121 protein-coding genes, 2 pseudogenes and 2 riboswitches (1 of these 125 running past the window's edge) are annotated in these 115,343 nt (G+C 40.3%); of the genes and pseudogenes, 48 read left to right on the top strand and 75 right to left on the bottom strand.

The window, feature by feature from the left end; genetic code table 11:
- Together ccpA and A4245_RS09585 are read right to left on the bottom strand one after the other, a co-directional pair.
- A protein-coding gene (ccpA, locus tag A4245_RS09590; protein ID WP_067727506.1) for a catabolite control protein A crosses the window boundary here: on the bottom strand, positions 1 to 418 show its beginning. Its footprint begins 584 nt before the window's first position; 418 of the gene's 1,002 nt are visible here — the first part of the coding sequence; the start codon lies at positions 416 to 418; its stop codon lies off the left edge, out of view.
- A gap of 212 nt (positions 419 to 630) precedes the next feature.
- Complete coding sequence (locus A4245_RS09585; RefSeq protein WP_067727505.1) at positions 631 to 1,704, bottom strand: bifunctional 3-deoxy-7-phosphoheptulonate synthase/chorismate mutase; 1,074 nt, start codon at positions 1,702 to 1,704, stop codon at positions 631 to 633.
- A 152-nt stretch (positions 1,705 to 1,856) separates the two neighbouring features.
- Between A4245_RS09585 and A4245_RS09580 the strand changes: the two genes are divergently transcribed.
- Positions 1,857 to 3,998, top strand: a complete 2,142-nt coding sequence (locus A4245_RS09580) for a cell division protein FtsA (protein ID WP_067727504.1) — start codon at positions 1,857 to 1,859, stop codon at positions 3,996 to 3,998.
- Positions 3,999 to 4,067: 69 nt separating this feature from the next.
- On the opposite strand, the gene A4245_RS09575 is transcribed toward A4245_RS09580, so the two are convergent.
- From A4245_RS09575 to A4245_RS09535, 9 genes are all read right to left on the bottom strand, one after another.
- On the bottom strand, positions 4,068 to 4,613 hold the full coding sequence (locus tag A4245_RS09575) for a YtxH domain-containing protein (RefSeq protein WP_067727503.1): 546 nt from the start codon (positions 4,611 to 4,613) through the stop codon (positions 4,068 to 4,070).
- 17 nt (positions 4,614 to 4,630) lie between these two features.
- Positions 4,631 to 5,038 (bottom strand): DUF948 domain-containing protein, encoded by a 408-nt coding sequence (locus A4245_RS09570; RefSeq protein ID WP_067727502.1) that lies wholly within the window; start codon positions 5,036 to 5,038, stop codon positions 4,631 to 4,633.
- A gap of 313 nt (positions 5,039 to 5,351) precedes the next feature.
- Positions 5,352 to 6,662: a UDP-N-acetylmuramate--L-alanine ligase gene (murC, locus tag A4245_RS09565; protein WP_067727501.1), complete on the bottom strand. Its 1,311-nt coding sequence runs from the start codon at positions 6,660 to 6,662 to the stop codon at positions 5,352 to 5,354.
- 168 nt (positions 6,663 to 6,830) lie between these two features.
- A complete protein-coding gene (locus A4245_RS09560) occupies positions 6,831 to 7,946 on the bottom strand; it encodes a nicotinate phosphoribosyltransferase (RefSeq protein WP_067727500.1) in 1,116 nt (371 codons plus the stop codon).
- A 71-nt stretch (positions 7,947 to 8,017) separates the two neighbouring features.
- A complete protein-coding gene (locus A4245_RS09555; RefSeq protein ID WP_067727499.1) occupies positions 8,018 to 10,546 on the bottom strand; it encodes a DNA translocase FtsK in 2,529 nt (842 codons plus the stop codon).
- A 190-nt stretch (positions 10,547 to 10,736) separates the two neighbouring features.
- Positions 10,737 to 11,339: a YtpR family tRNA-binding protein gene (ytpR, locus tag A4245_RS09550; protein WP_067727498.1), complete on the bottom strand. Its 603-nt coding sequence runs from the start codon at positions 11,337 to 11,339 to the stop codon at positions 10,737 to 10,739.
- 14 nt (positions 11,340 to 11,353) lie between these two features.
- On the bottom strand, positions 11,354 to 12,163 hold the full coding sequence (locus tag A4245_RS09545) for a DUF1444 domain-containing protein (RefSeq protein WP_067727497.1): 810 nt from the start codon (positions 12,161 to 12,163) through the stop codon (positions 11,354 to 11,356).
- Positions 12,164 to 12,240: 77 nt separating this feature from the next.
- A complete protein-coding gene (locus A4245_RS09540; protein WP_267886910.1) occupies positions 12,241 to 12,615 on the bottom strand; it encodes a thioredoxin family protein in 375 nt (124 codons plus the stop codon).
- A gap of 142 nt (positions 12,616 to 12,757) precedes the next feature.
- Positions 12,758 to 13,270: a hypothetical protein gene (locus A4245_RS09535; protein WP_067727495.1), complete on the bottom strand. Its 513-nt coding sequence runs from the start codon at positions 13,268 to 13,270 to the stop codon at positions 12,758 to 12,760.
- 164 nt (positions 13,271 to 13,434) lie between these two features.
- Between A4245_RS09535 and A4245_RS09530 the strand changes: the two genes are divergently transcribed.
- The gene (locus A4245_RS09530; RefSeq protein ID WP_067727494.1) at positions 13,435 to 13,875 is read left to right on the top strand and encodes a YtoQ family protein; all 441 of its coding nucleotides are present in this window, start codon (positions 13,435 to 13,437) and stop codon (positions 13,873 to 13,875) included.
- 102 nt (positions 13,876 to 13,977) lie between these two features.
- Here A4245_RS09530 and A4245_RS09525 read toward each other — a convergent pair whose 3' ends face one another.
- A complete protein-coding gene (locus tag A4245_RS09525; protein WP_067727493.1) occupies positions 13,978 to 14,478 on the bottom strand; it encodes a DUF84 family protein in 501 nt (166 codons plus the stop codon).
- A 51-nt stretch (positions 14,479 to 14,529) separates the two neighbouring features.
- The gene (locus A4245_RS09520) at positions 14,530 to 15,594 is read right to left on the bottom strand and encodes a M42 family metallopeptidase (protein ID WP_067727492.1); all 1,065 of its coding nucleotides are present in this window, start codon (positions 15,592 to 15,594) and stop codon (positions 14,530 to 14,532) included.
- A 257-nt stretch (positions 15,595 to 15,851) separates the two neighbouring features.
- Here A4245_RS09520 and A4245_RS09515 point away from each other — a divergent pair, with 257 nt between their 5' ends.
- Positions 15,852 to 16,172: a PepSY domain-containing protein gene (locus A4245_RS09515; protein WP_067727491.1), complete on the top strand. Its 321-nt coding sequence runs from the start codon at positions 15,852 to 15,854 to the stop codon at positions 16,170 to 16,172.
- Between the two features lie 93 nt (positions 16,173 to 16,265).
- On the opposite strand, the gene A4245_RS09510 is transcribed toward A4245_RS09515, so the two are convergent.
- Complete coding sequence (locus A4245_RS09510) at positions 16,266 to 17,123, bottom strand: YtnP family quorum-quenching lactonase (protein WP_067727490.1); 858 nt, start codon at positions 17,121 to 17,123, stop codon at positions 16,266 to 16,268.
- 222 nt (positions 17,124 to 17,345) lie between these two features.
- Between A4245_RS09510 and A4245_RS20095 the strand changes: the two genes are divergently transcribed.
- The 4 genes from A4245_RS20095 to A4245_RS09495 all read left to right on the top strand — a co-directional run bounded on the left by A4245_RS20095 (position 17,346) and on the right by A4245_RS09495 (position 20,395).
- Positions 17,346 to 17,480: a BA3454 family stress response protein gene (locus A4245_RS20095; RefSeq protein ID WP_157087693.1), complete on the top strand. Its 135-nt coding sequence runs from the start codon at positions 17,346 to 17,348 to the stop codon at positions 17,478 to 17,480.
- 679 nt (positions 17,481 to 18,159) lie between these two features.
- Complete coding sequence (locus tag A4245_RS09505) at positions 18,160 to 18,342, top strand: hypothetical protein (RefSeq protein WP_067727489.1); 183 nt, start codon at positions 18,160 to 18,162, stop codon at positions 18,340 to 18,342.
- A gap of 2 nt (positions 18,343 to 18,344) precedes the next feature.
- A complete protein-coding gene (locus A4245_RS09500; RefSeq protein WP_067727488.1) occupies positions 18,345 to 19,814 on the top strand; it encodes a sodium:solute symporter family protein in 1,470 nt (489 codons plus the stop codon).
- 131 nt (positions 19,815 to 19,945) lie between these two features.
- Positions 19,946 to 20,395, top strand: a complete 450-nt coding sequence (locus A4245_RS09495; RefSeq protein ID WP_199860667.1) for a YndM family protein — start codon at positions 19,946 to 19,948, stop codon at positions 20,393 to 20,395.
- Positions 20,396 to 20,519: 124 nt separating this feature from the next.
- Here A4245_RS09495 and A4245_RS09490 read toward each other — a convergent pair whose 3' ends face one another.
- A complete protein-coding gene (locus A4245_RS09490) occupies positions 20,520 to 21,872 on the bottom strand; it encodes a hydroxysqualene dehydroxylase (protein ID WP_234402388.1) in 1,353 nt (450 codons plus the stop codon).
- Between the two features lie 192 nt (positions 21,873 to 22,064).
- Here A4245_RS09490 and A4245_RS09485 point away from each other — a divergent pair, with 192 nt between their 5' ends.
- Together A4245_RS09485 and A4245_RS09480 are read left to right on the top strand one after the other, a co-directional pair.
- Positions 22,065 to 22,265, top strand: a complete 201-nt coding sequence (locus tag A4245_RS09485) for a hypothetical protein (protein WP_067727485.1) — start codon at positions 22,065 to 22,067, stop codon at positions 22,263 to 22,265.
- A gap of 261 nt (positions 22,266 to 22,526) precedes the next feature.
- The gene (locus A4245_RS09480; protein WP_067727484.1) at positions 22,527 to 23,660 is read left to right on the top strand and encodes a zinc-dependent alcohol dehydrogenase; all 1,134 of its coding nucleotides are present in this window, start codon (positions 22,527 to 22,529) and stop codon (positions 23,658 to 23,660) included.
- A 185-nt stretch (positions 23,661 to 23,845) separates the two neighbouring features.
- On the opposite strand, the gene A4245_RS09475 is transcribed toward A4245_RS09480, so the two are convergent.
- A complete protein-coding gene (locus A4245_RS09475; RefSeq protein ID WP_067727483.1) occupies positions 23,846 to 24,346 on the bottom strand; it encodes a spore coat protein in 501 nt (166 codons plus the stop codon).
- Between the two features lie 561 nt (positions 24,347 to 24,907).
- On the bottom strand, positions 24,908 to 25,096 hold the full coding sequence (locus tag A4245_RS09470) for a hypothetical protein (RefSeq protein WP_067727482.1): 189 nt from the start codon (positions 25,094 to 25,096) through the stop codon (positions 24,908 to 24,910).
- 156 nt (positions 25,097 to 25,252) lie between these two features.
- On the opposite strand from A4245_RS09470, the gene A4245_RS09465 reads away from it, so the two are divergent.
- Positions 25,253 to 26,764: a potassium/proton antiporter gene (locus A4245_RS09465; protein ID WP_324609855.1), complete on the top strand. Its 1,512-nt coding sequence runs from the start codon at positions 25,253 to 25,255 to the stop codon at positions 26,762 to 26,764.
- Between the two features lie 70 nt (positions 26,765 to 26,834).
- On the opposite strand, the gene A4245_RS09460 is transcribed toward A4245_RS09465, so the two are convergent.
- From A4245_RS09460 to A4245_RS09440, 5 genes and pseudogenes are all read right to left on the bottom strand, one after another.
- Entirely contained in the window at positions 26,835 to 27,884 is a 1,050-nt protein-coding gene (locus tag A4245_RS09460) for an FUSC family protein (RefSeq protein WP_067727480.1), read from the bottom strand.
- 170 nt (positions 27,885 to 28,054) lie between these two features.
- Positions 28,055 to 29,027: pseudogene (locus A4245_RS09455) on the bottom strand (bile acid:sodium symporter family protein).
- 208 nt (positions 29,028 to 29,235) lie between these two features.
- Entirely contained in the window at positions 29,236 to 30,627 is a 1,392-nt protein-coding gene (locus tag A4245_RS09450; protein ID WP_067727479.1) for an NAD-dependent succinate-semialdehyde dehydrogenase, read from the bottom strand.
- 130 nt (positions 30,628 to 30,757) lie between these two features.
- Positions 30,758 to 31,483, bottom strand: coding sequence for an HAD-IIB family hydrolase (locus tag A4245_RS09445; protein ID WP_067727478.1), 726 nt, complete (start codon positions 31,481 to 31,483; stop codon positions 30,758 to 30,760).
- Positions 31,452 to 32,666 (bottom strand): glycosyltransferase, encoded by a 1,215-nt coding sequence (locus tag A4245_RS09440; protein WP_067727477.1) that lies wholly within the window; start codon positions 32,664 to 32,666, stop codon positions 31,452 to 31,454. The genes A4245_RS09445 and A4245_RS09440 overlap by 32 nt, the downstream gene beginning before the upstream one ends.
- A gap of 182 nt (positions 32,667 to 32,848) precedes the next feature.
- Here A4245_RS09440 and A4245_RS09435 point away from each other — a divergent pair, with 182 nt between their 5' ends.
- On the top strand, positions 32,849 to 34,234 hold the full coding sequence (locus A4245_RS09435; protein WP_067727476.1) for a class II fumarate hydratase: 1,386 nt from the start codon (positions 32,849 to 32,851) through the stop codon (positions 34,232 to 34,234).
- A 37-nt stretch (positions 34,235 to 34,271) separates the two neighbouring features.
- The gene (locus tag A4245_RS09430) at positions 34,272 to 34,652 is read left to right on the top strand and encodes a hypothetical protein (protein WP_067727475.1); all 381 of its coding nucleotides are present in this window, start codon (positions 34,272 to 34,274) and stop codon (positions 34,650 to 34,652) included.
- 97 nt (positions 34,653 to 34,749) lie between these two features.
- Here the strand turns inward: A4245_RS09430 and A4245_RS09425 are convergent, their stop codons facing one another.
- From A4245_RS09425 to A4245_RS09405, 5 genes are all read right to left on the bottom strand, one after another.
- The gene (locus A4245_RS09425; protein WP_067727474.1) at positions 34,750 to 35,922 is read right to left on the bottom strand and encodes a hydroxymethylglutaryl-CoA synthase; all 1,173 of its coding nucleotides are present in this window, start codon (positions 35,920 to 35,922) and stop codon (positions 34,750 to 34,752) included.
- A gap of 302 nt (positions 35,923 to 36,224) precedes the next feature.
- Positions 36,225 to 36,887: a ribonuclease H family protein gene (locus tag A4245_RS09420; RefSeq protein ID WP_067727558.1), complete on the bottom strand. Its 663-nt coding sequence runs from the start codon at positions 36,885 to 36,887 to the stop codon at positions 36,225 to 36,227.
- Positions 36,888 to 36,986: 99 nt separating this feature from the next.
- Entirely contained in the window at positions 36,987 to 40,079 is a 3,093-nt protein-coding gene (locus tag A4245_RS09415) for an AAA family ATPase (RefSeq protein WP_067727473.1), read from the bottom strand.
- Between the two features lie 30 nt (positions 40,080 to 40,109).
- On the bottom strand, positions 40,110 to 41,303 hold the full coding sequence (locus A4245_RS09410; protein WP_067727472.1) for an exonuclease SbcCD subunit D: 1,194 nt from the start codon (positions 41,301 to 41,303) through the stop codon (positions 40,110 to 40,112).
- Between the two features lie 172 nt (positions 41,304 to 41,475).
- Positions 41,476 to 42,693 (bottom strand): EAL domain-containing protein, encoded by a 1,218-nt coding sequence (locus A4245_RS09405; RefSeq protein ID WP_067727471.1) that lies wholly within the window; start codon positions 42,691 to 42,693, stop codon positions 41,476 to 41,478.
- Positions 42,694 to 42,962: 269 nt separating this feature from the next.
- Between A4245_RS09405 and A4245_RS09400 the strand changes: the two genes are divergently transcribed.
- The 5 genes from A4245_RS09400 (at position 42,963) to qoxD (ending at position 47,462) form a co-directional block, all read left to right on the top strand.
- Complete coding sequence (locus A4245_RS09400; RefSeq protein ID WP_067727470.1) at positions 42,963 to 43,376, top strand: CHRD domain-containing protein; 414 nt, start codon at positions 42,963 to 42,965, stop codon at positions 43,374 to 43,376.
- Positions 43,377 to 43,643: 267 nt separating this feature from the next.
- Positions 43,644 to 44,570: a cytochrome aa3 quinol oxidase subunit II gene (gene qoxA, locus A4245_RS09395; protein ID WP_067727469.1), complete on the top strand. Its 927-nt coding sequence runs from the start codon at positions 43,644 to 43,646 to the stop codon at positions 44,568 to 44,570.
- A gap of 63 nt (positions 44,571 to 44,633) precedes the next feature.
- Positions 44,634 to 46,583, top strand: a complete 1,950-nt coding sequence (gene qoxB, locus A4245_RS09390; RefSeq protein ID WP_067727468.1) for a cytochrome aa3 quinol oxidase subunit I — start codon at positions 44,634 to 44,636, stop codon at positions 46,581 to 46,583.
- Positions 46,580 to 47,176, top strand: coding sequence for a cytochrome aa3 quinol oxidase subunit III (gene qoxC, locus A4245_RS09385; RefSeq protein ID WP_067727467.1), 597 nt, complete (start codon positions 46,580 to 46,582; stop codon positions 47,174 to 47,176). The genes qoxB and qoxC overlap by 4 nt, the downstream gene beginning before the upstream one ends.
- Position 47,177: 1 nt before the next feature.
- Positions 47,178 to 47,462, top strand: coding sequence for a cytochrome aa3 quinol oxidase subunit IV (qoxD, locus tag A4245_RS09380; protein WP_067727466.1), 285 nt, complete (start codon positions 47,178 to 47,180; stop codon positions 47,460 to 47,462).
- A 109-nt stretch (positions 47,463 to 47,571) separates the two neighbouring features.
- On the opposite strand, the gene A4245_RS09375 is transcribed toward qoxD, so the two are convergent.
- Entirely contained in the window at positions 47,572 to 47,808 is a 237-nt protein-coding gene (locus A4245_RS09375; protein WP_067727465.1) for a hypothetical protein, read from the bottom strand.
- A gap of 237 nt (positions 47,809 to 48,045) precedes the next feature.
- On the opposite strand from A4245_RS09375, the gene A4245_RS09370 reads away from it, so the two are divergent.
- The 5 genes from A4245_RS09370 (at position 48,046) to A4245_RS09350 (ending at position 52,856) form a co-directional block, all read left to right on the top strand.
- Positions 48,046 to 48,696 carry a DUF1232 domain-containing protein gene (locus tag A4245_RS09370; RefSeq protein WP_067727464.1) on the top strand — a complete coding sequence of 217 codons (651 nt, stop codon included), beginning with the start codon at positions 48,046 to 48,048 and terminating at the stop codon, positions 48,694 to 48,696.
- A gap of 28 nt (positions 48,697 to 48,724) precedes the next feature.
- The gene (gene rodA / locus A4245_RS09365) at positions 48,725 to 49,882 is read left to right on the top strand and encodes a rod shape-determining protein RodA (protein WP_067727463.1); all 1,158 of its coding nucleotides are present in this window, start codon (positions 48,725 to 48,727) and stop codon (positions 49,880 to 49,882) included.
- A gap of 33 nt (positions 49,883 to 49,915) precedes the next feature.
- Entirely contained in the window at positions 49,916 to 51,037 is a 1,122-nt protein-coding gene (gene ftsW / locus A4245_RS09360; protein WP_067727462.1) for a putative lipid II flippase FtsW, read from the top strand.
- A gap of 16 nt (positions 51,038 to 51,053) precedes the next feature.
- The gene (mgtE, locus tag A4245_RS09355; protein ID WP_067727461.1) at positions 51,054 to 52,412 is read left to right on the top strand and encodes a magnesium transporter; all 1,359 of its coding nucleotides are present in this window, start codon (positions 51,054 to 51,056) and stop codon (positions 52,410 to 52,412) included.
- 225 nt (positions 52,413 to 52,637) lie between these two features.
- A complete protein-coding gene (locus tag A4245_RS09350) occupies positions 52,638 to 52,856 on the top strand; it encodes an aspartyl-phosphate phosphatase Spo0E family protein (protein ID WP_067727460.1) in 219 nt (72 codons plus the stop codon).
- Positions 52,857 to 53,149: 293 nt separating this feature from the next.
- Here the strand turns inward: A4245_RS09350 and A4245_RS20365 are convergent, their stop codons facing one another.
- Positions 53,150 to 53,323 carry a hypothetical protein gene (locus A4245_RS20365; protein ID WP_199860666.1) on the bottom strand — a complete coding sequence of 58 codons (174 nt, stop codon included), beginning with the start codon at positions 53,321 to 53,323 and terminating at the stop codon, positions 53,150 to 53,152.
- A 114-nt stretch (positions 53,324 to 53,437) separates the two neighbouring features.
- Positions 53,438 to 54,292 (bottom strand): DegV family protein, encoded by an 855-nt coding sequence (locus A4245_RS09345; RefSeq protein WP_067727459.1) that lies wholly within the window; start codon positions 54,290 to 54,292, stop codon positions 53,438 to 53,440.
- Between the two features lie 226 nt (positions 54,293 to 54,518).
- Between A4245_RS09345 and A4245_RS09340 the strand changes: the two genes are divergently transcribed.
- A complete protein-coding gene (locus tag A4245_RS09340; protein ID WP_067727458.1) occupies positions 54,519 to 54,956 on the top strand; it encodes a S1 domain-containing RNA-binding protein in 438 nt (145 codons plus the stop codon).
- Between the two features lie 125 nt (positions 54,957 to 55,081).
- Here A4245_RS09340 and A4245_RS09335 read toward each other — a convergent pair whose 3' ends face one another.
- A complete protein-coding gene (locus A4245_RS09335) occupies positions 55,082 to 55,819 on the bottom strand; it encodes a YkgJ family cysteine cluster protein (RefSeq protein WP_067727457.1) in 738 nt (245 codons plus the stop codon).
- A gap of 193 nt (positions 55,820 to 56,012) precedes the next feature.
- Here A4245_RS09335 and A4245_RS09330 point away from each other — a divergent pair, with 193 nt between their 5' ends.
- Positions 56,013 to 57,491, top strand: a complete 1,479-nt coding sequence (locus A4245_RS09330) for a glycine betaine uptake BCCT transporter (protein ID WP_067727456.1) — start codon at positions 56,013 to 56,015, stop codon at positions 57,489 to 57,491.
- Positions 57,492 to 57,812: 321 nt separating this feature from the next.
- Here the strand turns inward: A4245_RS09330 and A4245_RS09325 are convergent, their stop codons facing one another.
- On the bottom strand, positions 57,813 to 58,628 hold the full coding sequence (locus A4245_RS09325) for an STAS domain-containing protein (protein ID WP_067727455.1): 816 nt from the start codon (positions 58,626 to 58,628) through the stop codon (positions 57,813 to 57,815).
- 304 nt (positions 58,629 to 58,932) lie between these two features.
- On the opposite strand from A4245_RS09325, the gene A4245_RS09320 reads away from it, so the two are divergent.
- The gene (locus tag A4245_RS09320; protein WP_067727454.1) at positions 58,933 to 59,193 is read left to right on the top strand and encodes an LSm family protein; all 261 of its coding nucleotides are present in this window, start codon (positions 58,933 to 58,935) and stop codon (positions 59,191 to 59,193) included.
- Between the two features lie 119 nt (positions 59,194 to 59,312).
- On the opposite strand, the gene A4245_RS09315 is transcribed toward A4245_RS09320, so the two are convergent.
- On the bottom strand, positions 59,313 to 60,086 hold the full coding sequence (locus A4245_RS09315; protein ID WP_067727453.1) for a DUF2268 domain-containing putative Zn-dependent protease: 774 nt from the start codon (positions 60,084 to 60,086) through the stop codon (positions 59,313 to 59,315).
- Positions 60,087 to 60,233: 147 nt separating this feature from the next.
- Here A4245_RS09315 and A4245_RS09310 point away from each other — a divergent pair, with 147 nt between their 5' ends.
- Positions 60,234 to 60,419, top strand: coding sequence for a hypothetical protein (locus tag A4245_RS09310; RefSeq protein ID WP_067727452.1), 186 nt, complete (start codon positions 60,234 to 60,236; stop codon positions 60,417 to 60,419).
- Positions 60,420 to 60,600: 181 nt separating this feature from the next.
- On the opposite strand, the gene opp4C is transcribed toward A4245_RS09310, so the two are convergent.
- The 10 genes from opp4C to metK all read right to left on the bottom strand — a co-directional run bounded on the left by opp4C (position 60,601) and on the right by metK (position 71,927).
- Positions 60,601 to 61,524: an oligopeptide ABC transporter permease gene (gene opp4C, locus A4245_RS09305; RefSeq protein WP_067727451.1), complete on the bottom strand. Its 924-nt coding sequence runs from the start codon at positions 61,522 to 61,524 to the stop codon at positions 60,601 to 60,603.
- A gap of 11 nt (positions 61,525 to 61,535) precedes the next feature.
- Positions 61,536 to 62,504, bottom strand: coding sequence for an ABC transporter permease (locus A4245_RS09300; protein ID WP_067727450.1), 969 nt, complete (start codon positions 62,502 to 62,504; stop codon positions 61,536 to 61,538).
- A 91-nt stretch (positions 62,505 to 62,595) separates the two neighbouring features.
- Positions 62,596 to 64,407, bottom strand: a complete 1,812-nt coding sequence (locus tag A4245_RS09295; protein ID WP_407668381.1) for a peptide-binding protein — start codon at positions 64,405 to 64,407, stop codon at positions 62,596 to 62,598.
- Positions 64,408 to 64,512: 105 nt separating this feature from the next.
- Positions 64,513 to 65,517: an ABC transporter ATP-binding protein gene (locus A4245_RS09290; RefSeq protein WP_324609854.1), complete on the bottom strand. Its 1,005-nt coding sequence runs from the start codon at positions 65,515 to 65,517 to the stop codon at positions 64,513 to 64,515.
- Positions 65,498 to 66,499, bottom strand: a complete 1,002-nt coding sequence (locus tag A4245_RS09285) for an ABC transporter ATP-binding protein (protein WP_067727448.1) — start codon at positions 66,497 to 66,499, stop codon at positions 65,498 to 65,500. Before A4245_RS09285 ends, A4245_RS09290 begins: the two co-directional genes overlap by 20 nt.
- Positions 66,500 to 67,104: 605 nt before the next feature.
- Positions 67,105 to 67,962 carry an agmatinase gene (speB, locus tag A4245_RS09280; RefSeq protein ID WP_067727447.1) on the bottom strand — a complete coding sequence of 286 codons (858 nt, stop codon included), beginning with the start codon at positions 67,960 to 67,962 and terminating at the stop codon, positions 67,105 to 67,107.
- Positions 67,952 to 68,806, bottom strand: a complete 855-nt coding sequence (gene speE, locus A4245_RS09275; protein ID WP_067727446.1) for a polyamine aminopropyltransferase — start codon at positions 68,804 to 68,806, stop codon at positions 67,952 to 67,954. The genes speB and speE overlap by 11 nt, the downstream gene beginning before the upstream one ends.
- Positions 68,806 to 69,228 carry an adenosylmethionine decarboxylase gene (gene speD, locus A4245_RS09270; protein WP_199860669.1) on the bottom strand — a complete coding sequence of 141 codons (423 nt, stop codon included), beginning with the start codon at positions 69,226 to 69,228 and terminating at the stop codon, positions 68,806 to 68,808. The genes speE and speD overlap by 1 nt, the downstream gene beginning before the upstream one ends.
- 12 nt (positions 69,229 to 69,240) lie before the next feature.
- Entirely contained in the window at positions 69,241 to 70,740 is a 1,500-nt protein-coding gene (locus tag A4245_RS09265) for an aminotransferase class I/II-fold pyridoxal phosphate-dependent enzyme (RefSeq protein ID WP_067727445.1), read from the bottom strand.
- Entirely contained in the window at positions 70,737 to 71,927 is a 1,191-nt protein-coding gene (gene metK / locus A4245_RS09260) for a methionine adenosyltransferase (RefSeq protein WP_157087692.1), read from the bottom strand. The genes A4245_RS09265 and metK overlap by 4 nt, the downstream gene beginning before the upstream one ends.
- Positions 71,928 to 72,422: 495 nt before the next feature.
- Between metK and A4245_RS19680 the strand changes: the two are divergent.
- Positions 72,423 to 72,750 (top strand): annotated as a pseudogene (locus A4245_RS19680) (multicopper oxidase domain-containing protein); the annotation flags it as partial.
- 103 nt (positions 72,751 to 72,853) lie between these two features.
- On the opposite strand, the gene trhA reads toward A4245_RS19680, so the two are convergent.
- Entirely contained in the window at positions 72,854 to 73,495 is a 642-nt protein-coding gene (trhA, locus tag A4245_RS09255; protein ID WP_067727555.1) for a PAQR family membrane homeostasis protein TrhA, read from the bottom strand.
- Between the two features lie 262 nt (positions 73,496 to 73,757).
- Between trhA and A4245_RS09250 the strand changes: the two genes are divergently transcribed.
- The 4 genes from A4245_RS09250 to phnE (A4245_RS09235) all read left to right on the top strand — a co-directional run bounded on the left by A4245_RS09250 (position 73,758) and on the right by phnE (A4245_RS09235) (position 77,403).
- Positions 73,758 to 74,858 carry a phosphate/phosphite/phosphonate ABC transporter substrate-binding protein gene (locus A4245_RS09250; RefSeq protein ID WP_234402387.1) on the top strand — a complete coding sequence of 367 codons (1,101 nt, stop codon included), beginning with the start codon at positions 73,758 to 73,760 and terminating at the stop codon, positions 74,856 to 74,858.
- Positions 74,859 to 74,999: 141 nt separating this feature from the next.
- On the top strand, positions 75,000 to 75,776 hold the full coding sequence (gene phnC / locus A4245_RS09245) for a phosphonate ABC transporter ATP-binding protein (protein WP_067727443.1): 777 nt from the start codon (positions 75,000 to 75,002) through the stop codon (positions 75,774 to 75,776).
- Positions 75,766 to 76,581 carry a phosphonate ABC transporter, permease protein PhnE gene (phnE, locus tag A4245_RS09240; protein WP_067727442.1) on the top strand — a complete coding sequence of 272 codons (816 nt, stop codon included), beginning with the start codon at positions 75,766 to 75,768 and terminating at the stop codon, positions 76,579 to 76,581. The genes phnC and phnE (A4245_RS09240) overlap by 11 nt, the downstream gene beginning before the upstream one ends.
- A gap of 15 nt (positions 76,582 to 76,596) precedes the next feature.
- Positions 76,597 to 77,403, top strand: coding sequence for a phosphonate ABC transporter, permease protein PhnE (phnE, locus tag A4245_RS09235; protein ID WP_067727441.1), 807 nt, complete (start codon positions 76,597 to 76,599; stop codon positions 77,401 to 77,403).
- A 106-nt stretch (positions 77,404 to 77,509) separates the two neighbouring features.
- On the opposite strand, the gene A4245_RS09230 is transcribed toward phnE (A4245_RS09235), so the two are convergent.
- Positions 77,510 to 78,412 (bottom strand): AEC family transporter, encoded by a 903-nt coding sequence (locus tag A4245_RS09230; protein ID WP_067727440.1) that lies wholly within the window; start codon positions 78,410 to 78,412, stop codon positions 77,510 to 77,512.
- Between the two features lie 413 nt (positions 78,413 to 78,825).
- On the opposite strand from A4245_RS09230, the gene A4245_RS09225 reads away from it, so the two are divergent.
- From A4245_RS09225 to A4245_RS09215, 3 genes are read left to right on the top strand one after another with little or no spacing between them, the layout of a single operon-like run.
- Positions 78,826 to 79,458 carry a TetR/AcrR family transcriptional regulator gene (locus A4245_RS09225; protein WP_067727439.1) on the top strand — a complete coding sequence of 211 codons (633 nt, stop codon included), beginning with the start codon at positions 78,826 to 78,828 and terminating at the stop codon, positions 79,456 to 79,458.
- Entirely contained in the window at positions 79,455 to 80,147 is a 693-nt protein-coding gene (locus A4245_RS09220; RefSeq protein WP_067727438.1) for an MBL fold metallo-hydrolase, read from the top strand. Before A4245_RS09225 ends, A4245_RS09220 begins: the two co-directional genes overlap by 4 nt.
- A 55-nt stretch (positions 80,148 to 80,202) precedes the next feature.
- Complete coding sequence (locus A4245_RS09215; protein ID WP_067727437.1) at positions 80,203 to 80,475, top strand: YrdB family protein; 273 nt, start codon at positions 80,203 to 80,205, stop codon at positions 80,473 to 80,475.
- 17 nt (positions 80,476 to 80,492) lie between these two features.
- Here the strand turns inward: A4245_RS09215 and A4245_RS09210 are convergent, their stop codons facing one another.
- On the bottom strand, positions 80,493 to 80,684 hold the full coding sequence (locus A4245_RS09210) for a hypothetical protein (protein ID WP_067727436.1): 192 nt from the start codon (positions 80,682 to 80,684) through the stop codon (positions 80,493 to 80,495).
- Between the two features lie 218 nt (positions 80,685 to 80,902).
- On the opposite strand from A4245_RS09210, the gene A4245_RS09205 reads away from it, so the two are divergent.
- Positions 80,903 to 81,406, top strand: a complete 504-nt coding sequence (locus A4245_RS09205; RefSeq protein WP_067727435.1) for an Lrp/AsnC family transcriptional regulator — start codon at positions 80,903 to 80,905, stop codon at positions 81,404 to 81,406.
- A complete protein-coding gene (locus tag A4245_RS09200; protein ID WP_067727434.1) occupies positions 81,403 to 82,608 on the top strand; it encodes an aminotransferase in 1,206 nt (401 codons plus the stop codon). Before A4245_RS09205 ends, A4245_RS09200 begins: the two co-directional genes overlap by 4 nt.
- Before the next feature lie 69 nt (positions 82,609 to 82,677).
- Here the strand turns inward: A4245_RS09200 and A4245_RS09195 are convergent, their stop codons facing one another.
- The 4 genes from A4245_RS09195 to A4245_RS09180 all read right to left on the bottom strand — a co-directional run bounded on the left by A4245_RS09195 (position 82,678) and on the right by A4245_RS09180 (position 86,753).
- Positions 82,678 to 83,691, bottom strand: a complete 1,014-nt coding sequence (locus A4245_RS09195; protein ID WP_067727433.1) for a multicopper oxidase domain-containing protein — start codon at positions 83,689 to 83,691, stop codon at positions 82,678 to 82,680.
- Between the two features lie 180 nt (positions 83,692 to 83,871).
- Entirely contained in the window at positions 83,872 to 84,141 is a 270-nt protein-coding gene (locus tag A4245_RS09190) for a MerR family transcriptional regulator (protein ID WP_067727432.1), read from the bottom strand.
- Between the two features lie 756 nt (positions 84,142 to 84,897).
- On the bottom strand, positions 84,898 to 85,758 hold the full coding sequence (locus A4245_RS09185; protein WP_067727431.1) for a 3D domain-containing protein: 861 nt from the start codon (positions 85,756 to 85,758) through the stop codon (positions 84,898 to 84,900).
- Between the two features lie 350 nt (positions 85,759 to 86,108).
- Entirely contained in the window at positions 86,109 to 86,753 is a 645-nt protein-coding gene (locus A4245_RS09180; RefSeq protein ID WP_067727430.1) for a TVP38/TMEM64 family protein, read from the bottom strand.
- Between the two features lie 365 nt (positions 86,754 to 87,118).
- Here A4245_RS09180 and A4245_RS09175 point away from each other — a divergent pair, with 365 nt between their 5' ends.
- On the top strand, positions 87,119 to 87,688 hold the full coding sequence (locus A4245_RS09175; RefSeq protein WP_067727429.1) for a biotin transporter BioY: 570 nt from the start codon (positions 87,119 to 87,121) through the stop codon (positions 87,686 to 87,688).
- Between the two features lie 211 nt (positions 87,689 to 87,899).
- Here the strand turns inward: A4245_RS09175 and A4245_RS19675 are convergent, their stop codons facing one another.
- Together A4245_RS19675 and A4245_RS09170 are read right to left on the bottom strand one after the other, a co-directional pair.
- Positions 87,900 to 88,055, bottom strand: coding sequence for a DUF1540 domain-containing protein (locus A4245_RS19675; protein WP_084268744.1), 156 nt, complete (start codon positions 88,053 to 88,055; stop codon positions 87,900 to 87,902).
- A gap of 99 nt (positions 88,056 to 88,154) precedes the next feature.
- Entirely contained in the window at positions 88,155 to 88,406 is a 252-nt protein-coding gene (locus A4245_RS09170; RefSeq protein WP_234402386.1) for a hypothetical protein, read from the bottom strand.
- A 440-nt stretch (positions 88,407 to 88,846) separates the two neighbouring features.
- Here A4245_RS09170 and A4245_RS09165 point away from each other — a divergent pair, with 440 nt between their 5' ends.
- Positions 88,847 to 89,335 (top strand): GNAT family N-acetyltransferase, encoded by a 489-nt coding sequence (locus tag A4245_RS09165; protein WP_067727427.1) that lies wholly within the window; start codon positions 88,847 to 88,849, stop codon positions 89,333 to 89,335.
- 365 nt (positions 89,336 to 89,700) lie between these two features.
- On the opposite strand, the gene A4245_RS09160 is transcribed toward A4245_RS09165, so the two are convergent.
- The 6 genes from A4245_RS09160 to A4245_RS09140 form a co-directional block, all read right to left on the bottom strand.
- The gene (locus A4245_RS09160; RefSeq protein ID WP_067727426.1) at positions 89,701 to 90,252 is read right to left on the bottom strand and encodes a sigma-70 family RNA polymerase sigma factor; all 552 of its coding nucleotides are present in this window, start codon (positions 90,250 to 90,252) and stop codon (positions 89,701 to 89,703) included.
- A 515-nt stretch (positions 90,253 to 90,767) separates the two neighbouring features.
- The gene (locus A4245_RS09155; protein WP_067727425.1) at positions 90,768 to 91,322 is read right to left on the bottom strand and encodes a uridine kinase family protein; all 555 of its coding nucleotides are present in this window, start codon (positions 91,320 to 91,322) and stop codon (positions 90,768 to 90,770) included.
- Positions 91,323 to 91,591: 269 nt separating this feature from the next.
- On the bottom strand, positions 91,592 to 93,598 hold the full coding sequence (locus tag A4245_RS09150) for an FUSC family protein (protein WP_234402385.1): 2,007 nt from the start codon (positions 93,596 to 93,598) through the stop codon (positions 91,592 to 91,594).
- 36 nt (positions 93,599 to 93,634) lie between these two features.
- Positions 93,635 to 93,802, bottom strand: coding sequence for a hypothetical protein (locus A4245_RS20085; RefSeq protein ID WP_157087690.1), 168 nt, complete (start codon positions 93,800 to 93,802; stop codon positions 93,635 to 93,637).
- Positions 93,803 to 93,985: 183 nt separating this feature from the next.
- Positions 93,986 to 95,461, bottom strand: a complete 1,476-nt coding sequence (locus A4245_RS09145) for a protein adenylyltransferase SelO (protein WP_067727424.1) — start codon at positions 95,459 to 95,461, stop codon at positions 93,986 to 93,988.
- Positions 95,462 to 95,621: 160 nt separating this feature from the next.
- Positions 95,622 to 96,587 (bottom strand): carbohydrate kinase family protein, encoded by a 966-nt coding sequence (locus A4245_RS09140; RefSeq protein ID WP_067727423.1) that lies wholly within the window; start codon positions 96,585 to 96,587, stop codon positions 95,622 to 95,624.
- Positions 96,588 to 96,949: 362 nt separating this feature from the next.
- Between A4245_RS09140 and A4245_RS09135 the strand changes: the two genes are divergently transcribed.
- A complete protein-coding gene (locus tag A4245_RS09135) occupies positions 96,950 to 97,132 on the top strand; it encodes a hypothetical protein (protein WP_067727422.1) in 183 nt (60 codons plus the stop codon).
- Between the two features lie 170 nt (positions 97,133 to 97,302).
- Positions 97,303 to 97,692 carry an RDD family protein gene (locus A4245_RS09130; protein WP_067727421.1) on the top strand — a complete coding sequence of 130 codons (390 nt, stop codon included), beginning with the start codon at positions 97,303 to 97,305 and terminating at the stop codon, positions 97,690 to 97,692.
- A 243-nt stretch (positions 97,693 to 97,935) separates the two neighbouring features.
- On the opposite strand, the gene A4245_RS09125 is transcribed toward A4245_RS09130, so the two are convergent.
- The 3 genes from A4245_RS09125 to A4245_RS09115 form a co-directional block, all read right to left on the bottom strand.
- Positions 97,936 to 98,157, bottom strand: coding sequence for a DUF6199 family natural product biosynthesis protein (locus A4245_RS09125; RefSeq protein ID WP_084268742.1), 222 nt, complete (start codon positions 98,155 to 98,157; stop codon positions 97,936 to 97,938).
- Positions 98,158 to 98,298: 141 nt separating this feature from the next.
- Positions 98,299 to 99,219 carry a cupin domain-containing protein gene (locus tag A4245_RS09120; RefSeq protein WP_234402384.1) on the bottom strand — a complete coding sequence of 307 codons (921 nt, stop codon included), beginning with the start codon at positions 99,217 to 99,219 and terminating at the stop codon, positions 98,299 to 98,301.
- Positions 99,220 to 99,223: 4 nt separating this feature from the next.
- Positions 99,224 to 99,490: a hypothetical protein gene (locus A4245_RS09115; RefSeq protein WP_067727419.1), complete on the bottom strand. Its 267-nt coding sequence runs from the start codon at positions 99,488 to 99,490 to the stop codon at positions 99,224 to 99,226.
- Between the two features lie 214 nt (positions 99,491 to 99,704).
- On the opposite strand from A4245_RS09115, the gene A4245_RS09110 reads away from it, so the two are divergent.
- The 3 genes from A4245_RS09110 (at position 99,705) to A4245_RS09105 (ending at position 100,998) form a co-directional block, all read left to right on the top strand.
- Entirely contained in the window at positions 99,705 to 100,550 is an 846-nt protein-coding gene (locus A4245_RS09110) for a protein-glutamine gamma-glutamyltransferase (protein WP_067727418.1), read from the top strand.
- 88 nt (positions 100,551 to 100,638) lie between these two features.
- Positions 100,639 to 100,761 carry a YjcZ family sporulation protein gene (locus A4245_RS19670; RefSeq protein ID WP_084268741.1) on the top strand — a complete coding sequence of 41 codons (123 nt, stop codon included), beginning with the start codon at positions 100,639 to 100,641 and terminating at the stop codon, positions 100,759 to 100,761.
- A gap of 42 nt (positions 100,762 to 100,803) precedes the next feature.
- On the top strand, positions 100,804 to 100,998 hold the full coding sequence (locus A4245_RS09105) for a YjcZ family sporulation protein (RefSeq protein WP_067727417.1): 195 nt from the start codon (positions 100,804 to 100,806) through the stop codon (positions 100,996 to 100,998).
- Between the two features lie 196 nt (positions 100,999 to 101,194).
- Here A4245_RS09105 and A4245_RS09100 read toward each other — a convergent pair whose 3' ends face one another.
- The 8 genes from A4245_RS09100 to codY form a co-directional block, all read right to left on the bottom strand.
- Positions 101,195 to 101,587, bottom strand: a complete 393-nt coding sequence (locus A4245_RS09100; RefSeq protein WP_234402383.1) for a hypothetical protein — start codon at positions 101,585 to 101,587, stop codon at positions 101,195 to 101,197.
- Between the two features lie 17 nt (positions 101,588 to 101,604).
- Positions 101,605 to 101,727 (bottom strand): hypothetical protein, encoded by a 123-nt coding sequence (locus tag A4245_RS20080; RefSeq protein ID WP_407668380.1) that lies wholly within the window; start codon positions 101,725 to 101,727, stop codon positions 101,605 to 101,607.
- Positions 101,728 to 101,740: 13 nt separating this feature from the next.
- The gene (gene fosM / locus A4245_RS09095) at positions 101,741 to 102,163 is read right to left on the bottom strand and encodes a FosM family fosfomycin resistance protein (protein WP_067727416.1); all 423 of its coding nucleotides are present in this window, start codon (positions 102,161 to 102,163) and stop codon (positions 101,741 to 101,743) included.
- Positions 102,164 to 102,332: 169 nt separating this feature from the next.
- A complete protein-coding gene (locus tag A4245_RS09090) occupies positions 102,333 to 102,767 on the bottom strand; it encodes a GNAT family N-acetyltransferase (RefSeq protein WP_067727415.1) in 435 nt (144 codons plus the stop codon).
- Between the two features lie 122 nt (positions 102,768 to 102,889).
- Entirely contained in the window at positions 102,890 to 103,759 is an 870-nt protein-coding gene (locus A4245_RS09085; RefSeq protein WP_067727414.1) for a transporter substrate-binding domain-containing protein, read from the bottom strand.
- A 462-nt stretch (positions 103,760 to 104,221) separates the two neighbouring features.
- Positions 104,222 to 104,719: a GNAT family N-acetyltransferase gene (locus A4245_RS09080; protein ID WP_067727413.1), complete on the bottom strand. Its 498-nt coding sequence runs from the start codon at positions 104,717 to 104,719 to the stop codon at positions 104,222 to 104,224.
- Between the two features lie 152 nt (positions 104,720 to 104,871).
- The gene (locus A4245_RS09075) at positions 104,872 to 105,327 is read right to left on the bottom strand and encodes a VOC family protein (RefSeq protein ID WP_067727412.1); all 456 of its coding nucleotides are present in this window, start codon (positions 105,325 to 105,327) and stop codon (positions 104,872 to 104,874) included.
- Positions 105,328 to 105,788: 461 nt separating this feature from the next.
- On the bottom strand, positions 105,789 to 106,565 hold the full coding sequence (gene codY / locus A4245_RS09070) for a GTP-sensing pleiotropic transcriptional regulator CodY (RefSeq protein WP_067727411.1): 777 nt from the start codon (positions 106,563 to 106,565) through the stop codon (positions 105,789 to 105,791).
- A gap of 334 nt (positions 106,566 to 106,899) precedes the next feature.
- A riboswitch (guanidine-I (ykkC/yxkD leader) is annotated at positions 106,900 to 106,997 on the top strand.
- A 61-nt stretch (positions 106,998 to 107,058) separates the two neighbouring features.
- Between codY and A4245_RS09065 the strand changes: the two genes are divergently transcribed.
- Both A4245_RS09065 and A4245_RS09060 read left to right on the top strand, forming a co-directional pair.
- Complete coding sequence (locus tag A4245_RS09065) at positions 107,059 to 107,400, top strand: DMT family transporter (RefSeq protein ID WP_067727550.1); 342 nt, start codon at positions 107,059 to 107,061, stop codon at positions 107,398 to 107,400.
- Positions 107,400 to 107,714, top strand: a complete 315-nt coding sequence (locus A4245_RS09060) for a DMT family transporter (RefSeq protein ID WP_067727410.1) — start codon at positions 107,400 to 107,402, stop codon at positions 107,712 to 107,714. Before A4245_RS09065 ends, A4245_RS09060 begins: the two co-directional genes overlap by 1 nt.
- A gap of 208 nt (positions 107,715 to 107,922) precedes the next feature.
- Here the strand turns inward: A4245_RS09060 and A4245_RS09055 are convergent, their stop codons facing one another.
- The 6 genes from A4245_RS09055 to A4245_RS09030 all read right to left on the bottom strand — a co-directional run bounded on the left by A4245_RS09055 (position 107,923) and on the right by A4245_RS09030 (position 112,531).
- A complete protein-coding gene (locus A4245_RS09055) occupies positions 107,923 to 108,144 on the bottom strand; it encodes a helix-turn-helix domain-containing protein (RefSeq protein ID WP_067727409.1) in 222 nt (73 codons plus the stop codon).
- A gap of 10 nt (positions 108,145 to 108,154) precedes the next feature.
- Entirely contained in the window at positions 108,155 to 108,631 is a 477-nt protein-coding gene (locus A4245_RS09050; RefSeq protein WP_067727408.1) for a DUF2975 domain-containing protein, read from the bottom strand.
- A gap of 342 nt (positions 108,632 to 108,973) precedes the next feature.
- Positions 108,974 to 110,167, bottom strand: a complete 1,194-nt coding sequence (locus A4245_RS09045) for a NupC/NupG family nucleoside CNT transporter (protein ID WP_067727407.1) — start codon at positions 110,165 to 110,167, stop codon at positions 108,974 to 108,976.
- 133 nt (positions 110,168 to 110,300) lie between these two features.
- A riboswitch (purine riboswitch) is annotated at positions 110,301 to 110,402 on the bottom strand.
- Positions 110,403 to 110,533: 131 nt separating this feature from the next.
- On the bottom strand, positions 110,534 to 110,911 hold the full coding sequence (locus tag A4245_RS09040; protein ID WP_067727406.1) for a hotdog domain-containing protein: 378 nt from the start codon (positions 110,909 to 110,911) through the stop codon (positions 110,534 to 110,536).
- A gap of 96 nt (positions 110,912 to 111,007) precedes the next feature.
- A complete protein-coding gene (locus A4245_RS09035; RefSeq protein WP_067727405.1) occupies positions 111,008 to 111,430 on the bottom strand; it encodes an NUDIX hydrolase in 423 nt (140 codons plus the stop codon).
- Positions 111,431 to 112,090: 660 nt separating this feature from the next.
- On the bottom strand, positions 112,091 to 112,531 hold the full coding sequence (locus A4245_RS09030; RefSeq protein WP_067727404.1) for a cell wall hydrolase: 441 nt from the start codon (positions 112,529 to 112,531) through the stop codon (positions 112,091 to 112,093).
- 210 nt (positions 112,532 to 112,741) lie between these two features.
- Between A4245_RS09030 and A4245_RS09025 the strand changes: the two genes are divergently transcribed.
- The 3 genes from A4245_RS09025 (at position 112,742) to A4245_RS09015 (ending at position 115,211) form a co-directional block, all read left to right on the top strand.
- Positions 112,742 to 113,149 carry an Rrf2 family transcriptional regulator gene (locus A4245_RS09025; RefSeq protein WP_067727403.1) on the top strand — a complete coding sequence of 136 codons (408 nt, stop codon included), beginning with the start codon at positions 112,742 to 112,744 and terminating at the stop codon, positions 113,147 to 113,149.
- A 64-nt stretch (positions 113,150 to 113,213) separates the two neighbouring features.
- Positions 113,214 to 113,852 carry an NAD(P)-dependent oxidoreductase gene (locus A4245_RS09020; RefSeq protein WP_067727402.1) on the top strand — a complete coding sequence of 213 codons (639 nt, stop codon included), beginning with the start codon at positions 113,214 to 113,216 and terminating at the stop codon, positions 113,850 to 113,852.
- A gap of 354 nt (positions 113,853 to 114,206) precedes the next feature.
- Positions 114,207 to 115,211, top strand: coding sequence for a tetratricopeptide repeat protein (locus tag A4245_RS09015; protein WP_067727401.1), 1,005 nt, complete (start codon positions 114,207 to 114,209; stop codon positions 115,209 to 115,211).
- Positions 115,212 to 115,343 lie beyond the last annotated feature (132 nt).

Below are 115,343 nucleotides of genomic sequence, written 5' to 3'. Positions count from 1 at the left end.
CAGAAGAAGTTTTGAACTGATGGATATGATCTTCGGAAATATTTCCACCCATAAACAATATCCCGTCAACCTGCTTTTCCAGCATGGTGTTTATCAACTGGAGCTCCTTGTCTTTATTCTGATCGGAACTGCTTAGAATGATATTGTATTTATACATCGTTGCAATATCCTCAATTCCACGTGCAAGTTCAGAGAAAAAGATATTGGAAATATCAGGGATAATCGCTCCGACAGTAGTTGTTTTTTTACTGGCCAATCCTCTTGCCACTGCATTTGGACGATAGCCTAATCTCTCGATTGTTGCCAATACTTTTTTTCGTGTTGTCGGTTTAACGTTCGGATTACCATTGACAACACGCGATACGGTAGCCATGGAGACATTTGCCTCTCTCGCTACATCATAGATCGTAATGTTCATCTAAATTTACCTCCCAATAAAATACAAATCGATTCTTTTCTATATGATACTCTACCATGAAAAAAATTACAAAATTTTATACGACAAAATAATGCTGCAACATCTTCAATAAATGAAGAAACAGCAATATCGTTAAAATAATGTTCATAACTAGTATCGCATTAATTATGTAAAAAGGAAAGGCTGGTCAATAGTTGACCAGCCTCTCACTGCTATTTCAAACGATTTTCAAGTGCTTTAATCTCTTCAAAAAACTTATCGAATGTAGGAATATCCATTTGCTGTGCAGAATCGGACAATGCTACTGCAGGATCCGGATGAACCTCTGCCATCACACCGTCTGCCCCGATTGCCAATGCTGCTTTAGCTGTAGGAAGAAGCAAATCACGGCGTCCTGTGGAGTGTGTCACATCGACCATTACCGGAAGATGTGTTTCCTGTTTCAGGATTGGTACCGCGGAAATATCCAACGTATTACGGGTTGCTTTTTCATATGTTCTGATTCCACGCTCACACAAAATGATGTTTCCATTGCCGCGTGACATAATATATTCAGCTGCATTAATGAATTCAGCAATCGTTGCAGACAAGCCACGTTTTAACAATACTGGTTTATTCGTGTCGCCGGCAGCCTTTAATAATTCAAAGTTTTGCATGTTTCTTGCACCAATTTGAATCACATCAATGTATTCGATTGCTTCTTCGATATGTGCAGGATTTACAATTTCACTGATTACAGCCAATTCATACTCATCAGCGACACGCTTTAATATCTGTAGACCTTCCACACCAAGTCCCTGGAAATCATATGGTGATGTTCTCGGTTTGAATGCTCCGCCGCGAAGCAGTTTCAGGCCTTTGCTTTTAACAGATTCAGCTACCGCAGCTACCTGCTCATAGCTTTCAACTGCACAAGGACCAAATACATAACTCGTATTTCCGTTTCCTACTTTTGCGCCTTTCAGGTCAATAACTGTATTCTCTGGTTGCTTTTTACGGGAAACAAGTAATGCTTTACTGTGATCATCTTCCTGTAATTCGAGACTTGCTTTAAAAATTTCCTTGAAGATGTGTTCAAGTGTCGCATTTTGAAATGGTCCGTCATTGTGTTCCTTGATATTATCCAGCATTTCTCTTTCACGTACCGGGTCAAACCGTTTAATACTCTGCTTCGTTTTCAACTGACCGATTTGCTGATTCAGCTCTGCACGACGATTAATCAACTCTAGGATTTCCAAATTCACATCGTCAATTTGCTTTCTTAGCTGTTCCATTTCATTACTCATTTACTATGCCCCCTGCTACGAATTTTAACTATTTTTAATAATTAGGGACAATTATAGCTAAAATTCTTCCATTTGTCACTAATAAGTTTATAATATAGTAGAAATAATTTTATATTTTTTAAATACTAGCTCAGAGGAAGGAGTGCTGATGAATGAGAAACCATGTATTTGCACTCGATATTGGCACAAGATCTGTAACCGGACTTTTACTTGAAAAACAGAGCGATAAATTTTCTGTAGTAGATTACTATATTAAAGAACATACGGAACGTTCCATGAGGGATGGTCAAATACATAACGTAGTTGCCGTTGCAGACGTTATTCGGGCAGTTAAAGAACAACTGGAAGAAAAGTCAGGAACTCCCCTGACCAAGGCATGTGTGGCTGCAGCGGGAAGAGCGTTGAAAACGGTGGAAGCAACTGCTTCTATTCCTTTATACCAGCGACCTATCACAAACAAGGAGAACGTAAAGCATCTGGAGCTTTCGGCGGTTCAGGCAGCACAAAACACACTTGCCGAACAGGAAAACAACGAAGATTATACCAACTATTACTGTGTCGGATATTCTGTGCTGCATTATAAGCTCGATAAAGAGCAAATAGGATCACTTATTGAGCAAAGAGGTGAAGAAGCTTCCGTTGATATTATCGCTACATTTCTTCCTAAGGTTGTGGTGGAATCTTTGCTTGCTGCACTATCCAGAGCAGGTCTTGAAATGGAGGCACTGACATTGGAGCCGATTGCAGCAATACATGTTTTAATACCTGAATCCATGAGGCGCCTGAATGTGGCTCTCGTTGATGTTGGGGCAGGTACGAGTGATATTGCAATTACAGATAGAGGAACAGTTGTAGCATATGGTATGGTGCCTGTGGCAGGTGATGAGATTACGGAAGCAATCAGCGACCATTATCTGCTTGATTTTCCAAAAGCGGAAGAAACGAAGCGAAAAATCGTAAATGAAGGGCAGGACACGGTATCGGATATACTCGGTTTCGATACGGTAATTACATATGATGACCTCGTACAGGATATGACAGATCATGTCGATAAACTTGCATCAACTATTGCGGATGAAGTCATGCAACTAAATGCAAGGTCACCACGGGCAGTCATGCTTGTTGGTGGCGGAAGTCTGACACCAGGCTTAACGAAGGTGCTTGCCAATAAGCTTGAACTCCCCCATAATCGTGTTGCGGTCAGAGGAAGTAATGCCATACAAAATCTTGTAAAAAATGAACATGTTCCAGATGGGCCGGATTTTGTGACACCAATTGGAATTGCGATTGCAGCGAGTCAGAATCCCGTACATTATATTACTGTCAAGATAAACGGAAATGTGATTCGAATGTTTGAAATGAAACAGTTAACTGTTCTCGATGGCCTTATTCAAGCTGGCATCGATTTGAATAAGCTGTATGGAAAACCGGGGATGGCCATGTTGATTACTGTGAATGGGAAGCAGATAACACTGCCGGGAACCTTTGGTAGTGCACCAGTTATTTATTTAAACAATGAACTGACACAAGTGGAAGAACCAATCAAAAATGGAGACGATATAGAGGTCATCCGTGGCAAAGATGGAGAACCGGCAGAGGTCACCTTGGAAGAGATGGTTGGGGATGCCCCTTCCATGACTGTTTTCCATCAAAATAAGCCTTATCAGCTGCAATCTTCCTTTTATGTGAACGGGCAACTGAAGTCAAAGGATTATGTTATCCAGGACAATGATACGATTGAATGGAAGCAGAGCCAGACAGTTAAGGAGTTCCTTTCTGCAAGAAACACAGTCAACTTAAGTAAAGCGAAGGCTTTCACAGTTGTTGTAAACAAGCGAGAGCACGCTATCGACAAGGGAGAAACACAAGTTTTTCTAAATAGTGAAAAAGTGTCAATGGACACAGTCCTAAAGCACAATGACAGGGTCGATGTCATTTCCGCGATGGAGCCTTCCGTATCGGATTTACTGGACCAGCTCGATATAAAAGCAGACATTTCCATTACGGTTACCTTTAATGGGAAGCCAGTGGAATTAAAGCAACAGCTCGTTTTTGTCAAGAGAGATAATGAAGAATTAGAGCTGGATACCAAATTGAAATTGAATGACTTGCTGCTTGTTACGGAGAAGAAACCCGTCCCTTTTATTTTCCAGGATATATTCCGCTATATTGAAATTGATCTGTCTGCAGTGAATGGCAAGTTTAAATTATTAAAGAATGAGGTCTTAACTTCGTTTGATGCGGATATTCAAGCTGGAGACCGGTTGGAAATCAGATGGAATACGAGGGAATAACTTTCATTCAAATGAAGTCCATACATAGTATAAGGCCACTGCCTTTTATGTGCAGTGGCCTCATATCAATTATTTTTTCGTATTGCTTGTATTTGTGTTTGCTTTTAAGTCATCAGAATTGGTTAGTTTTACCTTATTGTCTGCCGTTTCTTTTATTTCCTGTGTTTGACTTTCCACATCCCGTTTTACTTCCTGGGAGGCTTGTTCCGCTTCCTGTTTTATTTCTTCAGCCTTCTGTGCTGCGTCATCTTTTAATTCTCCAGATTTTTGTGTAGCATTATTTCTGAAATCCTGTGCTTTATCAATAACGTTACCTTTTAAATCCTGAGATTTTTGAGTGACTGTTTTGGAAATCTGTGAAGTGGTATCCATTGCTTTCTTTCTTAACTCAGTACCAGTTGTATAGGCTTTATCCCTCCAACCAGTTCCCTTTTCCTGTGCAACGTCTTTCCATTCTCCAGCACGATATTTCATTTGTGATGCACCCTGATTAAGATTGTCTCTTAATTCCCGACCCGATTTTGGGGCCAGCAATAATGCGGCAGATGCACCAATGATGGACCCAAGCAATGTTCCGATAATAAAGTCTTTTGTATTAATGTTATTTTCAGACATGAGAATTCCTCCTATTTTTATTTGCTTTTTCTTTTATTCCAGTATTCAAAAATGGATGCTCCCCATTTAACAGCCTGGGCAGCTTTTTCCTGATCTTCTTTGGAATTCCTGGAAATGATACCTGATAGCTGCCTTAGTGTTTGATTAAACTCATTGATCGTAGCACCAATTCCTCTGGCGCCTTCAAAAAGTCCGTCCAGCTTTGTCGATTTATGGTTAATATCATCGGCCAATCGATTCGTTTTATTCAATAGTTGTGTCGTTTCCGATGTTACTCCCTGCATCTGTTTTTCAAGACCTTGCAGTGTACCTGACACGTCATTTAATGTTTGTTTTGTTGCTTTCAATGTGATAATCACATATACTACCAGCACGACGAATGCAATAACGGCGATGAGTGCTGCAATATACAACATGACTTCCATTACTAAATCAGCTCCTTTTGTGTATAGCACTATGTTAGGTTAAGTTGGTCTGGCACAAATAATTCATACCTTCTTTCACTATACCCCAAAAATTTCCCAATAAACGTATGTACCGTGGGAAATATCTAATCAGGGTAATCGGTACTTATAGTATATCCCTTTCCCTTAACAATTTCGACACATATGCAATGAAAACCTTCCTTTTTATAAAATTCCTTAGAGAAATATAGTTATCAGGAAGATTTAATATTCGCAAAAAAAGTCATATAAAAAGAATCATCATATATTGATGATCCTTTTACTTTTTACTTATTTACTTATTTGTTGGACTTTTGAGTGTGTCTTCATATGCTTTCTGGAATTTCTGAATATCTCCGGCACCCATGAAAATCAATACACTATTTTTATAGACCTGCAATACTTCGGCATGCTCCAGTTCAAGCAAGAAACTATCCGGGATGAGATCCTGAAGGTCATTTATGGATAACTGTCCTGATTCTTCCCTCGCAGAACCAAAAATATCACATAAATAAACCGCATCGGCCTCACTCAGACTTTCAGCGAACTCTTGTAAAAACATTTTGGTTCGAGTAAAAGTATGTGGCTGAAAGATAGCTACAACCTGTTTACCCGGATATTTTTTTCTTGCAGAATCAATGGTAGCGGTAATCTCTCTTGGATGATGTGCATAATCATCAATGATTACCTGTTCTCCAACTTTCTTTTCACTGAAACGGCGTTTAACCCCTTTGAATGAATAGAGTTTTTTAATATCCTCGGCCTGTATTCCTTCATAGTGACAAATAGCGATTACTGCCAGAGCATTTAAAATATTGTGGTTTCCAAACATTGGAATTGTGAATGTATCGTAGTAAGTGTTTCTTACAAACACATCAAATTCTGTTCCCCGCTCCGTTTCCTTCACATTCTGAGCCTGAAAATCATTTGTTGCAGAAAAACCGTAATAAATTACAGGAACCTTCGTATGAATCTTCTGCAGCTCCTCATCATCACCACAAGCAACAATGCATTTTTTCACCTTGTCGGCCATTGATTGGAATGCATCAACGACATCTTCAAGGCTAGTGAAATAATCAGGATGATCGAAGTCGATATTTGTGATAATCGCATAATCCGGCTCATAGCTCAAAAAGTGACGTCTGTATTCACATGCTTCAAACACAAAATATTTGCTGTCAACATGCCCATTCCCAGTTCCGTCTCCTATAAGATATGAAATCGGAAACGACTCATCCAGTACATGTGCAAGCAGGCCTGTCGTCGAAGTCTTACCATGTGCACCAGTGACAGCGATGCTCGTAAATTGTTTTAACCATTCACCCAAAAATTCATGATACCGATAAAACGTACAGCCTTGTTTTTTTGCTTCCTGAATTTCTATATGATCTTCTGAAAAAGCATTACCTGCGATAACGGTATATTCCTGTTTAATATTACTCTCAGAAAAAGGGAATATCGGTATATTCTTTTCTTCAAGCGCTTCCTGTGTAAAGAACTTCTTGTCTACATCAGAGCCTTGTACTTTTTCACCAGAGTCGTGAAGAATTTGTGCTAAAGCACTCATTCCTGTTCCTTTAATACCAATAAAATGGTAAGTTGTCATAAACGAACCTCCAACATGTTCATACAAACATAATCCCTAAAATTGTATGAAAGGATTTTCACACCGCTTCATTATAGCAAAGTTTAACTCAGTTTAAAACACTTTTATCCTCCTGCTGTAATGTCAGCAAATTGTGAATTGGCTTGTAAAATTTTTATTTTACCCAACTTATTTATTTGGATTGTGATACTCCACCTTTTCGAGCCGGGGGTTTGGTCTGTAGCGGCGTCCTTCTTTCGCCTCTGGACTGCCATTCAGGAGTACCAGATCCCCGGTAAAGCCTACATTAAGCCGCAATAAGCTTCTTCCGACTCCATACATGTCCACAGGTACACCTGCTTTTTCGAACTCAGTAATCCGGTCCTCGGTAAACCCGCCTGTAACCATGATTTTCACATGCTTAAACCCTTCCTCATCAAGCGCTCTCCTTAATGCAAAAAGCAACTCAGGATTTACTCCACGCGGGTCAAAGGACCCCATCAAATGGTGGTTTCTAAGAAAATACTTATCCACAAGTGTCCGCGAAGTATCGAGACGTACGGATTTCAGTTTATCACCAAACTCTCTTGCTACTTTTAATGAATCGGTAATAACATCATTATTATAATCGACCAATGCTGCTAATTCGTCTTCGGGATACATTTCATGATATGCTTTTGCAGCTGCAACTGTATCTCCACGAAACATTTGAATTAACGCGTGTGGCATCGTACCCATTCCTTCTTTCCCCCACCACTCATTCATCGCGTGTGTTGCCTGTGCGGTGGAGCCGCCAATAAACGCAGCGTAGCCGTCTCCAGACTGGGTAGTATAATGGTCATCACGATCTCCCATAAAAATAACCGGCTTCTGCTCCCCGGAGGTTCGTGCAGCTTTTACCACATTGTATACATTTGTAGCTACAGATGTTCTTCTCGCAAGAATTCCATCGATAATTCCTTCCAGGTAGCCAAATTGCTGGTAGGAGCCGGAGATGGTCATTACCGTTTCATAAGGACTGATTTTATCTCCATCTTTCAAGGAATTAATTTCCAGTGTTTCCGGATGATCTGCAAATGTGTGGAGTAACGCGATAACTTCATCTGTACCACATAATACTGCATTTTCTTTTTGGAAAAACTGCATGGTGACATAATTATGCGGCAGTTTTTTTTCAGCAATCTCTTTCGTTTTTAAAAAGTAAACAGCTGAAAACCATCCATCTTTGATTCGCTCATCAAATTTGAAAGTTTTATTTGTAAGACGTTTTATTTCCCCATTGAGTTTCCGACTGATTTCTTTCATTTCATATTTTCTCCTTATCGATTATCCATAGTCTCTTTATCATAAAGAATTTTTCAAATTCGGACAAATATTTACATTTCATCAGGTTTGGGCGAAGTAATCAGCACATCTCTTGGCTTACTTCCGTTTTGACCGGATATAATTCCCCTGCTTTCGAGAGAATCGATCAGACGGGCTGCCCTGTTATAGCCAATTTTGAAGTGACGCTGCAGCAAAGATGTGCTTGCACTGTTTTGGCTTAAAATGAATTGGATTGCATCTTCCATTAATTCGTCCTCATCTTCATCGACGCTGAGTTGTTCCAGTAACTGCTCCTGTTCAAACAAATAATCAGGTTCAGCAATACTGCGGGCATAATTGGTGACCCGTTCGATTTCATCATCAGAAACAAATGGACCTTGTAGTCGGACGCTCTTCCCTGCACCATTCTCAACAAACAGCATGTCCCCTCTTCCAAGCAGCTTTTCCGCACCACTTGCATCAACAATCGTTCTGGAATCAATTTGAGACGATACACTAAATGCAATTCTTGTTGGAATATTTGCTTTAATGAGCCCTGTAATAACATCAACTGATGGACGCTGTGTAGCCAGGAGCAGATGGATACCGCAGGCTCTTGCTTTTTGGGCGATCCTGCTGATGGAATCCTCTACATCTTGAGGTGACATCATCATTAAATCAGCAAGCTCATCGATGACAATCACGATGAACGGCATTTTTTGGTTGCCCCTACCCTGTTTGATTACCTTCTGATTAAAGCGCTCAATATCGCGAACGCCTTCCTGGACAAATTTTTCATAGCGATCTTCCATTTCATTTACTGCCCATTTCAGACTTTGTGTTGCAGCTTTAACATCAGTGATAACCGGTGCAACCAAATGGGGTATCCCATTATATGGCGCAAGCTCAACCATTTTCGGGTCAATAAGCAGAAATTTAACATCTTCATGATGCGCCTTGTAAATAAGACTGATCAGGATCGTATTGATACAAACACTTTTCCCTGAACCTGTCGCACCCGCAATCAAACCATGCGGCATTTTCTGGATGTTGGTAATCTTCGGATAACCCTCGATCGTAAGCCCTAACGCTATACTTAAAGGAGATTTGCTGTCTTTAAAATCATCCGTTTCAAAAATTCCTTGCAGGCCGACCATTTCAGCTTTTTGATTCGGTATTTCGATTCCAACTGTATTTTTCCCGGGAATGGGCGCTTCAATCCGTATGTCTTTCGCAGACATATTTAATTTAAGGTCATCTGAAAGGTTTTTAATCTTGCTGACCTTTACCCCCATTTCTGGTTGAACTTCAAATCTTGTAACGGACGGCCCCTGTGTTGCTTTTACTACTTTAGCTCGGACATTGAAATACTTCAATGTTTGCTCCAGCAGTTCCTGTTGCTCATTTACCCACAGCTCATCCTCATTATTTTTCACAATAGGGTCATTCAGTAGATGAAAAGGAACGTGAATCTTCTGTTCTGCCACTGGTTGAACTGCTTCAACTTGCAAAGACTGCTCAGGCTGGCTTGATTTTTCACCTTCTGATTGCTTGTGCTCGTTTCTGATTCGCTCTGCCTGCGACCGGTGCTGCTCTCGCATACATTTTTCATGCCTCGCCTGTTGCTCGAACGCCGGATTTTCTGTCTGTTTACGTTCATCCGAGACAGCTTGATCCTGCGTTGTAGCTGTTGCTTCGTGATGAAAATGCTTTCCATTTCCCATCCGCTCAGCAGCTTCCTTGCGCTTCCGCTCCTGCTGTCTGTCATAGAGCATCTTTTTATCTCTCGGAGTCATAATGACATTAAATGGTTCTGACTTGGTTCCGTCTTCCTTTTTTTCAAAAGCTCTGCTGTTTTCCTGGGAATTAATCGGATTAATTTTTCGACTGCTTTGCTTCCTCTCTCCCGGTTGCTTTTCGTGGGTTTCAGATATTACTTTACTTTTCGCAGTTTCTGCCGCAGCTGCCGTTTCTTTATTGGAAAGCAGTTCAAGATCATTAGCAGCTTCTGTTTTTTCTTCTCGGTTTGCAGCTTGATTATCTCCTGCATTTTCTTCCATACGATTTATCCCGGCTTCATTCTCTTTATGTATCTCATTATCAGCGATAGATTTAATCGGTTGGATTGCACCAAACTCACTTTGTTTCAGTTCCTTGCGCTTGTACGCAGGAATATTCTCTATTTCACGGTTCTGCTCCTTTTTTTGATATCCATAAACAGGTGAAGGGACTTCTGTAGGCTGAAATGGCACATCAGGATTTTTTTTGTATATTTTCCTGCTTTCCATACCTGTTTCCCTACTGTCGTTTCTTTCCACTTGGTCGATCGCTTTCTTTCTCGGTTTTCCCTCTGTACGGTTCGTTTGTTTTTTCTGATATGCTGGAATGTCTCCAGTTTTTCTCTTTCTCTCGGGCTCATCCGGTATAACCGGAAATTTAAATGAATTACGATCAGGATATTGATACATCATCTTAGCCCTCAAGTTTTGGTTCCCGGTAGTTTGGTGGTTCTGTGGCTCTATTTCTACCACTTCCTCCACTTCTACTTCCACTTCTTCAGTAAATATATTTTTTATTTTTTTCTTCCATTGTTCCCACAAATTTATTCACTCATTTCTTTTACCTAAAAATCGTTCAATCTCTATTTTAGCAGTTTTTAAGCACATTTGGAATGAATCCTGAAAAAGGAAATGAAAAGTGCCTCTTTCTAAAAAAATAGTATATGTTTTGGCAGCAATTAATTTTTGAACATAAAAACAACCCCTGCATGACTTACAAGGGTTGTTACGGTTAAAATACAAATTCTTCGCCCACCGTATGGGAGTTATCAAGTACGTAGATTCCTTTTTCCTTTGGTGCGTCCGGCAGACCGAGTTCTTTTTGGGAGCAAATCATACCATTGGATGGAACACCTCTTAACTCCGATGGTTTAATCTTCAATCCGCTTGGCATCGTTGCACCGACTTTGGCAACAACTACTTTTTGGTCTGTATCGACATTAGGTGCCCCGCAAACAATCTGCAATGTTTCACTGCCGACGTCTACCTGACAAACACTTAACTTATCCGCATTTTCATGTGGACCTTTACTTGTAACATACCCTACTACAAATTTCGGGCTTAAATCAAATTCAAGGGGGTCGCTCAGTTGATTGGCTTCAAAAACCTGTTTCATTTCATCTAAGAGTGCTTCCGTCAGTTTGATATTACCTTTGTCCTGCAAATCAAAATACTTGGAGGCCTGGAAAATATTATAACCAAGAACATCTCCATCTTTTGTGGTTATTTTGGTAATGTCACCAAATTTTTCATGTGTAATTTCGTATCTGTTCCCATCCTTGATCGGGATAAGCAATACATCACCAATACCATCCGGATTGTAAAATACATCCATTTTCATTCATCCTCCTAGCTGTTTTCAGGCCTGTTTTTTGCAAGTATAAAAATCGGCTCCAACTTTTTATCCTCATAAATAAACGGCAGGGAAGTTATCGGAATACGTCCTTCCGCAAAAAACTTCATTACCATCTGCGCTAAAATATCATAACCCATTTTATTCTGAATGTCAGCAAAAATCAGCACATCCTGATGCGGCACGGAAACGGTAAGATCGCCCTTCGCATTTGCCTTCATTTCTTCCAAAAACGCTTCATTCAATATACGGCTGGCGTCAAATCCGTCTTGTGTTGCCACAAAGTAAAAATCATTGTCTGCCACACTGTCATGTTTATAATCTACCGAAAGCGAGCGTACATTGAATGCTGCTATCTCATCAATACGTCCTTTCGACCATCCCTCTTTCGCTAGCAGTTCTTCATCGATAAGACGATAGGATCTGCCTAAATCAAGCGCATAAAAAATCCTTGTTTCTGCTGTATGGTCCTTGTAGACCAGTTTTGCCCCCGCTTTTGTTTCCGTGGGAAAGGATGGGGAGCGCATAACTGGATAGATGTTTTTCTCCATTCCAGTCAGCTGATGATCCTCATTCATGATTCTTAACGCTTCTTTAACATGCTCTTCAAGCTCATCAATTGCCACTTCGCCACGCTGGTTGTACTTTACAACCATGTTCGGCAATGTAATATTGATGCCTTGTTTCGTATCCTTCCATTCGATGCGAAACGTATCATTATCGCGGTTGAAAGAAGTGTTGTAATTCTCGTTTGAGAGTCGTTCTTCCAGAATTTTTTTCAATTTGAAACTGGTCATTTTCGTCATGTTGTTACCTCCTGAAACCATTTGGAAATGTGCAGATAAAGTGATGCATCAATAAATGGGAGTCTTCCCCCCCCCGGTTACACGTGGGATAAACCCTCGATGAACTGCACAATTTCCTCTTTCGTTTTACGATCCTTGCTGACAAAGCGCCCTGTTTCCTTTCCATCAGCAAACGCTAAAAAGCTAGGAATGCCGAAAATATCATGTTCCTGGCAAAGTTCGATAAATTCATCCCGATTCACTTCGACAAATTGATATGCGGGATATGCTTCCTCAATTTCCGGTAATATAGGCTCTATGACACGGCAATCTGGACACCATCCTGCAGAGAAAATAAATATCACTTGTTCATTATTTTTTAACTCATTAAATTGCTCAACTGTTTCTAAATGTTTCATATTTTCAACGTCCTTTCTAACACTATCATATCTTTGTTTCGGTCTGGATTCAATTATCTTGGATTTCCGCAGTTGTTTTCTTTTACCGCGAATTATTTTATTTCTCAAACTCACTTGTTTTTCTTGGCGAATTTAAAAAGCGGCACATCTGCACCGCTCCCCACTGAATTGCTCTGAACCGCATCGCTCAAGCTGCTCAATCCTGATTAACAATCGATTTGGCCAATTTCATTAGTTCCTCTGCATCCTCGGCCATTTTCCCTTTAGAAGTGAATGTTGTGATCTTCGCACCGCCAGCACCAATCTGCATTTCATAGCCTTCTCCTTCATCTGGAAGGATACGGATATATCCAAATTTATCTGCATCCGCAAAAGATTCAAGTACCAATGCATCTTCCGTAGTTGCTGCGTTGTAATTCAACTCACTTACCGGGGCTTCAATCGGATTATTGAAAACAATATACGTCTGACTTCCATTAACCAAAATAATATTGCTGTCATCACTGCTTTCCACTTCCAGATGTGCTGGTATATAGATAGAATTGTTGTCGATTTTATAGTTTGTATCTGTTTCGGTTTCATTGTGAAAGACATGTTCAGCAGCTGCATTTGCCTCGGAAATTGCTTTTTCTTCTGATTTCATACTGCAACCAGCAAGTAAAAAAGCGATAAGCAATGCTCCTGCAAGCATATATAAAGGATATTTCACCGTGTTTCCCCCTGACTGGTTCTTTTTTACCAATCCTTATCATACAACGAAAATTTATTTTTTTAAACCTCGAACTCATAAAACATGTACTTTCTCTTTGCAATATTTATAAAATTGTTTACTATGATGGTGGGAACTATTATTTTATTTTTGGAGGGATTTAGATGGAATTGACTGTTTATCTGGCTGGACAAATCCATGATAACTGGCGGGATGTGATTTATCAGAGTGCAAAGGAGAGAAATCTTCCGCTTAAATTTGTCGCACCTCAAACCAATCACGATCGTTCTGATCAGGTTGGAGAGGACATTTTAGGGGAACAGCCCGGCGATGTTTTTAAAGATGATGCAGCATCAAGTGTGAATAATTTCCGGACGCAGGTTTTAATGAATAAATCGGATGTCGTCATTGCATTGTTTGGAGAAAAGTACAAGCAATGGAACACGGCAATGGATGCAAGTGCCGCAATGACGATGAATAAACCAACAATCATTGTAAGACCAGAATCACTTATTCACCCTCTGAAGGAATTGACGAATAAAGCAAACGTCACAGTGGAAACAATCGATCAGGCGTTGGATGTACTTGCATATATATTTGAATAAAGGGAAACAAAATAAGCTTGGATCACCTTTCGTCCAAGCTTATTTTTAGAAAGTCACGCATTCTCGCAAATGGTCAGGCGTACGTCATGTTTTCCGATAGAATCAGTTCCAATATTCCCACTGTCCGCGCAGCAATTTGACGACATGGGAAAACATTTCCTGCCGGGACAGAAGATCATTCGTAAAAATGCCGATCGCACCTTCTTTTTTACGAACCTCCTGTTTTTTCGCATAGCCATCCATCAGGTCACCGAGTTCTTTCCCATCGTTTAGCCCTTCTTCAATTTCTGCTGGCAATACGATCCTTGCTCCACTCCCGGTGAAAATGCTGCCATCTGGAGTGACAAGTGCTCCCCAATTACATAAATATAATTGATGATCGACATACATGACTCCCCCTTCAAGCCCTATGCCAATTGCATTTTCCAAAGACCCCATACTATTCCTCGCTCTGTTGAGTGCACCCTGCTTTGTCTCTTCATCTGAAAAAGGCTGTGCTGAAACACCGGACTCGACATCCATTGATGTAATATCAGCCTCCGGAAAAATATCGTTGACTGCCTGTATTTTGGTCGGGTTTTTAGATCCAATGACAATTTGCATACCGTTCACCTCATAAAACAGCTGCCCCATTAGACAGCTGATGTATATTACCTAATATTTTTTAATTTGTTCAACTGTATTTTTATCTGTTGTTTTAACTAGTTTTACAAGCAATTCCTTCGCTGCAGCATAGTCATCAACATGAATGATTGATGCAGAAGTATGGATATAACGTGAACAGATTCCGATTACTGCTGATGGAACACCTTCGTTTGATAGATGCACACTTCCGGCGTCAGTACCACCCTGTGATATAAAGTACTGGTAAGGAATATCATTGGATTCTGCAGTATCCAGAACGAACTCCCGAATTCCGCGGTGGGTAATCATTGTGCGGTCAAAAATTCGCAGCAAGGCGCCTTTACCCAATTGACCAAATGCTTTTTTATCTCCTGAAGCATCATTTGCAGGGGATGCATCAAGTGCATAAAAAATATCCGGTTTAATCATATTTGCAGCAACTTTGGAGCCGCGCAATCCTACTTCTTCCTGTACAGTGGCCCCAGCGTACAGTTGATTCGGCAATGATTCTTTTTGCAGTTCCTTTAATAATTCAATGGACAGTCCACAACCATAACGATTATCCCAGGCTTTCGCCAGGATTTTTTTGCTGTTTGCCATAAGTTCGAATGGTGTTACCGGGACAATACTGTCGCCTGGTTTCACTCCAATCTTTTCGGCATCTGCACGATCATCCGCTCCGATATCAATCAGCATATTTTTGATCTCCATCGGCTTGCTGCGCTGAGCATCTGTCAGAAGGTGCGGTGGGACGGAACCGATGACACCGATAACAGGCCCATTCGCTGTCATAACCTGAACACGCTGTGCCAACATGACCTGATTCCACCAGCCACCAAGGGTTTGGAAGCGCAGCATACCATTTTCGGTGATTTGGGTTACCATAAATCCAACCTCGTCCATATGTCCCGCTACCATGACTCTTGGGCCGTCTCCACGTTTCACCCCAAATACACTGCCAAGATTATCCTGAATTACTTCATCAGCGTATTTTTCCAATTCATTTCTCATAAAAGAACGTACAAGATGTTCGTTTCCCGGTGCACCTTGAAGCTCTGTCAAATTCTTAAAAAGATCAAGTGTCTCCTGGTTCATTAGATCCCCTCCAATTTTTATGTCTCTGATCCAATAGCACAAGTAAGCATTCAAAAAGAAGATTAGGTAAAAAATGAAAAGCAAGCCAAAATTCGATGTATCATTTTCACCAGTTTTTTGACTACTAGGTTAAGTATAACTGAAGATATCTAAAACTTTCCACTTAGCACACATGTATGATTTTCAATTTAAAATACAATCCTGTATACTGACAATGGATATACATTCTATTATTCTTTTTTCAAGGGGTGGACATATTGAGCAAAAGAAACGTACTCCTTGCCGCTGCATTAGGGGTTGCTATAGGATATCTGGCAAGAGAGCAAGTCAATCATTATCAAAAAATAACACCGGAAAAAGCACTGAATCATGCAAAGGAAATGTTTAAACGAAAAGGACCGATCAGTGGTTCCTGGATTTATATGAAACCGGAAGAAATCGAAAAAAACGGTCTCCTCTATAATGCATATCGCGGTGGCATTACCCGCAATATCGATGGAGAGAATAAGCAATATGAATTTTATGTAGATGTTGAAACAGGTGGTATTATCGAAACAAAAGAAACCGCACTAAACTAATGGGTTAACAATCCTGTTAAGCAGGGAGCAATAGCAGTATTTTGACTTCCTGCAAGATTTGAGACTGGCCATATAAGAATGGCCAGTCTCTTTTCAATTATATTCATATCTTTCTCTTTCAATGTGATCCGTCGTTTCTCCAGCCTCGTTCAATTTAACAGCCCGGTAATAGGCATCATGGTAGAATGTGTACCAAGCCTCTTTTTTGCATCCGAATTCCATCCATTTTTCCTTTTCATGAACCGAGCTGATTGGATAGTCATCATATGCAAGCACCCATAATTTATTCTGGTGTGCATGTGTCGGCATGATATCAGCCATATGGATGAAGGTTTCATCCTTATCTTCAAAAACAAGAATAGAGTGTCCATCACTATGCCCACTTGTATGGATCATTCTCAAACCCTTTACAATCTCTATCTCCTTGGTAAAGGTCTTAACCTGATCGACAACAGGTTTCCAATTCATTTCCCAGTACGAATTCACGGAACGAATATTCGGGTTGCGCATTTCATGCCATTCCACTTCAGATGTATATATGACCGCGTTTTTAAAAATTGTTTCATAAGTATCCTCTTCGACCTTTTTTGTCAATCCGCAGGCATGGTCATAATGCAGATGTGTCATCAGAACCCCATCAATATCATCAACGGTCAAGTCCATTTTCCCCAAGGACTCAGCCACCATTGACTGCTCCAGGACACCAAAGTTTCGCAATTGCTTATCCGTTAATTTATCATTGCCGATTCCAGAATCAATTAAAAAGTTTTTCCCGTCAACCTGAATTAAAATCGGGTCTGTCCGCAATTCAATCTGATTTCTTTCATTTGGTGCGTACTTCTTTTCCCACAATGCCTTAGGTACCACCCCGAACATTGCTCCACCATCAAGATGGGTCACCCCACCATTGAGCCATGTCAGGCTTGCTCTGCCCACTTTCAAACTTTCCATGCTCCCATCCCCTTTCCTATTTATTCCAAGTGTAGCCAAACACCGATAAATCCGCAAACTTAATATTAATTTTGTACTAAGCTTTCATTAATTTACATACAATCATCTATACAAATTTTTAGGAGTGGAATATAATCAGGCTGAATTGATATATAATTTATACAATTCAAATATGTTTTCTCTTTAACCCGTTGAGGTAAACAGAAGCAGGAGGTGAAACAATTGATTCAGGTTAATTTAACAGTTGATTATGAAGGTAAGTTTTACACAACCAATGTTATTACAAGCAGAGACACATCCGATGAAGAAGTGATGCAACTGGCAATTTCCCAAGTTGAACAGCAATGGAAGGAATAAGAAAAAGTGGGCATCAGAAATGATACCTGCTTTTTTATTTTTACTCGCTATCTTTTTGGGTAAGGATTTCATCAAAACAGACTAAATACATTTATGATAAACCCTGTTATTCAGCAGCACATTTGAAATATTTGTTAAACCAAGTCGGCTTTTAACCGTAAAGTTGCTTTCTTAGCTACCTTCCTTTTTTTGCACACTTCTTCTGCGCCTCGTTTAAAGTGTATTACTTATCGTTCCCGGAAACATCGGAACAAATCTCCTATCATCATAAAAGAATGGGGGGGCTCCATCCTCCCCATTCTTTTTACACAACAGCAGCATGACCTATGTGCCCCACAACCGAATCGGACATTTTCGGTCGGTTGACCCCCTCCTTAAATACTCAAAATTTATAAGATAAATCCCAACACCCTAGTTAAATGAAAAATATATTTTAAATTTTCTTTACAAAAGGATAGCAAAAGTTAATGCAATTTGCTATGATAACTCTTGTATTGTTTTTCAGTTTCTATTGGAATGCAGACCTTTGATTACGATTGTAAATTACTATCTCATTTGTGAAATTATTCACAAAATGTAATCCTCTATAAAGGTTTGTTTTTCCTGATTATTTCGGACTCATTTCCGAAAAGCAAATTGTCTAAGAAAATAAAATGAATACTGCGCGGGGGTACGTTTTATGAAAACGAATGAATGGAAATACGCACTACTGATACTTGCCGTCATCATGCTGGCATACATCCTTCCCTACACCATTTTTACGGATACGGCCAAATGGTATGGCAGTTTTTTGCTATGGTCGATACTTGCACTGCTGACGATCGTCATTAACTATTTTTTAACTAGAGATTGGGGTAAATAATCATGACTTCTACATTGGTTTGGTGGGCAATTGCCGTATATGTTGTTATTGCGCTTTTTATTGCATATCTGTCAAGAAAAGGCAAACAGAATAATATGGAGAGCTATTTTCTGGGAGACAGAAAATTGGGGGGATTTGTTTCAGCCCTCAGTTACAGTGCAACTACATACAGTGCCTTCATGCTCGTTGGTCTTGCAGGCTTAACCTATAATGGTGGTGTCGGCGCTCTCGGGTTTGAATTGATTTATCTGATGGGGGTCTCACTTGTGGCCTTTTTTGGTCCTCGTTTTTGGGTAGCAGGCAAAAAATATGGATATGTGACGCCTTCCGAAATGCTTGGTGACAGATACGATGATAAAAAAGTCGCAGTCACAGTCGCAATTTCGAACTGCCTGTTCCTGATCCCTTACAGTGCCGTACAACTCTCAGGAGTCGGCTACTTGCTTCAGGGTGTTACAGACAATGCCATTCCCTACACTACAGGGGTGCTCATAGCTGCGATTCTTGCACTTGTTTTTTCTTATATAGCAGGTATACGGTCTGTTGCATGGACAGACTCTTTGCAGTCTTTATTCATGATTGTCAGTTCCACAGCCGTTGTAATTGTGCTGATTAATGGACTTGGAGGATTCAGCGGGTTTTTTGAAAGAATTGAAACGAGTCAGCCGGAATTATTGACGGTACCTGGTAACGGATTTTTTAGCTTCCTGACGTTTCTCGGATTGACTGTTCCATGGTTCTTTTTCAGTATTTCCAATCCACAAGTAAGCCAGCGTCTATATATGCCTGCATCATTGAAAAGCTTAAAGACGATGCTGATGGGGTTCCTTGTTTTTGGTTTTATTTATACGATTGTCGCAGTTATCTGGGGGTTCTCAGCTTCCATTATGTTCCCTGGTCTGGAAAAAGCGGATCTTGCCACCCCATTGGTATTGTCTTCCGATCTTGTACCTCCATTGCTCGGCGTTATTGTAATGGTTGGAATTATGGCGGCTGCAGTTTCGACAATTGATTCCATTCTGCTGACACTATCATCGCTTTTCGCAAAAGATGTGTATGGTAATATCAAAAACAATGCAACAGACAGGATGCAGCTACGAATTGGTAAAATCGTTATTCCAATCATAGCTGTTCTGGCATATCTGTTTGCTGAAATGGAATTAAATCTAATTGCCGTACTTTCTGTCGCTTCCTCAGCTGGCCTTATCGTAGTGGTACCGGCGATTGTGGGAACCTTTTATTGGAAAAGAGGAACTTCGGCTGGTGTACTTTCCAGTGTTATTGCTGCGGGGCTTGTCGTCATACTGCTGGAATTTTTCCAGCTGAAGCCGTTAGGTCTTGCATCCGGGCTTTGGGGCCTGTTCATTTCCACATTTCTCTTTATCGGTATTAGTTTAGTGACACATGCGCCTGAAGATAAAGCAAATGAATTTTTGACCGATATAAAAGAAGCACTGAAGACAGCTAAATAAAACTATTATCATCATTCTCTTCAGATCCCTTTCTGTTTTACAGAAGGGATCTTTTTTTCATGAATGGTCAGAAGAAAAAATGGTTACGATATAGAAACAATATCCATTTTTGGAAAGGAAGGAAAATCAGAATGAAATATGCAGGTCCATTATTCATTAAATTTCTGATGACAACAGCCGTATTATGGATTGTCCTTGGATTATTTTTCGGCGTCACATTCGGCAATATAGTTGCAACAAGCGTCATCGTTACTGCCCTCGGTTTTTTCGGGGATCTATTTATTATGCCAAGAGTCGGAAATATGCTGGCATCAATTGCTGACTTCGCTTTTATTTGGGCAGCAGTATGGCTCATAGGCATAAATCTTTTCGAAGGGCCAATTGCATTGGGTACAGCTGCCTTCATCTCTGCCGTATTGATAACCATTGGGGAAGTTATTTTCCATAGATACTTAAAAAATCAGATGGAAAGGTACGAAGAATTCCAAAGAAGCAAAATTGCGTACTTTCCAAGGAAATATCAAACTGAATTCAGCTCTGAAATGGAAGAAACGAATGGTGAGCCACCTAAAGACGAATAGAAAACTCTTCATGACGCGCCTTAAAGAGGTTCTCCTCACTGGGAAAATGCAAATTCGGTAATTGTATGGTTTATTCGTCTAATATTAATAAAGCGGCAGCTCTTGATGGCTGCCGCTTTATTGTTCAGGGTACTTGGACTTTATTTTTTAGAATTGCTTCAGCTGCTTTCTTTCCGGAAACAACAGCTCCTTCCATCGTTGCAAAATAAGGCTGCATTGTATAATCTCCTGCAAGGACAAGGCCAGTTACAGGGGTATCTTGTTCCGGCCGCAGCCAGTTATTACCAGGTTCTAAAGAATGAAAGTCAAAGTGATGATTAATCTGGCGGTAGTCAAAAACATGATCATCCAGATCCATTCCCAATCTCTTTGTATCTTCAAGTACAATCTTCAAGGTCTGCTCTGGAGTCATATCAAGAAATTGTTCCGGTTCAGATAAAATAATGGATAGTCTCCCATAGGCATGTCGGAATGTTGTTCTTGACTGTTCTGAAAAACTCGACAGTACTGTACCCGGCCCAAACGTAGTCCTGTCCTTTGGAAGTGCCCGTTTCGTGAGCTCCATCTGAAACGTCACTGCAGGCATAACTGGCAGCTTAAACATGGGTTCGAACCAAGAATGATCTCCGAACTCCGGTAGAAGGATTTGCTTTGCCGAAAACAATGTGGTCGCCAAGACGACATGATTTCCATTTATCTGCTCTCCTTCTTCTGTCTTCACGCCTGTCACCGAACCCGTTTCGTCAATACATAATTCTTTTACCTTAACACCTGTCCTGACTTCTCCTCCCTTGCGCTCAATTGCCCGTGCAACAGGATTGCACATTATATCTGTCATGCCGCCAAGAAAAGCTCCGATGCGCATTTTATAGCTCTTCGGAATTCCAGGTGCAATTAATCCAAAAAATACATAGGCAGAGTATCGTTCAGGAGAAAGGAAATAAAGCCCCGAGCTGAAGGACTCGATAATGAAATGGAATGCATTCTCTGTAACCCCATGTTTTTTTGCATATTCTCCAATCGTCATTTCATCAAGTATCTTCGGGTGTTTCCCATAATCCTTTAAGCCATTTGTGAAAAAAGGCAAAAGAGAAATTTTATCCCTCGGAGATAATTGCCGATTATTCCCTGTGACACCTTTAAGCGTCTTTAAAGGATTGAATACAGGTGCAACGCCAAACACAGCTGAAGTTTTTTTCTTTACAGATCGGATTTCAATGTCTTCTTCCCAGGTAAAAATTTCGTCGGGATTGACTCCTGCCTTCCCCAGCATTTTCAGTATTTCGGTATGATAGCCAATTAACCGATGAAAACCAGACTCCACTTCCATGCCGTTATCATTAAATGATGAGGTTCTTCCACCTAGATAAGGATTTGCCTCCAATAAAAGCACCTTTTTTCGTTTATCAGCAAGTTCAAGTGCAGTTGAAAGCCCGGCGAGTCCACCTCCCACAATTACAACGTCATATTTATCCAATGACAACATCCCTTTCCAATGCGGTTTGATTGCTTAATGTTTGCCCTTTCCATAATGCTTTTAAACTTTTTATAAAGAAAAATGAACTTTCATGATTATTTTTCATATTTCAGTACAAAATAGACTGTGTAAAAGCCACTCCTTCACTTGAAGAAACGGTTTTGCAAAATAAAAATACCTGGAGGTCAAATCATGGACAACAATAACAACAACAACCGCAACAGAAATCGCAATAACAACAACAACAACAACCGTAACAACAATAATGTTGATAATGTTGAATTTGCGAATGAGTTTATCGACAATAACCTCGATAACGACAACAATAACAACAACCGCAACAGAAATCGCAACAACAATAACAACAATAACGACAACCGCAACAATAACTAGTAAATTGAAAAAGCCTGTATTACGTAGTTAGCGTGATACAGGCTTTTTTAGCAAATAGGAAACCAACGTAATACGTGCGTATCTGCATACATGCAAAGAAAGCTGACCAAGAAAATCCTTGGGTCTTTTTTCCGTGCTTTTTGAACATCCTCGTATGGCATTTCTTCCACGGAGAATACATAGAAAACTTGGCATGCGCCAAGCCTTTTCGGCAAATGCCTTAGTTGCTAATAAAAACTTTATCCATTTGGAGGAATAAAATTGAAAGCTGTAACGTATCAGGGAAAATATAAGGTTGAAGTTAAAAATGTTAAACCACCAACCATTCAGGATTCACAGGACGTAATCATAAAAGTGACATCGACAGCCATCTGCGGATCAGACCTCCATTTATACCAGGGTAATTTTCCTCTTCCGATTAACTATGTAATTGGGCATGAGCCCATGGGAATCGTCGAGGAAGCTGGACCAGAAGTGACGAAAGTAAAAAAAGGTGACAGGGTTGTAATTCCTTTTACTGTCGCCTGTGGAACTTGTCCCTATTGCACTAATCACTTGGAAAGTCAGTGCGATAATGCCAACCCGCATTATGATTCGGGTGGTTTCTTCGGGTATTCGGAAAAATTCGGTGACTATCCTGGTGGTCAGGCGGAATATCTCCGTGTCCCATTTGGAAATTACACTCCTTTTCTTATTCCTGAGGATTGCGAACTGGAGGACGAAAAGCTCCTTTTTCTATCAGACGTCCTTCCTACAGCATACTGGAGTGTAGAAAACGCAGGTGTCAAGGAAGGAGACACTGTGATTGTACTTGGCTGTGGCCCGGTTGGCTTAATGACTCAAAAATTTGCCTGGCAAAAAGGTGCAGAAAGAGTTATTGCTGTTGATTATTTTGATTATCGTTTAAATCACGCAAAAAATATTAACCGCACAGAAGTTTATGATTTCACTAAATATGATGACATGGGCGAAACACTGAAGGAACTGACAAAAGGTGGAGCTGATGTCGTCATTGATTGTGTTGGAATGGACGGGAAAAAATCACCACTTGAATTTGTTGAACAAAAGCTGAAGCTTCAGGGTGGAACATTAGGCCCAATCCAGATTTCCACAAAAGCAGTGAAAAAAGGCGGGGTCGTACAAATAACCGGTGTATATGGCGGGCTTTATAATATGTTTCCATTAGGAGCATTTTTTACACGCAATATCACTTTGAAAACCGGCCAAGCCCCAGCACGGAGCTATATGAAAGAAATTTACGAACAAATTAAAAATGAAAAGATTGATCCTACTGACATCATAACCCACACGCTTTCCTTGGACCAGGCTGAACATGCTTATGACATTTTTAATGCTCGTAAGGATGATTGTGTAAAAGTAATTTTGAAACCATGATGGAGTAATATTGCGTACAGTTGGAAGGATGACTAAACGTCTCTTATGGTCAAACAGATCAAAACTAAAGAGGACAATGGAAGCTTCGCAAAGTGCTACATCCTTGTTAGAAAATGCGGATGCAATTTCAAGGAGGCTCCTCAAATACGGAGCCTCCTCATAATTATCCATTCAACGTTTTCCAATCAGTACCGAAGTTTGATCGCTTTGCTTGCAAGTCGTATATCATTTTGAAGTAACTTCTCCAGATCATAAGATGGATACAAACTTTTTCTATACATATAGTTAAAAATCATTTCATGGGTGCGAATTGCAGCCTGAAGCTGTTTGTTTAATGTTTCTCTCAATGCAGGTGTGGCTGTCTCCGTAATTGCAATCGCATAATTACGTACGGCTGTTTTCGCAAAAGCGAGTAAGTCCCCTGCGAAAAAGCCGGTATCCATATCTCTTTCAGCTTCCTCTTCTGAACGGGGGGCCAGTGAATAAAAACGAAGCAGTTCCTCTAAATTATTCTCCAATCCTTTAATCGTATGTTCATAAATTTTTCTCAATTCAGCGTCCTTTACTTCTCCAATGAACATTTTCAATTTCATTAAACCTATCGACTGAAAGGCTACAAGCTCATGTACTTCAAGTGTTTCATGCCATGCTAAATGATTAGGCTGGCGTTCATCTGAATTATTCATTGTTCTCCTCCTTTATAGTCTAGACAATTTCACTATATTCAAGGGAAGAATAATTGGATACTTAATGAGTTAACTTTTGCAAAATGAATTGACAAATAAGACTTGGCAAGAACTGAAGGCTTACGCAAGGCAGTATGGGATGCAAGGTTTTTTTTGTTCGTTTTGCGGCATTTTTATCATCGGATTTGATATAAAATGCGACGTCACTACTATTTGTGTTAGAACGTTGGCACGGATAATGGAAGCGAGATACTTCGGCGACCGCTCGAAAATATAAACCAATTTTCTTCGTGCGATGCAGATGCTGACGGAGCGTTCCTTGTCCTGCGGGAACAGCACGTGTCCGAAGACCCCGCAGAGTTGTTTTCTCGAGGAAGCTGAGGCCGTGCCCGCGGAAAGCATCCGCCCAGAGCGATCCCGGACGGTAACTGATGCACATATCACCGGAATTATGTTTAATTACTTTATAGTTTACACAAACTGCGAAGTAAAGCGATTATTAATGCCATTCTATTTTAACCAAGTTAAGTGTTTAACTTATATTATTGTTGTCAAAGTGAGTTAATTATAAAAAGTTAAAAGCTGCTGTTGGGCAAGTTTTGCTCTTTCGGCGTCTGAAAGCAGTTTTTCACGAACATCCGGTTTGACGGATGTGTACGCAAGGCTTTCCAATTGATTGGCAATTCGTTCATGCTGGCCAATAATGTAACGTAAATTTTCAATCTCTGAATGGGATAAATAAAAATTCAAGGCTATTGTCCCCCTTCCTGGTTGTTATCTATATTTTTGTCATTCTTTAAAAGATCTATACGAAATACGGTTTTTTGAACACTGCAGACGTTTTGAATCTTCATCAACCCATGAGATGCTCTTCCTAAGTGTCATCGTTGTCTTTTGAGGGTATAGATGACAAACAAACTTGCTACAAACCGCTTAGAACGGGGGTCTTATATGATACCGGAACTTATTGATTCAAATTTAATAATACTTATATTTTCAGTAATACTTATTTTAAGCATACTTGGAACAAAGTTCACATCGAAAGTGAACACTCCTTCCCTACTCTTTTTCATCGCACTGGGAATGGTTATTGGCAACGATGGTCTGAATATATTTGCATTTTATGATGCTGAAATGGCACAGCTGATCGGAATGATGGCATTAGTCATCATTTTATTCGATGGTGGTATAAAAACAAATTGGAAATCCATTAAACCAGTGGCGATTCCTTCTATATCACTTGCAACACTTGGTGTAACCATCACTTCTTTCATTCTTGGAATTGCCGCCAAGCTGTTATTTACACTAAACTGGCCTGAAGCATTGTTAATGGGGGCACTTGCCGGCTCAACAGATGCTGCGGCAGTTTTTGCCATGATGCAAGGCAAGAATATTAATGATCGTTTGGAGGCAACACTTGAAGCCGAGTCTGGTGCGAATGATCCAATGGCAGTTTTCCTTACCGTTACATTAATTTCCTTTGTTGAGATGAAAAATAGTGGGGTTTTAGGATTGATTGGAAGCTTCCTATGGAATATGGGTGGAGGTCTTTTGATTGGCTTGCTCATTGGCTGGTTTGGAAGCAAGGCATTACACCGTATAACATTGAATTCCAGCGGGCTTTATCCGCTGCATGCACTTGCGTTTGCGTTTCTCGCTTACAGTGGCGCTACTTTAGTCAATGCGAGTGGATTATTAGCTGTTTACGCTGCAGCGATTTACATAGGAAATACTGGTCTGAAACAACGAAACGCCATCTTACAATTTAATGAAGGATTCAGCTGGATTGCTCAAATTGTGCTATTTATCACTTTAGGGCTGTTTGTCATACCTAGCGATTTGTTCCAGTGGGAAATAATGTGGAAAGCCCTACTGCTGTCATTTATTTTAATGTTTGTCGCTCGTCCAATCGCATCCTTTATCTCTGTAGTTGGCATGGATTTCAATATCAGGGAAAAATTGTTGATTTCATGGGCAGGACTGCGTGGAGCTGTTCCCATTGTATTGGCTCTTTTCCCTATGTTATCCGGTCTTGAACACAGTCAGTTGTTTTTCAATGTCATTTTCTTTGTCGTCTTGACCTCAACCTTGCTTCAAGGAACCACAATATCATTACTTGCAGATAAGCTGGGCCTTGTAAAACCCGGAAGGACTACACAGATTAATCACATGGAACTGTTATCTATCGGGAAGAACAATTTGGAAATCGTTGAAATAATTATTGACGAAAATTCTTTTGTAGTCGGAGAGAAAATTAAAGATCTTGGATTGCCCCCGAATGCAAATATCACTTTTATCCTTAGAGACGGGGAAACACTGTCACCAAATGGTGATATTAAAATAATGGAGGGTGACTTGCTCTATATTCTTGCCCCTGAAAAAGATGTGGACCGACTTGAAGAAATTCTGAATGAATAATGAAGCCCTGTGAATTTTATTTCACAGGGTCAATAATATTTTTCGACAAAATTCGGGGAGTGACAGGCACCTAATTTTTCTTATCTCGTAATTCTTTCATTCGGACGAATCTTTCGAGTTTATCCAGCTCGTAAAATAATTCGATAATACTGTTTGCAATCGGGAAAACGAATGTCCACTTTTCAAAATCAGATCCTTGAAGCGCCTCAATCAGATTATTGATTGTAATTCGCATGGCATTCTTTGTTTCTTTCTGAAGGTCACTGTCCAAAACGATTTTATCTTCATACATTAACAGTACATTTTCGCTGTACGTATTCATCTCACTTACAAGCTTTTTGATCAAATGTGATTTTCCGCTTGAAATTATCTCGATATTTTGAAGGTTTTTTTCCAATTGCTGAATCAATGTGTGCTTTTTCCGCAGTACTCGAATCATATGTTTGTAAATAACGATATTCCTTAAAAATTCGTTTCTGTTTCGGATAAATAAACTTGTTCTTTCATCTGAAATTATTTCAAAATAATCTCTTGCTTTATTGATCAATTTTTCAATTTCCCTGTCTTCACCTTTCATCAAAGGAACACTCATTGTTTTGTTCGGTATAACCCGAAGAAGGAAATTGGTTTTCTCACTTGCTTTCTTGATCATGCCAAAGAGGATTTTCTGATGGTCAGGTGGATAGACGAGAACATTGACGATAAAAGCTGATAAGACCCCAATAGCAACAAGTGATAGTCTTTCAATAATATAGATTGTATTGATCCCACCGTCACTTGCAAGCATCATTGTAACAATCGTAAGAACGGTTAAACTGACGGTTTTATTTAAACCGAGACTGATGTTGATGGCAATGGAGATAATCACTACTGCACCTACAGAGATCGGATTATTTCCGACCAAAACGATACCGAGTAATGCAAAAATCAACCCTACTCCATTGGAAATCACAACTTCTTTAATATAGTTGAACGATCGCATTATCGAAGGCTGCATGGCAAGTACCGCAGCAATTGCTGCTACGAGCTCCAGCTCAAGCCCTACCATACCAGTGATTATTAAAGTTAAAGCAACCGCAAGACCGGTCTTCACCATCCGCGGCCCAATATTAAATTCCATTTTTTTCTGCACCTCACTAGCAGTAGTATACCCCTTAATACTCCAACTGTCACTCCCAAAACGGTGCCTGTCACTTCCCGAATTTTGTCGAATAGAAAAACCCTGTTATGCATTCAGCTTGGCGTTGCATTACAGGGTTTTCCACGTTTTTGTTTGTTAAAACATTTTCATTAACCGATTTTTGCATTCAAATCGGGATTATTTACTTTCCCAGCGTCTACACTTCTTTTTCCCCACCAAGTTGCCAGCAATGGCCCGGAAATATTATGCCACACGCTGAAGATAGCACTCGGCACGGCTGCAATAGGAGCGAAATGAGCCATGGCCAATGCTGCACCAAGACCGGAATTTTGCATTCCAACTTCAATGGAAACTGCTTTCTGCTCATCGAATTCCAGTTTGAAAACCTTCGATAACAGGTAGCCAACGATAAGCCCCAGGCAATTGTGCAATACAACAACAGCAAAAATAAGCAAACCTGTTGTGATAATCGCTTCTTTGTTTGTTGCAACGACAGCAGATGCAACGGCAACAATCCCGATAACAGAAACAAGCGGTAATGCAGTTATACTCTTCTCCACTTGTTTTCTGAACAGCAGTTGTACGATAACCCCAAGCCCAATTGGAAGCAACACGACCTGGACAATTGACATGAACATTGCAGCAAAGGACACTGGCAGCCATTGACTAGCCAAAAGCAATGTCAGTGCTGGCGTTAAAATCGGTGCCAGCAATGTTGAAACGGAAGTAATCGTAACAGATAAAGCCGTATTTCCTTTGGCCATAAAGGTCATCACGTTGGAAGCGGTACCCCCCCGGGCAACAGCCAACCAAGATCACACCAACAGCAATCTCAGGCGGGAGCTGGAAGATGTAAGCCAGTCCAAATGCCAGCAGCGGCATAATTGTGTATTGTGCTGCCACTCCGATAAATACACTTTTTGGCGCTTTGACAATACCTTTGAAATCATCCAATGATAGCGTAAGCCCCATCCCGAACATAATAATACCCAATAGGAGTGAAATGTGCGGAGCAATCCACGCAAATCCTTCTGGTACCAAAAAACTAAAAACTGCAAAAACAATTACCCATAGCGCGAATGTGCTCGTTGCAAAATTACTAATCTTTCCCAATGTCTTCATTACTGTTCCCTCCTATGTTGAAAAGTCCCGGATGCAAGTTATTTGAATTGACAATTAATATCCGTTTAAATGAAAATTCTACCACAAAATAATTTGAAAAGAAACACTTTTAGTTTTGAGTTATTTTGTTATCCGCTTACAAGTGAATAGAAAAAGAAAAAAGACCTGTCGGAGCAGAGTAACCCTCCAACAAGTCTTTTTTAATTATTTATAAGCCAATCGAGAAGTACTTCACTTCAAGGAATTCATCCATACCATGATGTCCGCCTTCCCGACCGATCCCACTCTCTTTGAATCCGCCAAATGGAGCCTGGGCAGTGGACGGCAAGCCATCGTTGATACCCACAATTCCATATTCAAGCTGTTCACCGACACGCACTGCCTCCGAAATATTTTCCGTAAATAGATATGCCGCCAAACCGTATGGGGTATTGTTTGCACGTTGAATCACTTCATCTTCGTCTGTAAATGTGGAAACCGGTGCTACAGGGCCAAATGTTTCCTCATTCATGCACAGCATCTGTTCAGAAACGTTTGAAAGGACAGTAGGTTCTACAAAATATCCTTCTCCTTCATCATAGGATTTGCCTCCATAGATAAGTTCAGCTCCTTGATCCAATGCGTCCTGAATATGCTTATTTACTTTTTCATACGCATCTTTATCAATGAGTGGACCAACGTCTACACCTACATCAAGTCCATTGCCTACTTTCAATGTTTGAACCTTTTCTTTAAATTTTTCATTAAACCTATCGACAACATTTTCATGAACATAGATACGGTTACTGCAAACACAGGTTTGTCCTGCATTACGGAATTTGGAACGAACTGCACCTTCTGCTGCCTTATCGAGATTTGCGTTCTCCATGACAATCAGCGGGGCATGTCCGCCGAGCTCAAGCGAGATTTTTTTCACAGTTGCAGCAGATTTTTCCATCAGCAGTTTTCCGACCTCTGTTGAACCGGTAAATGATATTTTCCTGACCCTGGAATCTTCCATCCAGGCATCACTTATTTCACTTGCGGAACCAGGCAAAATGGTAAGAACACCTTTGGGGATTCCCGCCTGTTGTGCCAGCTCCCCCAATTTAATGGCTGTCAGCGGGGTCGCACTGGCCGGTTTCACAACTGCCGTACAGCCAGAAGCAAGTGCTGGAGCAACTTTTCTTGTAATCATTGCTGCCGGGAAGTTCCATGGGGTAATGGCTGCAATCACACCAACGGGCTGCTTATGCACCCATATTCTTTTACCGTTAGAAGAAGAGGGTATCGTTTCCCCATATATACGCTTCCCTTCTTCTGCATACCAGGAAATAAAGCTGTTCGCATAGCTAATTTCGCCCTTTGCCTCCTTTAGCGGTTTCCCTTGTTCCTTTGTCATCGTCGTAGCCAGTTCATCCAATTCTTCATTGATCAGACTATGCCATTTCATCAGTAATTCACTGCGTTCATATGCAGTCAGTCCAGACCACTGCGGGAAGGCTTCATATGCAGCATCCACGGCTGCGACCGCATCTCTTTTTCGGCCCTTGTGGACAGAATCTATCTTTGCCCCGTTCACAGGGTTGATTACATCGATCATTGATTGAGATTGAGACATATTTATGACCTCCTGTAAATTACAATCGGTATCGAAATATGATGCTTTTATTTTCTGTACTTATATAATCATCACTACAATTTTAAATCGCATAAATCCCATTTAAGTAATGTCAACTTACAGGCTTAACCTATGCTCCATAAAAATGCTCCCATGCTTGATATATCCCTCCTGCACATGTTTCTGTGGCCCGGAATAACATTGGATGTTCCTCTATATCCAAGAGTTCCTCCTTTGCATTTCCGACAATCACCGACGGATACCCAAGAGTCAGCATCTCCAGATCGTTCCCGGAGTCTCCCGCAACAAGGATAGAGGTATGTTCATCCGTATATTTGGCGGCAATATACTTCAATGCTTCCCCTTTGCCGCTGTTAATCGGAAGGACATCAATATCACGTCCTGAGCTGAATATAAACTTATGCATGATTCCAGCATCCACCAGCGCCTGCTTAAACCCTTTGATGATACCGGGGTCCTTCTCTTCTATTTCAAAAGATACACGCCTATTGTCAGGCAGCTGCTGTGGTACTAATTGTGGGAAACCATCAGCTATGTTACGTATAGATTCCGGATTCCAACCAGCACTCATTTTCTTTTCCCATTCCTTGTCAGGGTGCAGATTATTTCCTTCGTAAATGCCTGTACCGATATCGGTAACAAGAAGTTTTGGTATCGGAAGATTTTCTGAATTGATAAGTGACAATGCTGATGCAAGATGTCTCCCTGTTATATAGACAAGTGTCACTTCGTAGGGCAGGCTGTCATAGTAATGGATTAATTTCTTCAGGCCGTTTGCATTACCGACAAGTGTCCCATCAAGGTCAGTCGCCAACATGTGCGTGACTGCCGACATCGCCTAACACCTCATATGTCTTTTTAATTTGCAGAGCAATTTCATCCCAGTTGAAATATTCTCTTGCACGTTTTGCGGCCTGCATTCCAAGCCTTTTCACCAGCAGGCTATCCTGCGACAGCTCTTTCACTGCTTGTGAAAGGTGTTTAGGACACTTCGGTTCTGTCAAGAGGCCTGATTCTCTATGGGAAACAACATCCTTAAGCCCTCCTACATCAGAGGCAATAACTGGGGTTCCACATGACTGTGCTTCAGCAGCTACCATTCCGAATGATTCATAGTAAGAGGGTACGATAACCGCCGTAACTCCATTAAACAATTCAGAGAGTTCTTCTTGAGTCTGTGGACCAATGAAATCGACCTGGGTCTCCATACCTTTGATCATCTCTCGAAAATCAGGATTAAGCGGCATCTTGGTAGAAAGGTCAACGTCATTTTCACCTCCGCCAGCGATGACAAGGCGTGGTTTACGTTTTGAATGCTTCGCTACTCTGCCGAAAGCATCCAGCAATGTATAGATTCCTTTCGTTTTTTCCAATCTCCCGGCAAAAGCGAATGTTGGTGGGACTGCACGTTTCTGGCTTGCATACGGTCGAAATACAGGATCGACTCCAATAGAGGAAACTTCTACTTTCACATCGTCTCCTGCAAACTTCCTGATTAATTTGCTTTCATTAGGTGTTGTTGCAATTACGCGATCTGCTCCTTGCAGTATCATCATTTCCGCATTTAAGCGTCTTTTTTCCGCTTTTAATTTTGCTTCTACCTTGGCAATCCCAAGTGAATGGGATGTATGGACAAGTGGCAAGTGAAATTCTTTCTTCACATACAAACCTAATAGTCCAGATAACCAGTAATGCGAATGGACGATATCATAGGTTTGAAGCCGTACCTCTTTTTTTATTTCTTCGTAAAAAGCAGGCAATAACTTATACATCTTCGTTTTTGGCATATATCCTCTATGTCCTGCAGCTATCCGAATGACCCTGCATTTTTCTCCAAATCTTTCTATTTTTGGTGCTTCAGGGTTACTCCAATGGGTAATAACATCCACTTTTATTCCTTTATCATCCAGTGCAAGTGCAAGCTGTTTAACATAGTTGTTTTGCCCACCTGATTGCTCTCCTCCGAGCTTCGCAAGTGGATCTCCGTGATCTGAAATGAAAAGAACTCTTTTCCCCAAAACACAACCTCTCCTTTGTAAAAATTGTTACCTAAACTTTTTTCCCTAATTTTCAATTAATAAACATCCGTTTGGTGCCTGTCACTCCCCGAATTTTGTCGAACGACTTATGTTTTTAATCCTTCTGGTAACAATAACAATAATCGTTACATAATTCCTGTTCATTCATAAGGAGAAGCGCAATGGAATATTCTAACCAATTTCGTACAGAAACAGACTCACTCGGAGAAATAAACGTTCCTAAATCAGCTTATTATGGAGCGCAAACACAACGTGCCATCAATAATTTCCAAATCAGCGGCAAACGCCTTCCAAAATCATTCATCAAGGCACAGGGAATAATTAAAGTTTCTGCAGCGGTTACCAATATGGAATTGGGCATGTTGTCCAAAACATCAGGCGAAGCCATCATACAAGCTGCCCAAGAAGTCATCGATGGCAAGTGGGATGATCAATTTGTCGTTGACATTTATCAGGCAGGTGCCGGTACGTCTCAAAATATGAACATGAATGAGGTTATCGCACATCGTGCATCTGAAATATTGGATGGCTACAGGCACTCCCATCACGTTCATCCCAATGATCATGTGAACATGAATCAGTCAACGAATGATACATTTCATGCTGCAATCCATCTGGCCGCTATTGAAATGATCAATCAAAAGCTGCTGCCTTCCATACAGAACCTTAAGGATGAGCTTGAGAAAAAATCAATTGAGCTTATGCCTATCCGAAAATCCGGGAGAACCCATTTACATGATGCTATTCCGATTCGTCTCGGTCAGGAATTTTCCGGATATGCCGCGACAATCAATACCGCTTACGAGCAAATTTTGAAGAATGCGGACGCGTTGTACGAAATAGGCTTAGGTGGCACTGCCATCGGTACAAGAATGAACTTACCTCCAGAATATATCCCAAAAATAATGAAGGAAGTTTGTGAAAGAACAGGTTTACCCTTTCGAGAACCACCAAATATGTTTCAGTTCATGCAGAATACAAATGCTCCAATTCGTACAATGCTTGCATTAAAAGAACTATGCATTCATTTAATAAAAATAACCAGCGATCTTCGTTTATTGGCTTCGGGTCCAAGGACAGGCTTGGCGGAAATCACACTTCCATCCGTCCAGCCCGGCTCCACTATTATGCCCGGAAAAGTCAATCCTGCCATCCTGGAAATGACTCATATGGTATGCTGCCAAATCATCGGTTATGAGGCAGCAATGACTACTGCCGGAATTGCTGGCCAATTGGAAATTAATGTCATGATGCCCATCATCGCCCATACATTGCTTGAATCTATCGAACTTTTGTCAAACGCCATCCCGACGCTGGTGAGTAAATGTATAATCGGGATTCAGGGTAATGAGATGATATGCAATAAATACATGCATGAGAGCCTCGCATTAGTTACTGCTTTAAGCCCAATCATGGGGTATGATCGCGCGGCAAAAATCGGAAAACAAGCGGACGAAGAAAACGTAACGATAAAGCAGGTTCTACAGCAAAAAAATTTACTGACTCCGGAAATCGAAAAAGCATTAGATCCTAATAGAATGGTTTAACAGTTTAATCTACCTAAACGAAAAGGCAGGTGGCAACATGGATAAAGATAAAGTTGTTGAAGTTATGGATCCAGTGTTTAAAAAACGTATCGATGGGGAAATAGACGGAATGACTTTCACAAAGAATTTCCGTTCCTCGACTGCTGAGGAATGGTATATTTTTTTACCCGGATTTAAGGACAGGAAAACCGGTGGCGCCGCAGGTAAGGCTATCATCCACTACAATCTATGGGGCAATCAGCATATCTTCATCAACACAACCATTATTTTTGATGACCCAGCACTGTACGACCCCCAATTGCATCCATTGGTATATGCCATTTCGGATGAAATTATAAATCGCCTTGTCGGTTATGCAAATACACTACTTTCAGTTCACGCAGGAGAAAACTCCTATAATGCAGAGTACAAATCATAAGTTTACTATCCAGAAAACACTAAAATAATTTAAATTTCCCCATAGAAAAAGACCGGTTTACATTTGACTGTAAACTGGTCTTCATTATCCTAATCCATCATTTTAGCTTATTAACATATAATCGCATGTTATCCTGCACCCCTGATAAACAGATCACAGCCGGATCATTATCGATATCCAGTTCAATAGTAGAACCATCGACCGGTAATGTTTTCTCAAAAATTTCCTCATATTCCGGCACAGTGACTTCTGTTCTTGAATTGAATAATTCTTCGTGCTGGCTCATATTCAAGTAAGAGCTGTAGTTCGGCTGGAGAACACCTGTAAAGAACTCCCCTACTGCTCCAGAGCCATAACTGAACAGCCCAATACGAGAGCCTTCTTCCATTTCTTCCATTTTTTCAAGAAGCGAGAGCAAGCTCAAGTACAGCGAACCGGTATATATATTTCCGACATTTTTATTATAGATCGTACTTATCTTGTAATTCGCAAGTAAACGTTCCTGATCTTCCTCTGAACCTTGATCTAAAATGGTACGCAATGCTTTAAGCCCCATTTTCGTATATGGCAGGTGGAAGCAAATTGCTTCAAAGTCAGCAAGTCCCAATCCGCTTTTCGACTTGTACTCCTCCCACACTTTCTGGAAGAATAAGATATATTGCTCGTTTGAAAACTTACCGTCTACAAAAGCTTTGTCCGAATATATTGGACGCCAAAAATCCATAATATCATCTGTCATGTATGCGCTATTATCTTCCAGAGCCAGGATTTTCGGATCAGCACTGATAAGCAATGCAACAGCTCCAGCTCCCTGTGTCGATTCTCCGGAAGTATTCAGGCCGTATCTTGCAATATCTGAAGCAAGTACCAACACTTTACTTTTCGGATTCAATGCAACATGTCCCTTTGCCATTTGAATCGCAGCAGTTGCTCCATAGCATGCCTGTTTCAATTCGATTGTCCGTGCATATGGGTTCAGTCCTAATAACCGATGAACATACACGCCAGCCGATTTTGAGTGATCAATGCCGGACTCGGTTCCAAAGATGACAAAATCAATAGACTCCTTATCCTGTTCATCTATCATTCCGAGTGCCGCGTTTGCCGCTAACGTAACTGGATCCTGAGTAATCGGAGCTATCGCCATCTTTTCCTGACCGATCCCGATGGTAAACTTTTCCGGTTCTACATTTCTTGCTACAGCTAAATTATTCATGTCAACATACAAATGTGGTGCATAAAAACCGATTTTATCAATTCCAATTTTCAACGCTATTCTCCTTATCTACTTATGTATATTTTAGTTTCGACGAGAAATTTCCGTGCTGCTGCATAAACTATGAGCCTAGTGACAGGACTGACAAATACACTGACTGCCCAAAAAGATAATATCTAAATGATAATATCCCTCCCCCCAAAAAGCAACTAGGAGTGCCTGTCACTCCCCGAATTTTGGCGAAAAATGTCGAGGTTCAGTCACACGAATACCTTGATTGTTTATAGCCTTTGCACAGGAGTTGCCTATATGGTTCTTGGATGTATCTCAATAGGTTGTGACAGCTTATCATCCACCTAGTTATCAGGAAGCTCAATGGTGCTCGTTATTTCAGTTCCATTTAGTGCCTGTGATGCCAGCTGGTCAGCCTCGCGATTCAGCTTACGGGAAACAACTTCATATTCAGGAGAAATTCCCATGGCCGAAAGTTTCTCCTCAATCCTATCTATCCATACTGTCAGCTCTTTCTCATAACAGGGCCATTCACCATTTAACTGATTGATGACAACCTTGGAATCCCCGACAAAGGTAACAGGCATATGATGGACACCGAGCAGCTCCAATTCCTGTACACCAAGATGCAATGCAGCATATTCAGCCTCATTGTTTGTGTTAAGCTCCTGAACAAGTGCGTTCCTTCGAAGGCGATACGCTTTGTTGTTTTGTTCATAATAAACAGCACATCCAAGACCCGAATTTTTTGTACTCAAATCAAAACCACCGTCAAAATAGACCTTTACATGGTGTGGTTCGGTCTGGATTCCCTCCATAAGCTTTTTTATTTCCTTCATTGTCCATGTGTTTTCATGACGATCAATAAAAGTCAATAATTTGACGCGTCCGGTCTTCACAAAGTCCTCTGCAATTAATATCGCTTCTGCAGCACGCATCTCTTCTGAACGAATCAATGCCGCAGACCCTTTCGGTGTTTTGTATGTCAACTCAATACGAACCTTCACAGCCACATCATCCTTCCTTAGAGTGCCTGTCACTTCCCGAATTTTGTCGAAAGAACCACGGATCTCGCTCATGCTGGGTCCGTGGTTCTATCTTGTTCATCACTTAACGACAAACTTGGTCTGACTGTACCCTTCCTTCGTCTTCAAAACCTGAAGGGTCGCAGGAAACATCGACTTCAGCTCTTGAACATGGGATATGACACCTATCATACGACCCGTTTGCTGTAAATCAATTAATGTATCAATTGCTTTTGTCAACGATTCTTCATCCAACGATCCGAAGCCCTCGTCGATAAACATCGTATCAATCGATATATTCCCTTGGAAGCTTTGGATAACATCCGACATGCCAAGTGCAAGTGACAGGGAGGCATTGAATTTCTCGCCACCGGATAAGGTTTTCACATCGCGTGTTTGTCCTGTATAGGAATCATACACATCAAGCGCCAGTCCACTTTGTCTCCCGTGTGCTTCCTGCCTGTCACTTCTCGTCAAATAGTACTGACCGTTTGATAAATCTTTCAGCCGGCTGTTTGCAGCCTCGATAATTTGCTCTAAATACTCAATTTGCAAATACCGTTCGAAGGAAATCTTACGGCTGTTCTGCCCTCGGATAACATCGTAAAGATCTGTAAGCACTCCAAGATTTTTCTCGGTTTCTTTTACCTGCTCATTCGCTTCCGAAATGTTGACTTTTAGATCAACCGCTTCCTTATAGTGTTCTTTAGATCGGTTTAGCTGATTAAGGGCCATCTCATAATCCTGTTTCAATTGAACAAGCTTTTGTTCTAGCACAACCAAGTTAACACGTTTTTTCTTTTTCAACGTATCCTTTAGCTCCGCGACCTGCTGCTTGACAGTGGAGATCTGCTGATTAAACTGACCGATTTCGTCCTTCCATGCTTGCCGGACCTCTGTTGTTATCTTCGCTTGCTGATAAGCTTCCTCGGATGCAAACGATGCTTCCTCAAGCGCAGCCATAAACTGCTTCTCCGCATTTTCCAGCTTGTTTTGCGTTTCCTCTAATTGCTTTTTGGCATTTGCTGTGTCGGATGCTGCTTTTGTTTGTTTCTCTTTTGCTTTCTGAAACAACGTTTGGACTTCTTCCCAAGCTTTTTCCAGTTTCATTTTATATGATTTCGCTTCATTAATCTGCTTCTCCAGCTCGGCCAGCACCCGCATTTCTTCTGGAATCTTGCGCATTCTTTCCTCATAGACTGCCAAATCAGCTTTATAAGCTGTCCGTTGATCATGGTATATTTTTTCAAGCTTGTCCCGCTCTGGCTCCAATTGGTTGATTGCTGCCAGTATCTTCTCCTGCTTCCCCTTCAGATTTTTTAACTGCTCCCGGGAAGCTGTTAGCTCTTCTACCTCTTTTGCTGCATGCTTTCCTGCTTCCACCAGCTGCCGGAAGACCGATGGGATTTCTTCTGGCTGTACATGATACGGAGCAATCTCTTTTTCCTTCTCTTCAAGCTGGACGAGATTTGCTTTAACTGCCGCAGCAGCATTTCTGTACTGTTCATCTTTTTCATCGGACTCTTTCTTCATTGCTTCCAGCTGCTCTTTCGTCACCATGGCTTCTTCCGTTGTCGCCTTCTGCGGATGTTCCACACTCCCACAAACAGGACAGGCTTCTCCATCATGCAAATGATTCGCTAAAACAATCGCCTGATTATTAAGCCACGTTTTCTCCAGTTTGTTATATGCTTCTTTCGCACTTCTATATTCCTTCTCTTTTACCACTGCGTCCTTAGCAAGGATCTCCTGCTTATCCCTAAGATCGCTGTAGCCCTTTAAAATTTTGGCCTGCTCACGCATGTCCGTTAATTTCTGCTGCATATCAGGCAACTGGCTGACAGCTTGGTCAAGCCGGTTTATTTGCTCTTTGTATTTTTCAGACTGCAGCTTGTTCTCATTGATTTTATTCTTAACTGTTTCCAGATCCGCATACGTTTTCTTTCCCTTTTCAGCTAATCCGGCTAAGTTCTTTTTCTGTTCGTCAATATCTTGTACAACCGGCAGATATTCTTGCAGCCGATCGAGGTTTCTTGCCGCTTCTTCCCGCAGCTCTTTTTTACTTTCTTCTTGTTTGTAATTGAATTCCGTTTTTTCCAAGTCAGCTTTTGCGGTTTTTTCAAAAGAAGAAGCATTCTCCAAAACTTTTTCTTTCAGCTTTTCTTCCTTTCGCCAATCGATTACCTGCTTTTCATATACCTCAATGGTGCCTGCACGTTCTCCGGCTTCCAGTTTAATTTCTTTTTCCTTAACCTCTGGTATCCGACCTTCCAGCTCTTTTAATAGCTTTTCTTTATGATCCAGTTCCTGGAAACGTTCGTTTAAAGCCTGTGCCTGATGATAGGCTTTTTGCTCACTATCATGGGCCTTGTAGGCTTCTTTGTATTTATGCTCATCTAATGTTATTTGCTGCAGGTAAAATTCGCCTTCTTCTTCCAGACCTGCGACAACCTGATGGACATTGTAATGGTCTGCCGACAACACACTGGATAAAAGCGATTGTTCACGCAGTGGCAATACGGACTGAATATTTCCTATATAATGGTCACGCGTTTGTTTCAGTTGTTTAAAATCGTGTTCAATGATATCCTTCTTTTTCCGTAAAAGTTCATTCAATTGCTTATAATTTTCCGTTTTGAAAAGTCGGCGCAAAATAGCTTCTTTGTTTTCTGTTTCAGAGGTTAACAGTTTTCGGAATTCCCCCTGTGGCAGCATGACAATCTGCTTAAACTGATCCTGTGTCAGACCGATAATCGCTTCAACCTTTTTATCTATCTCTGAAACAATCTGTCTGTCTACACACGGAACCTCTTTGCCATCCACTTTTTCAAAAAACTCATAGCTTTCACCTGTTTTGGATTTGTTTCCCTTTTTCACATGCCCCAATTGACGAAAAACACGGTAAACCCGGTTATTCAATGAAAATTCCAATTCTACGGAAGTATGTACACGATCATCTGCAAAATCACTGCGGAGCATCTTATTATCTTCCCTGTCCGTACCACTGGCACTGCCGTATAAAGCAAAGGCAATTCCGTCAAAAATCGTAGTTTTTCCTGCACCGGTATTTCCTGATATGGCAAATAGATTTGTCTCATTTAATTCAGTAAAATCAATTACCTCGGTATTTTTATACGGACCAAAAGCTGTCATCGTTAATTTGAGCGGTTTCATTGATTCCTCTCCTTTCTGCCTTTATGCTTTTTAATTTGAAATACTTTCTTTCTCTTTCGTATCTATATTTGTTTCATTCGCTTCTTTTAGTAAATCATCAAGTACCTCTTTGAAAATAGACTCGGTTTCTTCTGTTGGCTCATTACCTTTTACTTCTTTGTAAAAAGACTTGAACAAATCCAGGTCGCTCATTTTGCTGCGACTGACAGCCTGATCACGAGTTTTGGATTCAGGGAATAAGGAGTAATTCTTCCGTTCCACGTGCATCGCATTTGGATAAACCGATTTGACCTTTTCCATCGGGGATAATACGGGAGATTCATCAAGCAACCTGACAAAAACATAATCTTCATTTATAGGATGGTTTAATAGATCTTCAAGGGGCGCTTCTACCGTTCGGATATCCCTTTCAGGAGTCAAGAGACGTTTTTCCACTGTAACATTTCCTTCTCCATCCATTTCGACAATATGGAAACCCTTTTTGTGATGCTCTTCCGATATGGAATATTTAAGGATGGAACCGGAATAACGAATTTTTTCATCCAATACATGGTGTGCCTGATGCAGATGACCTAATGCAGTATAGTCAAAAGGCATATAATGATGGGCATCCACGTATTCGGCGCCACCAATGGAAAGTGGGCGTTCCGAATCACTTGTATTCTCTTCCTCGTCACCATACGGAGTGACAAAAGCATGGCCAACTGCAATATGTCTGTTTTCCGGGTCCATTGTCGAACGAATCTGCTGTACAATTTTTTGGGTGGCGTCATTATGGGTACGTATCTCCTCATCAGCTAAAATATTGCGTACCATGCTTGGATCACAGTATGGAATAAGATGAAAATGTACCTCTCCATGTTCATCTTGCAAGATCACTGGCTTCAAATCCTTCGTCAAATTACCGACAATGTGAAAACCGTTATTTCTCATAATGCTGCTTCCAAAATGAAGTCTGCTTGGACTATCATGATTACCTGCCACTGCAATAACCGGTGTTTTCAGCTTCAATACAATTTTTTCGAGCACCTCATCCAACAGGTGAACTGCTTCAATTGGAGGCACTGCCCGGTCATAAAGATCGCCTGCAATAATGACAGCATCCGGTTTTTCCTCTTCAACCGCCTGAATAAATTGCTTTAAAACATGACGCTGCTCCTCTGTCATATATACTCCTTGTACAAGCTTCCCTAAGTGCCAATCCGCTGTATGGAAAAACTTCATAAACTTCTCCCCCTATAAATTTTATTTTCATAACAGTAATGATTTCAGTTTGTATCGTATTCGTTGATCATGATGTGGATCATGGCAGGGTTTTTAAAATGAGGATGGTGGGAGATTGCTTTGGAGAGGAACCCCAAAGCAATCGAGAAACGAAGGATCAGTGATCATTTACTCATAACAAGCCTTCTTGTTCGTACAGATATGCATATGGAATATCAAGAAAAACATATAACTCATCTGATAAAGGATAGGAATAGGTTCTGATCAGTTCATCTTTTTCGATATCTGTATATAAATCAGACAGCAACCCTTTCTTCTCCACGTTCATTCGTATAATGTTTTCAAAGAAGTATGGACGCCAGCTCCAGTTTTTATTTCTTCCTTCCTGGAAAAGCTCCCATCCTCCTTCTTTGTTTTTTTGCGCGTTAGAGGATAATTGTATCCCCTCCACATTGCAAATATATACCCTGAAAGCAAAATCGCTGCATGCATCGCCAATTGTCAGTATCGTATCATCATAAGAATCTTTCGGATTGATTGCTGATAAGGTAGATTTAAATTGCTGACTCAGCTGTTCCATTAAGCCAAGTTGCGCTTTTACTTTCCTGCGCTCAAAACTCACGAATTGACGAAAGTTCGTTTCAATAATTTCCTGACAGCAGTCAGGTGCAACAAAGTCCTCATGAGGCTCTTTCAGATAACGTCCCTGGTAATATTGACCACCATTACGCCATGCATAATTGAGCTGATTATATGACGAAATGCCTTTGAACAATAGTGTTGCTCCAATTTTACGGGACAACATGGAAAGGGAATGATGTACATCCCTATACAAATGCGGCAATAGATCATCCTTGAGGAATCCGACATCGACCTTGACGATATTCGGCTTGATGGTAGCCAGCCTGTCAAGACTCCCATTAGGTTGTTCGACATGAAGGGAAATTTGGACATCAATGGTTTTCATGTATTTAATCAGATTGCTTAGTGTGTCAAGTTGCTCAGTATCGTATGTATCCTTTATTTCAACCACAATCCGGTTCAAATCCAGCCCGTTTTCCTGGCTGGTATGCAAAATGGACAGCAATGCTTCACCATTATCTCTAGTAAGTAAATCGGCATCATAATAGAAAGTAAGATTTATTGGCTCATCATGTTCCATCAGCTTATCGATCGCTTTTTGCTGGATATAATTATTCATCTCAAGCCGAAAATCATCAGGTATCGAGGAATCATCAAAAAACCAGTCAAGATCCTGCAGAATGCCATCCGGATCACGAAAATATGCAACTACCTCATAGCCGATAACCTGTCGACTATCTGCACTTATTACAGGCTTATAAAAAGGAATTACTTGATCCAGGTTCATCAAAATATCTAAAGGGTCCATACAATCACCTCTGCCTAAAATTATAACATAATTGATGCTGTCACTCCCGCAAACTTGACGAATCAATCAATCGTATTGCAAACGTACGAGCCGGAAACTGGGGTATGAATGCCAAGATTGACCAAGCGACGAGTATCACGTATCTTTAATTGTTTGCTGATTTGGCTTTTGTGGTTAAAAGCCAATTTTTTACGAATTGAAACTTGTAGTGATAGCAATACAGGCAGTCTGACCTTCCAAAAGTAAGCTATAATAAAAGGAGGGTCATCATGTATAATGATTACTTTTATATAGCTGATTTAACCGGATCACAGGAAGTCCCGCCTGTTTCCACCGATGCTGATGGGATTACATTGTTTCATGTCAGCAGTGATAAAGAGAACATAAGGTTCCGATTGGAAGTTGACGTACTTAATAATATGACGCAAGCACATATTCATGCAGGCAGCAGAAACATCAACGGTCCGATTGTCGCATTTCTGTTTGGACCTCTCAATCAGGTCAGCCATTACACGGATAAAGTTATCGAAGGATATATTACAGCCAAAGATCTTGTCGGTCCACTCAAAGGAAAATCCATCCGGGAGCTAATTGACCTCATGAGTTCCAGAAAAGCCTATGTGAATGTCCATACGGCGCTATATCCTGATGGCGAAATCCCCGGAAAAATCACACATCAATAATGGGGATGATTAATGTCATTCCTTATTAAATTATTGGACAAGACCTCGCTCCTCCGCTTTAATGAAATTGAGCAAAACTTGTGTTTAAGACAATATTTGGCATGCCATCCATAAAATATACAAATCTTCTTGAACATTTTGTGAAGTATTTCTCAAGCAGTTGAATAATCGACTACAAGAGAATATCATTTAGTATGTTATATTCTGAGCATACTTGTAATCTGCCAATATATAATTAAAAAGTTTAAGAGAGAAAGGGGTTTATCAATGAAACGCAAATGGACCTTATTAGCTTTCATTTTCACTATTGTCACAGTGTTAACAGGCTGCGAGCCTCTATTGGTTTTAGACCCTAAAGGACCTCAGGCAGCAACAACAGCAAATGTTATTTGGATCTCCATCATCACGATGGCAGTAATTGTAATTGTCGTAATTGTTATGTTGACGAACATGCTTCTAAAATATCGTGCATCAAAACAGCCGGACGATTATGAACCACCACACATTAAAGGCAATCCGATTGTAGAAGGAATTATCGTTGGAGTTCCTATTCTGATTGTAGCTTTCCTCTCTGTTGTTTCGGTCATATCAACATACCAAGTTGAAGCGACACCAGAAGGCTATGAAGATCAGGAACCTCTTGTTATATATGCCTCTTCATCCAATTGGAAATGGCATTTCAGTTATCCGGAACAAGATATCGAAACGGTTAACTACTTATTCCTACCGACAAATCAGGCAATTGAATTCAGACTATATTCACACGGCACCATCTCAAGCTTCTGGATTCCACAGCTCGCTGGACAGAAATACGCGATGGCAGATATGGTAAACACCTTGCATGTAGTTGCTGACGTTCCAGGTGAATATATAGGAAGGAATGCAAATTTTAACGGTGAAGGCTTTGCGGAAAACAAATTTAATGTCACTGCCATGCCACAAGAGGAATTTGATCAGTGGGTCGATGATATTCAAGCAACAGCAGAACCGATAACAGAAGAAATATTTGATGAACTTATCGAGCCTGGTCACCTTGGACAGATGACATTTACCGGAACACACTTGGACTTCGCTCCTGCTCCGGAAGGCGAAAATGGCGGCCATAATCACGGCTCACCGGCTGATTCAGATGAGGATAACTCTGAACAGGAACAAGAAACAGGATATAATGAATCAGATCATCATAATCACTAATCGATTCAATTTCAGCATATGAGTTTATAAAACATCCAAACTCTTGGAAGGAGTTAACTAGACATGGAATTTTTTGAAAGATTCGCCATTCCCCATCCAAGTCCAATGATTTATGCTTCCATGGTTGCCATTGGTCTCGTGACAATCGCAATTATTGTTGGTATATCTTATTTCAAAAAATGGGGTTACCTTTGGAACGAATGGCTTACAACTACAGACCATAAACGAATCGGTATCATGTATATTATCTCTGCTCTGCTCATGCTCTTCCGCGGCGGTGCAGATGCAGTCATGATGCGGTTGCAGACAGCCGTACCGGAAAATACATTTTTGGACGCACAGCACTATAATGAAGTTTTCACTACGCATGGAGTGGTGATGATTTTCTTCATGGCGATGGCGTTTATCATCGGTTTGATGAACTATATCATCCCACTTCAAATCGGAGCACGTGATGTTGCATTCCCAAGACTGAATGCTCTAAGCTTCTGGCTCTACTTTGCGGGTGCAATGCTGTTTAACATTTCTTTTGTTATCGGTGGATCGCCTGATGCAGGGTGGACCAATTATTATCCGCTGGCAAGCACGGATTTCAGTACGTCTGTCGGTGTCAACTACTATAATTGGGCACTGCAGATTTCCGGAATCGGTACGTTGATGTCCGGTATCAACTTTATCACAACGATTATCAAAATGAGAGCACCAGGAATGACATTGATGAAAATGCCAATGTTTGTATGGTCAGCCCTTATCACAAATATCATTATCGTGTTCGCTTTCCCTGTATTGACAATCGCCCTCTTGATGGGTACCTTTGATCGTCAGTTCGGTACGTTCTTCTTCGCGTCGGAAAATGGCGGTATGGATATGATGTGGGCCAACCTGTTCTGGATTTGGGGACATCCTGAAGTTTACATTCTGATTTTACCAGCTTTCGGTATTTACAGTCAGATTATCGCCACATTTTCTGAACGTAATCTATATGGATATACATCAATGGTTGTTTCCATGGTAGCCATTTCGCTATTATCATTCCTTGTATGGGTACACCATTTCTTCACAATGGGGCATGACGCAATGACAAACAGTATTTTCTCCATTACGACGATGGCCATAGCGGTTCCGACAGGGATCAAGATATTCAACTGGCTGCTGACGATGTGGAAAGGTAAAATACGGTTTACGACGCCAATGCTTTATTCCATAGCTTTTATTCCTCTATTCACCATCGGAGGGGTTACCGGTGTCATGCTGGCCATTGCAAGTGCAGATTACCAATATCACAACACGATGTTCCTGGTAGCACACTTCCATAATGTAATCATCCCTGGTGTCGTATTCGCCATGATTGCAGGCCTTATCTACTGGTGGCCAAAAATGTTCGGCTTTATGCTGAATGAAAAAATCGGTAAATGGGCGTTCTGGTTTATTGTTGTCGGTTTCTGCTTCTCCTTCTTCCCTATGTATATTACAGGGTTGGACGGACAGGCAAGACGTATGTATACCTACTCCGAGGCAACTGGCTTTGGTCCATTGAGTATGCTGTCATTTTTTGGGGCGTCATTACTCGCAGCAGGATTTGCGATTATCGTATACAACATCTATTACAGTTTCCGAAATGCACCAAGAAACATCGGAGACGACCCTTGGAATGCACGTTCATTGGAATGGGCTACACATAACCCGGTTCCGGAATATAATTTTGCCGTAACACCGGAAGTAGTTTCTTCCGAAGCTTTATGGGATGCCAAAAAGCGTGGCCACAACCTTTTCAAAGACAAAATTGAAAAAATCCACATGCCAAACAATACCGGATGGCCGATCATTATGGCTGGACTGTTTTTCGTATTTGGATTCTCATTCGTCTTCTTCATCTGGGCTGGAGTGATCCTTTCCGGGTTGGCCATCCTTGGTTGTATGGCATATCGTTCCTTTGAAAAAGATGATGGGCGCTATATTTCCGTTGAAGAAATTAAGGAAACAGAAGATAAATTTGGAGGTGCTAACGAATGAAAATAGATTCTACTCAGCCTCTTGAATACAGTACAGAGCAAAACAGACTAAACATTTTAGGATTCTGGATTTTCCTTGGCGCCGAGATCATGCTTTTCGCAACATTGTTCACCTCCTATTTTGTTTATGAAAACAGAACTGGAAGCGGTCCTGGTGGTGCAGACATATTTGAAATAACTCCAGTGCTGATTGAAACAATCCTGCTATTGACAAGCAGTTTCACTATCGGTCTCGCCATCCATGCGATGCGCATCCAGCGTACAAAGGCAATGCTTGGATTCTTTGCCATTACCCTTGTACTTGGAGCCGCCTTCCTTGGCGTGGAGATCTATGAGTTTATTCATTACTATCACGTTGGAGCAACACTGCAGACAAGTGCCTTTACAGGTATCCTGTTGACAACACTCGGCACACATGGTGCTCACGTCATGTTTGGTTTATTCTGGGGAATATTTATCTTTATTCAAATAAAAAAACAGGGACTTACACCTCAAACAGCCAACAAATCATTCATTTTCTCGCTTTACTGGCACTTCCTTGATGTCATGTGGATCTTCATTTTCAGCTTTATTTACCTGAAAGGAATGATGTAACATGAGAGAACTATTTCCGATGAAACAAGTCAATGGCTTTATTTTCTCCCTGCTGCTGACGGTTGTAGCACTTAGCGTCTACTTCCTCGAAATGTCGTTTCAAGCAGGATTGACAATTCTTACCGTGACGGCATTTGTACAGGCAGGCGTCCAGCTCATCATTTTCATGCATGCTGGTGAAGGTGAAGATAAAAAAACAATCTATGCGAGTTTATATTACGGTATATTCCTTGCGTTGGTTACCGTATTCGGTTCCCTTCTCGCAATGGTATGGGGTTATCTCTAAACTGAATAAGAGTATTTATGAAACAAAAAAACGTCTGGATATATTTCCCAGGCGTTTTTTAAGTAGCAGAACCCTTCAGGCTTACCAATTGCATTCAGATAATTTTAATCTAAGATAAAAATTGCTTTTGTCGTTTCTTTCCCTCTTCTATCGTTTCTTCCGTTGCAACAAGGAAAATCCCCATGATAAAAATGAAAACAGCACCCATCACTGTACCGATTCCTATCCCAGTAACCACATGGTAAACGCTTACGAAATACCCGTAAAAGAAAAGTGCAGTTCCAATCGTCAATAATGTACCACATATATAGGACATTGATTTCAGTAATTTAATATTTCTCTCCATCACAAACATCCCCTTTCTTTATATTATTCCTTCTGTTCATAATTTTGTCAAATAAATATGTCTATATTATGAAATAATCATTTTTAAATTGACAAGCTAAACCATTTTCAACCTACACTCTTTTTACGTTAATATTTGACAATATGACAACGTTTGTTGACATATTGTCAACATTACTATATATTTCTAGCTAACTGAAATTATTTTCTAATAGAACCTATAAGGAGAATCATAGTTATGAATGAAAATAGTAAACAAAATGTTTTCGGAATTCTTTTGAGGAAATTACTGGAAGAGAAGTCATTATCCATGCGTAAATTGAGTGAGCTCACAGAAATAGATACTGCTACAATTTCAAGAATCATTAACGGAAAAAGGAAGGCAAACCTTCATCATATGCAACAGTTTGCCGACAGTTTGGATGTACCTGTTACAAGGCTTATGGAAGCAGCAGGATACCAAGCAAATAAGAATAAAGCTGAACCCACGTTAGCCAATGAAGGAAATTCAACCTTTCAGACATTGAAAACGATGCTGGAAACTTCCAATATTTATGAGTATGACTTCTCCATGAAAAAAATCAATCAACAAATTGTGGAATATCAGGAATATAGCCAAACTGAACAAGGTAAAAAAACTATTTTGACACAGTTCAATGAAAAATTGAAAAAAGTCGGCAGTATCGGACCGTACATAAACCACCTTGAAGAGATGTTCAGTAAATTCAAGAGTCATAAGGGATCTCCGCATGAACTAGCGCTGATGGGAAGTGCATTAATATATTTTATATTTATGATTGATCTCGTACCTGATTATATATTCCCAATTGGTTATCTGGATGACGCTATTGTCGTACAGACAGTCATTCAGTCATTACGAATCAAATAATTAATAACGATGTAAAGAGGAATTAACTATGCTGCAACGAACACTACGAATTGATTACACATTATTATCCATCCTAGTTTGTTTGATTTTTATAAGCTTAATCGCCGTCAGCAGTGGCTCAGGTCAATACAATCCGGATCACCCCCATTATTTTGTGTACCGGCAATTAATCTGGTATATCATTGGGTTTTCCCTGATGATAGGGGCAGCGATTTTTGACTATGAATTACTTGAAAAATGGGCACTTCCACTTTATTCGGCAGGTGTTTTCTTTTTACTGCTCGTACACTTTTTTGGGACAACGAAAAACGGATCACAAAGATGGATCAGTTTCGGGTTCATTGAACTTCAACCCTCTGAATTCATGAAAATTTTTCTGATTCTCACTTTAGCATCCATATTGGGCAAAATTGGAAAAGAAAGAATAACGTTTAAAAAGAGTATCCCAGTCACCATAAAAACGATTTTCTTAACGATGATCCCCTTTGGTCTGATTTTAATTCAACCTGACTTAGGTTCTGCTCTGATGATAGTCGCTATTTTTATAACTTTGATTTTCACCTCCAGCATCTCTTCAAAAATGATATCCTTATTATTTTTTGGAATGACAAGTATCATTGGTATTTTAGTGTATATGTATCAAATGTATTTCGAGATTTTCACAAAAATCTTTAAACCCCATCAGTTGGGAAGAATTTACGGCTGGCTCAGTCCCGATGAATATGGCTCTGGCTTTGGCTATCAACTGAAGCAATCGATGCTCGGAATCGGATCCGGCCAATTTACCGGTGCCGGTTTTAATCAGGGAGTACAAGTTCAGAGCGGGAAAATACCGGAAGCACATACCGATTTTATTTTTGCTGTAGTCGGAGAAGAGTTTGGTTTTGTTGGATCGAGCATCCTTTTGTTTCTATATTTTCTGTTAATCTATCGAATTATTACAATTGCGCTGAAAGCGAACAATCTATTTGGTGTGTATATTTGTGTAGGGGTTATTGGATTATTTGTCTCACAAATATTTCAAAATATAGGTATGACAATTGGATTAATGCCGATTACCGGTCTTGCCCTTCCATTTGTGAGTTATGGCGGGAGTGCCCTTATTACTAATATGATTGCTTTAGGGTTAGTCATGAGTGTTCAGTTAGGGTCAAAGGAATACATGTTCAGCAATGAAACACTGTAAAATATCTACAATTATTTAAAGGAGATATCCCCTATGCTAATAAATAAAATAAAACGGATAGATTACTTGTTGGTCTTTGTAATCCTCTTCCTCTCCTGCTTCGGTATCATGATGGTATTCAGTGCCAGTTACCCAATAGCTGAAATCCTTTACGAAGATTCAAATTATTTCTTCACAAAACAGCTTCAGTGGTTTTTAATAGGCCTCTTTCTATTGACGTTGGCAGCTGTTGTTCCATATAATTTTTTTGGCAAAATTAGTCCGCTATTGGTCATCCTATCTATTTTTCTATTGATCCTAGTGTTAATGCCGGGGATTGGTGTGGAAAGAAATAACTCCCAAAGATGGATTCAAATTGGCTCTTTTGTCTACCAGCCAACAGAAGTTGTAAAGCTTTTTATGATTATTTATTTTGCCTACTTTTATTCCAAAAAACAGCAGTTAATTGTTGATTTCAAAAAAGGTGTTTTGCCTCCGCTTATTCTATTGATAATCGTCTTTCTGTTAATATTGAAACAACCGGACTTAGGATCTGCAGCACTCCTATTGGTTACATGCGGAATTGTCGTATTTTCCTCTGGCGTCAGAAGAATTCATTTATTTATAATGGGCAGTATAGGAGTAATTGGTATTAGTTATTTTGCGTTCACAACAGAATACCGCCTGCAGCGTTTAACTTCCTACCTCAATGCTTTTGATGATCCTGCAGGGCATGGATACCAATTAGTTAATTCCTATATCGCGATCGGTTCTGGTGGCATATGGGGTAACGGTATTGGAAACAGTGTGCAAAAGCTTGGATATCTTCCGGAAGCCCACACAGATTTCATAATGTCTATTATAATAGAAGAGCTTGGACTGTTAGGTTTGGCAGTTGTCGTTGGATCTTATCTGTTTATTATGTTCCGTGGCGTCCGGATTGCAAAACAGTGTAAAGACATGTTTCCAAAACTGCTTGCAATTGGGATTACATTTCAAATCATGACCCAAGCTGTTTTAAATTTAGGAGCAGTATCCGGGCTTCTTCCAATTACCGGAATCACACTTCCCTTTATCAGCTATGGAGGATCCTCGCTGGTTATTACGATGATATGCGCTGGTATATTAGTCAATTTATCTGCAAACAGAACTGAATCATTAATTGTTAAAAACTGAAAAGGAGTATAGTCCCATGTCTCTCAAAATGACAGAAAATGAGATTCTGCTTGCGATCATCCAATCCCTCAAAGAAGGCAAAAAGGTTAAGTTCCAATCCATTATGGATCAATTGCAGCCTTACGATATCGCATATCAGTACAATCAAATACCATCCAAGCACAAGAATAAGTTCATTATCTATTTAACGCTCGAACAATTGACGGAGTTTATCCAGGAACTTGAGAAGGAAGAACAACTGAATGTTTTACATAAATTAGGTATCGAGAAGTCAACAAAGGTTCTTGATTTGATGGAAAATGATGACGTAGCTTCGTTGTTAAGTGAATTGGAACCGGAAAAAATCGAAGAGCTGCTGTCCGAAATGAAACAGGAAGAAATGAATATCGTTCAAAATCTGATGAATTACCCACTGGAAACGGCGGGCAGAATTATGAACAACCGATTTGTGTGGATTCCGCAAAACTACACGATACGGGAAGCTGTCGACAAACTGAAACATTTCGCTGAATTCTCCGAGTATCTGAACTATTTCTATGTCATTGACAATCAGAAAAAGCTGGTAGGCGTAGTATCATACAAAGATTTGCTGTTAGGAGAAATGCAGGACAAAATTGAAGATATTATGTTCAGCCGTGTCGTTACGGTAAATGTAAACACCGACCAGGAAGAAGTAGCGAAATTGATCAGACGTTATGATTTCGTTTCCATCCCTGTTATTGAAGATGACCACAAATTAGTTGGCGTGGTAACGGTTGATGACATCATGGATGTTGTCTTCCAGGAAGCAAATGAAGATATTGAAAAATTATCCGCTTCCGGTAAAGCGATTGATTTTAATACAAAACCTTTTGTTGCTGCCTACCGTCGTCTCCCCTGGCTTATTTTGCTATTATTCATTGGAGTTGTTTCAGGAAGCATCATCAGTGGTTTTGAAGAAACATTGGCACAGGTTGTTGCATTGGCCTTCTTCATGCCGATGATTGCAGGAATGACCGGTAACACGGGCACACAATCTTTGGCTGTTGTCGTACGCGGACTGACTACATACGATCTGAATTTCAGGCAAAGCATTAAATTGATTTTCCGTGAGCTATGGGTGGGAATAATAATAGGAATTGTTTGTGCACTGCTGATATCCATTATCGCTTATGTTTGGCAAGGCAACTTTACGTTAGGGATTGTTGTTGGAGGATCATTACTTCTGACATTGATAATCGGGACACTGACCGGAACGGTTATTCCATTGGTTCTGTATAAACTTAACATTGACCCTGCTGTAGCTTCCGGTCCACTTATAACTACCATAAATGACATCCTTTCCCTTCTGATTTATTTTGGAATTGCAACGATGTTCCTTGCCCAGCTTACGTAGTATTGAAGATGCGTTCCACCGGTACTGGACGGATTCCAATTAAATCATGAAGAGCTGAATGACTAGCTTTCTTCCCTTTTTTCCTTCTTGAAGATAAATAAGGCAGAATTGTTAACATTAAACGAAAAACCTTTTGTCTGCTTTTGTCGAAACTATTTATTTAACGATAGATTTTTGAGATAATGCTAATCGTGGTAATTACATGTAAGGTGAAGGTGAAAAATAATGTTAATAGAGCAACAAATTTCAGACAGAGAATCAATAGTTTTGTCGATTGTAAAAAAAAGAAATGAAATGCTGACACTGGCAGAAAAAAATGGACTTTCCTCCAATAAGACAATCGCTTGCAGTCAGGAGCTGGATGCATTGCTAAACCGTCTGGACAAATTAGAGCTTAGCAATTCAAAGTATGCAAACCAATACAAAAACTCAGAATCAGCTTAATAGGTACATGACCTAGTTCAAACTTGTTTTGTGCTGGGTCGTTTTCCTGTTCAGCTTCAAAAGCAGTCGATAACAACCTTGCTGATCTGTTTATAACTCAATTTTTGCACCAATAAAATAAGTACAACCATCGCTTTTCCGACAAGTCAAATGTAAGGCTGGTTTTCGTATGGCAGCATTATGATAAGACAGCAATAAGGGAACTAATAAATGCGATAATAGCAGCAAATGAAAAAAGAGGCTCCCCAAAATTTTAAAACGTTAATTTTGGAAGAGCCTCTTTTCTGTATCTATTAACTACCCATTTTTCGCCGAGTATTACTCGGTCTTTTGGTTTGTTGACTTTGCATGCGCTTTGTAGAACTGTTTACATTGCTTGTATTTTTATTGCTGGCTTGTGCTTGTCTTTTTCTTTCGAGTTGCTGCTGGACGATTTCTCTCGTGCTAAGTTTCTTATCGCTTGACATATATTGTCTCCTCTAATTCGTATTGGATCTATTATAATATGATATAAGCAAGTAAAGCTATCTTTTTCAATAACCCTATATGCCTTAGTTGCACTTATACAGGTTGGCAAGTTCTTACTTTCCTGCCTGCCAAAAAATCGCCAACGTCCCTTCTCCGGCATGGACAGCCAATGAGGAACTAATATCACCGATGACGATATCAATATTGGGAATTTCCTCTATAATCATTTGTTTAAGTTCTGCAGCTCTTTCTGCCGCATTGCCATGCATAATTCCCACTTGTGATACATTGTTTGCACTGCAGGATTCCTTCAATAGTGCTATAAGTCTATTTGTAGCTTTCTTCTCGGTACGGACTTTCTCGTAAATGCCAAGCTCTCCATCGGGATTAATCGATAGAATTGGTTTGATTTTAAGAAGATTACCTAATAGGAATTGTGCACCTGACATTCTTCCACCCTTATACAATTGCTCCAAACTTCCAAGCAGAATCAAATTTTTTGAACGCGTCGCTTCTTCCCTGAGCTCCTTGGCTATTTCCTTAAAATCCATATTCTGTTCTGCCAGTTTTACCCCTTTTTGGATAAGCATTGTAATGGCATATGAAAGAGAAAGGGAATCGATCATTTCCACCTCGAAGCCTGCTTCATCAATCGCTGCTGAAGAACTGGAAATTGTACCGCTTAATTTGGACGAAACGTGAATCACTATCGCATGATCATAGTCATTTTTCAACTGTTCATAAAACTCTTTAAATCTCCCGACAGAAGGCTGAGACGTTTTCGGTACTTCCTTGTTTCTTCTGATGATTCCATACAATTCATCTGTTGAAAGTTCTGCACCATCTTCATATTCTTTGCCTTCCGAGATGACAACCATTGGTACAACGTATACATCTGGATGTGATCGCAATTCCTCTGTTAAGTATACGGTGCTATCTGTGACAAATGCAATTTTTTTCTTTGTCATGCTAACATCCACTCCCCTCGAAACATCTTATTAACAATGATTATACAGGAAAATGAAAATTATACTAGCTTTTAATAACAGGTGCTAATAGGTTGAAAGATAAAATGACTGAATAATATACAATCATTACCGGTAAGGCAGAAAAATAACCTATTTCCTCCAATTGATATTGGCTTGCATCCTTGGTATAATGAATTGGTCTTATAAATATTGAGGGGGAAATTTTTTGTCAATCGAAGTAGGTAGTAAGGTTAAAGGTAAGGTTACCGGTATCACTAATTTTGGAGCATTTGTAGAACTGCCCGGAGGTACAACTGGCCTCGTGCACATCAGTGAAGTTGCTGACAGCTATGTTAAAGATGTTAATGATCACCTTACAGTAGGCGATGAAATTGAAGTAAAGGTAATCAGTGAAAAGGATGGAAAAACTTCCTTATCCATTAAAAAAGCGATAGACCGACCTGAAGGCTATTCCAAGCGTCCTGAACGCCAGGGAAGGGACAGCAGGAATACCAGAGACTCTCGTCCTAAAGGTAATTTCAAGCCAAAGGAAAGTTTTGAAGATAAAATGGCTAAATTTTTAAAAACCAGTGAAGAAAATTTATTCACCTTAAAACGCAGTACCGAATCTAAGCGCGGCGGCAGAGGCGGAAGACGTGGATAATTGGCTGAGATCATATAGATATAGGCAAGCTGAATATAATTCGGCTTGCCTTTTTTTGCCCCATAAGTGCAACTAAGGCTGTCGCCGAAAGGCTTGGTGACAACCAAGTTTTCTAACATTTCTATTTATCTCTGAGACGGTCTTAACCAATTAACCAAATAATCTGTTGCATAAATATCATTCGGATAATCTACAAAACCCGTGTCCCCTTCTTCACTCAAAAATTGCATAAACTCATTTAGTGCTCCCATGTACTGTTCATACAGAAATTCAAAACTGACCGTCTCCTTAGGCATCACATTTTCAAAACAAACTTTCGGATCGGTATAATTCATATAAGTACGACATGGAAGCGGACGAATTTCATAAGCCATACACTGATTTGTCTCCGGATTTAACATTGGACATGGAATCTGGCGATCAATATACGTTCGTTTAAAATTGTTTTCAGTCTCAAAATCAAGCGCCGTCAGCCTGTCCAGCTGCTCCCCATATTTTTGATAATATGTCAATAGATGGGATTGAATCTTTCCCCTTCTCTCTTCAGGAAAATGTCCAATCGCCTTCTTCATAAGCTTAGCTTCCATTTCATTTACGATAATGGGGAAATAACAGCAAAAAGCACATCCCATTCTGCAGGTAGGTTTCATTTCGAGTGCCGCTTCCATGCTCGTTATCTCATTACTCACTACCTGAAGCAACTCTTCGAAACTGGCCAGCAGCTTTGATTCAATAGCCGTTTCCTCATTTGCCCATTTTTCCACTACTCCATAAAATTTTTCCTCATCTATTTCGTATACATCACTTAATCGTTCACATTTATTTTGAATTTCTTCATAAGTAAGAAATCTTAGTTTTTCCATTTCAACGAGCTCCCCGCCTCATTCACTTTAATAAATCTATTGTTCACTATTTTCTCCGGAAAGTAAAGGGCTGTTCCTCCCAGAACTGGACTGAAGTGTTTACGTAAGATTCACTATCCTTTTTGGTATAGACAATAATTTTTATGAAATACTATAAGCAATAGTTACATATGCTGCGGGAAGGGAGAATAAAATGAAGAAAGTAACTTCCGTCTTTTGGATAACACTGACACTCACATTAGCCATATCCATTTGGGGTATTGTTGGTCCGGATAATTTCGAAGGCATATCAAGTGCAGTGATGACATATATTTCTGTCCATTTCGGCTGGTATTACTTATTGATTGTAACGCTTTTTACTGTGTTTTGTTTATACTTAATATTCAGCCCGTATGGGAAAATCAGGCTCGGTCGTCAGGATGATAAACCTGAATTCAGTTATACTTCCTGGTTTGCAATGCTTTTCAGTGCCGGTGTGGGAATCGGACTTGTCTTTTATGGTGTGGCTTCCCCTGTCTCACACTATTTGAAGACACCCCCCTTGGCTGAGCCTGGTACAACGGAAGCTCTAGAGGATGCCTTACGTGTTACGTTTTTTCACTATGGAATTCATGCATGGGCAATCTATGCAATCATCGCATTAATACTGGCTTATTTTACGTTTCGTCATGGAAAAAGAAGTCTTATCAGTGTGACACTGGAGCCACTTTTTGGCCCCAGAATGAAAGGGCCCTGGGGAAGAACGGTCGATATTCTTGCTGTATTTGCAACGATTGTCGGAGTAGCAACAACACTTGGTTTTGGTGCTTCCCAAATTAATGGAGGGTTTACCTATCTGCTGGCGATTGAAAGTTCTTTTCTCATACAGCTTCTGATTATTATAATTGTAACGATTTTATTTATGATATCAGCATACTCTGGACTCAGTAAGGGGATTAAATATTTGAGCAATGTCAATATGACGCTGGCTGCTCTATTATTCCTTGCCACTTTGATACTAGGACCAACTCAATACATTCTCAACTCGTTGACAGATTCGATTGGTTCCTATGTACAAACCCTTCCAACAGAAAGTTTACGCTTATCGCCGAATGATCAAGGGGAAAGACAGTGGGTGATCGACTGGACAGTTTTCTTTTGGGCCTGGTGGATAGCCTGGTCTCCATTCGTTGGAATCTTTATCGCCAGAATCTCAAGAGGCAGAACGATACGGGAATTTCTATCTGGAGTGCTTCTCGTACCATCTATCGTCAGTTTCCTTTGGTTCGCTGCATTTGGCATCTCAGGGATAAATGCACAAAACAATGGACTGAATATTGCGGCGCTTCCGGATGAGCAAGCATTATTCGGATTGTTTGACACCTTTCCATTTGGAGTTGTTTTATCAATTATCGCCATACTCCTGATTACAACCTTCTTTATCACATCGGCAGATTCGGCAACTTTTGTGCTCGGTATGCAGACAACGAATGGTTCTTTATCACCGGCGACATCTGTCAAATTTGTGTGGGGTTTCTTTCAATCGGCAATTGCTGCCGTACTCCTTTACACCGGTGGACTCCAAGCATTGCAGAACGCGCTGATTGTTGCTGCATTACCTTTCTCATTTATAATGGTTTTAATGGTTTTTTCTTTCTATAAAGCCTTAAAGCAAGATAGACTAAAGTCATGAAAATCCATTTAACTGAAAAACAATATGCAAGCAGAAAGAACACCCAAAATCATAAGCTTTTGGGTGTTCTTTAAGAATTACTTAGATGCTCTTACCGTTGCCATTTCTGCTCGCTGTTTAAGAAATCTCGTTTGCGTATACTTTTACGAGCATACCAATACTACTTACTGCTAAGGATAATATACCTGGTGTTCAGCATTCGAACTTGTTCGGATCTTTTTTCTAATTAAACTTCTCTACGGCCTCCTTTATTTAAGGATAAGAAAGCATATGTTTTGGCAGTATGAATTCATAAACGTAAACAGCCACGCCAGCTCCACACTATAAATTCTCCACAGCCTGCTTCACTGTAGCATAGGTTTCTACGTTGGAAAAATCTATTCTGCTATTTACAATGGTTTGCACAATATCCGGACGCAAACCAGTAAATACGACATGTATTCCCATCAGGCTTAGCGCCCTCCCTGTTTGGTGAAGAAAATCTGCAATATGTATATTTATTGTCAATGTACCCGAAAAATCAGCGATCACATGGTCAACTTCCATATCAGAGATTTTAGGGATTACATTCTTCATGATATGTTCCGCATTTTCCTGCCCAATATAACCGACCAATGGAAGGATTACGATATCGTCCTGAATAGGAACAAGAGGTGCAGATAATTTGAGGATTTCTTTTTGGGTTTCAGCTTTTACCTGATCTGAAAGGCGTTTATAGGTAAGAATGGTTTCATTTAGACTGATATCCAACATTTTATTGATACGCTTAATAATATAGGCAGTTTCTTTCACAGAAAGCTCTAATTTCTCACTAATACGGGTTATTAGGTCAATTATAATTTCCCTTGAAGGTGGATATCGGACAATGATTTCCATAAGATCACCACCTGATCTAATTTGCATTTCAGAATTTTTTTTGCTCCATTCAATCATGGACACTGGAATCACTTCTTCTTTTTCGCCAATGAGCGATTCCCCTAAAAATTTGAAGAGATTATGATACATATTAAAAGCCTGCTCTTCTTCCTGCTCCGAAATATCGAGTTTCATACCTTCAACAACATCCCTAACTATTTCATTGGCAATAGACTCGGCATTTTTATTTATGTAGCCTGAAAAACTCTTTAATGATGACATTCGTATTCACTCCGTTTTTAATCTAATTAAATTACAGCATGCTGTCAGCTGTTTGTTTCTTGCAAAATTTCAAACCATTGACATACCTATTATAAGCTTTTCGATAAAAATGTGCTAATTCCTGTTTAAATTTAAAATGTTCACAAACAATTCACGGGAATCAATACACTCAGCTTCCTATTGCACAAACCCGAACTTTTCCTCCAGAATTTCCGCAAATACCCTGATGCATAAGGCCGTTAAGATAAGGAAGGTTTCGCATATACTATCCTGTAGCTTAGCACAGCCATTCGGAGGTGAAAAGATGTCGTTTGAACATTATCATTCAGTATGCCGGAGAAACAGGGGCAGAGCTGTTGAAATAAGAACACTTGATGGTAGAATTCACAGGGGGATTATCAGCGATGTAGATGATAGAAACGTATATTTGCAACCACTCAGACGCAACCCAAATTTATGGGGATTTGGTTATGGGTATGGTTACGGTTTTGGGAGACCAGGGTTTGGAGCAGGCATTGCTATAGGAGCGATAGCCACATTGGTACTACTTCCATTTTTCTGGTAGGCATCAAAGCAGGAATGAAACAGACGGAAAACCATTGTCTGTTTCATTCCCTGCTTCATCATTCTGAATGGGGAAATCAGTAAAGGCGAAAATTCAATCAACTATTGGCTAACTTCCCGTCACATGCGGATAAATTGTTCAGAAGGAAGTGTGAATAGTTCTGCAGCACTCGACTTATTTTCCTTTGTATATTTCATAATCAAGTAATAGCCAACACTATAACCGAGCATTTTGGGATAGAGCGAAAATCCATACAGTAATTTATCATGTAACGGATGTTTTCTCATCTTATTCCGATGCGGAAAAATCCTTTCTTCCCATAATACCTTCAGCTCGTTATCCGTATAATATTTCGTCCAGCCTGCCACATATTCTTCACCAATCTGTTCCTGTACAGCATACTCCGCCATTCCTTCCAAAATAATCGTATCAAGTAAACAATAGTCTTCCATATTTTTTTTGTAACGGTTCAGCCTGCATGCATGATTATATTCATGTGTCAGCAATGCTTCTATTTCCTTTCGTTCATTTTCAGCTGAAATAAACAGCAAAAGTTTATCTTTAAATGCCAATCCTGACTTTCCATTAAAATCTCTTGTTAATTTTCGGTTTGTTGTGTCGGATGGAAAAATAAAAACGGGAATTTCTGGTCCATTCCATCTCTCCTTTAATCCTGATAATTGCTCTTGCACAACAGCCCAAACTTCACTCTTCTTCATGAGGTTTATTTGTTCTTTACCACGGTTTATTGGGCGGTACATGCCATGCATTCTTAAGTGATCATAAATTTCATAAGCTGAAACCTCATTAAAATAAACCTCCAGCTTCTTACATAGTTCAATTGGATTATCATAGGATTTAAGCAGCCACTCATCGGTTTGAATAACTCCCATTCGAGCACCTCCGTCAGTCTGTTTCTCTGCTTAAATTATGCGCCGTAACGAAGTTTGTTCCATGACTGTTTAGGCGATAACCATCTTCAACATTGCTCTTTCCTGCATATTTTGTATGGAGAACCGGTTAAAGGTGGTGATCTTCTAATGTTTCCGGAACGGCCGAGACGACCTTTTCATCATGATTATGGCCAGAGAGAGCATGGCAGGTTTAATGCGCTTCAACAGCAGGTTGGAAAAATTGATATTGATCAAGTGTTTGCAACTGTAAATCAGATTGAAAAAATTTATATGGAACTCCGACCTTATGTAAAAAAGATGATAAATAAATAAATAAGAAACTACCATGGGCTTAGGGGTTTCCTTCCCACTCATGGTAGTTTCTTTATTCGTTTTATTCAGGTAACCATTCCCTGGCAGGCTGGAAAGCATAAACTTACCAACCTGCATAAGTGCAACTAAGGCTGTCACCGAAAGGCTCTGGTGACAGCCAAGTTTTCTAAAAACAATGTTCCTATCTTTGATTACTTTTTGGATCAAAAGCATCCCGTAAACCATCTCCAATAAAATTAATAGACAGAACCGTAATCAATATTCCTAATCCTGGAGGAATCCATGCTTCCGGATGATTGCGCAAAATCCTTATGTTTTGAGCTTCTGAGATCATATTCCCCCATGTGGGCGTTGGCTTGGGAATACCAAAACCAATAAAGCTCAGACCAGACTCAATGATAATATAGGAAGCCATCATTAAGGTTGCGTTAACGACAATCGGTCCGATCGCATTTGGGATAAAATGCTTAAAGATAATTCGGAAATCTGTCGCTCCGATTGCCCGTGCACTCAGTACAAATTCCTGCTCACGCAACGATAAATACGTTCCCCGGATAATACGTGTCAGATTCGGCCAGGAAGTTAAAGCAATAATGGTAACAAATAATCCGATGGTAACTTTATCGATCAGAGCCATAATCGTCAGAACGAGTACGAGGAACGGCAGCATCAGCATAACATCTGTTGCCCGCATTATTACATTATCGATCTTGCCCCCGTAATAACCGGCCAACGATCCGAGCACGACTCCGATAATCAGGGTGAAAAACATCGCACTGAAACCGACAATCAAGGAAATCCTTCCACCGTACAACAATCTGGAGAAGTTATCCTGGCCCGTTCCGTTTGTACCCAATAGATGCTCATCACTTGGTCCCTTTTCAATCAACAGAAGGTCCGTTTCTTCCGGATCAATATCCGTAAAAACCGGAGCCATGATACAAACCAAGATAATGCAGAATAATATAAATAAACTTACTACTGCCATTTTATTTTGCAAAAATCTGTACACGCCAAGCTGAAAAGGACTGTAGCTTTTGTTCAGATTTTTCCCGTGCTTCCTTTCCGGCTGCTCTGGTACTGTTTCCTTCGGGTTTGCTTGCATATGTTTTCACCTCAATCGTATCTGATTCTTGGGTCGATAATACTGTAAAAGATATCAGCCAGTAAATTACCTACAAGAATCAGAATTCCAAGTATCATTGCAATTGCCATTACTACTGGATAATCACGGTTCGTGACAGAGCTTAGGAATAGCGTGCCAAGCCCGGGGTATTGAAAGACCTGTTCCGTAATGACCGCTCCACTCAGCAATACACCGATCTCAAAACCCATTAATGTAATGATCGGAATCAATGCATTACGAAGTGTATGCTTGTAAAGAATGGTGCTTTCCGACAATCCTTTCGCTCTTGCAGTACGGATATAATCACTGCCTAGCACGTCCAGGACTTCGGAACGCATATAGCGCATATATGTCGCTGTTCCTGCAAGACCTAACGTTATTCCTGGTAAAATCATATGATGAATGCGGTCCAATATAGCCGCGAGTCCTGTCACTCCTGGTGTTGTCAGCGTTCCCTGTGCAGGAAACCAGCCCAGCTTAATGGAAAGAACGTAAATGGCAATGAGCCCGAAAAAAAAATTAGGAATCGCAAGCCCTAGAAAGCCAAAACCGGTGGCACCATAGTCAAGCAATGAATACGGACGTCTGGCAGAATAGATACCGATCGGAATTGCTACTATAATAGTAATCGCCAATGAAAATAGTCCCAGGTAAATCGTGTTTGCAAGTCTGGATTCAATCAATTCTGATACAGAACGTCCGTTAAACACGAGTGAATTTCCCAAATCACCCTGTGCCACAGAACTGATCCAGCGAAAATACTGAACAGGTATCGGATCGTTTAATCCGTACGCTTCTCGTTGCATCTCATACACTTCCGGATCTATATTCGGATCTGAGAGCGAAACGCCAGTTAACGCATCCCCTGGTGCCAATTGAGCCAGACCAAATACAATGATCGTCAATGCGAAGAGCATAGGAATGAAAATAAGGATACGGCGAATGATATATTTATACATGATTCTCCCACCTTGACTTGATTTTCAACGCTTATTAATTAAAACCAAAGAGCATGCGCCAGCAACGCACGCTCTTCCGGAAAGAATTTTTTTACTCAGATACCCACCATAAATGTGGATCGTTAATAAAACTGTATGGCATTGGAGCAACGCCATTTAATCTTTCGTTAAAGCCGTATATTGTGTTTTGTGCATAAAGAAGCAGGGCTGGAAGGTCCTCAGAGAAAACGGATTGCCATTCACTGTATTTTTCTTCCCGGTAGCTTTGTTCAAAAGCTTCCGGCGCCTGCATAGCTTCTTCGATTAACTGATCGGAATCTGGATTGTTCCAGCGGGAGAAGTTGTATGCTGCCCCTGATTTCCATAATCCGGATGGATCCGGGTCACCGCTGGCCAAACTCCAGCCAATCAAGTAAAGATCCCAATCTGTATTATCATTTGTCAAATCTTCCACATATGCTGACATTTCTTTCGGTTGTCTTAGATCAATTTTAATGCCGACTGCTTCCAGGAACTGTGCAAGAATCGGCGCAGATGCTTCACGAAGCTGATTCCCTGTTGGATAGTTCAAGTTAACGACCCACTCTTCTCCTGCTGGTGTTTCCCTGTACCCATCATCATTTGTATCAACATAGCCCGCTTCATCGAGCAGCTCATTCGCTTTATCAGGATCATAGGAATAAGCTGTTACAGCATTCTCATCATATGCCCAGAACTGTTGTGCAATTGGTGCATTGATTACCGAACCATGCCCGTACAATAAATTGTCCACAAGTGCCTGACGGTCAATTGCATACGCCATCGCCTGACGGATCAGCTGTTCACTCATGTCTTCGTTAGGCACCCAATTATCTTGGTTGATCGTTCCACTATCGACATCAGCATCTGTTCGATGGTTTACTTTAAAGCCCATCAGCTGATAGCCAAAGTCGGTCTGCTCAATAATTTCAATGTGATCGAGTGCCGCTACTGTGTCGAAATCAGCTGCCGGAACACCATTAGGATCGGAGATAAAGTCTATTTCACCATTTTCCAGCAGACCAAGCATTACCGACTGATCAACGATACGCCATACAATCTGATCCAGATATGGTTCACCTTTCCAATAGTCTGCGTGCTTTGTAAGAACATATTGTTCTCTTTCCAGCATGTCTGAAAACTTAAATGGGCCTGTACCTATGACTTCACCCGCATCAAGCGTTCCTGGATGTGAAGGTATATCTTCGATTGCAACTTCTCCAAAAACATGTTCCGGAATAATCGGGAAAGAAACATCCTTTAAGATCGTTACGTTTGATTCTGTGAACTTAAAGGTAACTGTATGATCATCCTCAGCTACAACACCTTCAAATTCATCTGTTTCTCCACTGTTGAAAGCTTCATAACCTGCCAGTTTGTTTGCATATTCTGTGCGCACCCCTCCAGCTTCGATATAGCCTGGAGATGCAATTGCTTTGTAAGTATATACGACATCATCAGCAGTAAATGGTTCACCATCATGCCATGTGACGCCTTCCTCGAGTGTTAATGTAATCTCTGTATTATCGTCATTGATCGTCCATTCCTTAGCAAGGTTCGCTTCAAACTCAAGACTCTCATTTTGGCTCACTAGACCTTCATGGGTAAAGTCCAAAATGTTTGCTTCATATGCCTCCTGATAAAATATTGGGTTGAATACACCAGCAGGGGCGGTGTCCATAGCACCTGTCAGTGTACCTCCCATTTGCGGGCCCTCATCTGGAGCTTCCGATTCCTCTTCAGATTCTTCCTCCGGATCCTCCTGCTCCACTGGGTCCTCTGTTTCTTCTTCCGGTTCTGCAGTCTCATTATTACAGGCAACCATCACCATACTAAGCAGAAAAAGTAAGACAAGAAGCGCTATTCCATGCTTGCGATTAATCAATTTCATTCCCCCTCATGATAATTTTGCAAGGTGCGACAATATAGGACTTATCATCTGTTTTTTTTGAGTTCAATCACCTCCTAAATCGGTATTTCGCGGATCAAGTCATGTATATAAATGACAGGCTACAACGTGCCCATTATCTTTTTCCTTTAGTTCCGGTCTTTCGATTGAACAACGATCATGGGCCAACGGGCATCTCGTCCGAAACGTACATCCTGATGGCGGGTCTGCTGGACTTGGCAAATCACCGGTTAATTTAATTTTCGTCCGTCTCGGTGTTGCATCTGAATTGTTATCTATGACAGGTATGGAAGTAAGTAATGCTTGTGTGTAAGGGTGGTAGGCGTTATCGTAAAGGGATTTTTTGTCAGCTATTTCAACAATGCGCCCTAGATACATCACAGCGACTCGATTGCTGATATGCTTTACGACACTTAAATCATGGGCGATAAATAAATAGGTTAATCCTAGGTCATCCTGCAGATCCTTCATTAAATTAAGAACCTGTGCCTGGATGGAAACATCCAATGCTGAGACCGGTTCATCACAAATGACGAACTTTGGTCGGGTGATAAGCGCTCTGGCTATACTGATTCGCTGCCTTTGGCCACCTGAAAATTCATGGGGATATTTTAACCGATCGTCTGCCCGCAATCCGACTTTCTCAATGATTTCAACGGCGGCTTCCCTTCTCTCGGATTTTGACAGTTTTGTTTGGACAAGGAGCGGTTCTTCCACAAGTTCGGCAACACTCATTTTTGAATTTAAGGAAGCAAACGAATCCTGAAACACGATTTGCATATCCCGGCGATGCGGACGAATCTCTTTTCGATTCAAATAGGATATATCTGTTCCATTAAAATAAATACTTCCAGCTGTAGGATCCAATAAACGAAGTATGACACGGCCGAGAGTGGATTTTCCGGAGCCGGATTCACCCACGATTCCCAAGGTTTCTCCTTTCAGAATGTGAAAAGAGATATCATCCACAGCTTTCAGATGACCGATCGTCCGCTTCAGAATGCCACCTTTTATAGGGAAATACTTTTTGACGTTCCGTACATCAACAAGTACGTCTTGGGGAACCTCAAACGTATTCATTGTCATTTTTTATTCCCCCTTCATACAGGTAGCACCTGACAAAATGATCTTTTTCTATCTCCATCAAATCCGGATTGGATTGTGTGCATTTTTCCATTACATTCGGACATCTGGATGAAAATCGACATCCTGTTGGGAAATCAGATGCCGATGGGACTGTCCCTTTTATCGTTCCAAGCCGCTCCACATCATCATCGATATTCGGCAGGCTCTCCAGAAGACCTTTTGTATAAGGATGCTTTGTGTTCTGTAACAGCTCTTTTGCTGAAGCCTGTTCCACAATCTGACCACCATACATGACCAGTACATGATCTGCATATTCCGAGACGATTCCAATGTCGTGCGTAATAAGCAATACAGCCATTTGGAATCTTTCTTTCATTTCCACCATCAAATCGAGGATTTGTGCCTGTATTGTAACGTCAAGCGCCGTCGTCGGTTCGTCAGCGATAAGCAGCTTCGGGTCACAGGATATTGCCATTGCAATCATGATACGCTGCCTCATACCTCCTGATAACTGGTGAGGATATTCTTTCATAACTTCTTCTGCCCTTGGAATACCTACCATTTTTAACAGCTGGATCGCTCTGTTGCTTGCATCACCTTTACTCATCTTTTTATGTTTCCTGAGAATTTCAATGATTTGATTTCCGATGGTGAACACCGGATTTAAGGAAGTCATTGGCTCCTGAAAAATCATCGCGATATCATTACCGCGAATTTTCATCATTTGCTTCGGCGAAAACCGGTGGATCTCTTCCTTGTCCAATAAAATTTCACCGTCCACTATACGGCCGGGCTTATTGATGAGCCTCATAATTGAGAGTGCCGTAATGCTTTTGCCACTGCCTGACTCCCCAACAATTGCTACAGTCTCCCCCGGTAAAATAGAAAAAGAAATATTATCGACAGCTTTTGCCACTTTATTATCGCGTAAATAAAAATATGTTTTTAATTGATTAACTTCCAATACTGGGCCATTTTTCATACAAACACTCCATTCAGCACCGATAATAGAATAAATTTGACAGGCTACCAATCTCTTTTACTATTATATTTGCAATTTTAAAATATATTATTAAATTTAATAATATTCTGATCATATTTTACTAAATTGAAAAAGAAGATTTTAATTTCAGTATGTAGATTCATGAATAAGGATCTTTTCAACATCTGTTGTCGGGATATTTGAAACCTGACAATCCCCGATTTAATAGGTTTGTGTGTTATCACTATTGCAGCAATCGCAATCACACAAAAGGAGGGATACAAATTTATCAAGGGCGAATAGAATAGTAGAGAGCCGCGAGTTTAAGAGAAGCAGTATGGTAAGCATGTGTAAAATGGTAAGGTATGAGGCCTTTAGATGCCACCCTATTGAAAAACGATATTCTGAACATGGGGAAAGGGGCAGGACAAAAGTGGTTTAGTTATAGAAAAATCCGAACTATGATTCGGAATTCTTTAGTTAGAATTCGAATTAGTTCGGATTTTCCTTTGTATTTATATAATAAGAAAGCAATATATTTGAACAGCAAAATTAATTCATCACCAGCCGCTTCAAGCTCCTGCCCCTCGAGGGCTTCAGGTTATTTAATCTGCCAGCGTAAGCAGCAGCTCTCTAACCGTTTTGCAGGCAATAGCTGTCGATGCTCCTGAGGCATCATAGGGCGGAGACAATTCCACAACATCAGCAGCTACAATCTGATTCAGTTCCTGAAGCCTATTGATGGCGACCAATAATTCACGGTATGTGATCCCGCCTGGTTCCGGTGTTCCGGTGCCGGGAAAAATACCTGGATCAAGGACGTCCAGATCAATCGTGATATAGACAGGAACGTCCTGCAGTTCACGTATTTTATCTTTCAGGGTATCCAGTGAAAAGGCTTCGAGATACGTGTGCTCCTTCGCCCATTCGAACTCTTCCTTGAGTCCGGAGCGAATTCCAAACTGGAAAATTCGTCCGTCACCAAGAAACTCATGACAACGGCGGATAACCGATGCATGTGAAAGTTTTTCCCCCAGATAATCATGACGCAGATCAGTATGGGCATCAATATGAATAAGGTGCAAATCCGGATATTTTTCATATGCAGCCTGAATTGTTGGCAAGCTTACCAGATGCTCTCCGCCTACCATCAGGAATTTCTTACCGTCCTGCAATACTTCCTCGGTATATTCTAAGATCTGATTCATCGTTTTGGCAGTATTTCCTAGGGGTAACTCCAGATCGCCACCATCGAAAATCGCTTGCTCTTCCAGATCTTTATTCAAATATGGCGAGTAGGTCTCCAGCCCATAGGAGTCCTGTCTGATTGCCTGCATTGCAAAGCGGGTCCCTGGGCGAAAGCTTGTCGTCCCATCAAACGGCACGCCAAACAGAACAATCTTTGCTTCATCATAGGAGCTTTCACAGCCAATGAAGGTGCTTATGTTACGTTTATTTCTCACGATGAAGTGCCTCCTTCACGTAATTCGGCAAACCAAAGGCACCTCTGTGAAGATCTGTATTATAATACTTCGTCTTGATCCCAAAATTGTTCCAGGCCTCTGCATCCATGTCCTTCAGGGGATCAATGGATTTAGATGCAAATCCAAACAACCAGTGACCTGAAGGGTATGTTGGCATATGGTATTGATAAACATGTGTCAGCGGAAAAATATCTTTAATTTTCCGGTGAGCTTTTTTCATGTTCTCGGCATATTCAGCAAAATACGGGGATTCATGCTGATTGATCAAAATACCATCTTCATTTAATACACGATAACATTCCTTGTAAAACTCAGTTGTAAATAGACCTTCGCCAACTGAAACAGGATCGGTTGAATCTACTAGAATGAGATCAAAGGAATGATCTGGTGCATTTCTTACATATTCCAACCCATCTTCAAAACGCAATTCCATTCTGCTGTCTTCTTCCACACCATTTGCAGTAACAGGCAAATATTGCTGGCATAAACGGAAAACACGCTCGTCGATTTCTGCCATTACTACTTCTTCCACATTGGAATAACGCAGCACTTCACGGGCTGTACCGCCATCTCCCCCACCAATGATCAATACCTTTTTAATCCGTGGGTTTGTTGCAAATGCAGGATGCACAATCATGTCGTGGTAAATAAATTCATCTTTTTCGTTTACCATCATCAAACCGTCCAAAGTAAAAAAGGTACCAAATTCTTCTCCCTCGTAAAAATCAATTTGCTGATAAGGCGTCTTTTCACTATATAACTTTTTATCATATGCAATGGAAAATTTACAATTTGTACTCCATTGTTCGGTATACCATTTCATTACTTAACACCTTCTAGTTCCTGAGGTTTCACTTTTACCTCTTCAATCTCCTGTTCCGCGAATTGGCGGATTTTATCAACCATGCCGCGCGGTACTTCAAATGATTCTGTCTTTTTGGCCTGCAGTTTTTCAGACAAGTAGTCTGCTGCTTTCCATGGGTTTACCGAATCACCGCAAGTATAGACATCAACAGAAGCAAAACCATATTCCGGCCATGTGTGGATTGTCAGATGCGATTCTGCAATGATAACCGCTCCCGAAACTCCATATGGATTGAAATGATGGAAAACAGATTCCACAATTGTGGCACCAGAGTAATCTGCCGCCCCCCGCATAAACTTTTCAATCAATGCATTATTCTCAATGATGTCACTCGGGCAGCCGTAAAACTCAATCAACACATGTCTCCCTAATGCTGTTATTTCCAATCCCATTTATGCATTCTCCTTTATAACTGTAATATGGTTCGCTTCTTTCGTTTCTGTAAGGACATTTCCAAAGGTGTCCTCGTAATAATGATATTGCCGGACCACATCTTCTGAAATTCGTTCTCCTGGAATGACAAGCGGTATACCTGGTGGATAAATCATCAATGTATCTGCGCTGATTCGGCCGACAGCATCCTCGATTGCAATCGATTCCTGCTCCCTATAAAAGGCATCTCTGGGGCATAATACAAGTTCATTAACCTGATCGGCGATTACCTGTGTTGACATGAGTACGTCATTTTTTCCAAAGCTTTTTTCTATTTCCCTTAAGGCAAAGACAAGTCTGTCAATTGATTCTTTCGTGTCGGAACCGCTGATAACTCCCATAATGACATACCCTTCAGCAAGCTCCATTTGAACACCGTATTTTTCCTTCAAAAGACGATAGACCTCAAATCCGGTTAATCCAATTCCATTCACCCGGATGACTAACTTCGTCCAGTCATAGCTTTGATGAAACTGGTCTTTTACATAATCAGCTTTCAATACTTCATAGCGAGAGCCTGATTCAATTGCTTTTATCGCTTCTTCCACGACTGTCTTTAATTCACGATAACGCTGTTTTCCATGCAATACCAACTCTCTTCTGGCGACATCCAGTGAACTCATCAGCAGGTAATTTGCACTCGTGGTCTGCAGCATATTCAAAACCTTTTGTATCATTTTTGCTGGTATTCTGTCTTGATTGATTAGAAGCAAGGAGCTCTGCGTTAACGAGCCACCAGTCTTGTGCATGCTTACCGTTACTGCATCTGCACCAGCCGACATCGGATCTGTCATTTCATCTGGCATAAAGCCAAGATGTGCTCCATGTGCTCCATCAACAATGACCGTTACATTTTTTTCATGGGCAATACGGCAAATTTCCGTCAGATCATTCATTGTCCCAAAGTATGTCGGATAGGTGACAAGCAATGCCTTCGTTTCAGGATGCTCCTCTAGTGTTCTTTTAACGTTCGCAACAGAAACATTATGAGAAATACCAAAATGGTAGTCTATTTCTGGTTGAATAAATACCGGTCTAGCACCGCTAAGGACAATCCCCTCCATGACGGACTTATGGGCGTTCCTTGGTACAAGCAACGTATCTTCCGGTTTGCAGACAGCCATCATCATCGCAAGGATGCCAATCGTTGTTCCGTTAACGAGAAAGTATGCATGGTCCGCTCCAAAAGCTTTCGCTGCAAGCTCTTGTGCTTCCTTGATTACGGTTTGCGGATGGCTTAAGAGATCAAGCTCTTTCATGGAATTCACATCCATTCGCATCGCCATATCACCAAGAACTTCTTTCAATGGATCTAGTTGTGCGCCCATTTTATGCCCCGGAACATCAAACGGTGTAACATCCTGCTTTGCATAGTGGACCAAAGCTTCGAACAATGGCATTTTTCCCTGGTCTTCCAATGGATTGCTTTTGACAGGAACATTTTTTACACCGTGAATCATTGGCCGACTCCAGCAAATTCATAGGTTGCCAAAAACGCTTTAATATTCTCTGCCTTATCTGTTCTTTCCCATGGCACATCAATGTCACTTCTGCCAAAATGGCCATAGGCTGCTACTTGTTTAAATTGCGGTTTGCGCAAGTCTAGCATATCGATGATGCCTGCTGGTGATAAATCAAAAATCTGCCTTATTGCTGTCAGCAACTGCTCATGAGATACATTTTCGGTTCCAAATGTCTCAATAGCAATGCTGATAGGCTCACTTATACCAATGGCATACGACAACTGGATTTCACATTTTTTTGCCAGTCCCGCTGCAACGATATTTTTCGCCACATATCTGGCAGCATATGCTGCGGAACGGTCAACTTTTGTACAATCCTTACCTGAAAATGCACCGCCGCCATGACGGGCAGCTCCGCCATACGTATCCACTATGATTTTACGTCCAGTCAGGCCGGCATCACCGTGGGGACCACCAACAACAAATCGTCCTGTTGGGTTAATCAAAATCCGAAATGTTTTATTTAAATGAAACTCACCTGCAGTTTCTTTAATGATATGTTCAATTACATACGCTTCAAATGCCTCTTTATCATAATCCCCATCATGCTGGATTGACATTAAGATTGTGTCAATTTCGGGTTTCTCGGGATTTGTATAATCAATCGTTACTTGTGACTTCATATCAGGCCGTGCCCATTTAAATTCTCCGCTTTTCCTTAATTGCGAAGCCTTTTTTACAAGCGAATGTGCCATTTCAATTGGCAAAGCCATCAAATTGGCTGTTTCATCTGTTGCATATCCAAACATAATCCCTTGATCGCCGGCACCAATTGCCTTCGTATCGCTTGATGAATTAACTCCCATTGCTATATCAGAGGATTGCGTGTGTACAAGCACCTGTACATTGCACGTGCGCCCATCTATCCCAAGTCTGTCATCGGTATAACCGATTTCCACCAAGGTGTCCCTTGCGATTTTTTCAATATCTAAAATGGCTTCAGTAGTGATTTCTCCGCCTACTATCACCGTATTTGTAGTTGTAAACACTTCACAGGCTACCCTTGAGAACGGATCCTGTTCCAGTGCTGCATCCAGTACAGCATCAGAAATCTGATCTGCAATTTTATCTGGATGCCCTTCAGATACCGATTCGGAAGTGAATAAAATCTTCTCCGCCAATATAAATACCTCCTAAAAATTTCCTGTTTCAGGCACAAAAAAAGCTCTCCCACAACCTAAGGAAAGCTTCGATTAATATCAGCTGCTTATCCTCTTATTGTTCACAGAACAGAAAAGCTCTGCGCTCAGGTTGGGCCCCATATCCAAATCATTGATTTGGACTGGTTTGCCACCGCTTCTTCGACCCCTCGTCTCAACGGCTATTAATAAGATAGACTTTATTCATGCTGAGAATAATACTAATCGATTACCATACACATGTCAATTCATTTTTTTATTAAAGAGGTTGTTCGGGCGGTACCCACTAGAAAACTGCCATAATATAAGGGATATGCCATAGTAAACAATTTTAAGCCATAGTTCACGATTATCGCAGCACAAGACTTCAGCCACCCCAAAGTAAATCATCCCCCTCTCAGCCAAAAATTATAGACAAATCCATTACATCAGCCTTCCCAATTTCTGTGCGCTTTTCCCAATTTCTGTGCGCTTGTCATAATTTGGTCTTTGATCAATGTCACCGGTTTTGGCCATCCGATTCATATACATTTGATTCAATTTCAAGTACTTGATCACCAGCCGTTCGATCTGGAAAGATATGAATGGATGTGCAAATCATATATACAGGACCACCTATGGCACCAGCATCGAATGAGCGCGGCTGGAAAGACACTATTCAGGCTCCTTCAGGCCAAGTGACAAGAATCATCGCCAAATTAGCACCATTCCAAGGAGATTATGTATGGCACTGTCACATTCTTAGCATGAGGACTATGATATGATGCGGCCGTTTACCGTAACGAATGAAGATGAGGAAGGCAACTAAGACATACGCCCAGAGGCTTGGCGTATGCCAAGTTTTCTAAGGAGTCATTTTTCTTTTACTTTTAAAATAAACTAGTTTTCCTCCTAGATAGGTGGTGCTTTTTCTAAGGCAATAAGTACAGAAGTACACAGAAATAATGTGCCGTCGTGCCGGCCAAAACAAAAATATGCCAGACCAGGTGATGATATTTGAACCCCCGCCACACATAAAACACAGCACCAACTGTATAAAAAAGCCCACCGATAACAAGCAGGATAACGCCGTTGCTATGTAAATTTTCAACAATTTGATTCCAGCCGACCACAACGAGCCAACCCATTAATACATAAAGCAGTGTGGAGGTAAACATATATTTTTTTACAAAGAAGGCTTTAAAGATAACTCCCCCGATGGCAAGGCACCAAATAATCCCAAACATGACCCATCCAAGCGTTCCCTGGATAATATGAAAAGTGAACGGTGTATAGGTACCTGCTATAAATAAATAGATGGACGAATGGTCAAAAATCTCAAACAGATCTTTTGCCTTTCCCGGAAGCAACGCATGTACCATCGTAGAGGATACATATAAAATTAACATCGTTGTACCAAAAATCGTAAAGCTCACGACATGCCATACCGTGCCATGCATGGATGAAGCTATAATCAGCACGACTAGACCCAAAAGACTTAAAATCGCTCCAATACCGTGAGTAACTGCATTTGCAATCTCCTCACCCTTGGAAAAAATGTGTGTATCAGCCAAAAAAATCATCTACTTTCTGAACGTCTGTAGCACTTATTATAACAGGATTAGAGAATCCCTTGAAGTTGAACGATAAATTGAAGGTTCTTTTCTAAATACCTCATCACATCTTTTCTGATAACATGACACTTTACGTTAATAACTATCTAAATAGTCTATTTCTTAACAATATTTTACAAATAATTAACACAATATTAATAACGTTAAATTATACTTGCAAAGTAACTGCTTTTATAACTGATAACGAAGGGGAGAAAAAAGAATGAACAAAAGAGTTTTGTATTTTATTGCTATGACCATGCTTGTTGTTCTGCTGGCAGCATGTGGAGATTCGGAATCGGATGATGCATCTGCAACAGATAACGATGCCGACGAAAGTACAACTGGTGAAGAGGAAAATGCAGAAGAAGATGCAGGTACGGAAATTGAAAAGCTTTCTATTGGCTTTGTACCATCAAGAGATCCGGATGAAATTGTAACCGCAACAGAACCTTTGAAGGAATTACTGACAGATGAATTAGCAACATTAGGATATAACGTCAATGAAGTTGATATTACAGTCGGAACAAATTACGAAGCTGTTGGGGAAGCACTGTCAGCAGGCACGACAGATATCGGATTGATCCCTGGGGGCACCTATGTCTTGTATGACGATGGTGCAGAAGTAATTCTTACATCTACAAGAGCAGGCTTGAACAATGACTCAGATGACGCTAAAGATTGGAACGACAACAAGCCAACAGAACCGACAGATGAACAAACAACTTCGTACCGTGCGCTGCTCATCGCCGGTCCTTCCGAAAAAGGACAGGAATTGGCTGAAAAAGTGAATAATGGCGAAGAACTGACATTTGATGATGTAAACAGTGCATCATGGAGTGTCATGTCATCTTCCTCCCCTGCCGGATATATCTATCCAGCACTATGGCTGAAGGATCACTTTGATCAAACCATCACTGACCTTGATAATGTTGTACAGGCAGATTCCTATGGTAGCTCTTTTGCCAGATTGGCAGCTGGTCAGATTGATGTACTTGTTACATACGCAGATGCACGAAGGGATCATGTTGATACATGGACAGATGATTACGGTCGAAGTGAATCAATTTGGGATGAAACTAATGTGATTGGTGTAACACCTGCTATCTATAATGATACAATCAGTGTCAGCAAAAACTCAGCTATTATGGATGATGATTTAAAAGCTGCATTGCAGGAAGCATTTATTAATATTGCGGAGACAGATGAAGGAAAAGAAGTAATCGCAATCTATAACCACGAGGGATATATGGAAGCTGAAGATTCCGATTATGATAATGAGCGCGCTGCCCAGCAGCTTGTCCAGGATCTTGGTTCTGAATAACTGCTTAGGCTGATGACCAAAACATGAGAACATTCCTGGTGGATGTTCTCTTTTTTCTTAGAAGGCTTAGCTATTCGCCCAGAATTGGGGTTAACACCATTATTGCATTTTTAAGCTGTTTAAAAGGAATGGAGAATTGCCATGATAGAATTTATAGATGTCGAAAAGAAATATCCAAACGGTGTACAAGCATTACATAGCATCAATCTCAAAATTGACCAGGGAGAATATGTAGCAGTGATCGGTTTATCCGGAGCGGGAAAATCGACGTTAATACGCTGCATCAATCGCATGCATGATATTACAGGTGGAAAGCTGATCGTCAATGGCACAGAAGTGGCTACATTGAAAGGAAAAGAAATCCGCAGCTTCCGGAGAGGGATAGGAATGATTTTCCAATCGTTCAATCTTGTAACACGCACAACAGTTATAAAGAATGTCCTCGTAGTAAATGTGCCTGAAATGCCGCTATGGAGAAAGATTTTTGGGATCTTTTCCAGGCAGGACAAGCTGGCTGCTTTATCGGCATTGGATCAGGTAGGAATTTTAGACAAAGCATTTTCACGTGTCGACCAGCTTTCCGGAGGGCAGCAGCAACGTGTCGCATTAGCCCGGACAATTGCCCAGAATCCCGCCATCATTCTTGCCGATGAACCTGTCGCCTCCCTCGATCCTGTAACGGCCAAACAGGTAATGGATGACTTCAAGAAAATCAATCAGGAAATGAATATTTCTGTGATCATGAACATCCACCATGTCGAGCTTGCGTTGGAATATGCTGACCGGATCATAGGGATTTACGACGGTGAAATCATTTTTGATGGGAAATCATCGGAAGTAACCGACCCTGTTTTGGATAAAATATACGGGAAAAATCGGACCGAATTGACAGAGGAAGTGACTGAATATGTACGATAAAATTTTTCTGCCTAAAAAAATAACGTTGCCAAATGGAAAAATAGTGTCGGAGAAAAGAACGCGCATACCCTTCGTAATTGCTCTCATACTTATTTCAGTGATCGTATCGATTGAAATTACAGGATTCGATATGGAACTTCTTATGGACCGGTGGGATGAATTCTTTGTGATTATCGGCCAGATGACCCCCCCTACGTGGGAGTATTTACCCCATCTTTGGGGTCCATTATTGGATACAATCAAAATGTCTCTGCTCGGCTCTTTATTGGGTGCGATAGCAGCAGTACCTGCAGCAGTGCTGGCATCATCAAACATTACGAGGAACAAGCTGATTGCAGGCATCTCCAAATTTTTGCTAAGTATATTGCGGACACTGCCTACACTGGTTTCTGCTCTGATTGCAACATTTATCTTTGGTTTAGGGACATTGGCAGGTACGGTTGCCATCTTCCTGTTCACCTTGGCATACGTAGGAAAGCTATTATATGAACAAATTGAAAATGTGAATATGGGTGCGTTTGAAGCAATAGAGTCGATGGGACTGACGAAAATCCAAGCCTTTCGATATGCGATCGTCCCTCAGATTCTGCCTAATTACCTTTCTACTTCCTTATTCTGTTTTGAAGGAAATGTTCGATATGCCGCTATCCTCGGCTATGTTGGTGCTGGTGGCGTCGGACTTCTGTTAAATGAAGGCATTGGCTGGCGCAACTATCCAAATGTCGGGATGATTCTGCTTATGCTGATCATTACGGTTTTTATTATCGAGAACATAAGCGAGCATTTCAGAAAAAAACTGAATTAGGGGAGGTCATAAGTGATGACTGCTGTGGAAAAACGATTGCTTGAAGAACCGAAAAACCTGAACTATATACTTACTGTTTCAATTATTTTGTGCATCCTGTTTATCTGGTCAGCAACCACGATTGATTTGGAAAAAATGGACAGCAGTGGCCTGATGATCGCTTCCAATATCATTCTCGGAATTCTGAATCCTGATCTGAATCTTTTGTTTGATATGACCCAAAGTGGTGTTGCCTATCTATTGATCGAAACAATCGCAATTGCATTTTTAGGAACAATTATCGGGTCCCTTCTGGCGGTCCCGCTTGCCTTCTTGTCGGCATCCAATATCGTGCCTGTGCCAATTGCATATATGACAAAGATACTTTTGATAGCCATACGTACCGTTCCCGCGATTGTCTACGGCCTAATGTTCATCCGTGTCACAGGTACAGGCCCATTCGCTGGTGTCCTGACAATGTCATTGACTTCGATTGGGATGCTTTCCAAGCTTTATGTGGATGCTATTGAAGATTTGGATATCAGTGTGCTTGAATCAATGAGCTCTATTGGTTGTACGACCTTCGAGAAAATCAGATATGGTATTGTTCCACAATTATTTGCCATGTTTCTGTCAATCATGATTTACCGTTTTGACATGAACCTGCGGGATGCCGCTGTTCTTGGACTCGTTGGCGCCGGCGGAATTGGCGCACCGTTGATTTTCGCCATGAATTCCTATCGCTGGCAGGAAGTCGGCTCTATTTTGATTGGACTTGTTATACTAATTCTTATCGTTGATGTTGTTTCCAACAAATTAAGAACGAGATTGGTAAGAGGCTGATGGTGCCTGTCACTCCCCGAAATATGTCGATGTTTGTCGAAAGAATCTACTGACCAACAATGAATCTATCGACAAAAATTGACAAAAACCGGGGAGTGACAGGCACCTAATTGGCGATGATCCATATGAGGATGAAGCTGGTTATGATCGTCAGGTTGGATACAGTGCCCACAAATCGTTTATCATATTCAAATTCAACTGCATATGGCAGAATTGACATCGAAGTCGGCAATAGCAGCCCGATCAGTACCGTATATTTGAACATATCATCGTATGGCAGCAGGATAACCAGCGCTACACCTACAATGATCCCCGGTATATATTTTACTGCCATGTATTTGAAAATAAGGTTTATGTACCTTCTATCAAACTTGAAGTTCAAATAAATACCAAGCAACAGCAACGATAATGGCATATTTGCAAGCGAGATGATATCAGCTGTTCCGATGATAACGGATGGCAGTTTAAAGTCCACTAAATTCAGGAGCAGTACAACCATGTAGGTCATCAGAGGAATCGATCGGATCATCTTTCCCAACATCGTTTTTATATCCAAGCGAACGTCTTCCCCTGCATAATAACTGCCTATAAAATAGCAAACTCCAAATACGATAAATGAATTACCGACATCAAACATCCCGAAATGCTGTACCCCTTCCCTTCCCCAGATACCTTCCACCAGTGGATAGGCAAAGAGACCAATATTGAACCCCGGTACCATCATTGCCAGCATCCCTTTTATATTCCTTGTCTGTTTCCTGAATACGAGAATCCCTAAAAACGCTGCAAACAATCCATAAGCAAACCCAATCAGGATCAGTACAAATAAAGAATATTCGATTGTTATATCATTAAATGTCACGAGAATGAGTGCAGGGAGTGTAATATTAAAAATAATTCTTGACAGACCTTCTCCATCTGTTTCTTTAATAATCGTCGACTTCTTCAAGATATAGCCTAATGCAATAATGATAATTGAATATATAAACTGTTCATTAAAACTGGACAATGCTGATGCTCCTGTCTAAGAATCATTAGATTTTAGAAATTTAAAAATAGATGCTTACACATCGTATCATATTCATATCTCAAACCTATAGAAAAAAGCTACATATTGTCGCCAATAAAACCAACCGACATGTAGAAATGTTACCATTCTGCCCGGACCTTTTCAGTCAGTTACCATGAACCAAAGAGGAACAATTACCGGTACCCAACTCTCAATTTTTTTGCCCCTATTCGTTGAAAATCTCCTAGTCCTCGATTGCACTCCCCTCAATCCATAATTAGCCAATCTATCAATCCGCTGCCAAAAAAATCAGAAAATATATTGACATAAAACTAACCACCGGTTATATTATAACCAGTGGTTAGTTTTGATAGATCCGAATAAATTCATTGCTGAAAGGAGTGAGTGGAAAGTTGAAAACAAAGCGTTCCGAGGAAACGAAAAAGTTAGTGCTCAAGGCAGCAGAAAAACTTTTTTCCAAAAAAGGATATGATGCGGTTTCTATAAGAGAGATTGCTAAGGAAGCCAATTGCTCCCATACGACTATGTATGTTTATTTCAAAGATAAGGAAGAATTGCTGCACCAATTATCAATGCCTGCCCTGCTGCAGTTACGGGGAAACATGATACAGATTACCGAATCAGGGTCTGACAGCCCAGAGGACAGACTTAAAAAGATCAGCAACGAGTTTATCCAATTTTGTTTACGGAATAAAAATGTCTTCTCCATTTTTATTAACGCGAAGTCAACACGATTAGATGAACTCAATCCAGACATGGAAATCAACAAAGTCCGGCTGGAAATTTTTGCATTAATGAAACAGATGCTGGGAGAAAGCCTTTCTATACCGGACAACACTGAACAACTGATGGCTTTTTCCCGCATATACTTCTACAACCTATATGGCATATTGAACACCTATTCCTACCAGCATGAACCTACCGAGGTTTTAATTGAGCGAATAACGCCAACCTTTACTCTAGCATTTGACATTCTCATCATGGGCTTTAAAGAAAAATTAAAAGAAGGAGAGGAAAACGAATGAAAATCAGAAAAATCTCCGAGCATATTTGGAGTTTGAAAAGCTGGATGCTGATATCTGTAAATGTATGGGTTGTTAAAGATAAGGATGGGGGTTACACGCTTGTCGATGCGGGGATGCCATTTATGGCTAAAGGAATTTTAAAATTTTTCGCGCAGCGGGAGATCGGTCCCCTGAAGCGCATTCTCCTTACACATGGACATTCTGATCATGTTGGGGCTTTACAAGGCATCTTGAAAGAAAAGAATGTTCCTGTGTACGCACATGGGATTGAAATACCATATATGGAAGGTGATCAGCTCTATCCAAGAAGAAAAAAGCATGAGAAAAATGTTCCAAAGGGGCTCGTGAAACCATTGGAAACAGATGAATATGGCCATTTACAAACAGTTTGCGGGCTCACTCCATATTTCACACCCGGGCATTCGCCTGGCCATGTCGCCTACTTTCACGAAGAGGATCGAGTGTTGTTGGGAGGTGACCTTTTTACGAGCAAGAAAGGGAGACTTCACAAGCCTATGCCCATGTTTACTGGAGATATGAAGGACGCTGTTAAGAGCGGCATGATTATCCAGAAACTGAATCCGAAGACATTGGAGGTTTGTCATGGCAGCACCGTTTATGACCCCGCACAGCAATTGGATGTGTATGTTAACAAAATGGAAAAAGAACTGCATGAGAAGATTAGCTAGGTTACTAGTAAAGCGTGGATATACTTACCGCAAAAAAGAAGGGATTTGATTCGGAATGATCTTGGTATATGCTTTCTTGTTTTTAATGGAGGTTGCATCCCTTGCAGCCTTTGCATACTGGGGATTTGGCATGGGCAAAAGCAGACTTGCAGGCTTTCTGTTCGGAATTGGCACCCCATTACTTGCTGCGCTATTTTGGGGTGCGTTCATTTCCCCAAACGCTCCGCATCGACTCGAAGTGCCAATCAGAACGATTATAAAAATTGCTCTATTTGCGCTGGCAGCCGCCGCACTATACAGCGGCATGACCATGCGAAAAAGCTTATAGTGGGCAGTGACAGCCATTTAAAGATTATAAATATATAAAGCTAGTGCCAGCAACGATATTCCGATTGTTATTATGTAGATCCATGTGAGCCGAGTGACATTCCTTTTGGATGACTTGTCATAATCCTCGTCACTCTTCCCGGCTTCCCTCCAGGTTAAAATACCACCAATAATACATAATATAATTACAAGAATTATTGAAACCATCATAAAAATCACCCTCTTCCTTTATAACCCAAATATAAATAAAAAACAAATGCAGTGCCTGTCACTCCCCGGTTTTTGTCATTATTTGTCGAAAAATAACAAGAACATATCCGTTGTTTATTGTCCATTATTTTTTAAAGTGATATAATTTCTGCATTGCACTGTTAATTTGATAAATAGGATTCAAATAACAAATCGGAAGCAATGGAAGGCGGATTGTGATGAAACTAACAAACGAAGAATTAAATATCTTAGCAATACTGGACGAAAGTCATGGCTTATCCACTGAATCCATTGCGATGCAGTTGGATATGAAGAAAGATGACGTACAGAAGCTTATTAAGAAAATGGAAGATGAAAATATCATTGTAAGCTATCCTACACTCATCGACTGGAACAAAATTGAAGGGAAAGAAACAATCGTAGCAATGATTGATGTAAAAGTAACGCCACAGCGCAATGTTGGCTTTGATGAAGTGGCGGAACAGATTTACCGTTACCCGGAAGTTACCTCACTGTATCTAATGTCCGGTACATATGATTTATCAGTGACCATTGAGGGAAAAACAATGAAAGAAATTGCGTTGTTTGTGTCCAATAAACTGGCAACGATCGAATACGTGGTATCCACAACAACTCACTTTAAATTAAAAAAATATAAGCATGATGGCGTCATTATTGAAGGGAACAATGACAAAGACCGCAGAATGGTGATATCCCCATGAATATGAACTACCAAAATTATCTTTCCAAAACAGCAAACGACCTTGAACCATCCGGAATACGAAAGTTTTTCGATTTGGCTGCAAGCATGGAAGGCGTGATTTCCCTTGGAGTCGGAGAACCGGATTTTATTACCCCGTGGAATATTCGTGAAGTTGCCATCGAAGCATTACAGGATGGCTATACGTCATATACCGCCAATGCAGGATTACTTGAGCTGCGCGAGGAAATCACTTCCTACCTGAAAAGAAAATTCCATGTTAACTATCGTGCTGAAGATCAGGTGATTGTTACAGTCGGCGCCAGTCAATCACTGGATTTGGCATTTCGCGCAATATTGAACCCTGGAGATGAGGTACTGGTCATTGAACCGGCTTTTGTTTCCTACGCTTCACTTGTAACATTGGCAGGTGGCGTACCAGTACGTATTGCCACCAAAGAAGAAAATGGATTTAAAGTTACACCTGAGCAAATGGAAGCAGCCATCACCGATAAGACAAAAGCAATTTTGCTCTGTTCACCTAATAACCCGACAGGCACATGCTTAAATAAGGAGGAGCTGAATGAAATTGCACGCGTTGTAAAAGAACATGATTTGCTCGTCGTTTCAGATGAGATTTACGCGGAGCTCGCCTATGATCAGGAATATACGAGCTTTGCATCACTGCCAGGAATGTATGAAAGGACCATATTGATAAACGGCTTCTCCAAGGGATTTGCAATGACAGGCTGGCGTCTAGGATTTTTAGCAGCTCCAAGTGAGATCATTAGTGCCATGGTCAAAATATATCAATATACAACGATGTGTGCACCATATATGCTCCAGATCGGTGCAATCGAAGCACTGCGCAATAGCTCTGACCAAGTCGAAAAAATGAAACTAAATTACTGGAGAAGAAGAAATTTCACAGTTCAGTCACTCAATAGAATCGGTTTGGAATGTCATACACCAGGTGGAGCATTTTATGTTTTTCCGTCGATTAAAAAAACCGGCCTTACTTCCGAACAGTTCGCTTCAGAACTGCTGCAACAGGAAAAAGTGGCAGTCGTACCGGGCAATGCATTCGGAGAATCAGGCGAAGGTTATATAAGGTGTTCTTATGCTACATCCATTGAGCAATTACAGGAAGCAATGAATCGAATCGAACGGTTCTTAAAGACAATTGAAACGAAGCAAAACCAAAAATTAGAAAAAGCCAAATAAGTGACAGGCACTATGGTGCCTGTCACTTCCCGGTTTTTGTCGGAATGAGTCGAACAATTTAATACCAGCCTAGTCAACAATAATCTTTCCAACCGCTCCTTTTTCCACGTGGTTAAACTGATGGGTTACAAATTTGTACTGCCCTGCTTCTTTCAGTGTGAATTCCACAACTGCCCCGCCGCTTGCCGGCAATCCTACAGTCTGCATTCCTTTTTGGCGGTTGTATGGATGCCCGTCAATATAGACATCATCAATAACTGTACCGATCACATGAAAACTTGAGAACTCATTAGGACCCATGTTCGCGAGATAGAACCGGACTTTTTCTCCTGCCTTTACCTTAAGCGGCTGATTTATTAATGCCCCAACAGTTCCATCTGTGTTCGGCTGATCTTCTCCAGGGAGTGCTTTTGATGAAAACACCACCTGAGAAGGTACGCCATTCGTCATATCATTCAAATCATTATATTGATACCATTCATTTTGGATAAGGACAAATTCCCGATCAATCTCATCGTCAGTTGGATAACCATCAGCAGGTTTGACAATGATCACCCCATGCATTCCATTTGCAATATGGGATAATACCGGGGCAGTGCCACAGTGGTACATAAACACTCCAGGGCTGCTTGCTTTATAAACAAAAGTTCCCTCTTCATTTGGTGCTACATCTGCAAAACCGGTGTCAGGTGCCGTATGGACAGCGTGGAAATCCATACTGTGCGGAATTGCCGGATCCAGATTATCGAGTGTGAAATGAATGGTGTCTCCTTCATTGACAACAACTACCGGCCCCGGTGCCTCACCATTAAATGTCCATGCTTTGTAGATGTAATCCTTGGCAATTTCAATGTCAGTAATTTGGGATGTCATCTTTACGTAAACATCTTCCCCATCCCGCTCAATTTCTGGAGCAACCGGAGCTTGATTTAATTCCTCATGCGGCTTAATGACAGCGATTCCATTCTCTTCCGCACTTACTGAATCATGTTCCTGCACCGTATTATCATTGCAGGCATAAAGGATAAATGAGCTTAAAAGCAGACCCGTGGCTAAACCGACAGTACTTTTACTTAATTTCATGATCCTCACCTCTTAAAGTTTAGATAAGAAACATGATTCAGCTTCAATCTCCCTCGCTGGATTATCTCTTATCTTTAATTCAAGTATAGGTTAATCCGAACTAGAGGCACGTGATTTTAATCACTGCTTTCAGCTCAATTATGTATAATTTATGTACATTTCGACTCATTTTTTCCATTATTATTCGTAAAATTCTTCCTCTGTAAAAACGAACGTTCTGCTTGCAAGCATCGTGCGAATCTTCATTTCACCATATCGCTTTTTTTTACAATCTTTAATGAAATTAATGACATTAATCGCTTCCAATTCATAATAGATGCGGTGATTGAGCTTCTTTTGCAGAAAATCGCAATTAAAATCATGAATCCAGTTTTCAACGATATGCTGCGGGATACCCGTAATCTGGCTCAATCCGTTCAAACTGACTAAATGCACTATTCTCACCGTCACTCTCGATTTGCACACCTAATACGTAGTGTAAAGTGTTTCCATATACATTAGGGTAAAAGATATTATCGGAGGAGATGTGAAATAAAGATGTAAAAAGTAAGTAATTGATTCTAAAACGGATGCATAAAAGTACGGACAGCGCTTATTTTTTTGCGCGATACGAGTTTCAATTGCTTATGACAGCAGTTTTCGGGAGGAAGATATGGAGGTGGGTAGTCGCTGAAGCTGGATGAACAATAGCGGAGGTGATTGTTCAGAAAATCTACGCTAACAAAGAATTGGAAGGCGCATGGTTTTCGCGCTCGGAATATCCATTGCTCATTCACGTTTTTCCAGGAACAGGAGCTGGACGCGACTGTTTATGTGTAAACGTTAATTCTGCCAAAATTGATACTTCTTATTTTTTTAGAAAACTCGGTTGACACCACACCCTCTACTGACAGGATAAATTGCAACTATGCAGGCAGCTAAGTTAAACACTTTTCTAATCCGAACAAAAGCGCAAGCGCCCGTTTAGGGACGTGCGGACTGGACTGAGGCGTAGGAGATAAAGGAAACACGACGAACGGAGAGAGTCGATGTTGACTTATCGTACAGAGGCGAAGGAAGTCTCGGTAGTCCCTGGGCGCTGGAGCTGGACGTGGCCGTTTATGTGTAAGAATTAATTGCTGCCAAAATTTTATACTTTCCTATCCTCTTAAAAAAACCATGGGGTGCTCTTCAGCCGAAATAGCTGAAAAACACCCCATGGTCTAATTACTCTAAAACAGTTATACTCACCGTCCTTCTGCCCCAGCTGTATGCTTCTGCCTTTGTCGGAAGATGGACATCTATCTTATTTCCTTTAATCGCCCCGCCAGTGTCACCAGCTACAGCATACCCATAGCCTTCAACATAAACATTTGTTCCAAGGGGAATAACGTTTGGATCGACGGCAACCACTTTTGCATACGGATCGTTATTCAGGTTTATCCCTGTTGCCGTAATACCAGAGCATCCAGTACATCCTGCGGTATAGGCAGTTGCTTCAACAGAAAATGTATTCCCTTTTGGTTGCACATCTTGTGACGCCTGTTCTTGTGACTCTGCTTTCTCCTCAGCCTCAACATTCTGTGTATTAGCCACAGTTTCCTCCGCTACAGACTCACTTTCTTCCGTATTCATGGATGTAGTTTCTACCTCTTCTGTTTCCAGGACCAAGTCTTCCGTATTATCATTTTGTTCATCCACTTTCATTGCTTGCTGGTCAGCTTCAGGGTCACTAACGATCAATTGCTGTCCGATGATAATCAAGTCTGAACTCAGATCATTCCATTCTTTCAGTTCCTCGACTGATATTTCATCCCCATGAACACTGCTGATATGACTAAGGGTGTCCCCCTCCTGTACGATGTAATATTCCGGTTCTATTTCTTCAATGTCCAATACCTGCTTTGGAAGAATCAACGAAGAATTCAGATCATTTATTTCCATTAACAATTCCACAGATGTATTATTGGTATTTGCTATTTCCCAAAGGTTATCTCCCTTTTGCACTTCGTATTCAGCTGCCGATACAGACGTTACAGCAAAACTTAAAATGATTAACCCTATCAATGCGGCTACTAATTTTTTCATTATGTAGTCCCCCTTTTATTATTGACAAGCTTAATGTTAGCACAGCAAAAATCATTTGTGGTTACAGCTCGTTTAAGGTAATATTACAAATTGTATGAGTATATTAAAAATTGAATATATTTAATGTTGCAGGTTCTATCTGCCTGTCCTCCTACATAAAATGGACAGGGAATTCTTGTCCTGTTTTGTGTACCAAAATAAAAGGGTCTGTTTAAACATTGTCCCCATTTCCGGAACGCAGAATTGAAGTTTCAGACAATAGCCATAGTAACCTCGGCGTTTTATTTTTATTTCTTGCCCATAACAAGGAACCAAGCCTTTCTCTTCTGAATTAAAAATATGACAAACCTCTAATTTCCCCCTATACCCGGGATTCTTTGAATTCGTTTAAACCACCAGCGGTAAATAATAAGCACCAGGAGAATGAATCCGGCATATATAGAGATACCAAAAATAAAGGCATGTGTTGAAGTGAACAGCTGATTTCCCAAATAGGCATACACAATCATTCCGGGTATTTGGCCGATTACTGTGGCAGCTGCATACACTTTAAACTGCATCGTACTCAAACCCGAATAAATATTGACAACAGGCGGAGGTACGACAGGAATCAATCTACTGAACAAAACAGCTACAAATGCGTTTTGGCTAATCGTATAGTCAAACTTTTTTATTTTCGAGAATTTTGCTATATAGGTTTGAAATTGTTGCACAAAAAAATATCGCGCGAAAATGAAAAAAATGACAGCAGCCCCCGCCGATCCAGTCAAATTAATCACTGTCCCGAGCAATATCCCATACTTCACTCCCATCAATCCAGCAAACACTGAAAAAGGAATGACAGGAATCACACCAAAAAATACAGAGAGAAAAAACATGAAAGGAAGCTGCGAGATGTCACTCTGGTCCAACCAATCCATTAACGGCTCCCGATACAAAAAAGCCATATATATCATTATTAAATAAATGATTCCAATAAAGATTCCTTTTTTCATAAATGATCTCCTAATATAAACACAACTTTATCAATTAGTGTTTCCAAAAGAAAAAAATAGACGACAATTTCATATACAAAAATCATCACATTCCCTTTTTCGGTCGAGTTGGACATCCCAGAATTATTCTTTTGAAATCCTTCTAATTAAAGCAAAATTCTCCGCATCTCCTCAATTCCAGTCTGTCAAAATAAGACGCGTTTTCTTCCAACCTGAAAAATATTGCTTCGCACAATAGTATGTCACCCAAAAATAAATTTTAGTTGACAATATAAACGCATCTATTCTATAATCCAAACAGTAAGAAAATTACATACTAAGCATTTCCTTCACCAACGTAAAAAAATGAGGAGCTGAATCAATCAATGAATAAAAAAAGCAAAAGACTTAGAGTTATTCTTAACTGTTCCATCTTTGCTGCAATCACAGCAATTTTGGCTCAGGTTGAAATTCCATTGCCACTTATCCCCATAAGCGGCCAGACGTTAGCTGTAGGTATTGCCGCTACGGTGCTGGGCAGCCGACAAGGTGCCCTGGCAATGACCTGTTATGCTGCCATCGGTGCAGTGGGGCTGCCTGTTTTTGCAGGCTTCAGTGGTGGTCCACAAGTGCTTGTAGGACCTTCTGGCGGATATATTTTCGGGTTCATTGCGGCAGCATACTTCACCGGCCTGATTTTGGAAAAAACAAAGTTCACAATCTCAATGGCTTTTCTTGCAAATATTGCAGGGATGATCATTACATTAATCTTCGGTACCATCCAGCTTAAATATGTATTGGATTTAGGATGGAATGCGGCAATTGCAGCTGGAGTATATCCATTTATTGTCGTCGGATTAATTAAAGCCTACTTGGCAAGCTGGATCGGGATTACCGTCAGACAACGATTGATACAGGCAAAACTGGTGACAGATACAAAGAAAAAAATTGCCTGATTTCTAAAGGTAAAATAAAAAAGGCAATACGATGATAACAGCGTGCGGCCGTTGCAATATCACAGCGTCTGAAATAAGCATATACCCTATAAATACAGGTATCGATGCCTATGCTGTCAGTTGAATGATTATATTATTGCAGATAGGAAAGTTCCTTCTTTTCCTATCTGCAAAACAGGTTAACCCTTCTGCATGGTCACCCTGATTTCCCTTAAACTTTTGGTATAAACGTTTTACAATCAGTTTCTTCACTATTGGATGCTTGTTTTCCCTTATGGCTGACTACATAAATCGCTTTTGCATGACATTTGTTTCCAGGTCCCCAGTATTCACAGTTATTGACTTCACAAAGTACATCTTGAGCCATGAATCACACCTCCTCATATGTTATCTTGAACAAACTTCGCAAGGTTGATACTTGGATATTTTCTTTGTCAGCCTTTTAGGTTAGCGAACAAAAATGAAATCAGCTTTTAACGGCCTTGTAAATACCGATAATCAGCACGACTAACCCAACGAGGAAAAATACAGGAAACAGCAAACCAAGCACCGCTACACCAGCAAACCCATCAGCTACATATATTGCATATATAATAGCGATGATAAACGAAGAAAGAGGGGCTATTGCTATCATCGTCGTAACACCCCAAATAATATATTTCCATTTTTCTTGTCTGTCTTTACTTCCTATGAAAGCAAGTATTATTATAACTGCCAACAAAATTGCTGCAATTCCTATTGCGATTTAAGACGCCTCCTTTGGTTTCCTAAAAAGGGGCAATGGTAATATGAAGATGTTTTGTCCCCTTCCCTTTTCAGTCTCTTTTTGTTTTCTTTCTTTCAATTTCCCAATGCTGCTTGAAACAGTCGGGTCTTCTCCTTTAACAGAATCGGACATTTATGGCATAATCCCACCTGTAACACGTTAGATAATCGAGATTTTTGAGGCAAGAATATCATCGCCTTTATATGAGGATATGACCTGTATGTAACTAATTCGATATAAGGTTCCATTATACCTGCTACCCAAATTTCCTTTACCAAATTTGTGAGACATTGAATTTTCCGCCCGTTACCTGCGAAAAAAAAATTATATACAAATAAGCAATAAACATCGTAAAATAGGTTACATGACACTTAACTCAGGAGGAACACTGGATGATAGTAATAAGAAATGCAGTCATAGACGATCTGCCGCCACTTTTGGACATTTATAATTATGCAATACTCAATCTTACAGCAACATTTGAGCTGGAGGAACAAACGCTGGAGCAACAAATGGAATGTTTTGATGATAAATATCCCCTAATTGTAGCTGAGGAGGAAGGGAACGTAATTGGATACAGCTGTTTAAACCCTTTTAACAAAAAAGCAGCTTTTGCACAAACAGCAGAATTATCGATCTATATCGCACCAAATCATCAGGGCAAGGGAATTGGAAAGAAACTGATGAAGGCAATACTTGAACTTGCAAAGCAAATGAACTTCCACACCGTAATTGGTGGAATAACGGGTGGAAATGAAGCAAGCATCTACTTACATAAGAATTTCGGCTTTGTACATGCTGGCACGTTAAAAGAAGTAGGATATAAATTTTGGGAATGGCAGGAAGTCCATTATTATCAGCTGATTTTTGAGAGCAGTTGACTCATGAAAGGCATGCGAAATCATTTGATACGCATGCCTTTTTGTAAATTTTGGTCGTGCTACCTTTGCAACTGCTGCTTTAGGTTTTATGGGAGAATACCTGCAAAGTACAACAGCATTGTTCGCTGCAATGACAAGCGCTGTTTCTACCGTAGTTCATTCTGTTTACACAATAGGAAATGGTTATATCAGGAATAATACAAACGAAACACAAAAAGAAGATTATACCTTATAGTTACAATGGAGCGAATCTCCTGCTTCCAACCAGAAAACACTTTTGTCCTATGTCTCCTCATTTCAAGCATTTTATGAAGCTTTAATTTCCCTGCTGCTATGTTCTGCTGAAAACAGGTACGGCGTTTGCCTCAGCTCAACACATGCTCCTTTGACCGCTTCAACTTTTTCTTAACCCCTTTCCCCCAGCTTTTTACCGCTTCCACGCTGGTGCTTTCTCTTTCTGCTATTTCTTTTAGGGATATATCCAATATGATATGATAATACAGCCATTTTTGCTGTTTCTCAGTCATATCAGAAAAAACATCTTCCCAGATAATCTGATTGTTTACTGAAATCCCTGCAGAATCCGCAATCGGAAGTTTTGTGTCTCCATAACGATTGCCATCATGGTCCATTTTTAACTTTTCACTTGTTAGATTCTTATCATTTTGCTGTTGTCTTGTTTTCTTGCGAAGTGTATCAATGAGGTGATTTCGAATATAAAAATTGAAGTACGTGGATAGCGGGCCTTTATCTGGCTGGTGTTTTTTATATGCAAGCCACATTCCGTATAGCCCTTCCATATAAAATTCCCTGTGCGGATCATGAATGCCTAAATGCTGCATATGGTAATAGATCCTATTTTCATTTTGATTAAAAATCTCTTCAAAGCTTACCTTATGATAGATTGTCAACTTCATCGATCCCTTTCTATTCAATTTTTAATAATCTATTTAAAGCTATCCTTATAGCATAGCGTGATTTTTAAAGGAATATTTGGAGTAAAATTCAGTTTTAAACAAAATAAGGTTGGAAAATTGAATTTCCCAACCTTATTTTGCCATATTTTTAGGTAATTTTCCACAAAAATCTAAAATTTTATGAAAATTGACCCATTACTTTTGACATAGTATGGAAGATGGTGGATTGCCGAAAGCATTTCTAAATAAAATATGCCGGAGGATTGTTTCCCGTTCTGACGGTATTCTCTCCCACTCTGACTCTGACGAAGCTCTCTCACGTTCTGACGGGATGCTCTTCCGCTCTGTCGGGACTCTTTCCCAACATGCCAGCGCTCTTTCCCGCTATGACGGGTTGCCCTCCCGATATGCCGGCGCTGTCTCCCGTTTTGACGGGCTGCTCTCCCGCTCTGACGGCGCTCTCTCCCGTCCTATCCACACCCACCATATTTACCGCAGCTACTGATATTGATAAGCTATTTTAACACCCATTTACAAACCGCGCTCAGTGCATGTTTAGAGGGTCTTGATCCATTTATGATAAAATCCGCACACCATTTCGTTGGTTCTATAAACTGCTGATGGCGGTACCTGACTAAATCAAGATACTTCCTTGTAATTTCGTCAAATGTCTGCTTGTCATTATCCCTGTTTAACCTCCTGACAAGCCTCTCATCTGATGGACAGTCAACAAACAATTTCAGATGGAGCTTTTCTCTGATTTCATCAAAATGTAAAACCATTAAACCCTCTATAATAATGACTTCATACCTTTTCGAAGCTATCCAATTAGTCAGGTCAATCATTAACCTGTCAATATCAACCGAATCCGGCTGGTCATAATCCTCGTATTTCTCCTCATTGAAAGGAGCCTCTACTTTAGGCTTGTCCTCTTTAAAATAATCATCCATTTCTATTAATTTTACATTTATCCGATCAAAAGAGGCCGCCAGATTGGTGGCGAACGTAGATTTTCCGCTGCCCGAACCACCGGCTATACCAATCAGGATACATTGTTCTTCTTTTCTCATTGTTAAACATCCCTATCTTCATATTTTTCACCTTTACCAGTTGGTTTATCATACATACCCGTAACCAGCTGGTTAAAAACTTTTCATGGATCCATTAGAAAAATATTTGATTCAGGTTGGCAAGCTTTTGTCACAAGCCTTTCGGTGACAGCCTTAGTTGCACTTATGCAGATAGGAAAGTTTTATACTTTCCTATCTGCCAAAAAAGAACCGAAAAACACTCCCGGTTCTTTTTTGGCTAATATTCGATTCTTCAGTCAGCTCCATGGTTATTTCATTCGCAACACGTTCTGGAGTCGGACGATTTCTTTTTGTAAACTTGGAAAACCCTCAAATTCAGGTATTTCTTTTATAGATGGCGCTTTTTTCTGCTCAGCTGCGGTTGCCATGCTTTCACATGCATAGAGCAGCTTTGCAAGTGTCTGATCCGAAAGAACCGTCCGTTGTTCACTTTTTGCACATTCTTCAAGCAGATAGCCTAATTGGACGATGGTGAAGGTTACCGGCCAGTAATAATCCAATGCTTTCCGATTTACTGGAATTTCTCCTGCAGCAGCATTGTACAACGTTTCTAAGTTATTAATATTGATGCGCATTTTTCTTAACGCCGGATTTTCATGTGCATGGAAATCCTCGCCTTGATTCGAGAAGAGAACGACTAGAAATTGTGCCTGACTACGGATTGTTTTCGTAATTAAATGTGGAATCCGACTTGATGCAGACTTTCTTCCAATCAGCCAGACACCAATCAGACCGATCGCGATACCTATGAGCACATCGATGATTCTTGCTGAAGCAAAGTAGGAAAAGCTAAAGTCTCCAACCGAAGTACTCTCAGCCATCAATAAAGCATTTGGCGTGAAGAAAAGCGCAGCAAGACCATAATTTTTCACAATAAACAGCTCGGTAATGAATGTCAGCAGCATGATAAAGAATGCAATAATATATCCCGAGGGGTCCAAGGCAAGAATCACACTGGCGATTACGATACCGATAACTGTTCCGATCCCACGCTGAATGGCCCGGTGATGCGTAGCTACAATCGAAGCTCCTGACATAACTGCCACACAGGATAAAGGCACCCAATATGAACGGGCCAGATCCAGCTGAAAAGCGATCATAGCCGCAATGATAGTTACAAAACCAAAACGCATGGCTGTAATAAAAATGATGGAGCTCTTGTTAAAGGCACCTCCCAAAATGACTTTCGGAGAGATTTTGGAAATTTGAATCGATTGATCAATCTTTGCCGCCGGTTCATTCATGATTGCATCCGCATCATAAACTTTGGCAAATAATCGACTTACAGGACCATCCACTTCACCAGTCTGAAGAATGTGCCCGCCGGTGACCCCATGTTTTTTCTTCTCGAGTGACACCGAAAGTCGTCGAACCATTTTCCCCAATTCTGGAGGTAATGATTCTTGTGAATCCGAAAAATGATCAATGATATACATCGTTATTTTATTTGCATGATCATTCATGATGTATAATCTTTTAAACAAATCAGTCTCTCGCCACGGGATATGTGCAGCAGCAAGGGTTTCATTCGCTTCTTTCAACACGGTCATCATACGGTGTCTTGCTTCATTAAACCTGGCTGTACCAACGGAATCAATCAATGACGCAAGCTCGAGATAGACCCTTCTCACAACACCCTGCTCTGGTCCATGCGGATCAAAAAACCAGCCGATCATTGCAATGAAGAATGATAGACTCGCACCGAGAAAGACAAGACCCGCACGTAAGAATGCAAGTTCAGGCTCCTCTGCAGACATTCCTGTAATCATGGAAAAAACCAGTACAAAGAAAATCGCTGAAGGACCTGCAATCCGTAAAGCACCAAAGACAAAAATAGCCGTCGCTCCAATAATTCCCATTAATATTGCTACAGCCAACGGGTATGGTGCGGCAATTGACCCTAAAAAGGTGACCAGGGTCATCCCAAATACAACGAATGCTAATTTTCTAGCTCGTTGTGCGTAAGGAATATTAAACACATATAAGTAAGTAAATCCACCCAATCCGGCAATTAACCCATATTCAAGATTCCCAAATAATAATCCGATGATAATCGGAAGACCGGCAGCCAGCCCTGCTGAAAAAGCTTTTAACCATGGAAACGGCTTCCTGTTTACTTTTAGCGCCTGTCTGAATAGCGAAGGGGATTTTGATTTTTTACCTGTTACAGCTTCTTTCATTCTTCCACTTCTTTCTAAGTATAAATGCCAATAAGATGCGATGATTGGCTGCAGACTACCTAATAATATTTTCACAACCATCTCTAAGGATACCAGATTTAATATCAATTTTTAATTGTAAAGAACCTCCACCACCTGATTAACTAAAAACCAGATAGGAGAAGGCTCTGTATTTTCTGCATAACTTGTATGTTTAATGATTAGATCCTTCAGTAAATTAGGTAAGACCTGTGAAATTGCCTTTAATGGTTCACTCGTTTTGTTGGTTAAACAAAGCATGATCCCCCTCAATCGAAGCTGTCATGGTTAAAACACTGGAGTCAGCAGTCTCAATAAGGTAACAAAAATGTTTTGCATTGTTATTTCAATACGGTTGACATCTTTTTCAAACCTTTATACTAACCAGTCAAGCTAAGTTGTGCAGGACATTATTCTGTAAAAAAATGGGTTTACCCAGTATGATCACGTTCCGCAAAAAGTTTGGTAAGGACGGTCTGCTTCTGCCGGCAATTTAGCGTATTCTGCCTGCTCCTCTGCATGTTCGTAAGGATTTTCAAGAACATCAAGAAGTTTTTCCATCACACTGTAGTCTCTATCGTTTACGGCCGCTTCAAGAGCCTCTTCCACCCGATGGTTCCGGGGGATTACCGCTGGGTTGCTGTTTTGCATCATTTCTTTTGATGCATCTTCCGACTCTTCCTGCCTGCTTAACCGCTCTTTATATTTCTCCTGCCACTGAATAAATTCAGGAGTACCAAACAGCTCGAACTCCTTATGTGAATCAAAAGTTAACGCAAGGAAAGTATTCGTAAAATCTGCACGGTATTTTTCCATGATGCTTAAGAGTTCTTCCACTAAGGCTTTATCCTCTTTCTCTTCATTAAATATACCAAGCTTCGCCCGCATTCCCGAGAGCCAGTTAGCGCGATACAGCTCCGGAAATTGTGATACGGCATCTTGAGCAAGCTGAAGCGCCTTGTCATCATCTTCATCCAGCAGTGGAATTAACGTTTCAGCAAATCGAGCAAGATTCCAACCGGCAATACCCGGCTGATTGCCATAGGCATAGCGTCCTTGAATATCAATCGAACTGAAAACTGTTTTTGGATCATACTTATCCATAAAAGCACATGGGCCATAATCAATCGTTTCTCCACTAATGGTCATATTGTCCGTATTCATCACCCCATGGATAAAACCAACCAGTTGCCATTGTGCAACAAGCACCGCCTGACGCTTGATTACTCCCTGAAGCAGGGACAGATACGGATTTGGAGTCATTTCCATTTCCGGGTAATGACGCTTCACCGCATAATCAGCCAATGCCTGAAGTTCCTCTTTACTGCCCCAATTCGCAGCATACTGAAATGTTCCGACGCGTAGATGGCTCTCTGCCACGCGGGTAAGAATGGCACCAGGCAGTTCGGTTTCACGAATGACCGCCTCACCGGTTGCCACCACTGCCAAACTACGTGTTGTTGGTATACCAAGCCCATGCATCGCTTCACTGATAATATATTCACGGAGCATCGGACCAAGTGCAGCTCGCCCGTCACCCCCACGAGAGAAAGGTGTTTTCCCTGAACCTTTGAGCTGAATATCAACCCGGTCGCCATATGGAGTGATTTGCTCTCCAAATAACAATGCCCGCCCATCGCCCAGCATGGTGAAATTTCCGAATTGATGACCTGCATATGCCTGTGCTATAGGAAAAGCTCCTTCTGGCGACTTGTTTCCAGCAAGAATCGCAACGCCATTGTCATTTATTAGCTCCTTGGCATCCAACCCCAGCTCTGCTGCAAGCTCATTATTAAAAATAATCAGCTCCGGTGAATGTACAGGGTTCAGAGCAAGACTATTGAAAAATAATTCCGGCAGATGTGCATAACTATTATCTAAATTCCAACCTATTTCTTTCATTTCTTTACTGTTTGACATAATATCCCCTTTCTGATGAAGCAGTCAAAGCGTTTAGATTAAAGGTAATCAGCCAATTCTATTCATTCTAGTTTCTGCTTTAGCAGCCTAATTATCCATATGAAACATGGTAACTGTTTTACTGCTTTCTTCCTCTAATTGACTTTAAAGTAAACCGTCCCTATGATTCACTTGAAAGCTCCTCCATTGTCGGTATGGCGGAAATGGCTCCCACCTTTCTGCAGACAAATGCACCAACTTTATTACTGAAGGCAATGATATGTTTTAATTTATCAAAATCACTATTCACTTCTTTCGGGTTGTCTTCTTTTGCCAACTGGCATAGAACAGCCCCTACAAATGCATCTCCCGCTCCAGTGGAATCGATAGAGGTAACTGGAATACTTGGAACAATCCCCTGCTGCTCACGATTCGAAATATAAGTTCCCTCTTTTCCTAAAGTGACAGCAACTACATTTGCTCCCAATTGGTGCATTACTTGAACTCCTCGTGAAATGTCATTTTCACTTGTTATGATTTTTAGTTCCTCATCACTCACTTTTACAAAATCAGCCAAGGATACACCTTGTTTCACTTTCTTCACAAAGGTTTCTACCTCATTTTTCCAGAGGTCTGCCCGATAGTTAGGATCAAATGAAATGTATTTTCCTTCCCTACCTGCCCATTTCATCGTATTTAAATAGGTAGACTGGAAGGGACCATCCAATAACGCTGTTGCTGAACCGAAATGCAGTATACCACCATTCTTTAATTTTTCTTTATCCAAATCCTCCTCAGTCAAAAAGGCGTCTGCTCCCCGGTTGAATACAAAATCCCTCTCCCCATTATTTTTGAGCGATACAAATGCCAATGTCGTCGGGTGTCCAGCATCTAAAAGAAGCATTGATGTGTCAACTTTAAGTTCATCCAATGTATTTTTTAAGAAAAGCCCAAAAGGATCATGACCAACCTTCCCGCTAAATAAAGCATCTCCACCCAATTTTACAATCGTTGCACACACATTTGCAGGTGCTCCACCTGCCTGCTTCTTGAAATTTTCACCCTCGCTTAAATCTATATCCACATCTGTACAGAAGAAATCAATTAGCAATTCACCGATGCAAATAACTGAAGAATTTGTGCTCATACGTCTCCACCTTTCTATTATTCGTCCTATAAGATGCTTACCCGTTTCTACGATAAATTAATTATCCCTGACACTCATCAATATTTTTCGCTAATGCTTTTGTTGCACATATCCAGATTGGTTTTGATGCAAAACTACGATTAACTGAAAGCCCTATATTACTACCTGACAATATAACACAAAACTGCTACTGCGCTTCGATAATATCTCGTATGCATGACTTAATAAATACTAAATCCCTCAAATTTAGTTAATTATATATATTTTTAGACGATCCTATATACATACTTCTTCCAATATGAGACAATATTTTCAGCAGCTAAAAGAACATAAAGCTGAACATGACGAGGGAGGTCGATCGTATGTTTATTCTTCAAAGAAGAATGAATGGGTCAAGAGAAATCTTGACAAAATCAAGCAGCCATCTGAAAAAAACTTTCCTGACCTATGATTCTGCTCTGCTGTTCGCAAATAAGATAAACTCCATGACAAAACCTAACCGCCAATGGGATATCGCACTCAAAAGCAACACTGAAATAGAATAACAGTAATAGTGTCTGACAATCGTTACCAGCGGCTGCCAGGCACTTTTTTTCATTGAAAATCTGCCCCCATTTTATCTATCTCATTTATTTCCAAAAGAAATTTGAAACTTTATCCAACACTCCTCGTACATGTAAATATATATAGCGAGAAAATTGGAGGAGGAAGATTGATGAAATCCATTACGAAAAAACGAGCAAAAGCGTATTTGATTGACCTGGCTGTTTCAAGTGCTGTGACCGCTGGCGTGGAGTATTTTTTACGGAAAAAAGTAAAAAACGAAGCGTTTCATGCATTGGTAACACCCACTGTTATCATGTGGGGACTTGAATACGCGCTATTGCGCCAAAATGGACAAATAATTGGGTACAGCAAAATGGGGCTGAAACTGGAGACCGAAGATCATTCCAAATTAACATGCAACACGATTTTGAAACGCATGGCATATCGGGATACGTTAAGCTCTTTTGATTATTTGAAAAATCGTAAAGCTTTTGAAGAACAGGATGGAGCAATATTTCCCCATGACCGTTTCTCAGGTACGATTGTGAAAGAATCCTAGCATACAAAAAACTAAAAGGGTTGGTCCCCATGTATTATGTAGAGTGGGACTGACCTGGAAATCTATCACTATTGAACAAAAGCGCAAGCGCCTTGATCACCCCCTCGAGGTCTTAAGTAGAAACTACCAGTGGCGTTCTTTGCCACAGGTAGTTTCTACTTAAGACCTCGAGGGGGTAGGCGCTGGAGCTGGACGTGGCTGTTTATGTGTAAGAATTAATTGCTGCCAAAATTTATACTTTCTTTACTCATAAAAAACAGAAGCCAGGACGATAATCGTAACGATAACAATACCGGCCACCGCACCTAATCTGGCAAAACGAATTGCCTCTTCAGAAGGCTCCGGATCTTCTTCGTACATCCACCTTTTCCCAAACAATATACTTTCCCTCGGATAAAAGTAGCTCAAAATTAGTACCACGTATATGACAATTACGAAGTAAGATGTAAAAATAATATCTCCCAAACTGATCCCTCACGATTCGTTTCTTATTTATCTGTCTTTACTATGTAATCAAGCAAGGATGAAAAAGTCGATAAAAGCAATTGACAACTCTTTCACACCCTTGCACAGGCGACTTATTTCATTAACTTTTCAACAATGATATCATTCAGCGGCCATTGCCTCTGCTTTCGTTCTGTGAACCGTTCCAAATGGATGTTCAGGTGGAGCATAGATGGTGTAAAGTTTTAGAGGTTTATTTCCCGTGTTGGTTAGATTATGCCATTTACCGGCTGGTACCATAATTGCATAGTCATCATAGACATTTACCTGAAAATCCAGATCATCCTCCCTGTTCCCCATCTGAACTAATCCTTCCCCTTGTTCAATACGCAGGAATTGATCAACCGAAGGATGAACTTCTAATCCGATATCTTCACCAGCATTAATACTCATTACCGTAACTTGCAGATGGCTTCCCGTCCATAAGGCGGTACGGAACGTGTTATTTTGCTTCGTCGCTTCCTCAATATCCACAATAAATGGTTGGGAACCATAATCCTTTAATTCAATCCGGCCTTGCTCATTCGATGCTAAAGAACTGAATCGTTCCGCATGTGCCACCTCGTTTTTGCAAACCTGGAAAAATATATCACGGGCTGGTGAATGTCGCGTAAGTACATAACTATTTCGATATTTTTCGTAATCCTCTACTATTGCGTCATATGCCTTTTGTAACCCTTCTCGATACGTGTCAAAGTTAACTTTATCAATCTCGTAAACAGGCTGGATTCCGGTACGTGACACATAAAGGTCAGTAAATTTTTTCAAATGGATTTTTCTATTTTCCAACGCATTTAAAATTTCTTCCTTATCCTGTCGATTGGGAGCCACATCTGCCAACCGGCTATATAAGTCCATAATTGTTGCTTTTCCAATTATTGCGGAAAGAACAGCTTCAAGTACTTGTTGTTCATTTCCTTGGATATTTCTTGCCATAAATTGTGGATGATAGGCTGGTGTATTACCATAGTAGGAAGATGAATACATATTAGGAGAATAGTACACATTTCTCATTCCCTTCATAATTTCATAAACTCATCATATGCATGGTGCTTGGGTAATGTTTGTGTAAGGGCTCTCTATTCGTATGTTCTATGTAAGTGATTAAACTGTTGATCCACCTGGAATCCTGCAGTTCTGTTAAATTTATTTTATTCTCCAATTCATTTACCCTGTTTTCGAGTTTTATTATCTGATCTCTTAATTCAATCGTTGGATTATTTATCATTTGCTTCAATCCTTTGATAATAGCAATGCCGGCAATAATAATAATCATTAAAGCTGCGGCAAACATGAGTATGACCTCCATAAGTTTCCTTCTCTTCCTGCTAATCTATAGGATAATCTTAACATGAATTTTCATTATTCCGAAACGGAAGAAAAATGAATTTATCCTAAACTTTGGTATAGCACTGATTGAATTCGGGATTAATCCATCCACAAACACAAGACTATTCTAGTTGAATACAATGGGTAATAATACAAAAGATACTGAAATGAGGGATCAAATGATACAAGTCGCCGGGATTGAATTTCAACAAACTGATTTATGGCCTACCGGGAGTATTGAAAATATAATTATTCAACGAATGGCTGAACATCCGATTGTTTATTCATATTCTTCCATCGAAGAATTGAGATTTGAAGTCAAGTTACGGAACAACATTATAGCAAGTGCAAGAGCGATGAATGCAGGAGATGCGCGATTCGAAACCTTTGACACGTCCAGGAGCAATCCAAGGTATTGGCGTGTGACAAGTGCAGGGGGGTTCCAATTAAGGCATGACGTTCTACCATCCGATGCAATTCGGGATATTTTCGAGAATAGTTCTTTATATGGATTTGAATGTGCCATGGCAAAGGTAATGATCTATTACCACGCCGTATTGAACACCATGGATGATGACAATTTATTTAATCAATTATTTCAAAACATCTATTTGTACAGTTGGAATTTTGACCCTGATCTTGGAATACAAACCATCTATACCACTCATGTCATCCCAGGAGATGTTGTTTATTTTAATAATCCTGATGTAAATCCAGAAACCTCCTGGTGGAGAGGCGAAAATGCGGTTGATTTGGGAGACGGGACATATTTTGGACACGGGTTGGGAATCAGATCCGCTGACGAGATGATTCAGGCACTGAATGAAATGAGACGTTCAGGCAGCACTCGATCAGCCTATATGCTTGAACAGGTCACAAGACCATCTTTCAAAAATCTGGCAAATATTTCGCTGTCATCCCGTAGGTCCAAAGTTTTACCTGTCGTAATCCATCATGGCAAGTGTTCGATTTCATGTGATGAATATTTATTCTATCTAAATGCGTTCTACAGTAACTACACATGAAAATTCCATTTTTCCATAGGCAATATCTGCATTGAGCCCAATCAAAATTCAGGAAATTCCATATGTTAATTAACGGAGGTGATAGGAAATGAGTGAAGCAACTGGAGCAGGATATGGCTATGGTGGAGGTTTTGCATTCGTAGTTGTATTGTTTATTCTCTTGATTATTGTCGGAGCATCTTTCGGTGGATACGGTGGATATGGTTATTAGAGTTTGAGAATTAAAGAAAGTCATAAATTAGGAGAGGTATATATGGGATTTGGACCTGATTACGGTGGATATGGATTTGGACCTGGTGCAGGCGGATATGGCTGCGACGGGAATGTTGCCGGCGCTGGCTATGGTGCACCTGTTGGCGGAGCCTATTATGGCGGCCGTACTGGATTTGCTTTAATCGTAGTGTTGTTTATCCTTCTCATTATTGTAGGGGCAGTGTGGTTTAAATAATACGCTGCAACAAACAATTTGAGTAACGGATAAAAACAATGGAAATGCTAACAGGCAGTCGCGGGTCTCTCCTTTCGGCTGCCTGTTATTTTTCGCGTACACACTATTGATAAATGACTTTAAAAAAATTCTTTTTCTTACAAGAGTGAGATTGCTCCTCGGATATACATACTCTTATAACGATTGAAAAAATGCATCATGGCAAAGGATTTGATTTTCTCTCCAGCAAGCCCATATAGCTTTTTCGATAAAAAAACAATAAATAACCCAGCGAAAGGACGAGCAATGATGCCAAAAGCAGTAATGAGTGGTCAAGAAACAAATGGAGTAAAAAAATATTGGCTACAATTGGAGTTAATATAGCAAGTACCAGCGGGATAAACTGATTAGTCAAGAGTAATATCCCGCATATAACTTCCAATGATTTTTCTGCAATTAATAGATAATCAAATTCAAATAATACCATTGCTTCTGGACTGGTTGCTATAAATGGGCCCAGCCCCAGAATGACAAAGTAACCATTTATGCCCGCAATCAAAAAAACGACACCTAAAAACAATCTGCTTATTTGCATCAAGATTCCAGTCAATTTCAAACCTCCTATTTTTAAAATAAACTGCTTAATGATTCATTATCAGTCAAAGAGTCGTTAAATACTTTGATTATTTTATTTTCGAGAAGATAGATTTTTGCTGTATTGCCGGTGGCGATTGGAGTACCTAAGTTCATTCGCTATCTCCCCCTAATCATAAAATTCCATATGTGTTTTATCTTGTTTGTAGTAATCTAACCTATCCTGTAAAGTACCTGTATGAAATTCAAACTTATGGCCATCCGGGTCTGTAAAATAGATTGATTTTCTGTCTCTTGCATCTCTAGGTCTGCCTGGCAATATATTTACCTTCAGCTCTTTTAACCTCTTATACATTTGGTCAAATTCCGCTTCGTCGATTGTAAAAGCTATATGTGTGTAGGATTTTTCTATTTCATTCCGAGGAATGTCTTTCTCCACATTGAGGGCAAGCCACACCCCACATAAATCAAAATAGGCAGTGCTTCTCCCTTTTACAAGCAATTTAGCATCAAATACTTTTTCGTAAAATTTAATGGCGTTCTCCAAATTAGAAACCGAAAACAGAAAATGGTTAAGACCTTTAATTGCCACGTCAATCACCTCAGCAAGTGAAGATTTTTCTGATGTTAACTACTTCGACACGGTTTATCGAGAATCCTTTTAATCCATACATATTCAGGGGCATATGAAAAGATACTCTCCTTATAAGTTGAAGGAAAGCATCGAGTTCTGTGGCTGATTCAGTTCTACTTTTTTCTTCTTAGTTATATAAAGATGTTTTAAAAACATAGCTTACCTTCTCATAATTCATTCGATCTTCGTAAAAACGATGTGCATCTGTACGCTGCAATCCTGATGACAACGCAATACTTTCATAATTATTTTCCATAGCCCATTCGTGGACATATCCAAGCAGTTTTTCACCATACCCTTTTGAACGCATCGTCTTTTCTGTAACGAGGTCACACACCCAGACAAACCTTCCATAGTACAGCGTGATCATTGGCTTAAAACCAGTTACTGCAACTATTTTACCCGCATCAACTAAAGCAAATATTTTATAGCTATCCTTTTCTTTCGCATCCATAACTAATTCTAGATATGTATTTTCATCAAGATGTGTACGCAGCTGTCTCATAATCGGATACGCTTCAATTATTTCATCTTTTGACAGAAGCTCTTTCATGACCAACATACTCTTACCCCCTGTTCGATAGTTTAAAAAAGGGTGCAATTCCAAATCAGGAAAAGCACCCTTTCTCTTTCTGAAAAGTTCTCGGAAGCGGCCCGTTCGATTAACTGTCACATACCATATGACTACAAATCGAGCCCCTCAATATCTTCCATTTCCAAGTCTGGTTTTTGGGAGGCATCTTCTTCAAAAAACTGGATTGCCAATTCAGACAGTGTGCCATCCTCACGCATCTCCTGCAGAGCATTGTTAATTTCCTCTGTCAGCTGATCAGCTTGTTTTGGCATGGCAATAGCTTTCACGGTTGGTCTGAATTGAAGATCAGGGTGCAAATGGATATCAAATTCAGGAAATTCAGCAATACCGAATTTCTGCAAATAATAATCATTGATGACTACATCGGTTCTGCCATTATGAACATCCCGTAAATAAGCTTCATTTGGAGCGTTTCCATAGGTAACCACTTCCGCTCCAAAGTGCTCGGCAATCTGACTATAGATAGTCGTTGCTCCGCCACCGGCCTTTTTCCCTTCCAGATCTTCCAGTGAATTTATATCTGAATTATCATCTTTGCGGACCACCATGGTCGTATAGGAGTATTTATAAGGTTCACTGAAATTGAATTCCTCTTCCCTTTTTTCAGTAGGCTGCATTGCACTAACATCAATTCTTCCGCTTTGAATGGCTGGAAGTACACTATCAATCCCCAATATTTCAAAAGTGATGTCCAGCTCCATGCGATCGGCAACCTCCCGCATTACTTCAACCTCAAACCCTGTTAAGTTGTCATCGCCATCTTCATAATAAGATGCCGGGAACAATGTACCGGAAGTCCCTACTACAATCTCTCCTTTTTCCTGGATCTCTTCCCATCTTTCATCCGTCGTACCTTCACCGCTCCCACTGCCTGCAGTACTCTCATCGGAACTTCCACATGCACTTAAAATCGCTATAGAAGCCAATAGAATAATAGATATGTATTTACTTCTTTTCAAAAATCCCACTCCCTCTCCTTAAAACCAAATAATAGATATTAGATTACTCCAATTAAACTGCTTTGTCAAAAAAATTCCGCTTTATATGAGGTCCACGGGGACAGGTTTACTGGTCCACTTGTGAAATTTGTTCATCGACGATTTATGTATTATCAAGAGCATCGAGCAATATGTAAAATCCTTTGTATAACAGAACGTAATTTTGTCCGCATCCTTGTCCATCTTGATATTCTCGTAAACAGGCGGATTGCAGCCAAAAAAAGGGCCTAATACTCTCAAGCACGCCATCTCTCACTTAATCGTCAATTACGCGATTCGACAGTAATAATCACTAGCCTTTTCATCTCTTTAACCAACCTCCTTTCAAACAGAAAAGCGCCCCGTTGTATAATAAGTCCTATACATAGTTTCTTCTTAAGATTTGGTAGCTCTTTCTATTCTTCTTTCCCACCCAGCTAATTTTTATTTAAGACTCCGTTTATATTTCCAGACAATTTCATCCTCATCTGTTTCTGTTTTCTTTACTACACGTTCTTGCACTATAAAACCATTTGATTCATAATAAGGAATGCCACGGTAGTTTTCATTCATAACGGTTACCCATTGTTCGGTTGCACCTGCTTCAATATGATCTTTTGAATATGCATGCAGAAGTTTCTTTCCAATTCCTTGATAGCGATATGCCTCACCTATGTATAATACCCATATCCAGGAAAGCCGTTCTTTATTTAACTCGCCACCAATAGTACCTACTACTTTCCCATCTGCAATTGCACTATATTTATAGATACCTTTATTAATTTCATTTCTCACACGCTCCTCTGTGTACCAAACTTTTTTTGCAATTTCTTGGTATTTTTTGCTTAATTTCCCCTCTACCGTTTGTTGCCATCCAATCGCACATATTTCAGCAATTGCTTTAGAATGCTCAGGTTTACACGCAACAATTTCAATACCCATTTCCATCCTCCCCTAAGAGCAGAAATACTGTGACCTCTTTCTTCTTATCATCTTATTCTAAATTTGATGGCATAAGGTTTAATAACCCCCTTCACTCGACCAGAAAAGGAGTATATTACCACCGTCTCGGCAATGACTCTCTAAGCTGAAAATTATCTGTTTATTTCTTCCCACTCACTCAAATACATACGCTCCTTTATTTTTTTGCGATTTTCAATTTTACATATAAATTCTAAACTATTGCCATCGGGATCATTAAAATGAATTTTAGCGGTTGCATAATCCTTCTGCGGCATAACGAAAGGCTCAATTGGTTCAAAACCAAAAGCCTCTCTTGGTTTATATCCCTTACTTTCTAACCATGCAACCGAATCTTTCAATCCTTGCAGGGAAACCTGAAAAGCTATGTGTCTTATAGATGGATGATAATCAAGTTCCACTTTATCGGACTCCCATAAACCCAACCAACTTTTATCTTTTTCTATCCATAAAAAAGCCAATCTATCCTCAACAATATGATCAAGTTCCAAACCAAGATTACTATAAAAATCTATTGAACGCTCTAAATCACTTACTGGTAAATGCGCTTCAAACAAACCTTCAATCATGAAGAAAACCTCCTATTCTTATGACAATTTTTTCATAGTTTCACCTGTTACGATTCCCGGTTCTCCAAACAGTTAGTTAATCTGCCACATGACAATTACTCCTGTTGTGATAGTGAGTAAGTTTGTGCAGCTGACTTGAAAAGAATTCTCCATTAGTAAGTATTTCGACATATTATAAAGAGTTCCTGCTTATCGCGACCATCGCGAATAGCTTTCAGAAAAGACTTCGAGGGAATATAGCTAAATACATTACAGATTACGTGAATGGCCCAGTTGCACTTATGAAAGAAAGCACTCTAATAAATGTGATTACAAATTCAACATGCGAATTGTATTTCAAATTATAATGATTAATGTAATCGTAAAAAGCGTACCCTTTATTTGCTTACCCAATAGAAAAAACACCTGCAGGCTATGAACTAGCTTACAGGTGTTTCTAATTATCAAAGTGGGTATGTTCCTTACAGTTTAGCTTTTTCCAGCTCTACAAGGAATTTATCGTTCAGCACTTTAATATATGTTCCTTTCATACCAAGTGAGCGTGATTCGAGAACTCCAGCACTTTCCAATTTTCTCAATGCGTTCACGATTACGGATCGGGTGATACCGGCACGGTCAGCGACTTTGGATGCTACAAGCAATCCTTCCATCCCATCAAGCTCTTCAAAAATATGATCAACAGCTTCCATCTCACTGTAAGAAAGGGAACTAATGGCCTGTTTCACGATTGCCTGACTGCGGGCTTCAGCTTCAATTTCTTCCGTTTTACCACGCAAAATTTCCATGCCTACAACGGTTGCCCCATATTCGGACAATACTAAGTCATCCGGGCTGAATTCCTTCTCCAGGCGTGAAATGCTTAGTGTTGCCAGCCGTCTGCCACCACCAATAACGGGAACAATTGTCGTGAGTCCTCTCTTGAATAACTCTTTGCTTTCTTCAGGGAAAGCGGCGTATTCACTGTTTATATCCAAATTTTCAGCTGTCTCATGAACAGTTAATAGACGATTTGAATAGTCTTCAGGCAGTTGGCGTTCCTCTAACATATGGTTCATTCGCTCACTTTCAATATTATCGTGCAATCCGTGGCCAAGGATTTTCCCTTTTCTGCTGATCACCAGGACATTCGCTTCGATCACTTCTGATAGTGTTTTTGCCATTTCTGTAAAGTTTACAGGTTTACTTCCTGCATTTTGTATAATCGCATTGATTTTTCTGGACTTTGTTAATAAATTCACTTAAATTCCTCCAAATTATTCTTATTTAGTTTCTGCTTACCATATTTAAAATTCCTTTTTTGCCCAAAAACTGCCACTAAAAATTGTGTGTACAATCTAATAGTAAATAATAATACAAATATCGACATAAAACAATTTTTACACAAAAATTTACACATCCTTAACAAATACCAAGTGCACAATTTAGACTTTTTAATCCTTCCGCAAAAACAAAAGCAGGCCAAAACCCTCAGACCTTTTCATTTCGAACAGGTAATCAGTTAGTCAAAAAGCCAAACTCTTTCATCTTGAACTATGATTTAATAAATTATATAATATATGGTAACTACATAGGTTACATGTTTTCTAGGGTTCCGCAACATAACTGTTGGACTGGTCCGAGAGAAAACTCACAGCATTGCTGTGTCACGGAAGGATAAAAGCCTGGGAGGAACTGATCAAGTTGTCTCTTTGGCTTTTTTATTTGGCAAGAATAACTGGAGGTGCAGATGGAATGAATATGGACTGGATTAAAGTTTTTGTTGCTGCTTTTTTTGAAGTTTTTTGGGTTATTGGATTAAAACACGCCGATGGATTTTGGGAGTGGTCAGGGACTATCATTTCTATTTTCATCAGTTTTTATTTAATGATTGCTGCAGGCAGAAAAATCCCCGTGGGCACCGTATATGCTGTCTTTGTGGGACTAGGCACTGTAGGGACTGTTTTTTCAGAAATCGTCTTTTTTGGTGAAGCCTTTAAATTATCTAAAATTCTTCTGATTCTCATTTTATTGACCGGAGTAATTGGTTTGAAATTAGTTACGGATGAAAAAGTTAAAGAAGGAGTTGAGTCATAATGGCATGGGCTTCTTTAGTTTTGGCGGGTTTATTTGAAATGTTTGGTGTTGCGATGATCAATAAATTGCACAGAGATCGTAATTTGCTTTCTGTGATACTTTTAATTACTGGATTTGGTGCAAGTTTTCTCTTTCTTGCCTATGCAATGGAATCACTCCCGATGAGTACGGCCTACGCAATCTGGACAGGGATTGGAGCGTCGGGTGGGGCCATAGTGGGAATGATATTTTACGGGGAATCAAGAGATTGGAGAAGAATTATATTTATTACAATGGTTTTAGTTGCAGCTGTTGGTTTAAAACTTGTCTCGTAAACAACATACAGTAATAAATTACTTGGTGTGAAAAAGACAAAGCAAAAGCACCGGCACTCACGTATTAAATGTAGGATGCAGGACCGTTTGCTTTATCTTTTTCTAATCAAGGTAGTGCTCCTTTATACATGATGAGCGGAGGGCAGTATTCAGGTTCATCAATTAATGGAGTGTAAAACACTTGATATTAAAACACTGCACAGTTTTTTTATTCTTGGGTGTGTTGATCACTTCTGTACTCTAAAATATCTCCCGGCTGACATTCCAAAGCCTTACAAATCGCCTCTAACGTTGAAAATCGAATCGCTTTCGCTTTTCCATTTTTTAATATGGAAAGGTTAGCCATTGTTATTCCAACCCTCTCTGAAAGTTCTGTCACGCTCATTTTCCTTTTAGCCAGCATCACATCAATATTGATTATAATCGCCATTGTTTTCACCTCAGACTATTAAGTCATTTTCCGATTTTATATCGATCGCTTCTTTTAGAAGTCTTTGAAGAACGGCAGCAAAGACGGCAATCACCAGTGAAGCAAATGCAGGAACCATTCCAATTATAATGAGTCCTGGTGCATCGTCCAGCTCTGCTACGAGATAAACAAATGGCATCATCGCCACATACAAACCACTGATTGTCATTGCACAGAATTTGATATTCTTCAGAGATTTAACAGACAGGTCAGAGAAAGCCTGGTTCCTATCAATAAAGCTCAAAAGTTTAAAAGCCTGATACAATGCGATAAAAAACGGAATCACCGATACATACATACCTATTAAAATGGGATAGAGTATATGGGCGTAGTCTGGATTTACTGGATTATTCGCTAGCCAGGGAAACCCAAATATGCACAAAGCAAGAACTGGAAGTCCAATAAGAATAACAGCCATCTTTAAAAAGAGTGTTGAACCACGTTTCATAAGAAGCACCTCATTTAATTTATTGTAGATCTTACTTTAACACTTATTTTATCGATTATCAATAAATAATTATTGAATAATATTATATTTTTATTGTATTGTCTGGTTTTTGATTCTACAAATGGCTCTACTAAGAGGAAAAAAAGACATATCAAAAAAGATTCCTTTTCTATGAAGGGGTTGCAAAACAGAAACATTAAATTTTAAAGAAAAACTACCCTTCATCACCAAATAGATTGGAAGAAGGATAGTTTTAAAAAGTTTTTCTGAAGTTAAGTTGTCTTCTCTGTGCTCAGGCCAACACATATGATGTTCTTCAGTGTACCTGCAGCTTTTGTTCTTTTAGATAAACATATTTACAAAAATTGCTGTAATAAAGCTTGCCATCGTACCAGCGATGATCGCTTTAAAGCTTAATGATGAGACTAATTTTTTCTTTGATGGTGCTATAGAACCTAAACCTACAATTAATTGCCCAATTGATGATAGGTTCGCGAAATTACATAATGCAACGGTTAAAATGGCAATCGTTTCTGGTTGTAATACCTCTTGGATTTTCAGTACCTCCTGGAATGCGATCAGTTCATTGGCGGTAAGCTTTGTACCAATAATGGACGCAGCCTGGAATGCATCTTCAAACGGAATTCCAACAAGTAAAGCAAAAGGAAAGAAGACATAACCAAATACCGTCGCTAAATCTGTTCCAATGATGTTTAATAAGCCGTCGACAAGAGCTAAAATACTGATAAAAGCAATGAGCAACCCACCAATATTGGCAGCTAGCTTTACGCCGCTGACAGCTCCTTCTGAAATAGCTTCAAAAATGTTGGCGTGTCCTGCCCCTTCCATTTTGACATCATCCATTGTTCTAGACTCTTCCGTTTCCGGTTCTATAATTTTGGATATGACAATAGCGACAAATGGTACCGAGAATACTGATATGAGTAAATACTTTACGTCAATTCCCATTTGCGCATAGGATAATAGAATCGCACCACTTGCCGAAGCTGTGCCCCCAACCATTACGGTGAACAATTCTGAGCGCGTCAGTTTTGCGAGATAAGGCTTAATGAGTAATGGGGCTTCTACTACCCCTAACATCGTGTTGGCAACCGTATTAAATGATTCCACCCGGGTAGTACCAAATATTTTCCCAACAACCAATCCGAGGCCTCGTACAATAATTGGGATGATACGTAAATAATACAGAGCGGCAACCAATGCGGAGATAAAAATGATGACAGATAAAACATGAATAGCAAAAACAAATCCTACATTTGTTCCTTCTGTAAAGAACCCACCAAATAAAAATTCAATTCCTGCGTTGCTAAAGTCCAGTACGTGCTGTACTCCTTGAGCGGCCTTGTTAAGAACCCAACGACCAAGGGAAACATTCAGCATAAAGTAAACGAAAATTCCTTCTAACGCCACACCTACTACTATTGTACGCCATTTGATCGCCTTTTTATTTTTACTTAGAAGCCAAGCCAAAAACAGTAATCCTGCCAGTGATAATAAACCAGATAAAATACCCATAGGTAACCTCCTTATAATGAGCTTCATAGACCCTTATTATCGTTAGACGTCTGACCTTTTTATTATATAAAAAGGTGCATCCTCTCCATCAATAAAGAAAGAAGAGAATGCACCAAGGTAAACGTGTCCCATGTCGCGCTCTGACTTTCCTTATAGTCCGGCATTTTACGGCTGCCAGGTAGAGACTTATGGACCATATTTCCATAGATATATAAGGATCGTATGAAGTTGATTTTTGAATTTTAACAGAGGTTTTCCAAATAAACAATAGATCGATAAAAAATAATATAATACTGAATTTTGCAATCGCAATCTATTTCTATAAAAACTACCAATCATATCTCTCGCTTTGATGAATATATAAATTTATAAGATTACTCCCGCAAAGTTTCCTCCCAATACTAGTTTATTCTTCTGATTGGTGCATTGGAAAGATGCCGAGATAGCTATTCTATTCTTATCCTGTTCTTCATACTGATCGATTGTCGCTTCACATATGATTGTATCCCCAGTAAAAACCGGCCTTAAAAATTCAAAATTCATGGTACGGGCCAGTACATTGTTATCTCCACCAATTTTTGTCGGCAATGTAGCAGTCAACAGCCCTTGAACGACCAGTCTTCCCTGTTCATTAGGGGTAACATGATGAGAGCCCTTATCACCCGAAATCTTCGTAAACAATTCAACATCTTCTGCTGTAAAAGTCCTTTCAAATGTTATTATATCGCCAACTTTTAAAGACAATTTTATTCCCCCCTTTAATTTGCATTGGGTTATCGTTTCGACCAGTCCGTTCCCTGTTAACCATTATCAGCTAGTTATACTTATTCGATGACCTGCCTACCATTTCCCGTTAGAAAACTCAATATAAAAAGGATGAAGACTTTCATTTAAGGCATATTCAATTCTTTGTTTGAAATTCCCCCATGTAACCATTTCCAGAGCTTCATTTACTGGAAAAAAGTCTACTTCTAAACTTTCAGGGCCAGTTGTTCTTTCTCCACCGATAGCCTTGGCCAGAAACAATGTATTGCAAATGGAACCACTGACATTTTGAAAAATCCCACAAAACTTTTCTATTTCGATATCTATTCCCGTTTCTTCCTTTGTTTCCCTAATTGCTGCATTCTTTATTGACTCGCCCTCTTCAACTTGACCACCCGGCATTTCCCATCCTCTCCTAGGTCCTTTTATTAAAAGAATTTCATTTGCATCGTTTAAAACAATTGTAGCAGCTGAAACAAAATGCTTTGGTGCTGCCATATAACCCACTCCCCTGTAAATATTTCTTCTCAAAAATCTAGTGAGAAAACTTTTTTTGTGAACTTGTCCGGGAATACTCCCTTTTTTTCATCTACTTGTTCACTCTTGATAAAGCGGTTACATTCACTTTTGCATAAAACTTTTTTTTGTTGATTACAATGAATTCTGCTGCCTGCTATCATCGCTCACTCTGTAATTGTGAACTATGGCGAAAAAATTGTGAACTATGGCATCATGGCAGAAAACAACGGCAAATTTAGTGGAAAATACGGCAAATACACTGTGAACTATGGCATTTGTCACTAAAAATCAGGAAAAACTATGTAACTGGAATAATAGCAGTGAACTGGTTTGATGATAAAACGCAAAAGCAAAAGCAGGTTTTAGATGTTCATTCCCAGTTCTACTAAAAGCCAGGAGCAAAACCCATATTTTGTAAGATAATGGTTCTTATGATTAAATAGTAACTCAAAGAACGGAGCTTTGCTATAGAATTTTATTCCTTTAACAAGAAATGTACTTCCTCCCATGCACCAAATTTCTTCGAGAAAAATTATTCATAGAAAAATATTTATAAATATTAAAAGGGACTCCCTGCTAAAACCCGGAAATCCCCTTTTTTTGCATAATAATACTACACCAAAAAAACATCCGGGACTGTTAACCCATATAAACACTTTCACACGTTCCAGCTAACGGTTCATAAAAACAATGCAGTTTATATTGTCCAGTAAAAGGTTGGTCATACCATGTTGGGGGACATGGAGCATATGGATTAAAGTACCAAAGCGCATATTTCGCTGGGTGATCTCTCCAATAATCCAAATTTTGCCTTGCTAATCTTTTTTCAGATTCTCTTGCTCTTTGATAAAACACATTGCCTTTTTGAACGGCTTCAAAAGAGTAATTTCCTCCTTGTATTTGAAAAATGACATCCTCAATTGTTCTCACATCAATAAAGTCAGTACAATCTGCTATAGCACGGTTAACAATTACATTCCCAACGTAGAGCATTCCTTGCTGTCCTTCTCCTTCAGCTTCTGCTCTCATCATCCTGGCCATTAAGTCAACATCTGCACTTCGGTAAGCAACTCTTGCCATTTTTACACCTCCAGAATATAGTATGAAAAAAAGCCTCCATTCATGCCAGTGTATATAAATCAATGCGGTCCGGAGGGACAGGTTCCTCGGTCCAAAATATCTCAAAATGTGCCTGCATCCTCATCGCGACCATCTACTAATCGAATCTTTTTTTTTATTTGACAATCATCTCTAGTTGTAACTATAATTGTTACACGGTGGTGAATCCATATGAAAAATAGTCGGTTTGCGGTTGCAATTCATATCCTGTCGTTAGCATCCACTCAATCTGGAGCCACTTCTGATTTCATTGCGAGCAGTGTTAACACGAATCCCGTAGTCATCCGACGCATAAACAGTTTGTTGAAAAAGGCTGGTATCCTCAAATCCCAAGCAGGCATTCCAGGGGTCTACCTGACAAGAGAACCGTCTGAAATTACTTTACTGGACATCTATAAAGCGGTCCAAGGAAAAAGCGAAACGACTTTTTCCATTCACGAAGACCCTAACCCGCAATGCATCGTTGGGAAGAACATTCAAACCACGCTTGAGGAGAGCTTTATGCGGGCACAGAATGCGATGGAAAATGAATTAGCCAATCAAACACTTCATGACATTTTAGGAGATCTCTTTGATTAAAGAGATTTTTTCACCACTCGAATGTAACTATCATTGTTACAATTAAACTGTAGGAGGAATATTTATGAACATAGCAGTAATCGGAGCAAGCGGAAAAGTTGGAAGCTTAATTTTAAAAGAAGCGATTGACCGAGGGCATCAAGCAACAGCAATTGTTAGAGATGCTGGAAAAATCACAGATGAAAATGTGAACGTTATCGAAAAAAATATTTTTGACCTTAAAACCGAGGATGTAAAGCAATTTGAAGTAATTGTAAATGCCTTTGGGGCTCCTCTAGGTGAAGAACAGGCACACGTGGATGCCGGGCATGCTTTAATTGAAGCTGCAAATGGTACAGAAACAAGAGTTGTTGTTGTCGGCGGTGCCGGAAGTCTTTATGTCGATGAAGCCAAAACAGTTCAGTTAATCGACACACCAGAATTTCCGGACATCGTCAAACCAACCGCAAAAGGACAAGGTCGCAATCTGGAAGAATTACAAGCAGCAACAGATCTTAATTGGACATTCATCAGCCCTTCAGCCATCTTTGATGCGGAAGGAAAAAGAACCGGGGCCTACAAATCCGGAAAAGATCACCTGCTTGTTAATACAAAGGGTGACAGCTATATCAGCTATGCTGACTATGCCATCGCTGTATTGGATGAAATCGAGGATCCGAAGCATATTAAAGAAAGATTCACTATTGTCGGTGAAGCTGAATAAACGAGAACCAGAGACAAGATTGAAACCACTGAATAAGTACCATTTTTGGAGGCAGTTAATTTTTACATCAATATAAAGAAAATAAAAGGAAGTTAACAACTGAGATACAGGATGTTGTTAGCTTCTTTTTAAAAACAGACTTTTCCCTCTGTCTCGGACTGCTCCCTGGTACAGATCCAGGTTTTCCACATCAAACGATCCCTTGGTACAATCCCCAACTTTAATGCTTACCTCCATAATTATACCTTTCGCTCTCAATCTCAATATACATAACCATACCAACAACTGACTCAGCTTCCTCTTCATTCCCTGAAATGGTATTATATGTAGAACGAAAGAAGAAAGTGTGATTCTATGGAAATACAATCATTTAAACGGGATCTTTTACAACTAGGCTGCGAAAAAGCTGCAGAACTACTCGTTACGTTTGAGGAATGCGATGATAAACTAACAATGATCCGGCAGATTCTAAAAAACTGTAAAACTGCAGCCACTGATTTTCCCGACGATATACGAATTCTATATGCTCAAGTAAATGCTTCATCATCCTATGACAAAGCTTGCGAAAGAATATTGTTACGGGATTTTGAAACAATCTTACTGGAAATCGTTAAACCTGCCGACAATTCGGCTAAGATTTTCTTGGAAGCGAATGAAATACAGGAAGCAGTTATAATGTATAAAAAAGCAATACAGGCTGACCCCGATGCACAGCTTGAGCTGGGTAAATACTACAAGGCCCTGGGAAGAGATGATTGGGCATTCGCCTGGTATGAAGCCGCAGCGAATGCAGGTATTCTCGATGCAATTTACTGGCTCGGGAACTATTATTTTGACGGGGGTTATGTGAAGAAAAACTTTGAAAAAGCATTCCATTATTATAAGGAAGCAGCCTTAAAAGGGCATGCAGATGCAATGAATAATTACGCTGACATGTATTTTCTTGGTGAATACGTGGAAAAGGACGATAAACGCGCATTCGAACTGTTTACTATTGCCGCTGAGCGTGGTGTTGCCGAATCAATGTATACGCTAGGTTATTTATATGAAAACGGTATCGGCACGGAGAGAAATGCTGAAAAGGCTAAGCATTGGTTCACCGAATCAGCCAAGAATGGAGACGACTTTGCTGCCAACCGACTCGGCAATGAAGCTGTCGAGAATGGCCTTGGTGAAGAGGCCCTCCGCTGGTACAAGCTGGCTGCAGACCGACAAGACGTCTATGGGGAATTCAATCTCGGCATGTGCTACGAATCCGGAATCGGCACCCCAATCAACATGAAAAAGGCAAAATATTGGTATCAAAAAGCAGCACTCAAAGGGGATCAAGAAGCAAAAGCAAAATTGAAGGAATTTTAAGCACACTGTGACGGTTAGATCTCTCTCCCACAGGCTTGCTCTCACTAATAGAAAAAAGCTCAGTTTAACTGAGCTTCAGGCTGTCGAGAAACCCTCGACAGCCTTATTTTTTTTCTGAACTATCCATCAATT

The sequence above is a fragment of the Oceanobacillus damuensis genome, from assembly GCF_001618145.1.
GTDB lineage: Bacteria > Bacillota > Bacilli > Bacillales > Amphibacillaceae > Oceanobacillus > Oceanobacillus damuensis.
Note: the sequence above shows the minus strand (reverse complement) of the source record. Positions and strands in the feature narration are given on the sequence as shown.

Coding starts and splice junctions, on each gene's coding strand:
- A4245_RS09585 (WP_067727505.1), bottom strand. CDS start 1,704: ATGAGTAATGAAATGGAACAGCTAAGAAAGCAAATTGACGATGTGAAT.
- A4245_RS09580 (WP_067727504.1), top strand. CDS start 1,857: ATGAGAAACCATGTATTTGCACTCGATATTGGCACAAGATCTGTAACC.
- A4245_RS09575 (WP_067727503.1), bottom strand. CDS start 4,613: ATGTCTGAAAATAACATTAATACAAAAGACTTTATTATCGGAACATTG.
- A4245_RS09570 (WP_067727502.1), bottom strand. CDS start 5,038: ATGGAAGTCATGTTGTATATTGCAGCACTCATCGCCGTTATTGCATTC.
- murC (WP_067727501.1), bottom strand. CDS start 6,662: ATGACAACTTACCATTTTATTGGTATTAAAGGAACAGGAATGAGTGCT.
- A4245_RS09560 (WP_067727500.1), bottom strand. CDS start 7,946: ATGAAAGAAATCAGTCGGAAACTCAATGGGGAAATAAAACGTCTTACA.
- ytpR (WP_067727498.1), bottom strand. CDS start 11,339: ATGGATGTATTTTACAATCCGGATGGTATTGGTGATGTATTGCTTATC.
- A4245_RS09545 (WP_067727497.1), bottom strand. CDS start 12,163: ATGACGAAAATGACCAGTTTCAAATTGAAAAAAATTCTGGAAGAACGA.
- A4245_RS09530 (WP_067727494.1), top strand. CDS start 13,435: ATGGAATTGACTGTTTATCTGGCTGGACAAATCCATGATAACTGGCGG.
- A4245_RS09525 (WP_067727493.1), bottom strand. CDS start 14,478: ATGCAAATTGTCATTGGATCTAAAAACCCGACCAAAATACAGGCAGTC.
- A4245_RS09520 (WP_067727492.1), bottom strand. CDS start 15,594: ATGAACCAGGAGACACTTGATCTTTTTAAGAATTTGACAGAGCTTCAA.
- A4245_RS09510 (WP_067727490.1), bottom strand. CDS start 17,123: ATGGAAAGTTTGAAAGTGGGCAGAGCAAGCCTGACATGGCTCAATGGT.
- A4245_RS09505 (WP_067727489.1), top strand. CDS start 18,160: ATGAAAACGAATGAATGGAAATACGCACTACTGATACTTGCCGTCATC.
- A4245_RS09500 (WP_067727488.1), top strand. CDS start 18,345: ATGACTTCTACATTGGTTTGGTGGGCAATTGCCGTATATGTTGTTATT.
- A4245_RS09495 (WP_199860667.1), top strand. CDS start 19,946: ATGAAATATGCAGGTCCATTATTCATTAAATTTCTGATGACAACAGCC.
- A4245_RS09485 (WP_067727485.1), top strand. CDS start 22,065: ATGGACAACAATAACAACAACAACCGCAACAGAAATCGCAATAACAAC.
- A4245_RS09475 (WP_067727483.1), bottom strand. CDS start 24,346: ATGAATAATTCAGATGAACGCCAGCCTAATCATTTAGCATGGCATGAA.
- A4245_RS09465 (WP_324609855.1), top strand. CDS start 25,253: ATGACAAACAAACTTGCTACAAACCGCTTAGAACGGGGGTCTTATATG.
- A4245_RS09460 (WP_067727480.1), bottom strand. CDS start 27,884: ATGGAATTTAATATTGGGCCGCGGATGGTGAAGACCGGTCTTGCGGTT.
- A4245_RS09450 (WP_067727479.1), bottom strand. CDS start 30,627: ATGTCTCAATCTCAATCAATGATCGATGTAATCAACCCTGTGAACGGG.
- A4245_RS09445 (WP_067727478.1), bottom strand. CDS start 31,483: ATGTCGGCAGTCACGCACATGTTGGCGACTGACCTTGATGGGACACTT.
- A4245_RS09435 (WP_067727476.1), top strand. CDS start 32,849: ATGGAATATTCTAACCAATTTCGTACAGAAACAGACTCACTCGGAGAA.
- A4245_RS09430 (WP_067727475.1), top strand. CDS start 34,272: ATGGATAAAGATAAAGTTGTTGAAGTTATGGATCCAGTGTTTAAAAAA.
- A4245_RS09415 (WP_067727473.1), bottom strand. CDS start 40,079: ATGAAACCGCTCAAATTAACGATGACAGCTTTTGGTCCGTATAAAAAT.
- A4245_RS09410 (WP_067727472.1), bottom strand. CDS start 41,303: ATGAAGTTTTTCCATACAGCGGATTGGCACTTAGGGAAGCTTGTACAA.
- A4245_RS09405 (WP_067727471.1), bottom strand. CDS start 42,693: ATGGACCCTTTAGATATTTTGATGAACCTGGATCAAGTAATTCCTTTT.
- A4245_RS09400 (WP_067727470.1), top strand. CDS start 42,963: ATGTATAATGATTACTTTTATATAGCTGATTTAACCGGATCACAGGAA.
- qoxA (WP_067727469.1), top strand. CDS start 43,644: ATGAAACGCAAATGGACCTTATTAGCTTTCATTTTCACTATTGTCACA.
- qoxB (WP_067727468.1), top strand. CDS start 44,634: ATGGAATTTTTTGAAAGATTCGCCATTCCCCATCCAAGTCCAATGATT.
- qoxC (WP_067727467.1), top strand. CDS start 46,580: ATGAAAATAGATTCTACTCAGCCTCTTGAATACAGTACAGAGCAAAAC.
- qoxD (WP_067727466.1), top strand. CDS start 47,178: ATGAGAGAACTATTTCCGATGAAACAAGTCAATGGCTTTATTTTCTCC.
- A4245_RS09375 (WP_067727465.1), bottom strand. CDS start 47,808: ATGGAGAGAAATATTAAATTACTGAAATCAATGTCCTATATATGTGGT.
- A4245_RS09370 (WP_067727464.1), top strand. CDS start 48,046: ATGAATGAAAATAGTAAACAAAATGTTTTCGGAATTCTTTTGAGGAAA.
- rodA (WP_067727463.1), top strand. CDS start 48,725: ATGCTGCAACGAACACTACGAATTGATTACACATTATTATCCATCCTA.
- ftsW (WP_067727462.1), top strand. CDS start 49,916: ATGCTAATAAATAAAATAAAACGGATAGATTACTTGTTGGTCTTTGTA.
- mgtE (WP_067727461.1), top strand. CDS start 51,054: ATGTCTCTCAAAATGACAGAAAATGAGATTCTGCTTGCGATCATCCAA.
- A4245_RS09350 (WP_067727460.1), top strand. CDS start 52,638: ATGTTAATAGAGCAACAAATTTCAGACAGAGAATCAATAGTTTTGTCG.
- A4245_RS20365 (WP_199860666.1), bottom strand. CDS start 53,323: ATGTCAAGCGATAAGAAACTTAGCACGAGAGAAATCGTCCAGCAGCAA.
- A4245_RS09345 (WP_067727459.1), bottom strand. CDS start 54,292: ATGACAAAGAAAAAAATTGCATTTGTCACAGATAGCACCGTATACTTA.
- A4245_RS09335 (WP_067727457.1), bottom strand. CDS start 55,819: ATGGAAAAACTAAGATTTCTTACTTATGAAGAAATTCAAAATAAATGT.
- A4245_RS09330 (WP_067727456.1), top strand. CDS start 56,013: ATGAAGAAAGTAACTTCCGTCTTTTGGATAACACTGACACTCACATTA.
- A4245_RS09325 (WP_067727455.1), bottom strand. CDS start 58,628: ATGTCATCATTAAAGAGTTTTTCAGGCTACATAAATAAAAATGCCGAG.
- A4245_RS09320 (WP_067727454.1), top strand. CDS start 58,933: ATGTCGTTTGAACATTATCATTCAGTATGCCGGAGAAACAGGGGCAGA.
- A4245_RS09315 (WP_067727453.1), bottom strand. CDS start 60,086: ATGGGAGTTATTCAAACCGATGAGTGGCTGCTTAAATCCTATGATAAT.
- A4245_RS09310 (WP_067727452.1), top strand. CDS start 60,234: ATGTTTCCGGAACGGCCGAGACGACCTTTTCATCATGATTATGGCCAG.
- opp4C (WP_067727451.1), bottom strand. CDS start 61,524: ATGCAAGCAAACCCGAAGGAAACAGTACCAGAGCAGCCGGAAAGGAAG.
- A4245_RS09300 (WP_067727450.1), bottom strand. CDS start 62,504: ATGTATAAATATATCATTCGCCGTATCCTTATTTTCATTCCTATGCTC.
- A4245_RS09290 (WP_324609854.1), bottom strand. CDS start 65,517: ATGACAATGAATACGTTTGAGGTTCCCCAAGACGTACTTGTTGATGTA.
- A4245_RS09285 (WP_067727448.1), bottom strand. CDS start 66,499: ATGAAAAATGGCCCAGTATTGGAAGTTAATCAATTAAAAACATATTTT.
- speE (WP_067727446.1), bottom strand. CDS start 68,806: ATGAAATGGTATACCGAACAATGGAGTACAAATTGTAAATTTTCCATT.
- A4245_RS09265 (WP_067727445.1), bottom strand. CDS start 70,740: ATGATTCACGGTGTAAAAAATGTTCCTGTCAAAAGCAATCCATTGGAA.
- A4245_RS09250 (WP_234402387.1), top strand. CDS start 73,758: ATGAACAAAAGAGTTTTGTATTTTATTGCTATGACCATGCTTGTTGTT.
- phnC (WP_067727443.1), top strand. CDS start 75,000: ATGATAGAATTTATAGATGTCGAAAAGAAATATCCAAACGGTGTACAA.
- phnE (WP_067727442.1), top strand. CDS start 75,766: ATGTACGATAAAATTTTTCTGCCTAAAAAAATAACGTTGCCAAATGGA.
- phnE (WP_067727441.1), top strand. CDS start 76,597: ATGACTGCTGTGGAAAAACGATTGCTTGAAGAACCGAAAAACCTGAAC.
- A4245_RS09220 (WP_067727438.1), top strand. CDS start 79,455: ATGAAAATCAGAAAAATCTCCGAGCATATTTGGAGTTTGAAAAGCTGG.
- A4245_RS09215 (WP_067727437.1), top strand. CDS start 80,203: ATGATCTTGGTATATGCTTTCTTGTTTTTAATGGAGGTTGCATCCCTT.
- A4245_RS09210 (WP_067727436.1), bottom strand. CDS start 80,684: ATGATGGTTTCAATAATTCTTGTAATTATATTATGTATTATTGGTGGT.
- A4245_RS09205 (WP_067727435.1), top strand. CDS start 80,903: ATGAAACTAACAAACGAAGAATTAAATATCTTAGCAATACTGGACGAA.
- A4245_RS09200 (WP_067727434.1), top strand. CDS start 81,403: ATGAATATGAACTACCAAAATTATCTTTCCAAAACAGCAAACGACCTT.
- A4245_RS09195 (WP_067727433.1), bottom strand. CDS start 83,691: ATGAAATTAAGTAAAAGTACTGTCGGTTTAGCCACGGGTCTGCTTTTA.
- A4245_RS09185 (WP_067727431.1), bottom strand. CDS start 85,758: ATGAAAAAATTAGTAGCCGCATTGATAGGGTTAATCATTTTAAGTTTT.
- A4245_RS09180 (WP_067727430.1), bottom strand. CDS start 86,753: ATGAAAAAAGGAATCTTTATTGGAATCATTTATTTAATAATGATATAT.
- A4245_RS09175 (WP_067727429.1), top strand. CDS start 87,119: ATGAATAAAAAAAGCAAAAGACTTAGAGTTATTCTTAACTGTTCCATC.
- A4245_RS19675 (WP_084268744.1), bottom strand. CDS start 88,055: ATGGCTCAAGATGTACTTTGTGAAGTCAATAACTGTGAATACTGGGGA.
- A4245_RS09165 (WP_067727427.1), top strand. CDS start 88,847: ATGATAGTAATAAGAAATGCAGTCATAGACGATCTGCCGCCACTTTTG.
- A4245_RS09160 (WP_067727426.1), bottom strand. CDS start 90,252: ATGAAGTTGACAATCTATCATAAGGTAAGCTTTGAAGAGATTTTTAAT.
- A4245_RS09155 (WP_067727425.1), bottom strand. CDS start 91,322: ATGAGAAAAGAAGAACAATGTATCCTGATTGGTATAGCCGGTGGTTCG.
- A4245_RS20085 (WP_157087690.1), bottom strand. CDS start 93,802: ATGCTTTGTTTAACCAACAAAACGAGTGAACCATTAAAGGCAATTTCA.
- A4245_RS09145 (WP_067727424.1), bottom strand. CDS start 95,461: ATGTCAAACAGTAAAGAAATGAAAGAAATAGGTTGGAATTTAGATAAT.
- A4245_RS09140 (WP_067727423.1), bottom strand. CDS start 96,587: ATGAGCACAAATTCTTCAGTTATTTGCATCGGTGAATTGCTAATTGAT.
- A4245_RS09135 (WP_067727422.1), top strand. CDS start 96,950: ATGTTTATTCTTCAAAGAAGAATGAATGGGTCAAGAGAAATCTTGACA.
- A4245_RS09130 (WP_067727421.1), top strand. CDS start 97,303: ATGAAATCCATTACGAAAAAACGAGCAAAAGCGTATTTGATTGACCTG.
- A4245_RS09120 (WP_234402384.1), bottom strand. CDS start 99,219: ATGAAGGGAATGAGAAATGTGTACTATTCTCCTAATATGTATTCATCT.
- A4245_RS09115 (WP_067727419.1), bottom strand. CDS start 99,490: ATGTTTGCCGCAGCTTTAATGATTATTATTATTGCCGGCATTGCTATT.
- A4245_RS09110 (WP_067727418.1), top strand. CDS start 99,705: ATGATACAAGTCGCCGGGATTGAATTTCAACAAACTGATTTATGGCCT.
- A4245_RS19670 (WP_084268741.1), top strand. CDS start 100,639: ATGAGTGAAGCAACTGGAGCAGGATATGGCTATGGTGGAGGTTTTGCA.
- A4245_RS09105 (WP_067727417.1), top strand. CDS start 100,804: ATGGGATTTGGACCTGATTACGGTGGATATGGATTTGGACCTGGTGCA.
- A4245_RS20080 (WP_407668380.1), bottom strand. CDS start 101,727: ATGAACTTAGGTACTCCAATCGCCACCGGCAATACAGCAAAAATCTAT.
- A4245_RS09090 (WP_067727415.1), bottom strand. CDS start 102,767: ATGTTGGTCATGAAAGAGCTTCTGTCAAAAGATGAAATAATTGAAGCG.
- A4245_RS09080 (WP_067727413.1), bottom strand. CDS start 104,719: ATGGGTATTGAAATTGTTGCGTGTAAACCTGAGCATTCTAAAGCAATT.
- A4245_RS09075 (WP_067727412.1), bottom strand. CDS start 105,327: ATGATTGAAGGTTTGTTTGAAGCGCATTTACCAGTAAGTGATTTAGAG.
- A4245_RS09065 (WP_067727550.1), top strand. CDS start 107,059: ATGAATATGGACTGGATTAAAGTTTTTGTTGCTGCTTTTTTTGAAGTT.
- A4245_RS09060 (WP_067727410.1), top strand. CDS start 107,400: ATGGCATGGGCTTCTTTAGTTTTGGCGGGTTTATTTGAAATGTTTGGT.
- A4245_RS09055 (WP_067727409.1), bottom strand. CDS start 108,144: ATGGCGATTATAATCAATATTGATGTGATGCTGGCTAAAAGGAAAATG.
- A4245_RS09050 (WP_067727408.1), bottom strand. CDS start 108,631: ATGAAACGTGGTTCAACACTCTTTTTAAAGATGGCTGTTATTCTTATT.
- A4245_RS09045 (WP_067727407.1), bottom strand. CDS start 110,167: ATGGGTATTTTATCTGGTTTATTATCACTGGCAGGATTACTGTTTTTG.
- A4245_RS09035 (WP_067727405.1), bottom strand. CDS start 111,430: ATGGCAGCACCAAAGCATTTTGTTTCAGCTGCTACAATTGTTTTAAAC.
- A4245_RS09030 (WP_067727404.1), bottom strand. CDS start 112,531: ATGGCAAGAGTTGCTTACCGAAGTGCAGATGTTGACTTAATGGCCAGG.
- A4245_RS09025 (WP_067727403.1), top strand. CDS start 112,742: ATGAAAAATAGTCGGTTTGCGGTTGCAATTCATATCCTGTCGTTAGCA.
- A4245_RS09020 (WP_067727402.1), top strand. CDS start 113,214: ATGAACATAGCAGTAATCGGAGCAAGCGGAAAAGTTGGAAGCTTAATT.
- A4245_RS09015 (WP_067727401.1), top strand. CDS start 114,207: ATGGAAATACAATCATTTAAACGGGATCTTTTACAACTAGGCTGCGAA.